The 115,343-nt window shown below is 45.0% G+C and carries 108 protein-coding genes and 5 tRNA genes (2 of these 113 running past the window's edge); 88 read left to right on the top strand and 25 right to left on the bottom strand.

Translation table 11 applies throughout. The features are described from left to right. On the bottom strand, positions 1 to 328 hold the 5' portion of the coding sequence (locus BEL04_RS10300; protein ID WP_066003622.1) for an SRPBCC family protein. 149 nt of this gene lie to the left of the window's left edge; 328 of the gene's 477 nt are visible here — the first part of the coding sequence; it begins with the start codon at positions 326 to 328; its stop codon lies off the left edge, out of view. A 140-nt stretch (positions 329 to 468) separates the two neighbouring features. Further along, complete coding sequence (locus BEL04_RS10295; RefSeq protein WP_066002996.1) at positions 469 to 942, bottom strand: ribonuclease H-like YkuK family protein; 474 nt, start codon at positions 940 to 942, stop codon at positions 469 to 471. Positions 943 to 1,208: 266 nt separating this feature from the next. Here BEL04_RS10295 and BEL04_RS10290 point away from each other — a divergent pair, with 266 nt between their 5' ends. From BEL04_RS10290 to BEL04_RS10280, 3 genes are read left to right on the top strand one after another with little or no spacing between them, the layout of a single operon-like run. Next, complete coding sequence (locus BEL04_RS10290; RefSeq protein WP_066002994.1) at positions 1,209 to 1,880, top strand: DUF4397 domain-containing protein; 672 nt, start codon at positions 1,209 to 1,211, stop codon at positions 1,878 to 1,880. A 14-nt stretch (positions 1,881 to 1,894) separates the two neighbouring features. After that, a complete protein-coding gene (locus BEL04_RS10285; protein ID WP_066002992.1) occupies positions 1,895 to 2,626 on the top strand; it encodes a DUF4397 domain-containing protein in 732 nt (243 codons plus the stop codon). Between the two features lie 58 nt (positions 2,627 to 2,684). Continuing rightward, a complete protein-coding gene (locus tag BEL04_RS10280) occupies positions 2,685 to 3,335 on the top strand; it encodes a DedA family protein (protein ID WP_066002991.1) in 651 nt (216 codons plus the stop codon). Here BEL04_RS10280 and BEL04_RS10275 read toward each other — a convergent pair. From BEL04_RS10275 to BEL04_RS10265, 4 genes are read right to left on the bottom strand one after another with little or no spacing between them, the layout of a single operon-like run. Continuing rightward, positions 3,332 to 3,886 (bottom strand): hypothetical protein, encoded by a 555-nt coding sequence (locus BEL04_RS10275; RefSeq protein ID WP_139112975.1) that lies wholly within the window; start codon positions 3,884 to 3,886, stop codon positions 3,332 to 3,334. The two genes, BEL04_RS10280 and BEL04_RS10275, sit on opposite strands and share 4 nt — an antisense overlap. Next, positions 3,883 to 4,047: a TMEM175 family protein gene (locus BEL04_RS24000; RefSeq protein ID WP_139112974.1), complete on the bottom strand. Its 165-nt coding sequence runs from the start codon at positions 4,045 to 4,047 to the stop codon at positions 3,883 to 3,885. The genes BEL04_RS10275 and BEL04_RS24000 overlap by 4 nt, the downstream gene beginning before the upstream one ends. A gap of 4 nt (positions 4,048 to 4,051) precedes the next feature. Beyond that, a complete protein-coding gene (locus BEL04_RS10270; RefSeq protein ID WP_066002987.1) occupies positions 4,052 to 4,498 on the bottom strand; it encodes a hypothetical protein in 447 nt (148 codons plus the stop codon). Between the two features lie 10 nt (positions 4,499 to 4,508). Then, entirely contained in the window at positions 4,509 to 5,474 is a 966-nt protein-coding gene (locus tag BEL04_RS10265) for a zinc dependent phospholipase C family protein (protein ID WP_066002985.1), read from the bottom strand. 101 nt (positions 5,475 to 5,575) lie between these two features. Between BEL04_RS10265 and BEL04_RS10260 the strand changes: the two genes are divergently transcribed. Next, a complete protein-coding gene (locus BEL04_RS10260; protein WP_066002982.1) occupies positions 5,576 to 6,130 on the top strand; it encodes a hypothetical protein in 555 nt (184 codons plus the stop codon). Between the two features lie 4 nt (positions 6,131 to 6,134). On the opposite strand, the gene BEL04_RS10255 is transcribed toward BEL04_RS10260, so the two are convergent. Next, positions 6,135 to 6,623, bottom strand: a complete 489-nt coding sequence (locus BEL04_RS10255; protein ID WP_066002980.1) for a DUF1801 domain-containing protein — start codon at positions 6,621 to 6,623, stop codon at positions 6,135 to 6,137. A gap of 83 nt (positions 6,624 to 6,706) precedes the next feature. Here BEL04_RS10255 and BEL04_RS10250 point away from each other — a divergent pair, with 83 nt between their 5' ends. The 9 genes from BEL04_RS10250 (at position 6,707) to BEL04_RS10210 (ending at position 18,380) form a co-directional block, all read left to right on the top strand. Further along, positions 6,707 to 7,087, top strand: coding sequence for a hypothetical protein (locus BEL04_RS10250; RefSeq protein WP_066002978.1), 381 nt, complete (start codon positions 6,707 to 6,709; stop codon positions 7,085 to 7,087). Between the two features lie 159 nt (positions 7,088 to 7,246). Further along, positions 7,247 to 7,501: a 30S ribosomal protein S20 gene (gene rpsT / locus BEL04_RS10245; protein ID WP_066002976.1), complete on the top strand. Its 255-nt coding sequence runs from the start codon at positions 7,247 to 7,249 to the stop codon at positions 7,499 to 7,501. 373 nt (positions 7,502 to 7,874) lie between these two features. After that, on the top strand, positions 7,875 to 8,573 hold the full coding sequence (radC, locus tag BEL04_RS10240) for a DNA repair protein RadC (RefSeq protein WP_066002975.1): 699 nt from the start codon (positions 7,875 to 7,877) through the stop codon (positions 8,571 to 8,573). A gap of 205 nt (positions 8,574 to 8,778) precedes the next feature. After that, positions 8,779 to 11,178, top strand: a complete 2,400-nt coding sequence (gene pheT, locus BEL04_RS10235; protein WP_066002972.1) for a phenylalanine--tRNA ligase subunit beta — start codon at positions 8,779 to 8,781, stop codon at positions 11,176 to 11,178. Between the two features lie 404 nt (positions 11,179 to 11,582). After that, the gene (locus tag BEL04_RS10230) at positions 11,583 to 11,873 is read left to right on the top strand and encodes a hypothetical protein (protein WP_066002970.1); all 291 of its coding nucleotides are present in this window, start codon (positions 11,583 to 11,585) and stop codon (positions 11,871 to 11,873) included. A gap of 26 nt (positions 11,874 to 11,899) precedes the next feature. Continuing rightward, positions 11,900 to 12,193 (top strand): cell division protein ZapA, encoded by a 294-nt coding sequence (locus BEL04_RS10225; RefSeq protein ID WP_066002969.1) that lies wholly within the window; start codon positions 11,900 to 11,902, stop codon positions 12,191 to 12,193. 229 nt (positions 12,194 to 12,422) lie between these two features. Then, complete coding sequence (gene rny / locus BEL04_RS10220; RefSeq protein WP_066002968.1) at positions 12,423 to 13,988, top strand: ribonuclease Y; 1,566 nt, start codon at positions 12,423 to 12,425, stop codon at positions 13,986 to 13,988. A gap of 397 nt (positions 13,989 to 14,385) precedes the next feature. Further along, on the top strand, positions 14,386 to 14,910 hold the full coding sequence (locus BEL04_RS10215; protein WP_066002967.1) for a DUF962 domain-containing protein: 525 nt from the start codon (positions 14,386 to 14,388) through the stop codon (positions 14,908 to 14,910). Positions 14,911 to 15,083: 173 nt separating this feature from the next. After that, a complete protein-coding gene (locus tag BEL04_RS10210; RefSeq protein WP_066002966.1) occupies positions 15,084 to 18,380 on the top strand; it encodes a TonB-dependent receptor in 3,297 nt (1,098 codons plus the stop codon). Between the two features lie 123 nt (positions 18,381 to 18,503). Here the strand turns inward: BEL04_RS10210 and BEL04_RS10205 are convergent, their stop codons facing one another. Continuing rightward, positions 18,504 to 20,261 (bottom strand): lysophospholipid acyltransferase family protein, encoded by a 1,758-nt coding sequence (locus BEL04_RS10205; RefSeq protein ID WP_066002964.1) that lies wholly within the window; start codon positions 20,259 to 20,261, stop codon positions 18,504 to 18,506. 54 nt (positions 20,262 to 20,315) lie between these two features. Here BEL04_RS10205 and BEL04_RS10200 point away from each other — a divergent pair, with 54 nt between their 5' ends. The 59 genes from BEL04_RS10200 to rfbD all read left to right on the top strand — a co-directional run bounded on the left by BEL04_RS10200 (position 20,316) and on the right by rfbD (position 79,613). Continuing rightward, positions 20,316 to 21,149 carry a helix-hairpin-helix domain-containing protein gene (locus tag BEL04_RS10200; protein WP_066002962.1) on the top strand — a complete coding sequence of 278 codons (834 nt, stop codon included), beginning with the start codon at positions 20,316 to 20,318 and terminating at the stop codon, positions 21,147 to 21,149. Beyond that, complete coding sequence (locus BEL04_RS10195) at positions 21,146 to 21,673, top strand: adenine phosphoribosyltransferase (RefSeq protein WP_066002961.1); 528 nt, start codon at positions 21,146 to 21,148, stop codon at positions 21,671 to 21,673. The genes BEL04_RS10200 and BEL04_RS10195 overlap by 4 nt, the downstream gene beginning before the upstream one ends. Before the next feature lie 429 nt (positions 21,674 to 22,102). Next, the gene (locus BEL04_RS10185; RefSeq protein WP_066002958.1) at positions 22,103 to 23,272 is read left to right on the top strand and encodes an acyl-CoA dehydrogenase; all 1,170 of its coding nucleotides are present in this window, start codon (positions 22,103 to 22,105) and stop codon (positions 23,270 to 23,272) included. Positions 23,273 to 23,516: 244 nt separating this feature from the next. Continuing rightward, positions 23,517 to 23,834 (top strand): hypothetical protein, encoded by a 318-nt coding sequence (locus BEL04_RS10180; RefSeq protein WP_066002953.1) that lies wholly within the window; start codon positions 23,517 to 23,519, stop codon positions 23,832 to 23,834. Between the two features lie 110 nt (positions 23,835 to 23,944). Beyond that, on the top strand, positions 23,945 to 24,136 hold the full coding sequence (rpsU, locus tag BEL04_RS10175; protein ID WP_066002951.1) for a 30S ribosomal protein S21: 192 nt from the start codon (positions 23,945 to 23,947) through the stop codon (positions 24,134 to 24,136). A gap of 53 nt (positions 24,137 to 24,189) precedes the next feature. Beyond that, positions 24,190 to 25,158 (top strand): tyrosine-type recombinase/integrase, encoded by a 969-nt coding sequence (locus tag BEL04_RS10170; RefSeq protein ID WP_371327584.1) that lies wholly within the window; start codon positions 24,190 to 24,192, stop codon positions 25,156 to 25,158. A 13-nt stretch (positions 25,159 to 25,171) separates the two neighbouring features. After that, entirely contained in the window at positions 25,172 to 25,525 is a 354-nt protein-coding gene (hpf, locus tag BEL04_RS10165; protein WP_066002947.1) for a ribosome hibernation-promoting factor, HPF/YfiA family, read from the top strand. A 164-nt stretch (positions 25,526 to 25,689) separates the two neighbouring features. Next, positions 25,690 to 25,762, top strand: a tRNA-Thr gene (locus tag BEL04_RS10160). Between the two features lie 93 nt (positions 25,763 to 25,855). After that, positions 25,856 to 25,936 (top strand) — tRNA-Tyr (locus BEL04_RS10155). A gap of 82 nt (positions 25,937 to 26,018) precedes the next feature. Then, positions 26,019 to 26,094 (top strand) — tRNA-Gly (locus tag BEL04_RS10150). Between the two features lie 91 nt (positions 26,095 to 26,185). Beyond that, positions 26,186 to 26,257, top strand: a tRNA-Thr gene (locus BEL04_RS10145). Between the two features lie 70 nt (positions 26,258 to 26,327). Continuing rightward, positions 26,328 to 27,515, top strand: a complete 1,188-nt coding sequence (gene tuf / locus BEL04_RS10140; RefSeq protein ID WP_066002943.1) for an elongation factor Tu — start codon at positions 26,328 to 26,330, stop codon at positions 27,513 to 27,515. Between the two features lie 108 nt (positions 27,516 to 27,623). Beyond that, positions 27,624 to 27,694 (top strand) — tRNA-Trp (locus BEL04_RS10135). Between the two features lie 22 nt (positions 27,695 to 27,716). Beyond that, entirely contained in the window at positions 27,717 to 27,911 is a 195-nt protein-coding gene (gene secE, locus BEL04_RS10130) for a preprotein translocase subunit SecE (protein WP_066002941.1), read from the top strand. A gap of 13 nt (positions 27,912 to 27,924) precedes the next feature. After that, positions 27,925 to 28,467: a transcription termination/antitermination protein NusG gene (nusG, locus tag BEL04_RS10125; protein ID WP_066003619.1), complete on the top strand. Its 543-nt coding sequence runs from the start codon at positions 27,925 to 27,927 to the stop codon at positions 28,465 to 28,467. 186 nt (positions 28,468 to 28,653) lie between these two features. After that, positions 28,654 to 29,097 (top strand): 50S ribosomal protein L11, encoded by a 444-nt coding sequence (gene rplK, locus BEL04_RS10120; RefSeq protein WP_066002939.1) that lies wholly within the window; start codon positions 28,654 to 28,656, stop codon positions 29,095 to 29,097. Positions 29,098 to 29,120: 23 nt separating this feature from the next. Next, entirely contained in the window at positions 29,121 to 29,819 is a 699-nt protein-coding gene (gene rplA / locus BEL04_RS10115; protein ID WP_066002937.1) for a 50S ribosomal protein L1, read from the top strand. A gap of 2 nt (positions 29,820 to 29,821) precedes the next feature. After that, positions 29,822 to 30,340: a 50S ribosomal protein L10 gene (rplJ, locus tag BEL04_RS10110; protein WP_066002933.1), complete on the top strand. Its 519-nt coding sequence runs from the start codon at positions 29,822 to 29,824 to the stop codon at positions 30,338 to 30,340. 65 nt (positions 30,341 to 30,405) lie between these two features. Next, positions 30,406 to 30,789 carry a 50S ribosomal protein L7/L12 gene (gene rplL, locus BEL04_RS10105; protein WP_066002931.1) on the top strand — a complete coding sequence of 128 codons (384 nt, stop codon included), beginning with the start codon at positions 30,406 to 30,408 and terminating at the stop codon, positions 30,787 to 30,789. Positions 30,790 to 31,005: 216 nt separating this feature from the next. Further along, the gene (gene rpoB / locus BEL04_RS10100; protein WP_066002930.1) at positions 31,006 to 34,809 is read left to right on the top strand and encodes a DNA-directed RNA polymerase subunit beta; all 3,804 of its coding nucleotides are present in this window, start codon (positions 31,006 to 31,008) and stop codon (positions 34,807 to 34,809) included. Positions 34,810 to 34,891: 82 nt separating this feature from the next. Continuing rightward, on the top strand, positions 34,892 to 39,175 hold the full coding sequence (rpoC, locus tag BEL04_RS10095) for a DNA-directed RNA polymerase subunit beta' (protein WP_066002929.1): 4,284 nt from the start codon (positions 34,892 to 34,894) through the stop codon (positions 39,173 to 39,175). A gap of 69 nt (positions 39,176 to 39,244) precedes the next feature. Then, the gene (locus BEL04_RS10090) at positions 39,245 to 39,556 is read left to right on the top strand and encodes a DUF3467 domain-containing protein (protein ID WP_066002927.1); all 312 of its coding nucleotides are present in this window, start codon (positions 39,245 to 39,247) and stop codon (positions 39,554 to 39,556) included. 214 nt (positions 39,557 to 39,770) lie between these two features. Continuing rightward, the gene (locus BEL04_RS10085) at positions 39,771 to 40,577 is read left to right on the top strand and encodes a polysaccharide biosynthesis/export family protein (protein ID WP_066002921.1); all 807 of its coding nucleotides are present in this window, start codon (positions 39,771 to 39,773) and stop codon (positions 40,575 to 40,577) included. A gap of 5 nt (positions 40,578 to 40,582) precedes the next feature. Continuing rightward, the gene (locus BEL04_RS10080) at positions 40,583 to 42,964 is read left to right on the top strand and encodes a tyrosine-protein kinase (RefSeq protein ID WP_066002918.1); all 2,382 of its coding nucleotides are present in this window, start codon (positions 40,583 to 40,585) and stop codon (positions 42,962 to 42,964) included. A 65-nt stretch (positions 42,965 to 43,029) separates the two neighbouring features. Continuing rightward, positions 43,030 to 44,142 carry a GDP-mannose 4,6-dehydratase gene (gene gmd / locus BEL04_RS10075; RefSeq protein WP_066002915.1) on the top strand — a complete coding sequence of 371 codons (1,113 nt, stop codon included), beginning with the start codon at positions 43,030 to 43,032 and terminating at the stop codon, positions 44,140 to 44,142. A 60-nt stretch (positions 44,143 to 44,202) separates the two neighbouring features. Then, positions 44,203 to 45,060, top strand: coding sequence for an ABC transporter permease (locus tag BEL04_RS10070; protein WP_066002913.1), 858 nt, complete (start codon positions 44,203 to 44,205; stop codon positions 45,058 to 45,060). Between the two features lie 62 nt (positions 45,061 to 45,122). After that, positions 45,123 to 46,403 (top strand): polysaccharide ABC transporter ATP-binding protein, encoded by a 1,281-nt coding sequence (locus BEL04_RS10065; protein WP_066002911.1) that lies wholly within the window; start codon positions 45,123 to 45,125, stop codon positions 46,401 to 46,403. A gap of 18 nt (positions 46,404 to 46,421) precedes the next feature. Then, a complete protein-coding gene (locus BEL04_RS10060) occupies positions 46,422 to 47,345 on the top strand; it encodes a thiamine pyrophosphate-dependent dehydrogenase E1 component subunit alpha (RefSeq protein WP_066002909.1) in 924 nt (307 codons plus the stop codon). A gap of 15 nt (positions 47,346 to 47,360) precedes the next feature. Continuing rightward, positions 47,361 to 48,434: an alpha-ketoacid dehydrogenase subunit beta gene (locus BEL04_RS10055; protein WP_066002907.1), complete on the top strand. Its 1,074-nt coding sequence runs from the start codon at positions 47,361 to 47,363 to the stop codon at positions 48,432 to 48,434. After that, complete coding sequence (locus BEL04_RS10050) at positions 48,434 to 49,453, top strand: NAD(P)-dependent oxidoreductase (RefSeq protein WP_066002898.1); 1,020 nt, start codon at positions 48,434 to 48,436, stop codon at positions 49,451 to 49,453. Before BEL04_RS10055 ends, BEL04_RS10050 begins: the two co-directional genes overlap by 1 nt. Continuing rightward, positions 49,450 to 50,400 carry a GDP-L-fucose synthase family protein gene (locus BEL04_RS10045; RefSeq protein ID WP_371327583.1) on the top strand — a complete coding sequence of 317 codons (951 nt, stop codon included), beginning with the start codon at positions 49,450 to 49,452 and terminating at the stop codon, positions 50,398 to 50,400. The genes BEL04_RS10050 and BEL04_RS10045 overlap by 4 nt, the downstream gene beginning before the upstream one ends. 12 nt (positions 50,401 to 50,412) lie before the next feature. After that, a complete protein-coding gene (locus tag BEL04_RS10040; RefSeq protein WP_217493610.1) occupies positions 50,413 to 51,582 on the top strand; it encodes a DegT/DnrJ/EryC1/StrS aminotransferase family protein in 1,170 nt (389 codons plus the stop codon). Positions 51,583 to 51,607: 25 nt separating this feature from the next. Then, on the top strand, positions 51,608 to 52,006 hold the full coding sequence (locus tag BEL04_RS10035; protein WP_066002891.1) for an NUDIX domain-containing protein: 399 nt from the start codon (positions 51,608 to 51,610) through the stop codon (positions 52,004 to 52,006). A 15-nt stretch (positions 52,007 to 52,021) separates the two neighbouring features. Further along, complete coding sequence (locus BEL04_RS10030) at positions 52,022 to 53,053, top strand: glycosyltransferase (protein WP_066002887.1); 1,032 nt, start codon at positions 52,022 to 52,024, stop codon at positions 53,051 to 53,053. Position 53,054: 1 nt separating this feature from the next. Next, positions 53,055 to 53,975, top strand: a complete 921-nt coding sequence (locus tag BEL04_RS10025; RefSeq protein ID WP_066002885.1) for a glycosyltransferase — start codon at positions 53,055 to 53,057, stop codon at positions 53,973 to 53,975. Between the two features lie 22 nt (positions 53,976 to 53,997). Further along, on the top strand, positions 53,998 to 54,582 hold the full coding sequence (locus BEL04_RS10020; protein WP_066002884.1) for an acyltransferase: 585 nt from the start codon (positions 53,998 to 54,000) through the stop codon (positions 54,580 to 54,582). A gap of 23 nt (positions 54,583 to 54,605) precedes the next feature. Beyond that, a complete protein-coding gene (locus tag BEL04_RS10015; RefSeq protein WP_066002883.1) occupies positions 54,606 to 55,766 on the top strand; it encodes a glycosyltransferase family 4 protein in 1,161 nt (386 codons plus the stop codon). Positions 55,767 to 55,777: 11 nt separating this feature from the next. After that, positions 55,778 to 56,827: a hypothetical protein gene (locus BEL04_RS10010; protein WP_066002881.1), complete on the top strand. Its 1,050-nt coding sequence runs from the start codon at positions 55,778 to 55,780 to the stop codon at positions 56,825 to 56,827. A gap of 48 nt (positions 56,828 to 56,875) precedes the next feature. Continuing rightward, complete coding sequence (locus BEL04_RS10005) at positions 56,876 to 57,925, top strand: NAD-dependent epimerase/dehydratase family protein (protein ID WP_066002879.1); 1,050 nt, start codon at positions 56,876 to 56,878, stop codon at positions 57,923 to 57,925. A gap of 10 nt (positions 57,926 to 57,935) precedes the next feature. Continuing rightward, positions 57,936 to 58,994, top strand: coding sequence for an NAD-dependent epimerase/dehydratase family protein (locus BEL04_RS10000; protein ID WP_066002876.1), 1,059 nt, complete (start codon positions 57,936 to 57,938; stop codon positions 58,992 to 58,994). Between the two features lie 19 nt (positions 58,995 to 59,013). Further along, positions 59,014 to 60,177: a glycosyltransferase gene (locus BEL04_RS09995; RefSeq protein WP_139112972.1), complete on the top strand. Its 1,164-nt coding sequence runs from the start codon at positions 59,014 to 59,016 to the stop codon at positions 60,175 to 60,177. Next, complete coding sequence (locus BEL04_RS09990; RefSeq protein ID WP_066002872.1) at positions 60,174 to 61,052, top strand: hypothetical protein; 879 nt, start codon at positions 60,174 to 60,176, stop codon at positions 61,050 to 61,052. Before BEL04_RS09995 ends, BEL04_RS09990 begins: the two co-directional genes overlap by 4 nt. A 2-nt stretch (positions 61,053 to 61,054) precedes the next feature. Beyond that, positions 61,055 to 62,041: an acyltransferase gene (locus tag BEL04_RS09985; protein ID WP_066002871.1), complete on the top strand. Its 987-nt coding sequence runs from the start codon at positions 61,055 to 61,057 to the stop codon at positions 62,039 to 62,041. Positions 62,042 to 62,180: 139 nt separating this feature from the next. Further along, positions 62,181 to 63,044, top strand: a complete 864-nt coding sequence (locus BEL04_RS09980) for a hypothetical protein (protein WP_066002869.1) — start codon at positions 62,181 to 62,183, stop codon at positions 63,042 to 63,044. Between the two features lie 26 nt (positions 63,045 to 63,070). Beyond that, entirely contained in the window at positions 63,071 to 64,177 is a 1,107-nt protein-coding gene (locus BEL04_RS09975) for a glycosyltransferase family 4 protein (protein WP_066002867.1), read from the top strand. A gap of 4 nt (positions 64,178 to 64,181) precedes the next feature. Continuing rightward, the gene (locus BEL04_RS09970) at positions 64,182 to 65,036 is read left to right on the top strand and encodes a glycosyltransferase family 2 protein (RefSeq protein ID WP_139112971.1); all 855 of its coding nucleotides are present in this window, start codon (positions 64,182 to 64,184) and stop codon (positions 65,034 to 65,036) included. Between the two features lie 8 nt (positions 65,037 to 65,044). Continuing rightward, positions 65,045 to 66,139, top strand: a complete 1,095-nt coding sequence (locus BEL04_RS09965) for a glycosyltransferase family 4 protein (protein WP_066002863.1) — start codon at positions 65,045 to 65,047, stop codon at positions 66,137 to 66,139. Positions 66,140 to 66,176: 37 nt separating this feature from the next. Beyond that, positions 66,177 to 67,256 (top strand): acyltransferase, encoded by a 1,080-nt coding sequence (locus BEL04_RS09960; protein WP_139112970.1) that lies wholly within the window; start codon positions 66,177 to 66,179, stop codon positions 67,254 to 67,256. Next, the gene (locus tag BEL04_RS09955; protein WP_066002860.1) at positions 67,246 to 68,382 is read left to right on the top strand and encodes a glycosyltransferase family 4 protein; all 1,137 of its coding nucleotides are present in this window, start codon (positions 67,246 to 67,248) and stop codon (positions 68,380 to 68,382) included. The genes BEL04_RS09960 and BEL04_RS09955 overlap by 11 nt, the downstream gene beginning before the upstream one ends. Further along, positions 68,379 to 69,509: a hypothetical protein gene (locus tag BEL04_RS09950; RefSeq protein ID WP_066002859.1), complete on the top strand. Its 1,131-nt coding sequence runs from the start codon at positions 68,379 to 68,381 to the stop codon at positions 69,507 to 69,509. The genes BEL04_RS09955 and BEL04_RS09950 overlap by 4 nt, the downstream gene beginning before the upstream one ends. Further along, a complete protein-coding gene (locus BEL04_RS09945) occupies positions 69,509 to 70,498 on the top strand; it encodes a hypothetical protein (protein WP_066002858.1) in 990 nt (329 codons plus the stop codon). The genes BEL04_RS09950 and BEL04_RS09945 overlap by 1 nt, the downstream gene beginning before the upstream one ends. Positions 70,499 to 70,524: 26 nt before the next feature. Further along, a complete protein-coding gene (locus tag BEL04_RS09940) occupies positions 70,525 to 71,781 on the top strand; it encodes a glycosyltransferase family 4 protein (RefSeq protein WP_066002855.1) in 1,257 nt (418 codons plus the stop codon). Positions 71,782 to 71,801: 20 nt separating this feature from the next. Further along, positions 71,802 to 72,869, top strand: coding sequence for an acyltransferase (locus tag BEL04_RS09935; protein ID WP_083227843.1), 1,068 nt, complete (start codon positions 71,802 to 71,804; stop codon positions 72,867 to 72,869). A gap of 38 nt (positions 72,870 to 72,907) precedes the next feature. After that, positions 72,908 to 74,317 (top strand): hypothetical protein, encoded by a 1,410-nt coding sequence (locus tag BEL04_RS09930; protein ID WP_066002849.1) that lies wholly within the window; start codon positions 72,908 to 72,910, stop codon positions 74,315 to 74,317. 84 nt (positions 74,318 to 74,401) lie between these two features. Then, positions 74,402 to 75,511 (top strand): glycosyltransferase family 1 protein, encoded by a 1,110-nt coding sequence (locus tag BEL04_RS09925; protein WP_254659549.1) that lies wholly within the window; start codon positions 74,402 to 74,404, stop codon positions 75,509 to 75,511. Between the two features lie 180 nt (positions 75,512 to 75,691). Beyond that, entirely contained in the window at positions 75,692 to 76,825 is a 1,134-nt protein-coding gene (locus BEL04_RS09920) for an XrtY-associated glycosyltransferase XYAG1 (RefSeq protein WP_066002845.1), read from the top strand. Between the two features lie 47 nt (positions 76,826 to 76,872). Continuing rightward, a complete protein-coding gene (locus BEL04_RS09915; protein WP_217493609.1) occupies positions 76,873 to 77,424 on the top strand; it encodes a WcaF family extracellular polysaccharide biosynthesis acetyltransferase in 552 nt (183 codons plus the stop codon). 57 nt (positions 77,425 to 77,481) lie between these two features. Beyond that, positions 77,482 to 78,723: a WcaI family glycosyltransferase gene (locus BEL04_RS09910; RefSeq protein ID WP_066002843.1), complete on the top strand. Its 1,242-nt coding sequence runs from the start codon at positions 77,482 to 77,484 to the stop codon at positions 78,721 to 78,723. A 26-nt stretch (positions 78,724 to 78,749) separates the two neighbouring features. Then, positions 78,750 to 79,613 carry a dTDP-4-dehydrorhamnose reductase gene (gene rfbD, locus BEL04_RS09905; protein WP_066002840.1) on the top strand — a complete coding sequence of 288 codons (864 nt, stop codon included), beginning with the start codon at positions 78,750 to 78,752 and terminating at the stop codon, positions 79,611 to 79,613. Here rfbD and BEL04_RS09900 read toward each other — a convergent pair. After that, on the bottom strand, positions 79,610 to 83,467 hold the full coding sequence (locus BEL04_RS09900) for an amino acid adenylation domain-containing protein (protein ID WP_066002839.1): 3,858 nt from the start codon (positions 83,465 to 83,467) through the stop codon (positions 79,610 to 79,612). The genes rfbD and BEL04_RS09900 overlap by 4 nt on opposite strands. Before the next feature lie 905 nt (positions 83,468 to 84,372). Continuing rightward, the gene (locus tag BEL04_RS09890; RefSeq protein WP_066002837.1) at positions 84,373 to 84,771 is read right to left on the bottom strand and encodes an RNA-binding S4 domain-containing protein; all 399 of its coding nucleotides are present in this window, start codon (positions 84,769 to 84,771) and stop codon (positions 84,373 to 84,375) included. 139 nt (positions 84,772 to 84,910) lie between these two features. Between BEL04_RS09890 and BEL04_RS09885 the strand changes: the two genes are divergently transcribed. The 8 genes from BEL04_RS09885 (at position 84,911) to BEL04_RS09850 (ending at position 92,543) form a co-directional block, all read left to right on the top strand. After that, positions 84,911 to 85,726 (top strand): 2,3,4,5-tetrahydropyridine-2,6-dicarboxylate N-succinyltransferase, encoded by an 816-nt coding sequence (locus tag BEL04_RS09885; RefSeq protein ID WP_066002836.1) that lies wholly within the window; start codon positions 84,911 to 84,913, stop codon positions 85,724 to 85,726. Positions 85,727 to 85,873: 147 nt separating this feature from the next. After that, positions 85,874 to 86,998: a glycosyltransferase family 1 protein gene (locus tag BEL04_RS09880; protein WP_066002835.1), complete on the top strand. Its 1,125-nt coding sequence runs from the start codon at positions 85,874 to 85,876 to the stop codon at positions 86,996 to 86,998. Next, positions 86,991 to 87,557: an L-threonylcarbamoyladenylate synthase gene (locus BEL04_RS09875; RefSeq protein WP_066002834.1), complete on the top strand. Its 567-nt coding sequence runs from the start codon at positions 86,991 to 86,993 to the stop codon at positions 87,555 to 87,557. The genes BEL04_RS09880 and BEL04_RS09875 overlap by 8 nt, the downstream gene beginning before the upstream one ends. Positions 87,558 to 87,646: 89 nt before the next feature. Further along, on the top strand, positions 87,647 to 89,065 hold the full coding sequence (locus tag BEL04_RS09870) for a CCA tRNA nucleotidyltransferase (protein WP_066002825.1): 1,419 nt from the start codon (positions 87,647 to 87,649) through the stop codon (positions 89,063 to 89,065). Between the two features lie 35 nt (positions 89,066 to 89,100). After that, a complete protein-coding gene (locus tag BEL04_RS09865; protein WP_066002824.1) occupies positions 89,101 to 89,757 on the top strand; it encodes a hypothetical protein in 657 nt (218 codons plus the stop codon). A gap of 101 nt (positions 89,758 to 89,858) precedes the next feature. Continuing rightward, positions 89,859 to 90,764: a tRNA (adenosine(37)-N6)-dimethylallyltransferase MiaA gene (gene miaA, locus BEL04_RS09860; protein ID WP_066002823.1), complete on the top strand. Its 906-nt coding sequence runs from the start codon at positions 89,859 to 89,861 to the stop codon at positions 90,762 to 90,764. A gap of 20 nt (positions 90,765 to 90,784) precedes the next feature. Further along, positions 90,785 to 91,285: a D-glycero-beta-D-manno-heptose 1-phosphate adenylyltransferase gene (gene rfaE2 / locus BEL04_RS09855; RefSeq protein ID WP_066002821.1), complete on the top strand. Its 501-nt coding sequence runs from the start codon at positions 90,785 to 90,787 to the stop codon at positions 91,283 to 91,285. Positions 91,286 to 91,328: 43 nt separating this feature from the next. Beyond that, positions 91,329 to 92,543: an acyloxyacyl hydrolase gene (locus BEL04_RS09850; RefSeq protein WP_175404042.1), complete on the top strand. Its 1,215-nt coding sequence runs from the start codon at positions 91,329 to 91,331 to the stop codon at positions 92,541 to 92,543. A 78-nt stretch (positions 92,544 to 92,621) separates the two neighbouring features. Here the strand turns inward: BEL04_RS09850 and BEL04_RS09845 are convergent, their stop codons facing one another. Next, positions 92,622 to 93,095, bottom strand: a complete 474-nt coding sequence (locus tag BEL04_RS09845; protein WP_066002817.1) for a nucleoside deaminase — start codon at positions 93,093 to 93,095, stop codon at positions 92,622 to 92,624. 83 nt (positions 93,096 to 93,178) lie between these two features. Beyond that, positions 93,179 to 93,772, bottom strand: a complete 594-nt coding sequence (locus tag BEL04_RS09840) for an OmpH family outer membrane protein (protein ID WP_066002814.1) — start codon at positions 93,770 to 93,772, stop codon at positions 93,179 to 93,181. 153 nt (positions 93,773 to 93,925) lie between these two features. Between BEL04_RS09840 and gyrB the strand changes: the two genes are divergently transcribed. Together gyrB and trxA are read left to right on the top strand one after the other, a co-directional pair. After that, positions 93,926 to 95,929, top strand: coding sequence for a DNA topoisomerase (ATP-hydrolyzing) subunit B (gyrB, locus tag BEL04_RS09835; RefSeq protein WP_066002812.1), 2,004 nt, complete (start codon positions 93,926 to 93,928; stop codon positions 95,927 to 95,929). 330 nt (positions 95,930 to 96,259) lie between these two features. Further along, positions 96,260 to 96,589, top strand: a complete 330-nt coding sequence (gene trxA / locus BEL04_RS09830) for a thioredoxin (protein WP_066002810.1) — start codon at positions 96,260 to 96,262, stop codon at positions 96,587 to 96,589. A 25-nt stretch (positions 96,590 to 96,614) separates the two neighbouring features. On the opposite strand, the gene BEL04_RS24260 is transcribed toward trxA, so the two are convergent. After that, the gene (locus BEL04_RS24260; protein ID WP_175404041.1) at positions 96,615 to 96,791 is read right to left on the bottom strand and encodes a hypothetical protein; all 177 of its coding nucleotides are present in this window, start codon (positions 96,789 to 96,791) and stop codon (positions 96,615 to 96,617) included. Between the two features lie 70 nt (positions 96,792 to 96,861). Between BEL04_RS24260 and BEL04_RS09825 the strand changes: the two genes are divergently transcribed. From BEL04_RS09825 to BEL04_RS09810, 4 genes are all read left to right on the top strand, one after another. After that, on the top strand, positions 96,862 to 97,782 hold the full coding sequence (locus BEL04_RS09825) for a DUF58 domain-containing protein (protein WP_066002808.1): 921 nt from the start codon (positions 96,862 to 96,864) through the stop codon (positions 97,780 to 97,782). A 227-nt stretch (positions 97,783 to 98,009) separates the two neighbouring features. Next, positions 98,010 to 98,756, top strand: coding sequence for a hypothetical protein (locus BEL04_RS09820; protein WP_066002806.1), 747 nt, complete (start codon positions 98,010 to 98,012; stop codon positions 98,754 to 98,756). A 127-nt stretch (positions 98,757 to 98,883) separates the two neighbouring features. Beyond that, a complete protein-coding gene (locus BEL04_RS09815; protein ID WP_066002804.1) occupies positions 98,884 to 100,350 on the top strand; it encodes a glycoside hydrolase family 130 protein in 1,467 nt (488 codons plus the stop codon). A gap of 226 nt (positions 100,351 to 100,576) precedes the next feature. Continuing rightward, positions 100,577 to 100,792, top strand: a complete 216-nt coding sequence (locus BEL04_RS09810) for a hypothetical protein (protein WP_066002802.1) — start codon at positions 100,577 to 100,579, stop codon at positions 100,790 to 100,792. 17 nt (positions 100,793 to 100,809) lie between these two features. On the opposite strand, the gene BEL04_RS09805 is transcribed toward BEL04_RS09810, so the two are convergent. The 6 genes from BEL04_RS09805 to BEL04_RS09780 all read right to left on the bottom strand — a co-directional run bounded on the left by BEL04_RS09805 (position 100,810) and on the right by BEL04_RS09780 (position 107,531). Next, positions 100,810 to 101,817: a glycosyltransferase family 4 protein gene (locus BEL04_RS09805; protein ID WP_066002800.1), complete on the bottom strand. Its 1,008-nt coding sequence runs from the start codon at positions 101,815 to 101,817 to the stop codon at positions 100,810 to 100,812. Positions 101,818 to 101,820: 3 nt separating this feature from the next. Continuing rightward, complete coding sequence (locus tag BEL04_RS09800) at positions 101,821 to 104,097, bottom strand: glycosyltransferase family 4 protein (RefSeq protein ID WP_066002793.1); 2,277 nt, start codon at positions 104,095 to 104,097, stop codon at positions 101,821 to 101,823. Positions 104,098 to 104,247: 150 nt separating this feature from the next. Further along, a complete protein-coding gene (locus BEL04_RS09795) occupies positions 104,248 to 105,438 on the bottom strand; it encodes an aspartate aminotransferase family protein (RefSeq protein ID WP_066002792.1) in 1,191 nt (396 codons plus the stop codon). 65 nt (positions 105,439 to 105,503) lie between these two features. Continuing rightward, positions 105,504 to 105,995: a hypothetical protein gene (locus BEL04_RS09790; protein WP_066002791.1), complete on the bottom strand. Its 492-nt coding sequence runs from the start codon at positions 105,993 to 105,995 to the stop codon at positions 105,504 to 105,506. 39 nt (positions 105,996 to 106,034) lie between these two features. Continuing rightward, entirely contained in the window at positions 106,035 to 106,931 is an 897-nt protein-coding gene (locus BEL04_RS09785) for a hypothetical protein (RefSeq protein ID WP_066002790.1), read from the bottom strand. A 45-nt stretch (positions 106,932 to 106,976) separates the two neighbouring features. Then, positions 106,977 to 107,531, bottom strand: a complete 555-nt coding sequence (locus BEL04_RS09780) for an RNA polymerase sigma factor (protein ID WP_066002788.1) — start codon at positions 107,529 to 107,531, stop codon at positions 106,977 to 106,979. Positions 107,532 to 108,000: 469 nt separating this feature from the next. Between BEL04_RS09780 and BEL04_RS09775 the strand changes: the two genes are divergently transcribed. After that, entirely contained in the window at positions 108,001 to 108,417 is a 417-nt protein-coding gene (locus tag BEL04_RS09775) for an EamA family transporter (protein WP_066002785.1), read from the top strand. Positions 108,418 to 108,480: 63 nt separating this feature from the next. On the opposite strand, the gene bcp is transcribed toward BEL04_RS09775, so the two are convergent. From bcp to BEL04_RS09750, 5 genes are all read right to left on the bottom strand, one after another. After that, the gene (bcp, locus tag BEL04_RS09770; RefSeq protein WP_066002783.1) at positions 108,481 to 108,942 is read right to left on the bottom strand and encodes a thioredoxin-dependent thiol peroxidase; all 462 of its coding nucleotides are present in this window, start codon (positions 108,940 to 108,942) and stop codon (positions 108,481 to 108,483) included. Between the two features lie 8 nt (positions 108,943 to 108,950). Then, the gene (locus BEL04_RS09765; protein ID WP_066002781.1) at positions 108,951 to 109,490 is read right to left on the bottom strand and encodes a hypothetical protein; all 540 of its coding nucleotides are present in this window, start codon (positions 109,488 to 109,490) and stop codon (positions 108,951 to 108,953) included. A 14-nt stretch (positions 109,491 to 109,504) separates the two neighbouring features. Continuing rightward, positions 109,505 to 111,214, bottom strand: a complete 1,710-nt coding sequence (locus tag BEL04_RS09760) for a M23 family metallopeptidase (RefSeq protein ID WP_083227841.1) — start codon at positions 111,212 to 111,214, stop codon at positions 109,505 to 109,507. 3 nt (positions 111,215 to 111,217) lie between these two features. After that, positions 111,218 to 111,829 (bottom strand): fumarylacetoacetate hydrolase family protein, encoded by a 612-nt coding sequence (locus tag BEL04_RS09755; protein ID WP_066002779.1) that lies wholly within the window; start codon positions 111,827 to 111,829, stop codon positions 111,218 to 111,220. Between the two features lie 81 nt (positions 111,830 to 111,910). Beyond that, complete coding sequence (locus BEL04_RS09750; protein ID WP_066002774.1) at positions 111,911 to 112,420, bottom strand: T9SS type A sorting domain-containing protein; 510 nt, start codon at positions 112,418 to 112,420, stop codon at positions 111,911 to 111,913. Between the two features lie 203 nt (positions 112,421 to 112,623). On the opposite strand from BEL04_RS09750, the gene BEL04_RS09745 reads away from it, so the two are divergent. Next, positions 112,624 to 114,591: a KUP/HAK/KT family potassium transporter gene (locus tag BEL04_RS09745; protein WP_066002772.1), complete on the top strand. Its 1,968-nt coding sequence runs from the start codon at positions 112,624 to 112,626 to the stop codon at positions 114,589 to 114,591. 85 nt (positions 114,592 to 114,676) lie between these two features. Here BEL04_RS09745 and BEL04_RS09740 read toward each other — a convergent pair whose 3' ends face one another. After that, a protein-coding gene (locus BEL04_RS09740) for a phosphatase PAP2 family protein (RefSeq protein WP_175404040.1) crosses the window boundary here: on the bottom strand, positions 114,677 to 115,343 show its 3' portion. The gene runs 107 nt beyond the window's last position; the window shows 667 of its 774 coding nt (coding positions 108–774); its start codon lies beyond the right edge, outside the window; it ends in the stop codon at positions 114,677 to 114,679.

Raw genomic sequence — 115,343 nt, 5'->3', positions numbered from 1 at the left:
GCACACCGCCCCTGATCTCTTTAAAATGATGCTGATGCTGCCAGAAGGCGTAAGGACCCGATCGCTGTTCATCAATAAAGTATTCGTTATCCTTAATGTGTGTTATCTCCGTCACCCATCTCATTTTGATGCCTAAAATGGGAGATACCTTATAAGAGATCAGCAGGCCCGGATACATTTTACTATCATCAGTATACCCGCTTGTGATAACCAGGTTCATTTCAGGCGGGGTTATTTTGCCGAGATTAAGCGGCGACGAAAAAAAATCCCAGGCCTCGGCCAATGGTATAGGCAGATTGGTTTCGAACTCGAAATGGTAGGTCTTCATAATATTGCGTAACAGGAAGCGCACCGAAGTGTTTTAAGCGCAAAAAATTAAACCTAAAATACAAATAATGGTTTTTTGATAAAGGCAAAAAAGGCAACCCCGGCCGAAAAGCCACGCTAAAAGCAGATGAGAAGATGCGTTTACTGCACCATTTTGTTGGCGCAGTAACTGCTGGCAAAAGCCTCGGGCTTTGCCTTAAACACAAAGCCCATGCTCAAAATGTAACCCATAGCTTCGTGCAAAGCCTGGTTCGATTTAAACATCGGGTTGGTGTTAATGTCGGCGTGCACCTCCAGGTCGACATCGTAGAGGTCGAGCAGGTCGCACAGTTTGTAGGCAATATCAATTGATTTTTGCACCTCATTAAGCATACGCTCTTTGATGGTCATTTTTTGCGAGGTGCGCTCCTGGTGGATAAACATAAATCCGCCGCGCTGCTCACGCAAAAAAACAATTACTGTTGCAAAATCTGTTACACTGCCTTTTACCTGCGAGTCGGTACCGATGCAAACTTTGAGCTTATTACCCAGATTTGCCTCGCGCTCGATGGCTTTTTCAACTTCTTCGATGATGGGCGATTGAATGATCTCGCCACTGAATTTTCTCCAGGTCATAGTTTTTCATGTGGGTTAAATGGACGACCATGTATAAGTTTTCACTAATTTAAGTTATCTGTGCGGGGATTAATGTAAACACAGTATCATTTATTTGTTAACATCTGCTTATATATCAACATATTATAAAGCAAAATGGTGCAATTAAGTTTTGGGTAGGGCATATACCCAAACGGGATTTGTATCAAATGTTTAGCTATGCTTATACAAGGGCTTAAACAAATTCGTTTATTAGGCATTATAAATTTATTTTTGGGCGTTGCACCATGAAATTTAAAACCGGGAAATATTTATTGTTTTTTTGTTTGACAGGGCTTGTATTTAGCAGTTGTAAAGACAATAACGATGCCCCTGCGGTAACCACCACAAGCAGCATCAATGTGGTAAACCTGGTGGTTAATTCAAGCTCGATCAACTATTACGCCAACGGTACCAGGCAAAACAGCTATAAACTGGCTTATGGATTAGCGTCGGGCTACCTGACTGTAGCATCGGGCGAACAAATAGCCGGCGTTAAGGATACTTTGTATAATACCATTTATTCGGCAGATATAACCCTTACCAAAAGCACAAAGTACACCCTGCTCACAGCCGGCCAGGCCAGCCAGGCAGTAAGCGGCATCCTGTTAACCGATACCATTGCAACAGGGAGCAAAGCCAGGGCTCGTTTTGTGAACGCTTCGGTAAATGCACCTGCAGTTGATGTTTATTTTAATAATACGGTTGTTAGCAACACCGGCTATAAAGGCATATCAAAAGTAGCAGTGGTCGATACCGGAGCAGTTACCGTAAAGATCAACCAGGCGGGTACCAATACCGTTATCTTAACCAAAACGTTTACGTTAAGCAGTAGCGGAGTTTATACTTTTTATGGTTATGGCCTGTACAATGGCACAGGTACAAATGCTTTTACGCTGGGCGAAATAGTTAATAACTGATACAGGTAATAAAAATGACGCATCGCAGAACAGATAATTTAGTTGTAAAGAGCCTGCTGGCTATCGTTATTTCGATATTGACGATATCGCTGCTGCCGTCGTGCGGTAAAACGGCAGTGGTGTCGCCAAGTTCGTCTACAACCAAGTTATGTGTGGTTGATGCCAGTCCCGACCTGCTGCCCATGCAGGTGTATCTCGGTAGTTTGCAGTTAGGTACCATAGGTAAATTTTTTAATTACCCTACCATCACCAGTTATTATCCGGTTTATAGCGGCGAACAGGTAATGCAGGTGCGCAATCATTATCAGACAACCGTTTTTTATGTCGACAGTGTACTAAAGGATAATCGTAACTACAGCTTATTTGTAACCGGCCTGGCAAGCGCCACCACCCATGCCGATACGCTGACGTATATCCTCACTACCGATTACTCAACCCTGCCCGACCTGGGTTATGGCAAAATACGCTTTGTAAATGCCTCGCCGCGGACCGCCGGTTTGGATATCACCGCCAACGGAACAACGGCATTTACCAATGTTACCTACAAAAAAGTAACCTCGTATATACAGGTGCCTGCCGGCATTTATGCTTTTAAAATAAACGCCACGGCAACACCTGCCAGTACCCTAAGCACCCTAAGCAATATTACTGTGCAGGATGGCCGGCTGTATACCATCTACTCCCGCGGTTTGGTAGGCCGTACCGATAGCGCAGCCTTTACCGCTTCGGTAATAACTAATCAGTAACTACGTATTTATTGCCCTGTTTTTTTATATTTTTGCGGCGAACTAAAAAGCACGCATTTTGGAACTCATCAAACACCTTATCGATTTTATACTGCATATTGATAAAAACCTCGCCGACATTATCAGTCAGTACCGGGGCGAAACGTATTTTATTCTCTTTGCGATAATTTTTGCAGAAACCGGCTTTGTGGTTACGCCGTTTTTGCCGGGCGATTCGCTATTATTCGCAGCCGGGGCTTTAATTGCAGGTGGCAATACCGGTTTGGATATTTACCTGATGGCGGCTATCCTGATCATCGCAGCTTTTGCGGGCAATACGGTGAATTACTTTTTAGGGACGCTTTTAGGGGAGAATGTATTTAAACCCCAGAACAAGATACTCAAACAGAGCTACTACCTCGAAACCAAAGCTTTTTTTACCCGGCATGGTGGGAAGGCGGTGATATTCAGTCGTTTTGTGCCGATTATACGTACCATAGCGCCTTTTGTGGCCGGCGTAGGTAAAATGCCTTTTGGCCGTTACAGCCTGTACAATATTTTAGGCGGTGCGCCATGGATCGTCATTTTCCTTTTCGGCGGTAAGTTCTTCGGCGATATCCCTTTCTTTAAGAACCACTTTTCGCTGGTGTCGCTGGCGATCATCCTGATATCGGTAATACCTGCTGTTTATGCTGCTGTAAAAAGCAGGCAGGCGGCAAAGGCAGCTTAATGCCCGAACATCAGCCTTGATTTCTTTCCGCGGTAAGCGTACCAGAACGAGTAGGCAGGCCCCAGCAGGAAAAATATAAAACCGGCATTGCCGGCAGTGGCCTGGGGCAATATCAAGGCGGTGGTTATCGACAGGACACATACCCCAACTGCCAGCAGATTGCCATACCCCAGTGTTTTTGTTTCGAACAATTCCTGTGGTGTTAAGTGCAGGATGAGGGCATGGCGATGTGCGTTCTGGTACATCAGGAAAAACAGCAAATAGATCACACCTAAACCTGATGCATAAATGATCATAAGCATGGGTACCTGCGCCGAAGTGATTTTGGATACCAGGTGCCCATGATCGTTAAACTGATCTTCGGTGCCGATAAGTGAAGTTAAAAACTTTAAAGGGTACACATAGATAAGCGATACAAAGAGCAGGATGCCATTTAAAGCGCTGGTGTAGGCATCGGTAAGCCCGAAACGGCGGAAGAACTTATTCTGCATGTTCCAGATGTTGAATAAGAACGCAAAGCAGATACCGAAGCTGACCACACCCTTCATCATATCCAGCAGATCGATAAAAGTTTAGGCACTTCTACCGATACGATAATGAGCGTTAGCGCGAAGGCAAAAACGGCGTCGCTGAATGTCTCCAGCCGCGATGGCTCGTGGCTGCGCCATTTGATGCGCTCGTGGTGCTTGGTGGAGCTTAATTGTCTGAACATAAGGTCATTTTGTTAAAGCTACTAATTTTCCGGCTTTGTAAGTATGCGGTTTTTGCCAGGCAGCAGTTTTTCGCAACTTTCGCCACTGCTCCAAAGTAATGATGGCAGAGGAAGAAAAAGCCATGTCATCGGCCATCACATCCCAATAGTAAACTTTCATTGTACGTGGATCGACGCAAAAGCGCTCTGCGGTTCTGAAGATGTCTCCACCGGTTAGGCCCATCTTTACTTCATAATACATAAAATCCCCGTCGGGCCTCCTGTCCATCATTAAGTCGGGGCGTTGACCGGCTGCGGTTCTGAAAAACTGCTTTACTTCGGGCACTTGTTTTACTTTCGCAAGTACTAATGCTTCTATTTTTTCTTTAGGTTTTTGCGCGCTTTTGTGTTGCGCATTGCTTTGCAGGCACAACAAACCTAATGCTGCCAATACCATAAACCCGGCTTTCATTCTAATGGAATTATTTGTTGCTTAAAGCTACTACTTTACCCGTTTTGTATGATGTTTCTTCCAGTAATAATTTTTGTTTTTGTTCTGAGGTTAAAGGCGTTGCAATCAGTTTATCCAGGTTGGGTTGTCCGGCATCAACCCAGGCAGTGAACCAAAAGTTACCCACTTCCATAACCGAGAGGCGCATTTGCCGCTCGACCATACCGTGCAGCATTTTCTGATAGGCTTCGGCATACTCCACAGTATAGTCCTTCACCTTGCGGTTGCCACGTTTAAATTGGCCGTACTTTTTGTCGTCTGTAAAAGTGGCGCTTAACTGCTTTTCGAATACCAGAACCGAATCGACGCATTTGAACGAACGGCGGCACATTTTCCAGGCTTCTTTAAGCGGACTTTGAATATAATGTGCCGGCGGGACGTGATAATTATACCCATCGCTGAAAAGCTCCACCACCCGCGTTTCCCAAAGGGCGTGGATGCCCTCCTGGTGAGTCATCTGACCATTGTAGTTCATCGTTGTATGCAGCGGGACGTTAGCATCGGCAATATAATGCCCCAGGTTGGCCGAGGTATGCAGGATGTCCGTCGTATCGCGACGCTTAAATGCATCTACCAGTTTATAATAATAGTGTTGGATGGTCCAGGGTACGGTGCCGTATTTATCGAGCGAATCGGCGCTGTATTGCCGTTCGGCTTCGGCCCAGCGCTCGGGTATTTTGGCGAATGGGTTTTTGCCGTAATGGTCGGCGTCGATAAAATGTTTCGGCCCTTCGCTCGAGTCGACGTAACGTTTTTTATCCGGATCTACAGCGTGCTCGGTAATAAAATCGATATTGGCTTTGTAGAAGCCGGCCATGCCTTTGGGTAGCGTAAAAACCGCAATGCGGTTAATGCGCCGGTGACCGAAGAACCCCCAGGAGCAACAGAGGGTTAGAGTGGTGATGCATAAAAGTAAAAGTGCGAGCTTTTGCTTCATGGATTAAATATGCGGAAAAATAACATTATCTGTGCGATTAATTCGGGATACAGATTTATAATGGAGATTTTGACTATTATTGGTTTAAAGTAAGCACGGTTTTGGTAGTTAATGCAGGTTTAAAACGTTTTTGTAAAGCACTATTTGATGGGTTTTCGTGGATAAAACTTACGTTTAGAGTATTATTTTTCGGGGCGATGCTGCTAACGATAAAAACTATTGATATTTATAGACTAACGTTTACCGATCCGATCATTCCAGGTACAGTGTGGCTACTGACAGGATTGTTATTAACGCCCGTTTTATACCGATATCTCATTGAGAAAATTAATATGACATCGTGGTTGCTACACATTGTGTTCAACACGGTTACATGGGGCGGTATCCTTGTAGCCATTCCTTTTTTTGCGAATTACTATTTTGAGCGCGGGTACCCTGTTACTATACAATTGCAATTAAAGGATAAAAGTAATATGGCGAAAGGGACTGCAGGTTGCGGAAATGCAGTTGCCAATGTTGATTATGATAAAATTACCAAACAATTGGTTTTTGATTGCGGTATTAATCTGAACAGGGCAAATCAAGTGCAGCTTGTAATCAGAAAAGGGATTTTAGGTTATGACGTTATTATTCGGCAAGAGCTAATAGTAAAATAGCCCCTTATCTGGCAGCTTTCTTCGGTATCACCACTCCCGGCCGTTTTTTAACCGGTAGGCTCGATTTTACGATAGTTTTCCCCTCGTTTAGCACTGCGTTGGGTTTAAGTTTAACCATCGAGTTGGCATAGGCATCGGCTACCAGGCGGGTAGCGTATTCAACCGGGAAACCGCTTTGATCGGTTATGCGCAGGTAGCGGTATTGTTTGCCGGCGCCCTGCAGCAATTTTTCGGGGTCGTTGATCTCCGATCCCCAGTAAAAGCCGAAGTGCACATCCTTATTGCCGTACAGGGCTACCGAGCAAAAAATATCGGTCATCTTTTCGGTAGGCGACCAGCCAAAGGCCAGGGCATTGTAATTATCATAGATCAGCTCGTTGCATTGCGGGTATTGCTCCCAAACCCAATCGCGCAGCCACAGGGCCAATTGCTGTATCCGCCCGTCGAAAGGGGCGAGGAACAGGAGGAGGTCGGTCGTGTCGGATTTGGACATGGGATAGATGCAGTTTCAATTCTTAATAAGTCTATAAAAATGATAGTTTAGCAATATATTACAAAGAAAAAATGATATCAACGATGCTCGAAGATAAGCCTAAGTTATTTAATAGACTGACAATTTTTATTTTCTCAATTCTGCTTTCTACATTTTTTGGAGGAATACTTTATTCTAATAACTTATCTGAAATAGAGAATAGAAAGCAAATTGTTGGAGTTTTGATCTTTTGCTTGATTTGGAATGGGGTGTCTTTTAAGTTTGCGAGGCAGTTTTCCGATAATTTTTTTATCAGTTTTATTTTACCGAATGCCATTGGTGGTTTGATCCTGATCAAGCCAATGTGGGATTATCATTTTAAAAATTTTAAGCAGTTCACAACGCGCAAAATTTGGGTGCCAGCTATAATTGCTTTAATTATCTATGGTGTACTGATTGGTTTAAATCTATTCTACGTCAGATAGTATTAGTATGCAAAACGAATTTAGTTACAGGCAAGTTTGGCGATAAGAGTACTTAGGAAATTAAGCTTTGAATTATTTTTCAAATCCCTCTTTGCAAATTAAAAACAAGTGCCTATATTTGCAGTCCTTAAAAACAGAACGAAAAAAGAGCTATAAGCAATGGCAAATCATAAATCATCGATAAAAAGAATCAGGGCTAACGCTGCGAAGCGTTTACGCAACCGTTACCAGGCTAAAACAACCCGTAACGCAATTAAAAGATTAAGAAACACTACTTCGAAATCGGAAGCAACTCCGTTATTGTCGAAAGTGATCTCGATGCTTGATCGTTTGGCCAAAAAGAACGTGATCCACAAAAACAAAGCTTCAAACAATAAGTCGAAACTGACTAAATTTGTTAACGGCTTAGCATAAGCATAACAGAATCTGTTAAAAGGTTTTGAAAGAAGGTGATGGATATTTAGTCCATCACCTTTTTTGTTTTATAGGTTTTTATTGGGTTTGTTGTTTTTAGATCGAGGCAATGGAACGGTTATGGCTGGACATGGCCTTGTCTCTTGGTTCTTGCCTCTTGATTCTGTTTTTCAGGGCGTGCCCCTATCGGGTCGGGCTATCCGCTCATACTGCACGACCTGTCCCGATACCATCGGGAGTCCTTAGCCACAAGGCCGGTATTCGCTACTATCCCTCACGCAAAACATTGCGTATCATATGGTATTACGTTTGAAAATAACCATATTTACCATGCAATGTCTCAATACGCACATCTCAATACGCATATCTAACAATGGAACCCTACGAAAGCAAGATCAGCATCAAAGCCTGGGCCGAGGAGGACCGCCCGCGTGAAAAGCTGCTGGGGCAGGGCAGGCGTAACCTTACCGATGCCGAGTTGATCGCCATACTCATCGGTAGCGGCAGCAGGGACGAATCGGCGGTGGAGTTGAGCAAACGGATATTGCACCATTATAAAAACGATCTGAATGCGCTGGGTAAGGCGGGCGTTAACGAGCTTTCGAAGTTTAAAGGCATCGGCGAAGCCAAAGCCATATCAATTATAGCAGCTTTAGAGCTTGGCCGCCGCCGCGACGATACCGAGACCAAAGCCGTAGAGCAGATCACCTGCAGCCGCGACGCCTACAAAATACTGTACCGCATATTTGCCGATCTGAACCATGAGGAGTTCTGGATCATTACCCTGGCACAATCCAACAAAGTTACAGGTACACATTTGATCAGCAAGGGCGGTTTGGCGGCCACGATCGTCGATCCGAAGATCATTTTCCAGGTAGCTTTGGAAAATCATGCGGCAGGTATTATCCTGGCGCACAACCATCCCTCGGGCGGGTTAAAGCCCAGCCAGCAGGATATAACCCTCACCAAACGCCTTTGCGAAGCCGGGCAGATACTGGAAATAAAAGTGTATGACCACCTTATCGTAACCGACGACGGGTATTTTAGCTTTGGTGATGAGGGGATGATCTGATGTAGTCTTGAGTCCTCAGTCAGAAGTCCATAGTCCATGGTGGATGACCCATAGCAAAGATTGATCGTAATGGAAAATACTTAACAAGGTCACATCTTAAATTTAAATTTATAGTATTTCTAAGTTTTTTTGCCATCGACTATGGACTATTGACTATGGACTTCCGACTAAAGACTTATCTTTGCCATTCATTTTTCTGCAAGCAATGAAGATCTCGTATAACTGGTTAAAGCAATTTATCAATACCGATAAAACTCCCGAAGAAATATCCGTTATCCTTACCGGCATCGGCCTGGAGGTGGAAAGCCTGGAAAAAGTACAGGCTGTTCCCGGCGGGTTGGAAGGTTTGGTGATCGGTTATGTAAAAGAGCGCCACCAGCACCCTAATGCCGATCGCCTGAGCGTCACCAAAGTTGACGTTGGCGCCGGTGAAGACCTGCAGATTGTTTGCGGTGCGCCGAACGTGGCCGCAGGGCAGAAAGTGGTGGTGGCAACCGTGGGTACAACGGTTTATCCAACCACAGGTGAGCCATTTAAGATTAATAAATCGAAAATACGCGGCGAGGAATCGTCGGGCATGATATGCGCTAACGACGAGATTGGCCTGGGCACCGATCATGACGGCATTATGGTACTCGATGCCGATGCCGTTGTAGGCAGTTTAGCCAAAGACTACTTTAAACTTAACGACGATTATTTATACGAGATAGGCTTAACGCCCAACCGTGCCGATGCGGCATCGCACCTGGGTACGGCGAGGGATATTGCAGCGTTTTTGAAGCTGCCGGTTATAAAACCCGATGTAAGCGCATTTAAGATCGTTAATAAAAGCCTGCCGGTTGAAGTGGTGGTTGAAGATGCTACAGACGCCCCAAGGTATGCGGGTGTAACGATATCGGGTATCGAAGTAAAAGAATCGCCGAAATGGCTGACGGAAAAACTTGCGGTTATTGGTATACGCAGTATTAACAATATTGTTGATGTTACCAATTATGTGCTGCATGGCCTCGGCCAGCCGCTGCACGCTTTTGATGCCGCCGCTATAAAAGGCAATAAGGTGGTTGTTAAAACCGGTTTGGCCGGAAAAGTATTTAAAACCCTGGATGGCGTTGACCGTACACTGTTTGCTGATGACCTGATGATCTGCAATGCCGAAGAGCCGATGTGTATTGCCGGCGTGTTTGGCGGGGCAGCTTCGGGCGTGAGTGAGGGTACTAAAGCTATATTTTTGGAGAGCGCTTATTTTAACCCGGTATCGGTAAGGAAGACATCGAAAAGGCACGGGTTGAAAACCGATGCCTCGTTCAGGTTTGAGCGTGGTACCGACCCGGATATGCCGGTGTTCGCCCTGAAGTTTGCTGCGCTGCTGGTACAGGAAGTTGCCGGCGGCGAGGTATCAAGCGAGATTGTTGATTTGTACCCTGCACCGGTTGCGCCATTCGAGGTGGAACTGGCTTATAAAAATGTCGACCGCTTGATCGGCAAAGCCATCGGTAACGATATGATTAAAAGTATTGTTAAGGCTTTGGACATCCAGATCGTACACGAAACCACTGAAAGCTTATCGCTCAAAGTACCGCCGTACCGCGTGGATGTGACCCGTGATGTGGATGTGATTGAAGAGATATTGCGTATTTACGGCTATAACAACATAGAGATACCGACGCAGATCCGCGCATCGCTCAATACCTCGGTAAGGCCGGATAAGGATACGGTGCAGAATGCGATAAGCGACCTGCTGACCGCCAACGGCTTTAACGAAATGCTGGCCAACTCGCTCACCAAAGCTGCTTATGCCGAAAATATCGACGAGGCCGTGAAAATATTGAACCCGCTAAGCAACGACCTCGATATTATGCGCCAGACGCTGCTGTACTCGGGGCTGGAGGCTATCGCCTATAACCAGAACCGTAAAGCCGCCGATTTGAAGCTATACGAGTTTGGCAAAGTGTACAGCACCAGAGAAGACAAATACGTAGAGAACCAGCGCTTTTCGGTATTGATGACCGGGGTGGACAATGCCGCCGGCTGGAACGTTAAAGCCAAACCGGTAAGCTTTTATAACCTGAAAGCCGTGGTTGATACCCTACTTTCGCGATTGAATGTAAAGGATTATACTGTTGAAGATACTGCTAACGCCAACCTGGCTTACGGCCTGCAATACGTTAAAAACGGTAAGGTGCTGGTGGACTTCGGCGCGGTGGCAAAAGTCGCTTTGAAAAAAGCCGACGTAGATAAAGAAGTGTTTTATGCCGACTTTAATTTCGACGTACTATTGAACCTGGTGCGCAAGAACAAGATCGTTTATCAGGAGGTATCCAAATTCCCGGCTGTGAGCAGGGATTTGAGTATGCTGATAGACCAGAACGTGACTTTCCAGCAGTTAAAACAAATTGCCCTGCGCACAGAACGCAAGTTGCTGAAAAGCGTGGATGTGTTCGACGTGTATGTTGGCGATAAGCTGCCGGCCGGTAAAAAGAGCTACGCGTTGAGTTTTGTGATACAGGATGAAGAAAAAACCCTGACCGATAAGGCCATTGACGGCATTATGCAGAAGCTGATCTACAATTTTGGTAAGGAAGCAGGAGCGGAGATCCGGAAGTGAAGTCAAAAGGCAAAATTCAAAATTAAAAAAGTGACTTGTGGGGTTTGCGTTAGCGATTGCAGCGGATACCGGCCCTGTGGCTAATGCCTGTGCAGTATGAGCGGAAAGCGCGGGCCATCGGCAACGCCCAAAACATCTTATTAATTCACGCAAAGGTGCAAAGTTTTTAAAGCTTACTCTTAGCGACTTCGCGAGAATTTAAATCAATTAAAATAAACGTCAATATCATTAATTCACTGATATTGCCTTTATGGGACATATACATTAACCTATCGCATTAACTTTCGTCTGTCCAATTTTTTATAATGTTAATTTATTAGGATATTTGTTAACTGAATAAAAAATAAAATTTGACTGATAGCTCAGTACCTGATAACAAATAACCAAAATAACGAATACCAACAATGGCTGTATTAGCTGAGCAATTAGACATAGTTGTAGAAAAAACAGAAAGACTGATAGAGCTTTGCGCGGCGTTACAGGAAGAAAACGATCTGTTAAAACTGGAAAATGAATCGTTAAAAGTAGCCCTGAACATCAGCAAAGAAAAAAATAAAGAGTTTGATGAGAAGCTTCGTGTAGTGAAGCTTGCCAAGTCGTTTTCGGAAACAAATGAAAAAACCCTTGACATCAAGCAAAAAATTAACGAATTTGTGCGGGAAATAGATAAATGTATTGTGTTGCTCAAAAAGTAACACGGAGGAATAAGTGAAATAGCTCAATGGGAGAAATCTCCATAAAAATAAATATTGCTGACAGAGTTTACCCTTTAAAGGTAAACATGGAAGAGGAAGAAATAATACGTAGAGCGGCTAAATTGATCAACGACCGGGTAAAAGAATACCAGGAAAATTACGCGGTTAAAGATAAACAGGACCTGTTGTCCATGTGTGTACTGCACTTCGCAACATCGGCGTTAAAGGCCGAAAAACGCGTTGGTGCCGATGATACGCAGGTAGCGGAGAAAGTGTATCAGCTTGATCACTTGTTAACCGAGTTTTTTTCGAAGCAGTAACGTTCTTTATACATATAAACGAGCAAATAAAGATTTAACCGCAGTTAAATTTTTTTAAGTTTCACTATTTAAAAACTTAACACTTCAATATTAAAGGAGGTGAGAAAGCGTACGCCATTTAGTAATAAAAATCTGGCGATGGCTTAACTTCCGGCTATTTAATCGAAGTTTAATAATACATGAAGCTTAAAAATTTAGTTGCGGTTTTTTTATTTACACCAATTATATCATGAATAATATACTATACTTAATTATCGGGCTGCTGGTAGGCGTTGGAGCAGGCGTTCCCATAGGCCGCTTCTTTCTGCGGAAGCTTTTTAAAGACCAGGAGGCAGCCGCTCAAAATAAAGTTAAAAAGATTTTAAAAGAGGCTGAGAACGAAGCCGAATTGCTCAAAAAGAACCGCTTGCTGGAAGCAAAAGAGAAGTTTTTGCAGATGAAGGCCGAGCACGAGCAGGAGATAAGCGGTAAGAACAATGCGATAAGCCAGCGCGAGAACGGCATTAAACAAAAAGAGCAATCGCTTAACCAGAAACTGGAGAACGCTAACCGTAAGGACCAGGAATTGGAGAACGTTCGTAAAAACCTCGAAAAACAAACTGAGCTTGCCCTTAAAAAGCAGGAAGAGGTTGAGGCTTTGAAAAGCCAGCATATTGAGCAGTTGGAGAATATTGCCGGCCTTTCGGCTGAAGAAGCCAAGAACCAATTGGTAGATAACCTGCGCGAAGAAGCCCGCACCAAGGCCATGATGCAGATCAAGGACATTGTTGATGAAGCCAAACTGACCGCGGTTAAGGAAGCTAAAAAGGTTGTTATCCAAACTATACAGCGTACCGCTACCGAAAGCGCTATCGAGAATACGGTTTCGATCTTCAACATCGATAACGATGAGGTTAAGGGCCGTATCATTGGCAGAGAAGGCCGTAACATCCGTGCGCTTGAAGCCGCTACAGGTATCGAGATCATTGTTGACGATACACCGGAAGCGATCATCCTTTCGGGGTTTGACCCGGTTCGCCGCGAAATAGCCCGCCTGGCTATGCACCGTTTGGTAACCGACGGACGTATCCACCCGGCGCGCATTGAAGAGGTGGTTGCCAAAACTAAAAAACAGATAGAAGAAGAGATCGTGGAGATAGGCGAGCGCACCGTGATCGACCTGGGCATCCACGGCCTGCACCCCGAGCTCATCAGGATGGTGGGCCGTATGCGCTACCGTTCGTCGTACGGGCAAAATTTGCTGCAGCACAGCCGCGAGGTTGCCAACTTTTGCGCTACCATGGCAGCAGAATTAGGTTTGAACGTAAAATTGGCCAAACGCGCAGGCTTACTGCACGACATTGGCAAAGTGCCTGATGACAACCCGGAACTGCCGCATGCTATTTTGGGTATGCAGCTGGCCGAGAAATATAAAGAGAACCCCGAAGTTTGCAATGCCATAGGTGCTCACCACGACGAGATCGAGATGACCTCGATGATATCGCCGATCATCCAGGCTTGCGATGCGATATCGGGCGCGCGTCCGGGTGCACGCCGCGAGGTGGTTGAAAGCTATATCAAACGTTTGAAAGAGCTGGAAGAACTGGCGCTATCGTACCCGGGCGTTGAAAAGACTTTCGCTATACAGGCCGGCCGCGAACTGCGCGTGGTGGTTGAAAGCGAAAAGATAACCGATGCACAGTCGGAAATACTGGCTGCCGATATCTCGAACCGTATCCAAACCGAGATGACCTACCCGGGCCAGATCAAGGTTACGGTGATCAGGGAAACCCGGTCGGTAGCGTTTGCGAAGTAGCAGCCAGCACGCTCTAAATCTCCCCCGGTAGGGGAGACTTTGTGAAAATATTCATAGCCTGGTGTAAGCCGGGCTTTTTTGTGGGCTTTGTTTTGGATAAGACAGGATTTATGCGTAAATTGTAGGAATGTGAAACGCGATATTTTCTGAGAAATTGATAAACAGAAAGCAAAATATGGGTATACCCATAAACTCCCATATGATACCCAAGTGCCTGATGGGGGTGAAATATTGAAGTGCGTTTAGCGCGAATGGAAAGGGTTAGAGCCTGAAGTGATGCAAAAATACCCATAAATACCCATGTGCCCCCGTGGCAGGAATCATAAAGCGAAGGCCAAATAAAGTCGCAGCCCGCCTGAAATTTTTTCTGTAATTTTACGATCCCAAACCAATTGTAATGGCCGCAAAGAACAAACCCGCCCAGACCGATACAGCGAAACGCCCTGTCGATATTTACTTCGACAAATATGCCGAGAGCCATCAGAACAAAACCAATGAGTTGATCCACTGGATATGCGTGCCGACCATTGTATTTAGTTTACTGGGGTTGATATGGGCCATACCTTTTCCGCATCTTAACTTTTTGGGCCAGTATAACGGTTTTTTAAACTGGGCCTCGTTCCTGATCGCGTTTTCAATCTACTATTACTATAAGCTTTCGCCCATCCTGTCGTATTTTATGCTGCTGATTGTGTTTGGTTTTACTTATATGATCATCGTTTTAGAGCAATGGGCCAAAACCGGCGGCCCGGCGTTGTGGTTATCGTGCCTGGTGCTGTTCGTCGCGGCGTGGATAGGGCAGTTCATCGGTCATAAAATAGAGGGTAAAAAACCTTCGTTCTTTGATGATATCAAATTCCTGCTCATTGGCCCTGTCTGGCTGCTGCATTTTATACTGATCAGGCTGAAGATCAGGTACTGATAAGCAGTGGGTAGTAAGTAGTTATTGCGGGTAAAGAAAAGCTGTGTTAAATTAATGTAAACAAGATATTGAAATTACATTAAAATCCTGCTATCAATTTCCTCTAAAAATAATCTACCGTTAACATAGACTTAATGTGTTAAGGCAACCTTTGTGGTAAAATCAAACCATAAATGAAAAAGCTTTACATCTTAATGTTAACCGGCATCATCCTCGCTATAGCCGGTGTAGCAAATGCACAGATCACCAGCGCAACCATCAGTGGTAAAATTGTCGACCAAAAAGGCGCGGCAATGCCAGGTGTATCTGTATATGTAACCAACACAAGCACGGGTACGCATTATGGTGCCCAAACCAACATTGATGGTCGTTACTCTATCCCCAACGTTAATCCGGGCGGCCCTTATACAATTACCGCCAGCTTTATCGGTTTTAAAAAGGAAGAGCGTACCGATCTCACCATCACTTTAGGGAACGCTACCTATAACTTTAAAATGACCGATGCCACTACCGAGTTAAAAGCGGTTACAGTAGTTGGCGGCGCCACCAAGAATGGTGCAGGCACCAATGTTAGCCAGGCACAATTACGCCGTGTACCGGCTATCAACCGCAGCCTGACCGATATTACCCGTATTACGCCGCAAAGCGCCAACAACTCGTTCCAGGGTACCAACTTCCGTTACAATAACTTAACGTTAGACGGTGCCATCAATAACGATGCTATCGGTTTCAGCCCTTCGCTGGGTGGCCAAACCAACCAAAGCGGTTCGGTAGGCAGCAGTACCCGTACCAGCCCGGTATCGTTAGACGCTATCCAGGACGTACAGGTTTTAGTTGCTCCTTACGATATCAAGATCGGTAACGTATTAGGCGGTTCGATCAATGCGGTTACCCGCAGCGGTACAAATACTGTTACCGGTTCGGTTTATGGTTATGGCCGCGGTGCTTTTATGGTTGGCCCGAACAACGCTCCTGTTCTTTCGGGCGGTGACGGCGGCAGTGAGCCAAGCGAATTTCACGATTATAACGCAGGTTTCCGCGTAGGTTTCCCGTTGATCAAAGATAAATTGTTCTTCTTTACCAACGAAGAGATCTCACGCCGCCAGGATCCGGTGATCAGTGGCGCAGGTACCGCCGGTTCGGCCGCTATCCTTTCTTTACAGGATGCTAAAGACCTTGCAACTGCCTTTACTGCATATACAGGCGGTATAAGCCCAGGCACTTATGATAATACCACGATCTTCTCGAACTCGAACAAGTTTTTTAATCGTTTAGACTGGAACATCAACGATAAAAACCAGCTTACCCTGCGCAACAACACCATCACTTCGCAAGCAACTAACTTAGAGCGCGATGGTGCCAATTTCCGTTTCAGCGGCATCGACTATACCTCGAACAACAACTCAACTTCGTTTGTTGCCGAGTTAAAATCGCAGATATCAAACAACCTACACAATAACCTGGTATTAGGGTACTCAAACGTTCACGATTACCGCTCGCCAAACTCTGATCCGTCGTTACCGCAGATCGAAATTGCCGGCCGCACCCCTGGTACTACCATCTTTATGGGTACCGACCGCGAAGGCGCTATTTTTGATATGCACCAAAAAACAAAAGAGTTTACCGATAACTTAACCTGGACCAAAGGCATCAATAACTTCACTTTTGGTACACACAATGAGTTTTACGATATCACTTATAACTTCGTAAACGCGTGGAACGGCCGTGTAGCTTTTGGCAGCATCGATAAATTTACCGGCGTTTACAACTCGAACCCCGCTACCGTAACAGCATTCGTACCTTCGCGTGTACGCGCTAACTACTACTATTCGGATTACCAGTCGAACACCCGAGATAACATCCTGGCCAACCCATCGGCTCAGTTCAATGTTAACCTGTGGAGCGCTTATGCTCAGGATGAGATCCAGGCTACCGATAACCTGAAAATTACCGCAGGTATACGTTTGGATTATGCCGATATCCCGACAAAGCAACCTTTAGCTGCTAAAACTACCAGCGCTGCTGCCGATCCTAACTACGGTACAACCTTTACTTACACTAAACCTGCCGATATCAAAAACAACTATTTAGGCAACGCCCAGATCAACCCACGCGTATCGTTCAACTACGATATCAACGGCGATCAGAGCGTGATCCTGCGCGGCGGAACCGGCAGCTTCACCGGCCGCGTGCCATTTGCATGGTTTGGTTATGCATTCTACAACAACGGTACCACTTTTGGTGCTTATGATAAAAAAACGGGTTTCAACCCATTCCTGCCAAGCGACCTGATCCATGCTTCGCCTATCGGCGGTTTAAGTTTTGTTAACCAGCAGGGGCAGACTACCAACAGCGCCGGCGCTACCCAGGTGGATATGATCGATAACAACTTTAAAATGCCACAGGTTTGGAGAAGCAACTTAGCGGTTGACTTTAAAACTGCCGATCAGTGGAGATTTACTTTGGAAGGTATCTATACCGACGTTATCCGCGATCTGAAGTTCCAGCAGGTTAACACTACCGACCAGGTCGCTTATTATCCATACGATACCCAGCACCAGCAGCCGATATTTGTAAACACCAAGCCTTCGGCTAACTTTACCAACGCTTACGAATTATCGAACACCAACCAGGGTCACCGTTACAGCATTACCGCGCAGGTTGCTAAAACCATTGGCGGTTTAGATGCCAACGTTGCCTATACCTATGGCGAATCGAAAGACGTAACCAACGGTATCCGTAACTCGATGGAGTCGAACTGGCAGTTAAACCAGGCCGCCAACCCTAATAATCCGCAGGAAGCTTTCTCGAACTTTGATATCCGTCACCGTATCGTTTCAACTATTAACTACCGTTTGGCATGGGGTGCTACCAAGAGCCTGGTATCAAATTTTACCTTCTTCTTCAGCGCTCAATCGGGTAACCCGTATACTTACGGTTTCTATAACACCGCTATCGACGGCACCGGCCAACAGATCAACGTAGCTTACATCCCGAACGCAGGCGAAACCATCAAATTGTTCAGCACAACACCTACTACACCATCGGCGGCCGAAACAGCAATGGCGGCAGCTTTCGATCAGTATATCGACAGCAACCCGTACCTGAGCTCGCGCCGCGGCCAGTTTACAGAGCGTAACGCTGCCCACACACCATGGAACACCGATCTGGATTTCCGCTTCACTCAGGACTTCAACTTCGGTACCAAACACAAACAAGTTATTACCATTACTTACGACATCATTAACCTGACCAACCTGTTGAATAAAGATTGGGGACACTACTACTTCTCGTCGAACACGTTCAACTCAACAGCAAGTATAGGTTTGGCTCCGAAAGTAACCCCTGCTTTTGCTAACATCCCGACAACATATCCAACCTACACCTGGACCGATCCGGGCGTACCATACCAGGTTGACCTGTTGACTTCGCGTTACCAAATGCAATTGGGCGTACGGTATAGCTTCTAAACCTCACCCAACCCTCTCCTTTAGGAGAGGGTTCTAAAAATATAAAGGCCCGGTTGAGAGATTCAACCGGGCCTTTATGGTAATATGATTTTCAAAAGCCTCCCCTTTAGGGGACGGGAGGGGTTAAAGATTCTTCCCCAGTTTCTCCAGCATCTCATGGGGCACCTTTTCCAGATCGAGCACCAGGAAGCCATCCAGGCAGTCGGCAAATTTAGGGTCGATGTTGAAGCAGATGATCTTGGCGTTAAGCGCGATGTACTGGCGCAGCAGTACCGGTACTTTGAGGGTGCGGGTTTCTACCTCGTCAATCAGCTTATCGATGCTCTTGAAACTTTCCTCGCCCTCTAAAAGCAGGTCGGTATCGATGTGCGACAGATCGACCTTGAATTTTTTGTGAGGTTTTACATACTGCGCCATTTCGTGGTCGAAATGGTTGCGGTAGATATAGTCGACGATGAGCGACTTGGAGAATTTTGAGAAGCTGTTGCTGATGCTTACCGGCCCGATAAGGTAACGGTACCGCGGATTATCGATGAGGTATTTCAAAATGCCTTTCCATAGCAGGAACAAGGGCAGCGGCTTTTGCTGGTATTCCTTACGGATGAACGAGCGGCCAAGTTCGAGGCTTTGCTTCAATACCGGGGTAAACTGCCCTTTGATCTTGAACAGTTCGGCCGTATAGAAACCCTTTTTGCCCAGGCTGTAGAATATCTCATCGCCCAGGCCGATGCGGTACGCGCCGACGATCATCTTAGCCTCGTTATCCCAGATAAAAAGCTGGTTATAGTAAATATCGTATTCGTCGAGGTCGATGCTTTTGTTGCTGCCTTCACCAATCTCGCGAAAGGTGATCTCGCGCAGGCGGCCTATTTCGCGGATGACGTTTGGAATGGTCGATGTTGGTGTGATGAAAACCTCGTATTGTTTTTCTACCCAAACGCTGTGCTCATCGCGCAGAGCGTCAACCTCTTTTTCTAAAATGGCGGCAGGCGTCTCGGTAATAACGGGTTGGGGGCGTTTTTTTATCTTAAAGATATTACGGCGCTTTCTGAACAGGCGTTTGTCATCTTCCAATCCCGCGCCTAAGGCATACGTTTTCGCCCTTAAAAAGTTAAGCAGTTTGGTGGTGTTGCCGTTGTATGGGATGTCGGCAAGTTGTATGGGTTTGCCGATGCGCAGCTTAATGGTATGCCCCTGTTTGTTGAACAACTCCGAAGGCAGCTTGGCCGTGCGCAGGCTCGGGTGGATCATGCTCAGCAAATTGAACAATACCCCGTTGTTGCCATGAAAATAGATGGGTACTACGGGTAAACCAGCCTTGGCGATAAGCTTGCCTACAACCGGGTGCCATTTTTTATCGGTCACCTGTTGGGTTTCGAAATGAAAGGTGGATACCTCACCGGCCGGGAAGATGCCAATGGGCGTACCGTTCTGTAAAAGCTCGAGCGTGTTTTTAATGCCGCTGATGCTGGATGAATGCTCGATGTTCTCGAAGGGGTTTACCGCAATAAAATAGTTGCTCAGGTTAGGGATCTTTTTTAGCAGGAAGTTGGCCATCAGCTTGGCATCGGGCCTTACCATGCATAGCAGTTTGAGCAACACCATGCCTTCGATACCGCCGTAGGGATGGTTGGCGATGGCTATAAAACCACCTTCGGTGGGAATGTTTTTCAGCTCGTTTTCGTCAAAATCGATCGATACGCCGCAACCCTCTAAAATAGCATCCACAAACTCGGGGCCTTGCTTTGGTTGTGCAGCAGCAAAAAGCTCGTTTACCTGGTTTATCTTCATCACCTCCATCAGCAAGGCCGCCAAACCAGGCAATCGTAACTTATCTAATTTGGTGGCTTTTGCAAATTCGGCGCGGGTTATTATCTTCATGGGTGTGTTGTTCGCACAAAAATATCTATTATTTGGCTAATTGCAGGGCATTGCATGAAACAGCGGCTTAGAAGTTACTTTGAGATAACAAAAAAGGAGTGGAACGGTATGGTAGTGATGTTCATCATTATCGGCCTCATTATTGCTGCGCCCTATATCTGGCAGCGGTTTCATCACGAGCCGGTGATGGACCTTAAAGAATTTAATGCCTTAGCTGCACAATTGAAGGATAAACCTGCAGCCGACGACGCCGGTAATGCACATCCCGAACTATTCAAATTCGACCCGAATAACCTGCCTGCCGGGCAATGGGCCAAATTAGGTTTAAGTACCAAACAGATAGCCATAATAAAAAACTACGAGGCCAAAGGCGGCAGGTTCTATACCAAGACCGACCTTCAAAAAATCTATTCTATTACGGCCGAAGATTACAACCGACTTGAGCCATATATCAATTTGCCGGACCAATTTATAAGCACAAAGACCGACGAGATCATCGAGATCAACTCGGCCGATTCGGCAAGGCTTACGCAGGTACGCGGTATAGGAGCCGGGTTTGCATCGCGCATCGTCAAATACCGCACCCAGTTAGGCGGTTTTATCAAAAAGGAACAGTTGATGGAGATTTATGGGATTGATACGGCAAAGTACCACGAGTTGGCACCGCATGTGTCAGTTAATGCAGCGCATATCAAAAAGATCGCAATCAATACAGCTGCGGTTGATGACCTGCGCCCTTTTCCATATCTCAATTTTAAACAAATGAACGCTATCGTCGAATACCGCAAGCAGCATGGCAATTATCATTCGGTAGAAGATTTGCACCAGGTAGCCATACTCGATGACGAAATTTTGCGTAAAATTGCGCCCTATTTATCCTTCAAATGATAGAGCAACAAGTAAAAGCAGCCATCCGCGATATACCCGACTTCCCGAAACCGGGTATCATGTTTAAAGATGTAACCCCGATACTGAAAGACCACCAGCTTTGCCAGAACATTGTAGACGCTTTCGCTGAGCGGTTGCAGGGCATACGCGTTGATGCCGTTGCCGGGGTGGAGAGCCGCGGCTTTCTGTTTGGTTTGATGCTGGCCATGCGCCTGGGCGTCCCTTTCATACCGGTGCGTAAGGCGGGCAAATTGCCATTCACGGTTAAACGTAAGGTTTACGAGTTGGAGTATGGTGCGGCTACTATAGAGCTGCATACGGATGCTTTCGAACCCGGCGCGCATATCCTTATTCACGACGACTTATTGGCTACCGGAGGCACCGTTACAGCTACCAGCGAGCTGATACAGGAAATGGGCGGACATGTAGCCGGCTTTAGCTTTGTGATTGGTCTTGGCTTTTTAAACGGCGAAGAAAAGATCAGCCCGATATCGGATCATATCATTACCCTGGCGAGGTATTAAGGTAGACGGCAAGTCCGAAGTCCGCAAGTCCGTAAGTATCTTTTGTGTTTCTGATTCTGGTCCCGACCCAACCGCCCGCGTTAGGAATAGGAGCGCCTGCCTGTTGGCAGACAGGGATACCGGCCAACGTGGCTAAGGCCTGAAGGCGTATGAGCGCCCGCCTGCCGGACGGGCAGGGATAGCCCGGCCGAAGGCAACGCCCAAATACAACATATTTTAAATATTGAAGATGTTTTTCATTTTTCAATCCTCCCTGGCTATTTAAAAAAAAATATTTTTCAGTCTCTCGAGGCATTATCGTATCAATCCTTTTCAATTAAACCCATAATTTATACCAAAAACCGTTTTATTCTATCATTTTAAGGGTTTTTGAACCCGCTGCACCCATTTTTATTTACTATGTTTGCATAGTAAATAACCAATTCAATTATGAGTTTTCCAGCCGAAGTATCCACCGGGTACGACTTTTCGATAGGCGATAACCAGCGTATGGTTGCCCAGATGGTAAAAGATTTTGCCGAAAAAAATATCCGTCCGCACGTAATGGAGTGGGACGAAGCACAGCATTTTCCCGTGGAGTTATTTAAGCAACTGGGCGAACTGGGTTTAATGGGCGTATTGGTACCTGAAGAGTACGGCGGCTCGGGTTTCGGCTATTTTGAGTATGTGACGACTATTGTGGAGATCGCTAAAGTCTGCGGTTCGATCGGCCTGTCGGTTGCGGCGCATAACTCGCTGTGCACCGGGCATATTTTAAATTTTGCAAACGAAGAGCAAAAACACCGCTGGCTGCCCAAACTGGCTACGGCCGAGTGGATAGGCGCCTGGGGGCTGACGGAAGCCAATACCGGATCGGACGCGCTGAACATGCGTACCACCGCCGTTTTGGATGGCGACCATTATGTGGTTAACGGGTCGAAGAACTGGATAACGCACGGTAAATCGAGCAATATAGCCATAGTGATGGTACGCACCGGCGAGAAAGGCGATTCGCACGGTATCTCTGCCTTAGTTATCGAAAAAGGTACGCCGGGTTTTACCCACGGTAAAAAAGAGAACAAGCTGGGCATGCGCGCATCCGAAACTACGGAGCTCATATTTGATAATTGCCGTGTACCTAAAGCCAACCTGCTGGGTGCAGAAGGCGAAGGCTTTAAACAAGCCATGAAAGTGCTGGATGGCGGCCGTATTTCCATAGCGGCATTGTCGTTAGGTATTGCCAAAGGGGCTTTTGAAGCAGCGGTGAAATATGCCAAAGAGCGTCATCAGTTCGGCCAGCCTATTGCCAACTTCCAGGGGATATCATTTAAAATAGCTGACATGGCAACCGAGATAGAAGCCGCCGAACTGCTGATTATGCAGGCCGCCGATATGAAGAACCGCGGACTCAACATGACCAAACAGGCCGCAATGGCTAAGTACTACGCATCGGAAGTGGCCGTAAGAACGGCCAACGATGCCGTGCAGATCTTCGGAGGTTACGGCTATACCAAGGATTTCCCGGTTGAGAAATTTTACCGTGACGCCAAGTTGTGTACCATCGGCGAAGGCACATCGGAGATACAGAAGATAGTGATTGGCAGGGAAGTGCTGCGATAAGAAGTCTTATTATAACTCACCACGCGTCATTGCGAGCGGTAGCGAAGCAATCTCTACTTAGGACAATCGATGATTTAAAATCGGACCTGTATAGCATAGAGATTGCTTCGTGCCTCGCAATGACGCTTTGTTTTTTTGCGTTAGGGATGGCAGCGGATACCAGCCTTGTGGCTAATGCCCGTGTAGTATGAGCGTAAATCGCGGCCCGCAGGGAAACACCATAAATTAATACTATATTAGTGTTATGAAACGTGTAAGCGGGTTTGGTGTTTTTATCATATTATTTGCTGGATTTTTAATTTTATCGCGAAGGGGAAAATATTCAGAATTTCATCATGATAAAATAGACGGTGCTATTGATACCATTTATCGATATCGCGATTATATAATGCTGACTGTGAACAAAAAGGAGTATCGTATCATTCCACAAAGCATTAATTCAACGGAGTGGTTTGATCATGTCGCGCATCCGGGAGACACCGTGCATAAGGCAGCAGATCGCGACACGTTAACGTTAAGTCATTTAGGCGCGCAATATCGGTATACTGTACAAAAATGGTAAGTCGTTCCTCTGCCGTTAATTTTTTAATATATTATTCCTTTCTAGCCTTTTGATTTTCAAAACATTTAGTTACCTTTGCCGTCCCTGAAAGGAGGTATTTGTAGGAACTTATGATCATTATCAACGTAAAAGAAGGCGAATCGTTAGACAAAGCACTGAAACGCTTTAAAAAGAAATTTGAAAAAACAGGCGTTTTAAGAGAGCTGCGCAGCCGCCAGGCATTCGAAAAGAAATCGGTTACCCGTCGTACCGAGATCAAGCATGCCATCTACAAACAAGGCTTGAACACCGAAGGAAACTAATTTTGTAGCGCAAGCAAAAAATTAATTTTTTCCTAACACGATATTAAAACTATTTGTACATTCATATTCTGGATGCGCAAATAGTTTTTATGGTTTTAGAGCGTTTTATACGGTATCTGCAGTTCGAAAAAAGGTTCTCACCGCATACGGTTACTGCGTATCAAAACGATCTGAAACAATTTTTTACCCACACTGCCGCATCCGGGCAGCGAGACCTCGCAGCCGATGAGGTCAAACTTAAAACAGAACTTTTATTCGAAAACATTGCCGCGGTAACCTACAGCGATATCCGCGAGTGGATTGTTGAGCTGATGAACGAGGAAACAACCGCAAAGACGATCAATCGTAAGATAGCCTCGTTACGCACTTTCTTTAAATTTCTCATGCGCGAAGGTATCATCAGCACTAACCCGGCTTCGAAAATCCAGGCTCCCAAGGTACCCAAACGCCTGCCGGTTGTTGTTGAGGAAGATAAGGTGGTAAACCTGCTGCAAAGCAGCGATGTTTTTGACGAAGGCTTCACGGGCGTTCGCGATAAACTCATTATCGAAATGCTGTTCGGCACCGGCATACGCCTGGCCGAGATGGTCGGTTTAAAGGAGACCGACGTCGACCTGTATGCCGGCACCGTCAAAGTATTGGGTAAGCGCAACAAACAGCGTATCGTACCCATCAATAACGAATTAAAGCTTTTGCTGATCAAATACCTGGAGTTAAAGAAAAGTGAAAATTTTCATAACAATTCTTTAACGTTGATCGTTACAAATAAGGGAGCCGACGGCTACCCGAAAATGATCTACCTCGTTGTGCAAAAGTATTTATCGTACATATCAACCCAGGATAAAAAGAGCCCGCACGTGTTGAGGCACACTTTTGCAACAAGCCTGCTCAATAACGGCGCCGATCTCAATTCGATCAAAGAGCTTCTGGGGCACGCCAATCTCAGCGCCACCCAGATTTATACACATAATTCAGTTGAGCGATTAAAGTCTATTTACAAACTGGCCCATCCAAAGGCCTAAAAAAGGAGAGAACATGAAAATCAGAGTGCAGTCCATCCATTTCACCGCCGACAAAAAGTTGTTGAATTTTATTCAGAAAAAAGCTGATAAGCTCGATCTGTTTTTTGATCAGATCATCAGTGGTGAAGTTTATTTGAAGCTCGAAAATGTTGAAGATGAGAATAATAAGATAACGGAGATCAAGCTGTTGGTGCCGGGTACTCAACTATTCGCCAAGCAGCAGTGCAAAACCTTCGAAGAAGCTACTGATCTGGCCATCGAATCGCTCGTTAAGCAGATAGGTAAGCATAAACAGAAAAAGGATAGTGCCCTGCAAAGCGCAAACCGCCATGTTGCGGCAAACTTACTGGAAGAAGAAACCCTTTAAATACATAAAATTTCAAAGAAATCGGCGGGCAAAATACCCGCCGATTTTTTTTTGAAAAAATATTTTGTTGAGGTATTATATTTTGTAGATTTGCAATCCCTTTTGGAGAGGTGCTCGACGCACCGCAGCATAAACCCAAAATGGAATTGTTCTTAAAAAACTTTGCCTCCTTAGCTCAGCTGGTAGAGCGACTGACTTGTAATCAGTAGGTCATTGGTTCGATCCCGATAGGAGGCTCTCTTAATTTCGAATTTCGAACATTCGATTTAGGGTTCTTCCTCATGCGGGTTTGAATTCGAAATTGTAAATCCGAAATCCGAAATCAAGATTGGGGGGATACCAGAGCGGTCAAATGGGACGGACTGTAAATCCGTTGCTTCGGCTACGAAGGTTCGAATCCTTCTCCCCCCACACGTTAAGTCAAAAGTCTTGAGTCGAAAGTCCGAAGTCAAAAACTCAGGGCTCCTGACTCAGGACTTTGGGCTAAACAAAAGCGGAAGTAGCTCAGTTGGTAGAGCGATAGCCTTCCAAGCTATAGGTCGCGAGTTCGAACCTCGTCTTCCGCTCCAGCTTGGTTCATTGGTTTATCAGTTCATTAGTTCAGCGGTTTTAAAAACTAATGAACCAATCAACAAGTGAACTACTGAGCCAAAAACATAAGCCGACGTAGCTCAGGGGTAGAGCACTTCCTTGGTAAGGAAGAGGTCATGGGTTCAAATCCCATTGTTGGCTCAACTTATACATTAGTAGTATAAATTATACAGTTTTAAAATAAAAATTAACCAACAAACATTTATAGATCATGGCAAAAGAAAAGTTTGACCGCAGTAAACCGCACTTAAACATCGGTACTATCGGTCACGTTGACCACGGTAAAACAACCCTTACCGCAGCTATCACAAAAGTATTGGCTGATGCAGGTTTATCAGAAGCGCGTTCATTCGATTCGATCGACTCGGCTCCTGAAGAAAAAGAACGTGGTATCACCATTAACACCGCTCACGTTGAATATTCAACAGCTAACCGTCACTACGCTCACGTTGACTGTCCAGGTCACGCTGACTATGTGAAAAACATGGTTACCGGTGCTGCTCAGATGGACGGTGCTATCATCGTAGTTGCTGCAACTGATGGTCCGATGCCACAAACCCGCGAACACATCCTGTTGGCTCGTCAGGTAGGTGTACCTGCACTTGTTGTTTTCATGAACAAAGTTGACATGGTTGACGATCCGGAATTATTAGAGTTAGTTGAAATGGAAGTTCGTGAGTTATTATCATTCTACGAATTCCCTGGCGACGATATCCCTGTAATCCAAGGTTCGGCTTTAGGTGGTTTGAACGGCGATCCAAAATGGGTTGGTAAAATCATGGAGTTAATGGATGCTGTAGATAACTACATCCCAATCCCTCCGCGTTTAACTGATCTTCCATTCCTGATGCCAGTTGAAGACGTATTTTCGATCACTGGTCGTGGTACTGTAGCAACCGGTCGTATCGAGCGTGGTGTGATCAACTCTGGCGAGCCTGTTGACATCCTGGGTATGGGTGCTGAGAACTTAAAATCAACCGTAACCGGTGTTGAGATGTTCCGCAAGATCCTTGATCGTGGTGAAGCTGGTGACAACGTAGGTTTATTGTTACGTGGTATTGAGAAAACTGATATCCGTCGTGGTATGGTTATCTGCAAACCAGGTTCAGTAACTCCTCACACCGATTTCAAAGCCGAAGTTTACGTATTATCGAAAGCAGAAGGTGGTCGTCACACGCCATTCTTCAACAAATACCGTCCGCAATTCTATTTCCGTACTACCGACGTTACCGGCGAGATCTCGTTGGAACCAGGTGTAGAAATGGTTATGCCAGGTGATAACGTAACAATTACAGTTAAATTGATCAACGCTATCGCAATGGAAAAAGGTTTACGTTTCGCTATCCGCGAAGGTGGCCGTACCGTTGGCGCTGGTCAGGTAACTGAAATTTTAAAATAAACCATTTGCCTTTAAGGCAATAAGGAACGGTTAATTTTTAGTGCAAAAAGTACCGGGAAAGCTTCCCGGTACTTTTGCTCTAATAGATGATCGCCCAAAAAATAATAAACGGGAATAGTTCAACGGTAGAATAGAGGTCTCCAAAACCTTTGATCAGGGTTCGAATCCTTGTTCCCGTGCTACAGAGAGAGAAGAAACAAAATGGCTAAAGTAACTGAGTATATCAAAGAATCGTACGAAGAGTTGACCCAGAAGGTAACCTGGCCAACCTGGAGCGAATTGCAAAGCAGCGCAGTGCTGGTTTTGGTTGCTGCTATTATTATAGCGCTGATCATCCTGGCCATGGATTCGCTCTTTGGCAATGCGTTACATTATTTTTATAAATCATTAGCGTAATATTTTAATGCAGATGACAGATCAATTGAAATGGTACGTGGTGAGAGCCATTAGCGGTAAAGAAAAAAAGGTTAAACAATATATAGATGCCGAAATTAATCGTTTAGGCATTTCGCATTTGGTACCACAGGTGTTAATACCGATGGAAAAATATTACCAGATGCGCGACGGTAAAAAAATAGCCAAAGAGCGTAACTACTTCCCTGGTTATGTGTTGATGGAAGCAGCGCTTGATGGTGAGTTGGAGCACATTATTAAAAACATTAATAGTGTGATCGGTTTTTTGGGCGATAAAGCAGGTAACGCTATCCCGTTGCGCCAGTCGGAAGTTAACCGCATTTTAGGTAAGGTTGACGAGATGACCGCACAGGGCGAAACCATGAACGTACCTTATTACATCGGCGAAAACGTGAAGGTAATGGATGGTCCGTTCAATGGCTTCAGCGGTGTTATCGAAGAAGTGAACGAGGAGAAAAAGAAACTGAAAGTAATGGTAAAGATATTCGGCCGCCGTACACCGCTCGAATTGAATTACATGCAGGTAGAGAAAGAATAGTTTGGTGAGTGGTGAATAGTGAGTAGGGAATCATTACTTGCAGCCACAGCCAACGAAAAAATATAAAGGTGTGATGATTTGAGAATTAAAGAGCTAATCACTCGCTATTCACAACTCACCACTCACAAAGGCAAATGTTACATAGCTTCCACTACTAACATTGAGTATTAAATAAAGTAAATTAAAATGGCAAAAGAAGTAGGTGCGTTAGTAAAACTACAGGTTAAAGGCGGCGCAGCAAACCCATCTCCACCAATAGGCCCGGCACTGGGTGCTAAAGGTGTAAACATCATGGAGTTTTGCAAGCAGTTTAATGCCCGTACCCAAGACAGGCCAGGTAAAGTGTTACCGGTGGTAATCACCGTGTATGTCGACAAATCTTTCGACTTTATCATCAAAACTCCACCCGTTGCTATCCAGTTGCTGGAAGCCACAGGTTTAAAGAGTGGTTCGGCAGAGCCCAACCGTAAAAAAGTATCGAGCGTAAGCTGGGCACAGGTTGAGACAATCGCCAAAGATAAAATGACAGATTTGAACGCGTTCACAGTAGAGTCGGCCATGAAAATGGTTGCCGGTACCGCACGCAGTATGGGAATTACCGTTTCTGGTACAGCGCCCTGGAATAATTAATTCATTAAAATCAGTTTAAGACAGTGGCAAGATTAACAAAAAATCAAAAAACGGCACTCTCCAAGATTGAGGTTAATAAAGCGTATTCTTTACAGGATGCATCGGCTTTGGTAAAAGATATTACGACTACCAAGTTTGATTCATCAGTTGATATAGATGTTCGTTTAGGTGTCGATCCGCGTAAAGCCAATCAAATGGTGCGTGGTATTGCAACCTTACCTCATGGAACCGGCAAAACTGTACGTGTATTGGTACTTTGTACTCCTGACAAAGAGCAGGAAGCCAAAGACGCAGGTGCAGATTATGTAGGCTTGGACGATTACATTGCCAAGATTGAAGGTGGATGGACTGATGTTGATATTATCATCACTATGCCGAGCGTTATGGCTAAGGTAGGTAGATTAGGCCGTGTGCTTGGTCCGCGTAACTTAATGCCTAACCCTAAATCGGGTACAGTAACTACCGAAGTTGGTAAAGCTGTGACCGAGGTAAAAGGTGGTAAGATCGATTTCAAGGTTGATAAAACCGGTATCATCCATGCCTCAATAGGAAAAGTATCTTTCCCTGCTGAAAAAATTTATGAAAACGCTTTGGAAGTTATCCAAACCATTTCAAAATTAAAACCATCAGCAGCAAAAGGAACATATTTCAAGAGTATTCACATCTCTTCGACTATGTCTCCCGGAATCGAAGTTGAAACTAAAACAGTAGCGGGGATCTAATCATGAATAAAGAAGAAAAACACGACGTTGTTCTCGCCCTTGCTGAACAAATGAAAGAGTACGGTAACTTCTATATTACCGATACCTCAAACTTAACAGTTGCAAAAATTAACGATATCCGTCGTAAATGCTTTGAAAACGACATCAAGATCCAGGTAACAAAAAACACCCTGATTAAAAAAGCTATGGAAGCCGTGGGTGGCGATTTTACCGATATCTATGGCGTTTTAAAAGGTTCGTCATCGGTTATGTTCTCAAAATCAGGCACTGCCCCGGCAAAACTGATCAAACAGTTACGTAAACAAGGTGATAAACCGGTTTTAAAGGCAGCCTACATTGATTCGGCCGTATTCATCGGCGATAATCAATTAGACGCCCTGGTAAACCTGAAATCGAAAGAGCAATTAATCGGCGAGATCATTGGCTTATTGCAATCGCCAGCTAAAAATGTTCTTTCTGCTCTTCAATCGGGCGGTACAACAATAGCCGGCTTAGTTAAAACTTTACAAGAAAGAGGTTAATTGGTCGCCTCAGTAAACAGACCAGCATTAAAAAACAAAAGCATTAAAAATTAAAATTTACAATAATGGCAGATTTAAAAGCGTTTGCTGAACAGTTGGTAAACTTGACAGTAAAAGAAGTAAACGAACTAGCTCAGATCTTAAAAGACGAGTACGGCATTGAGCCGGCAGCAGCAGCAGTTGCAGTAGCAGCAGCCCCTGCAGGTGGCGGCGACGCTCCGGCAGCAGAAGCAGTACAAACTGCATTCGACGTTATCCTGAAAGAAGCTGGTGGTCAGAAATTAGCAGTTGTTAAACTGGTAAAAGACTTAACCGGTTTAGGTTTGAAAGAAGCTAAAGACTTAGTTGACGGCGCTCCAAAAGAGTTGAAAACCGGTGTAACTAAAGAAGAAGCTGAGAGCCTGAAAAAACAATTAGAAGAAGCAGGTGCTGTTGTTGAGGTTAAGTAATTTAACCCAACTTTAGTTTAACAATAAAGACTCCGACCATGGATTTGGTCGGGGTCTATTGTCGTTTATATTGCATACATCTCCGGCGAATGAGATTTGAGTGCCGGGATATTATGCAAAGGTGTTGCCAGTCAGCTGTTTAGCTTGGTCAGCACATCCAAATACTCATATCTCACATCTCAAATAAGGTTACTAATAAAATTAAATTATAATACCTTGGCAAACGAAATAAATCAAAGAGTAAACTTTGCAACCAGCAGGAAAGTGTTAGACTATCCTGATTTTCTGGATGTTCAGTTACAATCATTCCAGGAATTTTTTCAATTACAAACTACTTCGGATAACCGTCATAAAGAAGGCTTATTTAAAGTATTTGCCGAAAATTTTCCGATCTCAGATTCGCGTAACATCTTTGTTCTCGAGTTTCTGGACTATTTTATCGATCCGCCACGTTACGATATACAAGAGTGTATCGAGCGCGGGTTAACCCACAGCGTGCCTCTGAAAGCCAAATTACGTTTATCATGTAATGACGAGGAGCACGAAGATTTTGAAACGATAGTACAGGATGTTTACCTGGGTACCATCCCATACATGACTCCGAAAGGTACCTTCGTTATCAATGGTGCCGAGCGCGTAATTGTATCGCAGTTACATCGTTCGCCAGGTGTGTTTTTTGGCCAAAGCCGCCACACCAACGGTACCAAATTATACTCGGCCCGTGTAATACCTTTCAAAGGTTCGTGGATCGAGTTCGCTACAGACGTGAACAACGTAATGTATGCCTACATCGACCGTAAGAAAAAATTCCCGGTTACCACCCTGTTGCGCGCCATCGGTTACGACTCGGATAAAGACATCCTCGAGTTGTTCGAACTGGCCGACGAGGTAAAAGTGAGCAAATCGGGCCTGAAGAAATTCATCGGCCGCAAGCTTGCTGCAAGGGTGCTTAAAAAATGGGTTGAAGACTTTGTTGACGAGGATACCGGTGAGGTAGTTTCGATCGACAGGAACGAGATCATTTTAGAGCGCGAAACCGTACTGGAAGACGATCATATAGATATGATAATCGATGCCGGTGTTAAAACCATCATCCTCAACAAGGAAGATAACACCACCAGCGGCGATTATACCATCATTTACAATACTTTACAAAAAGATACTTCTAACTCAGAGAAAGAAGCCGTTGAGCATATCTATCGCCAGCTGCGTAACGCCGAACCACCTGATGAGGAAACCGCACGTGGTATTATCGACCGTTTGTTCTTCTCTGATAAGCGATATGACCTGGGCGATGTGGGCCGTTACCGCATCAACCGTAAACTGAAGCTGACCACACCGATGGAGGTGAAGGTTTTAACTAAAGACGATATCATCGCCATTGTTAAATACCTGATCAAACTGATCAACTCCAAAGCTGAGGTCGATGATATCGACCACTTGTCGAACCGCCGTGTACGTACCGTTGGTGAGCAATTGTACGCACAGTTTGGTGTAGGTTTGGCCCGTATGGCACGTACCATCCGCGAGCGTATGAACATCCGCGACAACGAGGTATTTACCCCGACCGACCTGATCAACGCGCGTACCTTATCATCTGTGATCAACTCGTTCTTCGGAACAAACCAGTTATCACAGTTCATGGATCAAACCAATCCGCTGGCGGAGATCACGCACAAGCGTCGTCTGTCGGCCTTAGGCCCCGGCGGTCTGTCGCGCGAGCGTGCAGGCTTCGAGGTTCGCGACGTTCACTACACCCACTACGGTCGTCTGTGTACTATCGAAACTCCCGAAGGTCCGAACATCGGTCTGATCTCTTCATTGTGTATCCACGCTAAGATCAATAACCTTGGTTTCATCGAAACACCATACAAACGTGTTGAAGATGGCAAGGTAATGATGAACGAAGACGTGATCTACCTGTCGGCAGAAGACGAGGACGGTAAAACTATCGGCCAGGCCAACGCTGTATATGACGACAATGGTAACTTTGCTACACCACGTGTTAAAGCACGTTTCGAGGGCGACTTCCCGATCATCGAGCCAACCAGGCTGGATTACATGGATATCGCACCTAACCAGATCACGTCTATCGCGGCATCGTTAATTCCGTTCCTGGAGCATGATGACGCTAACCGTGCGCTGATGGGATCGAACATGCAACGCCAGGCCGTACCGTTATTGCGCCCTGAAGCGCCTATAGTAGGTACAGGCTTGGAAGGCCGTGTGGCAAAAGACTCCCGTACGCTCATCAACGCCGAAGGCGATGGCGTGGTTGAGTATGTTGATGCTACTGAGATCCGTATTAAATACGATCGCAACGAAGATGACCGTTTGGTATCTTTTGAAGGCGACAGCAAATCATACCGCTTAATCAAGTTCAAGAAAACCAACCAAAGCACCACCATCAACCTGAAGCCTATCGTTAGAAAAGGCCAGCGCGTTGAAAAAGGACAGGTACTTTGCGAAGGTTACGCAACACAAGACGGCGAGTTAGCGCTTGGCCGTAACATGAAGGTTGCTTTCATGCCTTGGCAAGGGTTTAACTTTGAGGATGCGATCGTGATCTCTGAGCGTGTGGTATCGCAGGATATCTTCACTTCGATCCACGTTGAAGAGTTTGAACTGGAAGTTCGCGATACTAAACGTGGTGAAGAGGAATTGACACCTGATATCCCGAACGTATCTGAAGAAGCTACCAAGGACCTCGACGAAAACGGTATCATCCGCATAGGCGCCGAAGTTAAAGAAGGCGATATCCTGATCGGTAAGATCACGCCTAAAGGTGAGTCTGACCCTTCACCGGAAGAAAAACTGTTACGTGCGATATTTGGTGATAAAGCAGGCGACGTGAAAGATGCATCATTAAAAACCCCGCCATCAATCAGCGGCGTGGTTATTGATACCAAATTGTTCTCGCGTGCTAAAAAGACATCGAAAGCAGAAGAAAAAGCTGCCATCGATAAACTGGATACCAAACACGAAAAAGCTATTAAAGATCTGAAAAACCTGTTGGTTGATAAATTATTCGAGATCGTTAACGGCAAAACATCGCAAGGTGTATACAATGTTTATAAAGAACTGCTGGTAGCAAAAGGTGTTAAATTCACCCAAAAAATACTGATCGAGCTTGATTACAACAACATCAACCCAACAAAATGGACCACTGATGATGACAAGAACGAGCAGATCAAATTGTTGCTGCACAACTATAACATCAAAGTAAACGAGGAACTGGGCGCTTATCGTCGCGATAAATTCGCGATCAGCGTAGGTGATGAGCTTCCATCGGGTATCGTACAAATGGCTAAAGTTTACATCGCTAAAAAGCGTAAGCTTAAAGTAGGTGATAAAATGGCCGGCCGCCACGGTAACAAAGGTATTGTTGCCCGTATCGTACGCGATGAGGATATGCCATTCCTTGAAGACGGAACACCGGTTGATATTGTACTTAACCCGCTGGGCGTACCTTCGCGTATGAACCTTGGCCAGATTTACGAAACTGTATTAGGCTGGGCCGGTAAAGAGCTGGGCGTTAAGTTCGCTACCCCGATATTTGATGGTGCAAGTCACGAAGAAGTTGAGCACTGGATCAAAAAAGCAGGCTTACCTGAATCGGGCCGTACTTACTTACACAACGGCTTAACCGGCGATCGCTTCGATCAGCCAACCACAGTAGGTATTATCTATATGCTGAAACTGGGTCACATGGTTGATGATAAGATGCACGCACGTTCTATCGGGCCATACTCGCTCATCACACAACAACCATTGGGCGGTAAAGCTCAGTTTGGTGGTCAGCGTTTTGGTGAGATGGAGGTTTGGGCACTCGAAGCATTCGGTGCCGCCAATATCCTGCAGGAGATCCTGACTGTGAAGTCGGACGACGTTGTGGGCCGTGCCAAAACTTACGAGGCTATTGTAAAAGGCGAAAACCTGCCTACGCCATCGGTTCCTGAATCATTCAACGTATTGGTTCACGAGTTAAGAGGTTTAGGTTTGGATATCACATTAGAATAAGTTGCGGGTTGTGGGTTGTGAGTTGTCAGTTTAAAACTGGTAACCCGCAACTCGCAACTGACAACTCTAAAACAAAAGAGCTATGTCTTACAAAAAGGATAATAAAATCAAAAGTAACTTTACCACCATTACCATCAGTCTGGCCTCTCCGGAGTCGATACTGGAGCGTTCGAGCGGTGAAGTTTTAAAGCCGGAAACCATCAACTACAGGACCTACAAACCTGAACGCGATGGCTTATTCTGCGAGCGTATCTTTGGTCCGGTTAAAGATTATGAATGCCATTGCGGTAAGTACAAACGTATCCGTTACAAAGGTATCGTGTGCGACCGTTGCGGTGTTGAAGTAACCGAGAAGAAAGTACGCCGAGAGCGTATGGGCCACATCAACCTGGTGGTGCCTGTTGCGCACATCTGGTATTTCCGTTCGTTGCCAAATAAAATTGGTTACTTATTGGGCTTACCTACCAAAAAACTCGACCTGATCATCTACTACGAGCGTTATGTAGTAATCCAGCCGGGTATTAAAGAAGCCGACGGTATCAACAAAATGGACTTCCTTACAGAGGAAGAATACCTGGATATTTTAGATACTTTACCAAAAGAAAACCAGTACCTGGACGACAAAGATCCTCAGAAATTTGTTGCCAAAATGGGTGCCGAAGCTTTGGAGGAGTTATTGAAACGCCTGGAGCTCGACCAGTTATCGTACGATCTGCGTCACCAGGCCGCTAACGAAACCTCGCAACAACGTAAAAACGAAGCCTTAAAACGCTTACAGGTTGTGGAAGCTTTCCGCGATGCACAGGGCCGTATTGAAAATAACCCTGAGTGGATGATCGTGAAGATCGTTCCGGTTATCCCGCCGGAGCTGCGCCCGTTAGTACCGTTGGAAGGTGGCCGTTTCGCTACTTCGGATTTGAACGATTTATACCGTCGTGTGATCATCCGTAACAACCGTTTAAAACGTTTGATCGAGATCAAAGCGCCGGAAGTAATTTTACGTAACGAAAAACGTATGCTGCAGGAAGCTGTGGATTCGTTATTCGATAACTCGCGTAAAGTAAATGCCGTTAAAACCGAAGGTAACCGTGCGTTAAAATCCTTATCGGATATATTAAAAGGTAAACAAGGCCGTTTCCGCCAAAACTTACTGGGTAAACGTGTTGACTACTCCGCACGTTCGGTAATTGTTGTGGGCCCGAGCCTTAAACTGCACGAGTGCGGTTTACCAAAGGATATGGCTGCCGAGCTGTTCAAACCGTTTATCATTCGTAAAATGATTGAGCGCGGTGTGGTAAAAACAGTAAAATCAGCTAAAAAGATTGTTGACCGTAAGGATCCGTTAGTTTGGGACATCCTGGAAAACGTACTGAAAGGTCACCCAGTGTTACTGAACCGTGCGCCTACGCTGCACCGTTTAGGTATCCAGGCTTTCCAGCCAAAACTGATTGAGGGTAAAGCTATCCAGTTGCACCCGTTAACCTGTACGGCGTTCAACGCCGACTTTGACGGTGACCAGATGGCCGTACACGTACCGCTTGGTAACGCGGCAATTTTGGAAGCCCAGATTTTGATGCTTGCATCGCACAACATCCTTAACCCGGCAAATGGTACGCCGATCACCGTTCCTTCGCAAGACATGGTTTTGGGCCTGTACTATATCACCAAAGGCCGTAAAACCGATGCCGACCGCGTGGTAAAAGGCCAGGGCTTAAGCTTCTATTCTCCGGAAGAAGTGATCATCGCTTACAACGAGAAGAAAGTTGACCTGCACGCCTTTATCAAAGTAAAAGTAAACGTTAAAGAGCGCGATGGCAGCATCGTGAATAAATTAACCGAAACTACCGTAGGCCGCGTGTTATTTAACCAGCACGTACCTGAAGAGGTAGGTTACATCAATGAGCTTTTAACTAAAAAATCGCTTCGCGATATCATCGGTAACGTAGTAAAAGTTACCGGTATGGCACGTGCAGCGCAGTTTTTGGATGATATCAAAGAATTAGGTTTCCAGATGGCATTCCGTGGTGGTTTGTCGTTCAACCTGAAAGATTTGAACATACCTGCCGAAAAAGTAACCCTGATCGAACAAGCTTCGAAAGAAGTGGAAGAGGTAATGAACAACTACAATATGGGTTTCATTACCAACAACGAGCGTTACAACCAGATCATCGACGTTTGGACACGTATCAACAATCGCTTAACCGCGAATGTGATGGATATCCTCTCGAACGACAATCAGGGCTTCAACTCAGTATACATGATGCTGGATTCGGGCGCACGTGGTTCGAAAGAGCAGATCCGCCAGCTGGCCGGTATGCGTGGTCTGATGGCGAAACCGCAAAAATCAGGTTCGGGCGGCGAGATCATCGAAAACCCGATCTTATCAAACTTTAAAGAAGGCCTGTCGGTATTAGAGTACTTTATCTCAACCCACGGTGCCCGTAAAGGTTTGGCGGATACGGCGTTAAAAACAGCCGATGCCGGTTACCTGACCCGTCGTTTACACGACGTTGCACAGGATATGATTGTTGGCGACGTTGACTGCGGTACCCTGCGCGGTATTTATACCACAGCGTTAAAAGACAACGAAGACATTGTTGAACCATTATACGACAGGATTTTGGGCCGCACTTCATTACACGATGTGTACGATCCGATGACTAATGAGTTACTGGTATCGGCAGGTCAGGATATTGAAGAAGATATTGCCCGTAAAATACAAAACTCACCGCTGGAAGGTATCGAGATACGCTCGGTATTGACCTGCGAAAGCAAACGCGGTGTGTGTGCGTTGTGTTACGGCCGTAACCTGGCAAGCGGTAAACGCGTGCAGATGGGCGAGGCAGTTGGTGTAATTGCAGCACAGTCGATCGGTGAGCCGGGTACACAGTTAACCTTACGTACATTCCACGTGGGTGGTACCGCCTCGAACATCGCAGCCGAATCGCAGATCAATGCGAAGTTTGATGGTATCATCGAGTTTGAGAACGTACGTACCGTTGATTATAAATCGGAAGAAGGCGATGTTGAAGTAGTTCTGGGCCGTTCAGGCGAGTTCAGGATTATCGAACCTGGTACCAACAAGATTATTGTAAGCAACAACATCCCTTACGGCTCATATCTGTACGTAAAAGATGGCAGCAAGATCACCAAAGGCGATCGTATCTGTTCATGGGATCCGTACAACGCGGTAATTATATCCGAGTTTGCAGGTAAAGCGCAGTTCGAAGCTATCCAGGAAGGTGTTACTTTCCGTGAAGAGTCGGACGAGCAAACCGGTCACCGCGAAAAGGTGATCATCGATACCCGCGATAAAACCAAAAACCCGGTTATCCAGATCATGGAAAAAGGTACGATAGTTAAAGGTTATAACATCCCGGTAGGTGCTCACATCGCTGTTGATGAAGGTGATAAGATACAGACAGGCCAGGTTATCGCAAAAATACCTCGTTCAACAGGTAAAACCCGCGATATCACCGGTGGTTTACCACGTGTAACCGAGTTATTCGAAGCACGTAACCCATCGAACCCCGCTGTGGTAACCGAGATCGACGGTGTGGTAACTTTAGGTGGTGTAAAACGTGGTAACCGCGAGATCACCATCGAGTCGAAAGACGGCCAGATCAAAAAATATCTGGTACCGCTGTCGAAACACATCCTTGTACAGGATAACGACTTTGTGAAAGCCGGTATGCCATTGTCTGACGGTTCGATTTCGCCATCGGATATCCTGGCTATCAAGGGCCCTGCCGCTGTACAAGAATACCTGGTTAACGGTATACAAGAAGTTTACCGTCTGCAAGGTGTGAAGATCAACGATAAACACTTCGAGGTTATCGTTCACCAGATGATGCAGAAGGTTACCATCGAAGATGCGGGCGATACCCGTTTCTTGGAGAAAGAAGCCGTTGACGGTTGGGACTTTATGCAGGAGAACGACGAAATATTCGATAAGAAAGTAGTTGTTGATCCGGGCGACTCGAGCACATTGAAAGCTGGCCAGATCGTTTCGTTACGCAAACTGCGCGATGAAAACTCTGTGCTGAAACGCAAGGATATGAAACTGGTTGAAGTACGCGATGCTATCCCGGCAACTTCGAGCCCGATGCTGCAAGGTATCACCAGAGCATCATTGGGTACCAAATCGTTCATCTCGGCTGCATCCTTCCAGGAAACAACCAAGGTGCTGAACGAAGCCGCCATAGCCGGTAAGAAAGACAGCATGTTAGGTTTGAAAGAGAACGTAATAGTTGGTCATTTGATCCCGTCGGGCACAGGTTTACGTATGTACGAAAACATACGTGTTGGTTCGAAGGAAGAATTCGATCGTTTAATGGCTTCAAAATCAGAAGAAGTGGAAGCGTAATTTCCGTCTACAAATAAACTTTCAAAAGTCCTCTCTTTTACGGGAGGACTTTTTTATTTTTATACCATTATGGCAGAGCAAAACGATAACCAGATAAACATTGAACTGGCAGAAGAGGTTGCAGAAGGAACATATTCCAACCTGGCAATCATTACCCACTCAAACTCTGAATTTGTAATTGATTTTATACGCATTATGCCCGGTGTGCCTAAAGCCAGGGTAAAATCGCGCATCATCTTAACCCCGGAACATGCCAAGCGTTTATTGAATGCATTAAGCGACAATATTGAAAAATTTGAGTCGGCAAACGGACGTATTAATATACAGGATGAACATATTGGCTTCCCTATGAATTTTGGCGGTACCGTAGGCCAGGCATAGCGGTTAACTAAAGAATAAAATTACGCCCACATTTTATCAAAATCGCAATTTTAATTAAGAAAAAGTATAATTAATATTGAATATTGAGCTTTATTTTAAAAAAAACGAAGTTTTTATTTGAGGGCAATAGATATAATTCGTATATTGCGTCAAATCCCCTGAATTGGCAAAAAACATACAGTTTTGACCAGTATTTAAAACTTAGTACTACCTCATGCTTAAGCTTTACTCAAAAAACATATTAGTTGGTCATTTATTTGCCTTGGTTGTTATTGGTTTATGTTCCTGCGGATCGACCAAGCAACTCAAATATTTTCAGGACATCCCCGATTCTACAAAACTTGCTTCCATAAAGCTGGCAAATTTTACTATTCCGGTTATACGTCCTGATCAGGTACTTTCAATCAATGTTTATACTATCGACCTGGGTTCTACCCAAACCATCAATACTGTTAACACTACCGTTGTAGCTTCACAAACTGCGGTATTGGGTTTTGAATCGAGTGGTTACCTTGTTGATAAAGACGGATATGTTGAGTTGCCCGAATTAGGGAAAATTAAGGTTGAGGGCCTGACTATTGAACAAGCCCAGGTTGCAGTTAAAGAGCGTGCTACAAAGTATTTCAATGATCCCATTGTTATCATAAAAAACAAAAGCTTCAAAGTAACTTTTGTTGGTGAGTTTGCAAAGCCCGGCGCCTATATTATACCAAGCGAGAAATTTACTTTAGTTGATGCTATTGGCTTATCGGGCGGGTTAACTGATTTTGGCCAGCGGGATGATGTATTACTTTTACGCCAAAATGATAGCACGAAAACATTAAGTACCATCAGGCTTAACCTAAAAACCAGCGCGGTATTAAAGTCCCCATATTATTACCTGCAAAATAACGATGTTTTGATAGCGAACCCAAGCAAATCCAAAGGTATAACAACCGATCAGACATTTAACCGCTACTTAACATTGTATACCCTGGCTGGTTCGCTGTTAACCACAATTTTAGTTTTAATTAAAAGATAAAATTAATGACCGACATAAATACCAACATATCCGAGCAAAATGCAACTGTTGATGGCGGGTTGGACGTTAAAGCAATTTTATCAAAAATTTTAACCTACTGGTACTTATTTGTTTTAAGTATCCTGATCTGTTTCTCGCTTTCGGTAGTAAACGCCAGCCTTACCCCACCGGTATGGAATATTACCGGTAAAATATTGGTACAGGATGATAACCCGGCAGGAAATACTTCTTCAAATACCGCCCGCGATCAGTTGCTCAACGCGGGTATCCCCAAAAATAACATTGACGATCAGCTGGAGATACTGACCTCGCGCAACCTGATCAGTCAGGTAGTTGCAGAAACCCAGCTCAACGTACGTACGTACCTGATACTGCATTTCAAAGCAATCGAGATATATCAGGAATATCCTATTCAGATATCGGTTAAATACAATTCGCCCAATACGGTTGAGCAATCGTTTATTGTGAATGTTTTAAACGGCAGGGAGTTTGTGCTCGAAAATAAAAAAGGCGGTCCGTCTATTAAAGCGCATTTTGGCGATAGTGTGAGATTAAAGCAGTATACGCTTGTACTTAAAAACAGATCTGTGCCTTTAAATGTAACAGCACAATATGGGTTTAGTATTCAATCGGAGGATGCCACCATCGCCGATTTTTTAGCCAACTTTATGCCTTCAACACCCGATAAGGCATCTTCGGCTATCTTCTTAAATTACAGTTATACTAACCCGAACAAGGGCGAGGCTGTCATAGAACAGTTGATGAAAGATTACCTGGCTGCAAATCTGGAAAACAAAAAAAGGATAGCCGACAGTACCATTAAATTTATTGATAGCAGGTTGAATCTTGTTGCTGGCCAGTTGGGAGAGCTGCAACAGGCATTCCAAAAATTTAAACAGGAAAACCATGTGATGGATGTGGGTACCAAAACCCAGATGCTGATGCAAAACCAGGTAAAAAACACGGATGAACTGAATGCCCAGGCCACACAACTGGCGATAGTTAATGAAATGCAAAAATACCTGTATAAACCAGGTAATCCTATACCAACCAATGTAAGTGTAAGTGTTGGCGGGTTAAACTCGGCTATTGACAGTTATAACGCACTGGTGCTCGAACGCCAAAGGCAAAAGCTGGTTTTAACCGATGAGAATCCTCAGATTAAGAGTATCGACAGGCAACTTGCCGATCAGCGTAATCTTTTACTAAAAGGGTTTGACAACTATAAACATAATTTAATAGTAGAATTTAACGAAAAAAAGAAACAGGGGCTGTCCATCCAGGGCGATATCAGCAAAGTGCCCGAAATACAACGTATTTACGACGACTTTTTGCGTAAACAAAGTATACAGCAGGATTTGTATCAGTACCTGCTGCAAAGGAAGGAAGAATCGTCTATTGCCAAAACTTCAACGTTTTCGAATACCCGCATCATTGAGCATGCCAAGAGCGATCCTGATCCGTTTAAACCCAAGAAACCTATTATTTACCTTGTCGGGCTGGTATTCGGTATTATCATCCCAACAATTTACATAGGCCTCAAGGAATTCCTCAACACCAAGATCATGAGCAAATATGATATCGAGAGGAAGACAAGTATACCTATTGTTGGAGAAATAGGCCATAAAACATCCGAAGAAGCGTTGATGGTAACCAAAGAGTCGCGCTCAAATATATCCGAACAGTTCAGAAGTTTGCGCACCAACCTGCAGTACCTGGTGAATCCGGGTAAGCCTAACGTGTTACTGTTTACGTCGAGTATGAGCGGTGAGGGGAAAACATTTCTGTCTCTAAACCTGGGTAGCGCGCTGGCCCTTGGCGGCAAAAAAGTAGTATTTCTCGAACTCGACCTTCGCAAACCTAAATTCTCTATCAACCTGGGCCTGGATAACCAAAACGGTTTTACAAACTATGTGATATCAGACCAGGCGGACTACCATAGTATACTAAAACCAACATGGTTTAATGAGAATTGTTACCTCATATCATCAGGTCCGGTTCCTCCAAACCCTGCAGAATTATTAATGAATGTTAAGCTTGAAAAGCTGATAGACCAGTTGAAGCGTGATTTCGATTATATCGTTATCGACACGGCTCCGGTAGGGATTGTTACCGATGCATTGTTGGTTGAGAAGTTTGCGGATATAACTTTTTACGTTGTGAGGGAAGAGTACACGCATAAACCGCAACTGAATTTGATTAATGAGCTGAGAGAATCAAATAAGGTGAAAAACCCTTATATCATTGTTAATGATATAAAATATCAAAAAGGTAATTCGATTTACGGCTACGGCTATGGTTACGGCTACGGCTATGGTTATGGTTACGGCTATGGCAGCGAAGAGGAAAGCAAGGGATTATTTAAAAACATATTCGGGAAAAAATAATAGCGCACTTATCAAACATAAAACAGAATTTATCAAAACATAAAAACAGAATTTATCAAAACATAATGAAAAAAGCATTAATAACAGGCGTAACCGGTCAGGATGGAGCTTATCTTACAGAGCTATTGTTAGGAAAAGGATACGAAGTTCATGGTATTAAGCGCAGGAGCTCGTTGTTAAATACCGACAGGATAGATCATTTATATCAGGATCCGCACGAGAAGAATGTAAAGTTCAAACTCCATTATGGCGATCTGTCTGACTCGACAAACCTGATCAGGATCATCCAGCAGGTTCAGCCGGATGAAATTTATAACCTTGGTGCGATGTCGCACGTAAAGGTAAGTTTTGATACTCCCGAGTATACTGCTAATGCTGATGGTATAGGTACACTGCGTATTCTTGAAGCTATCAGAATTTTAGGTCTGGAGAAAAAAACCAAAGTATACCAGGCTTCAACATCAGAGTTGTATGGTTTGGTGCAGGCCGTTCCCCAGTCAGAAACTACGCCATTCTACCCACGCTCACCTTACGCCGTAGCGAAAATGTATGCTTACTGGATTACGGTAAACTACCGCGAAGCATACGGTATTTATGCCTGCAACGGTATCCTGTTCAACCACGAAAGCCCTTTACGCGGCGAAACTTTTGTTACGCGTAAAATCACCCGGGCAGTTGCCAAAATATCGGCCGGCTTACAGGATTGCCTGTTCCTGGGAAACCTGGATGCTCAGCGCGACTGGGGACACGCCAAAGATTACGTTGAGGCAATGTACCTGATTTTACAGCAGGAAACACCTGAAGATTACGTTATCGCAACCGGTGTTACAACCCGTGTGCGCGAGTTTGTGCGCATGGCGTTTAAAGAAGTCGGTATCGAAGTAGAGTTTAAAGGCGAAGGTGTTGACGAGAAAGGATACGTGGTATCATGCTCAAACCCCGAATATCAGCTTGAAACCGGAAAACAAATTGTAGCTGTCGACCCGGCATATTTCCGCCCGACAGAAGTTGATCTGCTGATCGGCGACCCGACCAAATCAAAAACCAAACTTGGCTGGACACCTAAATACGATCTGGCTATGCTGGTTAAGGAGATGGTAGCTTCAGATGTAGAGCACTTTAAAAAGGAAAGTTTTCTGAAATCATCCGGCTATAATATCAAGCATCAGTTTGATTAATGCCTATGGCACATTTTAGGCCGCAAATTGTAGAATACACCGAGAATATAAAGACAGAGAATGGACGATATAACGCAAACGTGGGATCTGGAGATCAAGCCCAAAAGTAGCCTGCTCAATATTAATTTAAAAGAGCTGTGGCATTATCGCGATCTGATGTGGCTTTTTGTACGCCGCGACTTTGTCGCCCAATATAAACAAACCATACTGGGGCCTTTATGGCACGTTATTCAGCCGGTATTTACTACACTGATGTTTTTGTTGGTATTCGGCAAAATTGCTAAAATATCTACTGATGGTATTGAGCCAATATTGTTCTATATGTCGGGCATAACCATCTGGACCTATTTTTCAACCTGTTTGACCAATACAGCGAATACTTTTGTAGCGAATGCACCAATATTCGGAAAAGTATATTTCCCGAGGCTCATCCTGCCACTTTCGGTAGTGATGTCAAACATTGTAAAGTTTGGTATACAGTTTTTATTGCTTTTTGTGATGATGCTGTATTTTGCTCTCTTTAAACATATACCAATCGTATTCTCAGTTAATTGGTTACTTATACCTGTTTTGATATTACTCATGGCAGGGATTGGTTTAGGTTGTGGTATCATTATTTCTTCGGTTACTACAAAATACCGCGATTTTGCTGTATTGCTCACTTTTGCGGTACAACTGGGCATGTATGTAACTCCAATTGGCTATCCGCTTTCTTATCTGCAAAGCAAACCATACAAATGGGTGATCACAATAAACCCCTTAACATCAATTGTTGAGGCATTCAGATATTCATTATTTGGCAAGGGTACGGTTGATACCGGTTCAATTTTATACAGTGTTATTTTCATGATAGTTGTACTGATCATTGGGGCAATCTATTTTAATAAAGTCGAGAAAACCTTTATGGATACTGTTTAACTATCTGATAAAAAACTAAAAGCAGAAAACTGCGTGTTACTGGCACACCGAAATTAAATGTAATGAGCAATAGCGTTATAAGCGTTCAAAATATTTCAAAGCAATATCGTCTTGGCGAAATTGGCACGGGTTCGATGGTGAGTGATTTGAACCGTTGGTGGCACGCCATACGAGGCAAAGAAGATCCATACCTTAAGATCGGCGAAACCAATGATCGGACAAAAGCCGGAAACAGTGATTATGTCTGGTCGTTAAGAGATATAAATTTTGAAATTGAACAAGGTGATGCGGTAGGCATTATAGGCCGTAACGGCGCAGGTAAAAGTACTTTGCTTAAAATTTTGAGCAGGGTTACCCTACCCACAACGGGCACAGCAAAGATTAAAGGACGGATAGCGAGTTTACTGGAAGTTGGTACGGGCTTCCATCCCGATTTGAGCGGGCGTGACAACATATTCTTAAACGGTGCCATACTTGGCATGCGGAAAGATGAGATTAAACGCAAATTTGATGAAATTGTTGATTTTGCCGGTGTTGAGCGTTATATCGACACCCCGGTAAAAAGATATTCTTCGGGTATGTATGTAAGGTTGGCGTTCGCAGTAGCAGCGCACCTCGAATCGGAGATTTTAATAGTGGACGAGGTACTTGCAGTAGGCGATTCGGAGTTTCAGAAAAAATGCCTCGGTAAAATGGGTGATGTGAGCAAAGGCGAAGGGCGTACGGTTTTATTTGTAAGCCATACCATGTCGGCCATCAAACAGTTGTGCACACATTCAATACTTTTAAATCAGGGTTCGGTCGAAAAGCAAGGTCTTACGGCCGATGTAATCAGCCACTATCTTGCAGATAGTAATCAAATTGCTGCAAACTCGGTTATCCTCCCCGAAAAAAACTCAGCTCTGTATTTTACATACATAGCTATAACCGACGATAATAATGATGGAAGCCTGTTAACAAACGACATTGATTTTTATGTTTTACTCGATTTTATCGTCGCAGAGAAATCAGTCAATGTCGAAATTAGTGTTTGCTTTAAAAATTCGTCGGGCGTAAACGTGTTTTTTACCAGCCTGTCGGATGCGAATACCGGCAAAACCTTAGATCTGGATCCTGGTAAATACCAGGCCAAAGTTAAGATACCTAACAACTTTTTGTTGCCCGATTCTTATACGATAGATATTTATGCTCATAACAGGGGCACAGTGAACCTGGATGTACATCAGGACGTGCTGAAGTTTTATATCGAAGACTTGAATTCGTACATGGCGTTTTACGGAAAAGCGGCGGGCGATTTCACCACTGTGCTTAACAGGTGCGAGTGGGATTTTAGTAAACTATAAAAATTATAATCAATAAGTATGGACGCGTTATACGAGAAGCTTTTTTACCAATCCTTACGGATAAGGCTTGTGGAAGAGAAGATAGCTGAAATATATCCTTCGGATAAAATCCAGAGCCCTGTCCACCTGTCAATAGGTCAGGAAGCGTTGGCCGCAGGTATATGTAATAACCTGCTGGTAACCGATATGGTGTATACATCGTACCGGTGCCATGCTTATTACCTGGCTAAAGGCGGCGACCTGAACGAAATGTTTGCCGAACTGTACGGTAAAGTTACCGGTTGCGGTAAAGGCAAGGCGGGCTCAATGCACCTGGCTTCGAAGAAAGTAAACTTTATGGGCTCGTCGGCAGTTGTTGCCAGCACCATATCAAACGCGGTAGGTTCGGCCCTTGCGAGTAAAATATTAAACAAAAACCAGGTATCGGTTGCGGTGTTTGGCGATGGTGCTTCGGAAGAAGGCTCGTACCACGAATCGCTCAATTTTGCTGCCGCATTTAAGCTGCCTGTAATTTTTGTTTGCGAAAATAACGGCCTGGCGATACACTCCAAACTCGAGCAGCGCCATGCTTTCGTCGTTCACGAACATGCTAAAGGGTATGGCGTAAAATCGGTATACATCGAAGAAGGTTACGATTTTGCTAAGATAAACCAGGTAATGGAAGGGATAGTGAAAGAAGTTCGTGAGCAGAGCATCCCTTATGTAGTCGAAATTAAAACATACCGCTATAAGGAGCACGTAGGCATCGGCGACGACCATAACGTGCCATACCGATCAAAGGACGAATTTGAACAGTGGAAGCAGAAGGATCCGCTGATTCAGGACGCCGCGCTGGTGGCAAAGTTTACTGATGAAATTAATAAAGAGATAGAGGCAGCGGTAAAATTTGCAGAGGAGAGCCCTGTCCCTGCCGATGAAGAACTGTTAGCGGATATTTATTAATCAAGGATAGTTGCAATGGAACATAACGAAAAAGTTATTAAATATAAAGACGCCCTGTTAACATCGATGGACGATGCATTAACGCGTTTTCCGGGTACAATTATTATGGGGCAGGGTGTCGACGATCATAAGGGGACCTTTGGCAGCACCACTGATTTGGCGAAAAAGCACGGCGCCCACCGGGTTTTTGACATCCCGCTTTCTGAGGAAGGCAATACCGGTATTGGTATCGGCGCCGCTTTGAATGGAGTGTACCCGATACAAACACACATCCGTAACGATTTTAGCTTACTGGCCATGAGCCAGATAGTGAACACGGCTGCCAAATACAAATACATGTACGGCGGGCATTTTAATGTGCCTATGCTCATCCGTATGATTATCGGCCGCAGCTGGGGGCAGGGCGCACAGCATTCGCAAAGCTTGCAATCGCTGTTTGCACATATTCCCGGATTGGTGGTTTTGATGCCGAGCAGCGCCGATGCGGTACTCGAATCATATAACCATGCTGTTGAGCATTATAAGGGGCCGGTCATTTCGATAGAGCACAGGTTATTGTACGATTATAGTTTTAAATCGACCTACGGCGAAAAAGACGCTGCAAAACACGATCCTTTTTCATCAAGGTTAGTGCGCAAAGGTGATGATGTAACCATCGTAGCTACGTCGATCATGGTGATTGAAGCGCAACGTGTGGCTGATTATTTGGCCAAAGAACTGGATATCCATTGTGAGATCATCGACTTGCACTCTATCTCTCATTTCAATAAAGAAATGATTGTTGAAAGCGTGAAAAAGACCGGTAATCTTATCATAGCCGATACCAGCTGGCAGGCCTACGGGGTTTGCGCCGAAATATCACGCATCATATGCGAACACGATCCGCGGATGCTGAAAGGGCCGGTAGTTACTTTGGGTATGCAGCCATCGCCATGCCCGACAACGAAGAAACTCGAAGACCTGTTCTACCCGGATGATTACACCTTTACCATGAAAATTGTAGAAATGGTAAAAGGCAGAGGGCACGGCTTATCGGTTGCCAAAACATCGTTAAACGAAACTTATAAATCATTTAAAGGGCCTTTTTAATGGCAGTCGGCGTTAAAAATATTATTAATGAGGATGCAGAATCAATTTGCAGCAAAATTGATTTTAGTGCTCTTGATGGTAAAACCATTTTGATATCGGGCGCCTCGGGCTTATTGGGTGTATATTTTATTACCTGCCTTAAGCTATTAAATGAGCAAGGGCTGAATATTAAAACTGTAGCGGTTTTCAGGTCGGAGTTACCGGATTACCTGCTACAGGGCGAATTTGCAAACCTGCAGATATTTAAAGGTGATATAACCGATTATGAGTTTTGCAAGAGTTTGCCTAAGGCCGATTTTATAGTTCATGCGGCGGGTTACGGGCAGCCCATGAAATTTATGGATGAGCCCGAGAAGACTTTAAAGCTGAACACATTTTCGACGTTCTTGCTTTTTGACAAGCTGAATAAAGGCGGCAGGTTTTTGTTTGTAAGCAGCAGCGAGGTTTACAGCGGCCTGGATGCACAGGTGTACACCGAAGAGCAGATCGGTAATACCAATACATCGCATCCAAGGGCTTGTTATATCGAAGGTAAACGCGGCGGCGAGGCTATTTGCTATGCTTATAGCACCAAAGGTTTAAGCGCATCGTCGGTACGATTGGCACACACCTATGGGCCAGGCACAAAAAAAGGAGATAAAAGGGTAATTTTATCTTTTATCGAAAAAGCCCTGCAAGGCCAGATACAGATGCTCGACGATGGTAAGGCCCTGCGTACTTACTGTTATATTGCCGATGCGGTGGAGATTATGTGGCATATTTTGCTTAAAGGCACGCAAAATGTATATAACCTGGGCGGTAATTCGCAAACCTCAATTGCAGGGTTGGCGCAAAATATCGGTAAAATCATGAACGTCCCGGTTATTGTGCCCGCAAGCACACAAAGTGTATCAGGAGCGCCGGCAGATGTACAGCTGGATATGACCCGCGTACGTACGGAGTTTGGGAAAACAGATTATATATCCTTAAACGAAGGGTTGGAAAGGACCATCAACTGGTACTTAGATATAAACACATGATGGAGAAACAGGATAAAATATATGTGGCCGGCCACAAGGGATTGGTAGGATCGGCAATATACCGGAAGTTGCTGGCAGAAGGCTATACCAACCTGGTAGTGCGGACATCAAAAGAACTTGATTTACGGAACCAGGCTTCGGTAGATGAGTTCTTCGCATCAGAAAAACCTGCTTATGTTTTCTTTGCAGCCGGCACGGTTGGCGGTATCATGGCCAATAAAACTTACCCGGGTAATTTTATTTTCGATAACGTGATCATGATCTTTAACGCACTGGAAGCAGCGCGGAAAAATCAGGTTACCAAATTCCTCTACCTGGGCAGCAGTTGTATTTATCCGAAAGATGCACCACAGCCTATCAAAGAAGATTACCTGCTTACCGATAAGCTCGAAGAAACAAACAAGCCTTACGCTTTGGCAAAAATAGCCGGGGTTGAGCTGTGCCTGTCGTACAACAAGCAATACGGTACAAACAATATCTGCCTGATGCCAACCAATATGTTTGGTATTAATGATAACTACGATTCGCAAAATTCGCACCTGGTAGCAGCGCTGATCAGGAAGTTTTATGAAGCTAAGGTAAATAAAGCTCCTCATGTAATGTTGTGGGGGACGGGTACTCCCCGCCGCGAGGTTCTGTCTGCAGATCAGTTAGCTGATGCGTGTTTGTTTTTTATGCAAAACTATTCGGGTAACGATATCATCAATATCGGCAGCGGGGAGGATATTACCATTAAAGACCTGGCACAAAAGATAAAAGAGATTTCGGGATACGAAGGCGAATTGCAGTTTGATGCCACCAAACCCGATGGCACCATGAAAAAACAACTCGACGTATCGCGTGCCTCGGGCCTGGGCTGGACAAGCAACGACACTTTAGATGAAGATCTGGAAAAAGCGTACCACGATTTTTCAGACAATTATATTCAATACACCACCAAACAATAAAGTAAAAGCATTATGTGGAAATTACAGGAAAATATACTCGAAGACGTTGATAAACAATATCTTGTTGATTTTATAAATTCGACCGAGCGTTTTACACAGTTTGAAAAAGTAAAGCAATTTGAAGCCGCATGGTCTGCCTGGCAACAGATCGGTTATTCAACTTATGTAAACTCGGGTAGCTCTGCCGACCTGATCATGATGGACGCCGTGAAAGAGTATTACGGCCTTGAGGATGGTGCAGAAGTGCTGGTGCCCGCCGTAACCTGGACAACCAACATTACCTCGGTAATCCAAACAAAACTGACCCCGGTTTTTGTTGACGTGAACCTAACTGATTTTTCCTTTGATTGCGATAAGCTCGAAGCTGCTATTACGCCTAAAACCAAAATCATCCTCATTACACACCTTATCGGCCTGCCAGCCAATATGGATAAAATAAAAGAAATTGCCGATAAGCATAACTTGCTGATACTGGAGGATTGCTGCGAATCGCACGGGGCTACTTATAACGGCAAAAAAGTTGGGAACTTTGGCGTGGCAAGTACCTTCAGCTTTTATTGGGGCCACCATTTAACAACTGTTGAAGGCGGTACCATCTGTACCGATAATGACGAGCTGAACGACCTTTTCATCCTGAAGAGATCACACGGCCTGGCCAGGGAGTTACATCCTTCCAAACATCAAAAGTACAAGGATATGTATCCCGATATCGACTTTAACTTTTTGTTTTTAACGCATGGGTATAATTTCAGAAATACCGAATTGCATGCTGTTTTGGGTATTGAACAATTGAAACACCTGGATAAATACATTGCCATTCGTAATGCCAACCATAAAAAGTACCTGGATATCATTGCACCGATAAGCGACCTGTTATACGTGGTGGATAACCCTGGTATCTCGTCATTCTGCCTGCCGTTCATCTTTAAAAATAAAAAGGATAAGGACCTGTTTAAAAAGATACTGATCGAAAACCAGATCGAAAGCCGCCCTATTATCAGTGGCAACTTACTGGTACAACCATGTTTTAAACAGTATGGCAACTATGCCGATTTTAAAAATGCGCAGGTGGTTCAGGAAAACGGCATATATATTGGCAATAACCAGTTTGTTAACGACGAAAGGCTGGGCAAGCTAAGCGCTATCTTAAAAGAAACGTTTGCTAATGAATATTCCGTCTGAGTTATATCAGTCGATTTTAAAATCAATGCCCATTTTATGTGTGGATGCATTGATAGTGTACGAGGGAAAATGCCTGTTGTTGTTGCGGGATAACGAACCGGCAAAAGGCACCTATTGGTTTCCGGGTGGCAGGGTGAAAAAAAACGAATTGATAAAAGACGCGGTTTTGCGCAAGGTAAAGGAAGAAACCAACCTGACCTGTGTTTTTGAAAAGATCATATCGGTTGAAGAAACACTGTTTGATAAGCAGGGGGATATGACAACCGACGTACACACGGTAAACGTATGTTGCCTGCTGCACCCGGTAAATATTGAAGATTTAAAGGTAGACAGGTTACACTCGGGTTTCAGATGGGTTGACGCACTGGATGCATCCTATCATCAGGGTATTAATAACCCGCTGGCACTGTTAGGTTATGTTTAGATTTTAGAGTTGTTTATGAGTGACATAAAGATATCCATCATACTGCCCAGTTATAACAGCGAAAAGTATTTGCAGCAATGTATAGATAGCTTTGTTGAGCAAAAGCACGAGGCGAAGGAGCTGATCATCGTTGATGCAAAATCGAAAGATTCGTCGCATCAGATCATCAAATCGTTCGCCAACAAATATCCGAACATTATCTGGGTGCAGGAGCCGGATATCAACGTAACTGATGGATTTAATATCGGGTTAAAGTATGCTACCGGCGATTTTATCGGTTTTTTATCGTCAGATGCGATTTACTATACCGATGATATTTTTACCTCGATAAACTCAAGCTATAAAAAAATAAAATTTGATTGCGTTTACTTTAACGCATACAGTTATTATACCGAGGACAGCAGGAAAAGCATCACTTTGCGGAACTGTAATTTTGAGTTTACCCGCGATAACTTTTTAAGGCACATGTGTTTTGTACCGTTTGAAAATATCCTCTTCCGCAAGGATATTTTTAGCAAGTATAAGCTGGACCCGAACTATAACATGGCGTCCGACATCGAGTTTTATTTAAGGATACTCGAGAATAGGATGCTCGGCTTTTTTATTGATAAGGTTTCGACGGTGAATATTTACGATGGCGAAAACCTGAGCATGGCTTTCCCGCAAAAGCAGTGGGACCAATGGCTGATGGTAGATATCAAAGGCCTGTTTGATTCGGAGATTGTACCTGAAAGCGATTTTCAGATACACAAACAATTGATACAAAACTCATATACCTTAAGCAAGAAATATGTAAACGATGTTGAGCAGTGGTTGCTTAGCCTTATTGCCGCCAACCAGCGGGTGAGTTTTTACAACGATGGTGTTTTTAAAGATAAATATGCGCCTTACTGGTACGATCTGCTGCTGAAAAGCCAGCGATTTGGTTTATGGGCCTATTTTAAATATACCAGGTCGCCGTTATCTAAGTCAGTGTTGCAGGTACCAATTAGGAAGAAGGTGAAGTTTTTATACCAGTGTACCGTCGGAAACATCAGAAAGCGTTAGCATGGTATCGATAATTATGCCGGCTTTTAATGCCGAAAGGTTTATTGCAGAGACAATCCTGTCGGTACAAAACCAAACTTACCAGGATTGGGAGCTAATAGTGATCGACGATGGATCTACTGACAAAACCGGCGAAATTGTAAAGAACATCCAGCTTACGGATAAAAGAATAAAATACATCTATCAGCAAAACAAAAAGCAGGCGGCAGCCAGGAATAATGCTTTTGGTAATGCGGCTGGTGACTGGATAGCATTTTTGGATGCCGATGATTTATGGCATCCTGAAAAATTGGAGAGACAGTTTAAATATATTGCTGAGATAGATGCTGATGTTTTTTATACAGGCGGCGAGATCGTAAATGATATTGGCGAGTTTATTGCGATTTACGACACCGTGTACGGGCGGTACGGTAGTGTTGAAATGTATAAGTTGTTATTTGAGCGTAACCCCGTGCCTATCCTCTCGGTTATTTTTAAAAAGGAATGGATAGCGAAGGCTGGCCTGGAAGACGAAGACTTGAGGATGACCGGTTGCGAGGATTGGGATCATTGGGTTAGATTGGCCAGGGCCGGCGCGGTTTTTTATGGAATAAATGAAAGCTTATTCAAATACCGCCGATACGAGAACAACACATCGAGCAATTATGTGAAAATGACTATGGCCGAAGCTTGCGTTTACATCAAAAATTTTGATGATACTATTTTTAACGAGGGCGACAAGAAAAGGATATTTAACCACAGGTTATTATCGCTGATAACGACCCTGCTTAAGGCGAACAGAATACCTGATGCCAAATATATTTTAAGCAAGGTGAAAGTGTTGTTGCCATCGGTATTAAATGATGTTAACGGGTTGTTGATTAGGCTGCTGGGGGCAAAATCGGCACGGATAGTGAACAAAATAAACAGCTACAGGCTATAGTATTGTTGTAACTTAATTGATAATGAAAGAGAAACTGGTTTTATTTTTATTGAGCAAACTGCCGCTCTTTACCTATTATTACCAGCGCAAAAAAATGGCTGAGTTGCGGGCACAGCCCAACGTTTCGATACATGAGGCTTTTTACTTAGGTGAGCATAGCGAGATTAAAATAAATGGCCTGTGCAAAGAGCTGAGCATAGCGGAGAATGTATCGGCGCTTAAGTTCTGTAGTTTTTTAGTACAGGAACCGGGGCGGCTGGTAATCGAAAAAAACGTGTTCTTCAACAACTACTGCTCGGTTAACTGCCTGGGCAATATCGAGATTGGTGAGAATACCATGTTTGGCGAGGGGGTTAAGATTTACGATCATAACCACGCGCACAGTTATACAGCCGGGGGGCAACTGGTGGTCGAAAAGGCCGAGTTTAAGATAAGTTCGGTTAAGATAGGTAAAAATTGCTGGATAGGGAGCAATGCAACCATACTGAATAATGTGGAGATAGGCGATAATGTAATTATTGGGGCACACTGCCTGATTTACAAATCGGTGCCGGCAAATTCGATTGTGAAACACGCAGAGAATTTGATCATTACCGACAGGAGATAAAAAATTTTGATAAAGAATAACTAATGCCGCCGGAGAATAAAATATTATTTATATCGCACGATGCTTACAGAACGGGGGCTCCCATAGTTCTGATCCATCACCTGCGGGCCTTGAAAGAGACGTACCCGGAGATCGATTTTGATATTTTATTAAAATATGATGGCGAAATGGCAAAGGATTTCAGAGCTATAGCGCCAACTTTCGTGTTTCCATACCCATCGATAGCTGATAAGATCAGAAAGAAGTTGTTTAAATACAATTACAGGAAAGACAAAGCTAAACAGGTAATCGGCGGGCAATATGGCATCATATACGGCAATACCGTGGTAAGTGCCGATTTGCTGGCGCTGGCCAAACAAAATAACGCGGGCGCGATTACTGTCTGCCATGTACATGAGCTTGATATTTCGATTAAGCAGTTTTTTGGCAAGGGTAATTTTTTAGCGGCCATACCCTTTATCGATCACTTTGTGGCGGCATCCTATGCTGTAAAAGATGTTTTAACGAAGAACTATGGCATAGCCGAAGATAACATCCACATCCACCATGAGCACATACCGGTGCCAAAAGATACCGGGGTATATCTGCAGGATAACGCGAAGTTCAGCAGTGTGGTCAATAGCAGGGGCCTTAAGATATGCGGTTCGGGTACGCAGGACTGGCGTAAGGGCATCGACCTGTTTATCCAGGCGGCTTTTAATTTAAACCAATCGAACCCTGAAGCTGACTTTCATTTTTACTGGATAGGCGGTAAAACCGGAAGTGTAGATTATGAAAAGGCTAAATACGATATTGAAAAGAGTGGTGTTGCACATCGGATAACGCTGATAGACAGCAACCCCAACCCATTATCGTACATGGCTTTATGCGATGTGTTTTTGCTGTCATCGCGCGAAGACCCGTTCCCGCTGGTTTGCCTGGAGGCAGCAGCATTGGGCAAACCTATTATTTGCTTTAAAGGCTCGGGCGGGATGGTTGAGTTTGTCGATGAAAGCAATGGCTGGGTGATTGATTATTTCGACTTTTTACAGTTGAATAGTGTGCTAAGGCAGCTGGCAGTTGAAAAAGAAGGTATGCAGATCATCGCGGCCAAAGGGCAGGCTTCAAAACAGAAAGCTGCTGAATATGATATTGAAAAAGGTGTAGAAAAATTAAAAATATACCTGGATACCCTGGTGAACTGATAAACACGGCAATGAGGATAGCTTTTACTATATGTTCGAACAATTACCTGGCTTTAGCTAAAACATTGGCCGACTCTTACCATGAGCATAACCCGGGCGCTGAGTTTGTGATATGCCTGGTCGATAAAAAAAGCGATCAGGTTGATTATGCGCAGTTTAAAGACACCGAAGTAATAGCTATCGAGGACATCCGGATACCGGATTTTGGTGACCTGGCCGATAAATACAATATTGTTGAGTTGAATACCGCGGTTAAACCGTTCTTTATCGAATACCTGTTTAAGCGGGATGCTTCAGTAAGCGCTGTGGTTTACCTCGATCCGGATATTTATGTTTTAGGATCGTTCAGCGAGGTTGACAGGGAACTTGGCAGCCATACACTGATGGTTACCCCGCATATCAGCCAGCCGTACCCGCTGGATGACAAGGTTTTGCCCGAAAGGACATTCCTGAATTATGGGATATATAATCTGGGTTTCATCGCTGTTAACCGCTGCGCCGAGGCTGATAAGTTTTTAAGCTGGTGGCAGGAGCGTTTGCGCAGGTTTTGCTATATCGATTTTGCCGACGCCTGCTTTACCGACCAGATTTGGATAAATTATGCGCCCCTGTTTTTTAAGGATGTGAAGGTGAGCTTCCACCAGGGTATTAACGCAGCTTACTGGAATTTGGAAGACAGGAAGATAACCGGCGATTCGCAAAAGATGGTCAATGGGCTATACCCCTTTGTATTTATACACATCAGCGGGTTCGACCCTTACCGGCCGGAGCAGATCAGCGTTGTACAAACCCGTATAGATATTAAACAACGCCGTGATCTGGTGCCGATATACGCAGAATATGCCCGGAAAGTATTGGCCAATAATTATGAAGGTTTTAAAAAGATACCCTGTGTATATGTGGCACGGCACCGCGAGTTTAAACGAAGGACCGCCAAACAACAGATCGGCAGCAGCCTGAAAAACAAAATGCTGTACTGGGCCTATAAAATAACTCCCGGGGTAGTGTTTAAAACATATAAGGCAATAAACAGAGAGTTAAAGTATTATAACGACCTATAGTTTAATAGGTTTTTTTGTAAAGAGTAAAACAACCTTGAACATCGATCAATGAAAAGAATATTAGTTACCGGCTCTTCGGGTTTAGTTGGATCGGAAGTGTGCATGCATTTTGCAAAGGATTATGAGATACATGGTGTTGATAATAACCAGCGCGCGGTTTTTTTCGGCCCGCAGGGCGATACCCGCTGGAACCAGCAGCGCCTGAGCAGTGCTATTAAAAACTTTGTGCACCACGAGATCGATATCCGCGACAGGAAAGGTGTGCTCGACCTGATTAAAACCGTTAAACCCGATGTGATTGTGCATACTGCGGCACAGCCAAGTCACGATAGGGCAGCGGCTATTCCATTCGACGATTTTGATACCAATGCGGTAGGTACGCTCAATATGCTGGAAGCAGCGCGCCAGTTTGCAATTGAGGCGCCGTTTATCCACATGAGCACCAATAAAGTTTATGGCGATGCTCCCAACAAGATCAAACTAAAAGAGCTGGAAACCCGCTGGGATTATGATGATGATACCTATGCGCATGGCATAGCCGAAACTTTTACCATCGATCAATCGAAACACTCGCTGTTCGGCGCTTCGAAAGTTGCCGCAGATGTGATGGTGCAGGAGTACGGCCGCTACTTTAACATGGGCACCTGCTGCCTGCGCGGTGGCTGCTTAACCGGCCCGAATCATAGCGGTGTAGAGCTGCATGGCTTCCTGAGTTACCTGGTTAAATGTAACCTGGAGGGCAAAAAATATTCGGTGTTTGGTTACAAGGGCAAGCAGGTACGCGATAATATTCACTCGCACGACATCGCCATGTTTATGGAGGAGTTTATAAAAGCTCCGCGCGTTGGCGAAGTTTATAATTTGGGTGGTGGCAAGGATAACACCTGCTCTATATTGGAGGCTTTTGCCATTACTGAAAAATTCAGCGGTAAAAAGCAGGTATACGAGTATGTAGATAAGAACCGTGAAGGCGATCATATCTGCTACTACAGCGATCTGCGTAAAATGAAGGAACATTACCCGGCCTGGGATATCACGATCAGCCTGGAAGAAACCATCAGGCAAATTGTGGAGGCCTGGAAAACGAGGATAGTATAACGATCATCGCATGAAAATATTGATAACCGGTGCGGCCGGCTTTGTAGGCTACCAAATGGCCAAATATTTTAAAGAGCATTATACCGATGTAATGGTGATAGGCATCGATAACCTGTCGCGCAGGGGCAGCGAGTATAATGTGCCTTTACTGAAGGAACTGGGCTGTACCTTTTTTCATGGCGATATCCGTAATAAGGAAGATGTCGACGATCTGCCGAAAGCCGACTGGATTGTTGATTGCGCGGCCAATCCATCGGTACTGGCCGGTTTACAGGGGGGCAGTTTCGGGCTGATCAATAATAACCTCATCGGTACGATCTATCTGCTCGAGAAATGTAAGCGTGATAACGCAGGTTTTATTATGCTCAGCACCAGCCGGGTGTATAGCATCGATGAGCTGAATAAAATACCGCTTACCGAAACAGAGGGTAGTTTTGTAATCAGTAAAGATGCTCAATACCCACATGGCTTTTCTGAGTTGGGTGTGGCCGAAAGCTTCAGTACTGCTGCGCCGATATCGCTATATGGCTCTACCAAGCTGGCATCAGAGGTGCTGGCGTTGGAGTATCATTATACTTTTGGTTTCCCGGTGTGGATCGACAGGTGCGGCGTAATTGCCGGTCCGGGCCAGTTCGGTAAAATCGACCAGGGAATCTTCTCTTTCTGGATCTATCAATATTTGCTGGACAGGCCGCTATCTTACATCGGCTTCGGCGGTAAAGGTAAACAGGCCCGCGATTTCTTTCACCCGCGCGATTTGTTCGGCATGATACAAATGCAGATCAGCGACCCTGAGAAAAAAGTAAGCAGGCTGATCAACCTGGGTGGCGGTGTTGAGAATACTTATAGCCTGGCACAGCTTGATGCTTTTTGCAAACAGCAGCTTGGCAGCGAAAAAGTGATCAACAGCATTACCGAAAACAGGAGCTTCGACATACCGCTTTATGTTACCGATTATTCGCTGGCACAAAAAGAGTGGGGATGGAAACCGGAAATAAGTGGTGAAGCGATACTTAACCAGATAGTTGAATACGCCCGAACGAACATCGAACTCATAAAAAAACTTTAATATACCGACATTGACACAAGTGAGTAACTCCCCATTAAAAATAGCCTACATAACCGGCGATTGCTCCACCCTTGGAACTTATTTCAGGTGGCACAATATTGCTATGGGTTTGGTGAGCATGGGGCATGCCGTACATGTGTATTGTGTGGATAACAGCGATGCGCCGGTTGCCCGGCAGGAAAACCGGGATGGCGTGATTTACCATATCAGCAAAAGCGCGAAAGGTAAATCTCTTTTTGGTACCATCAATCACCCGGTAACATCGCTCAACCGCATTTTTGATGATTTTCAGCAATGCGATATTGTGCATGTCTTTCAGCCTTTTCTTTCGGTTTACCTGCCCTGGAAATTTAATTTCAGAAAAAAAGCCCGGATCACTTTTTTTGACTGGGACGACCTGTGGGTTGACGCCGAACGCGATAGAGAAAAGAAGAACTTTAAAGCCGGATGGGATTATAAACTGAAAGGTTATTTTGAGCGGAAGATCCCATCCATCAGCAAGCACATGACGGTTTGCAGCAAGCTGCTCAAAACCCTGGCTATTGAGCGCGGCGCCAAACAAGTTGATATTGTGCCTAATGGTTTTTGGGAATACGATGTTCCTGCAAAAGCAGTTGCGAGAGAAAAATTAGGCTTACAAAAAGACGCAGTGTACGTAGGTTTTATGGGCCGAACCGGTTTTGAATTACACTGGGCCTTTAAAGCCTTCGAAATATCATTAAGCAAAGGAGCCAATATCCGCTTTGCACTGTGCGGGCCCACTGCCGATATTATGGACGGTTTATCCGACCAGGTAAAAAATAACCTGGATTACCTGGGCAGCCTCACTCCGGCCGATACCCGGTATTTTGCTGCGGCGATAGACCTCGGGCTTTTGCCTCTGATGAAGACGGATTTTAACGAGAGTAGGTTCCCGATCAAATTTGCCGAGTACCTGGCCGCGAACCTGCCCGTACTATGTTCGGAAGTAGGAGAGGTTAATGAATACGGCAAAAAATACCCATGGGTAATTAAAGCAGGCGTAAGCGAAGAAGACTGGATAAAGCATTTTGAGAGCACCGTGCAACTACTTGCCGAGGGTAAATTAGTACCGGTTAATAGGGAAGTTGTGCTGAACGACCTGTCGTGGGAAGGAATATCGAAACAAGTTGAACGAATATATTTGGAGGCAGCCGAGGTATGAGGAAGAAGATCAAATACCAGGGAGGCATTACCAAGGCACTGTGTCAGCGAAAAGCAGAGCGGAACAAGCGGGAATTTGCTAAAGGTATCAATGCTATCGATATTTCTGCGATGACAAATCCTGAAACCGTTAATTTCGAGATCATCAGCTTTTCGGGGGCTTCGGGTTTTGAAGACCAGGTATTGTCGATTTTTTCGTTTTTGGTATATGCTGGTACGCCTGTAAAATGGACCATATATTCGGATAAATCGTACAGTCAGGAACAAAAACAGGCATTCAAAAACAAGTTTCCGTTTGCTGCTGTGGTGGATTGGGACGAAGGTAAATACATCAGGGAAAATCAGTTACTTGCCGATTACCTGAAAGAATGCCACCTGGCTAAAAAATTGAATGCCATTTTAAGCCATCCGTACGACAGGCAAACCATTTATATCGATTCGGATATACTGTTTTACAAAAACTTCGCTGGGTATCTGGAAAGCGGCTTATTAGATAAAGGCTTATGGTATGCACCTGATACCATGTGGGGCAATAACGCGGCAAACTATTTTAAGCATAAAACAACATCGATATACCCGTTAAATTCGGGCTTATTGATCATGGATCAATCATTTAACAAAGCGGATATATTTGAATACCTGGAAAGCCTGAAAGGCAAATACCATTACTTTTCGGAGCAATCATCGTTTGAGTATGCTTTCAGGAAACAGGACGCCAATGTCCTTGATCCGCGGCAATTTATTATCGATACAGCCGATCAGTTTGATTTTGCAACCAAATATCACCCCGATGAAATTGCGATGCGGCATTACACCGGTCCGGTAAGGCATAAGATGTGGCAAAACGGCTGGGAGTGGCATTTAAAAGCTAAATAGTTATGTCGATCAGGAAGAAAATATTATCGAACGAATTTACCGTTCCCGAGTATCTGAAGATATCGCATTTCCCTTCGCTTGACGGGATACGTGCGATATCGGTTTTTATTGTACTTATAGCTCATGGAAATGCCGAGTTTAATGTCGGTTTCTTTAACTCGACATTGGCAGGCGGTGTGCTCGGTGTTTATATTTTCTTTGTGATCAGCGGTTTTTTAATTACCACGCTGCTTTTAAAAGAAAAGGTAAAGACAGGCACCATATCCTTACGCAACTTTTACATCAGGCGTGGCTTACGGATATTGCCCGTAGCCTACCTGTATCTGTTTACGCTGTTTATTATGCATATCTTCTTTGGCTTAAAGGTAGCGCCGATAGAGTTTGCGGGCTGCTTGCTGTTCCTGGGGTATTTTCATACCGGGGTTTATACGGGGCACTTCTGGTCCTTATCCGTCGAGGAGCAGTTTTATATCGTTTTTCCATCCATCCTGAAAAGGAATTACCGCCTTTACATCAATTTCCTGCTCACGTTGCTGGTGCTGATACTGATGGTGAAAGCTATCGACGTAAACAGCTTACACATGTCGCATCACATCGTAACCATATTCAGTATTTTCAAAGAGCTGATCTATCGCCCGGATGGGATCATTATCGGTTCGCTGCTGGCGATATGTATGTTCAAAGGCATTTTTCCGATGGACTTTGTTACGAAATACAAGGTGCTGCTGCACATCGTCTGTATTCCGCTGATCGTTGTTTTTTTTAACGACCTGCTTTTTCATTCGATATTCAATTCGCTCATCACAGCTGTTTTAATAGCAGTACTTTTGGCGAGCAATTTAAAACCGTCGACGGACCCTATATTTAAATTCCTGAATATCCGTATTTTGAAACGGATCGGCGTGCTATCGTACAGTACCTATATCTGGCAGCAACTGATCTTGTTCAGGTTTAACAACATATTTGGAGATAGCAGGTATACCTATTAGGGATTGCTGGTTTGTGTTTTTATCTTATCAGCGGTGGTATACTCGTCGTACGAGTTTTTCGAAAAGCGGTTTTTAGGTTTAAAAGAGCGGTTCACTAAAATAAAAAGCAGCAGCTAAGTGCTGACGTGAGAGTAATGATATGAAACTTGAGAAAATTGTTTCGTTAGCGAATAAGAACAGCGAGGTACGTTTCCTGGCCATGGTACGGTCGTTACGGGCTACCGGTTGTAATTTGCCGGTGTGGGTAATACCTTACGACAATAACAAGTTCGATCTGCCCGAAAACTGCATCTGGTGGGAAATGCCCGAAGTGATCGCCTATCTCGATGCTGCCGGATCGCATAAAATGATGCGCAAGTACCAATGTTTGCTCACGACCAATTATCAGTATGTAGATTCGGACGTAGTGTTTGTGCGCGATCCCGAAAAAGCGCTGCTCAATGCCAACGGATTTGTGACATCGTGCGGGCACTGGCTTCACCCCGAACATACTTATGTTGCTTACACTTTAGAGCTGTTTAAAGAGAAAAGCACCCTTTGGGAAAAAAATGTTTTTAATGCAGGCCAATATGCCTGCGATGTGCAGCTGTTTGATTTTGAAGGTTTGAAGGCCATTATTGAGAGTAAGCCTGAAATAAAAGAGATCTGCCTGAACGCGAGGACGTACGACCAGGTAGCGCTGAATTTGCTGATCTTCCTCTCGGGTATAGAGGTTAATAACCTGACCTTGCCGCCTTTCAGGATGGAATCGACCTGGGCAGGGAACTATACCGACGATAATTTTGAACGCTTCTGGAAGGATGAAGATAAAAAACCTTACATCATCCACTGGGCCGGGTGTAATTTTGATATCGCACGGCCTATAGACCGGTTGTTTATGGATTTGTTGACCACACAAGAACAACAGGTATTGGAAGCCCAGCTAAAAGAAAAGAATAAAACAAGTGTACACAGCATACGCCGCAGCCTTTCGAAGTTGAAACGGATGATCAAACGATCTTAAAAAATAAGCAAGCAGGAACTGACCAGATGAGTAAAAGTAAACCAAACGTTTTTATTATTTGTACCGGTGTCGGTCACATTAACCGCGGGTACGAAACTTTTACCATCGAGTGTTTTAATGAGCTCAGATCATCGCCTGATTTTGATCTGTATTTATTGAAAGGCGCCGGCCCGTCGGCAGACAGAGAATTGACCATACCCTGCGTTGAACGCAATAGCGCTGCTGCCGCAAGATTGGCCAAGGCAACGGGCCACGAAAAATATTGGGTGGAGCAGTTTACCTTTCTCATTGGAATGCTGCCTGCTTTGATAAAATACAGGCCTGCCGTGATCTATTACAGCGATTTTGTACTGGGCACATTCCTGTTCCATTTACGCAGATTTCTGAAATTTAAATACAAATTGCTGTTTTCGAACGGGTCGCCCAACGGGCCGCCGTATAAAACAGAAGATCACGTTCAGCAGTTGCTGGCTATTTACGAGCAGGAAGGTATTAAAGGCGGAACACCACCCGAAAAGCAAACGCTGTTGCCTTATGGCTTCGCTATCGGCCTGGACGAACACCTGGAAGCCATCAGTAAAAAACAGGATATCAGAAAAGCGCTTGGGCTCGACCCGGAAAAAAAGATCATCCTTTCGGTAGGCGCTATCAATAAACACCACAAACGGATGGACTATGTGGTGAACGAAGTGGCTAAACTACCCGACGATTATTTCCTGGTGATACTGGGCCAGTATGAGCAGCAAACCCAGGAAATAAAAGATATAGCTGCAGATAAATTAAAAGGCCGCCATTTGATTGCCAATGTACCGCCTGATGCGGTAAAGAAATATTACGCCGCGTCGGACTATTTTGTGCTGGGTTCGCTGGTGGAAGGTTTTGGCCGGGTGATTATTGAAGCGCAGAGTTATGGCCTGCCATGCTTTGTTAACGATTATGTGAATGCACGTGAAGTGCTGGGTAAATATGGCGAATATGTAAACATGGAAGCAGACGGCGCCTTGGCATCGGCCCTGTTATCGTATAAGCAACAGTACAGCCAGCAAGACCGTATTGAGGCCAGTTACAATTTGTACTCGTGGGATAAATTGAAGCAGGGATACATCGACATGATTAAAAAACTCATTGTTTAAAAATATGCTGGTATCGATCATCGTCCCAACCTGTAACCGGAATGACCTGCTGGTCAATTGCCTCGATCTGCTTTCGCCGGAGAAGCAGTCGGCTGGGTTTGAGTATGAACTGATCGTTACCGATGACAGTAAAGATAACCAGGCCAGGAGCCTCATCGAACAGCAATACCCCTGGGCAAGATGGGTTGAAGGACCGAAGAGCGGCCCGGCTGCCAACCGCAATAACGGCGCTAAAATGGCCAGAGGGAAATGGCTGCTTTTTATTGATGACGATTGCCTGCCTGATGTGCATATCCTGAAAGAATACGCTGCAGCAAGAGCTGCCAACCCGGATGTTTTAGTATTTGAGGGTTGCATAACGGTCGACAGGCCGCAGGAAAGTTTTATCGAAGAATCGCCGGTGAACGAAACCGGCGGGTTTTTGTGGGCCTGCAATTTTTTGATGGATGCTAATCTGTTTTTGAATGAATTGAAGGGTTTCGACGAAGATTTTCCGTACGCTGCTATGGAAGACGTTGACCTGGATTACCGGTTAAAGAAAAAGCAGATCGAGGTGCTTTTTGTAAAGAATGCCTTTGTGGTACACCCTTGGCGTATGCAGAAAAAGGTGTACGAGATCACCATGAAACGGTTCAGGTCGCTTTTGTATTTTTTAAACAAGCATCCGGAAATGTCGAAAAAGCTGGGCACCCGGTATTTTTTGCATATGGTTTATAACGCGGTACGGGCGCTCGGTAAAGACTCCCGGCGGTATAAATTCAGAGGGTTCGGCAGCAGGCTCGTTTATATCTGGCTGCACTTTTATTTTGCCATATACTTTTTATTTAAGCAATACACTATACCTGCAGAACAGCAATAAACAGGATAATGAAAGACAACATTATAGTACATGTTTCGGAAGTGAATGTTTCATCGCAAAGCGGGATGGGCAGGATAGAGTATCACTGGCAGCAGGCTTTTGAACGGGCCGGGTATACTTTTGTCCATATTGGTCCGAAAGAGATTGGGCCTGTAAAACACCCGGCTTTAATTCCGCGTAAAGCGTACCAGTACTATAAAAAGCTTAAAATAAAACCAAAGGCTTTTGTTGTTCACGAGCCGGCTTCGGGGCATTTTGTCAACCGGGGGATACCTTGCTTTATTGAAAGCCATGGCATAGAACGGCGCTACTTTGAGGCCCAGGTTGATGGTTCGGTGCCTTCGCCCCTGGCGGATAAGATAAGTTTGAAAACGAAGATATTATACCCTTTATGGCGCCTGCGCGGCGGCGAAAGAGGGTTGCGAAATGCGACAGGATTATTGCTCAGCAATACCGACGATAAAGAATACGTAAAAAAGCATTACGGCCGGAAAGATGCTGATATCATGGTGTTTAAGAACGGTATCAATGCAGTGAGTGATGTGACGGTGCCGGTAAGTGATCAGTTTACGATATTGTTTAACGCCACCTGGCAGCTGCGCAAAGGGATCAGAACCCTGGTGCAGGCAGCCGAACTGCTATGCGAACAGGGATTAAATATCAACTATTTGCTTATTGGAACCGGCGCCGAGGAGCATGACGTAATGAACGCCTGGCCCGAACAATTACGGGCTAATGTAAAATCGATAAGCCGGTTTGCGCCCGAAGATGAGGCTAAATACCTGGCATCGGCATCGCTGTTTGTGTTGCCAAGCTACTTTGAGGGGCAGCCCTTAAGCTTATTACAGGCTATGGGAGCAGGCAAATGCTGTATAACTACCAATTGCTGCGGGCAAAAGGATGTGGTTGACAATGGTAATACAGGTTTGCTTTTTGAAGCGGGTGATTTTAAAGAATTCGCAAGGCTTATCAGTAAGTGTTACCACGACAGTGACTTGCTGAATGCTATTGGAGCCAATGCAAAACAGTATATGAAAAATTTAACCTGGGACAAGGTTTCGGACCAGGTGGCCGGATTTGTTTTGGCAGAGGTTAAAAAATGAGACCGACAGGTATGAACAGAAATCTTATACTAACAACATGAATAAATCGACCTCGTTATACCTGGATCTTCTTCGCGTTGTTGCGGCATTTGGCGTGCTGCTGGTGCATGCCAACTTATCATTTTTTTCGAATAACCTCTATTTCAGGGAAGAATACGGGCATAAACTGGTAATGGTATTCTTTGTGCTGTCGGGATACCTGATCGCTTTTACAGTTGATAAGAAGAATAAAGGAGCCACCAAATACCTGGTCGACAGGACATCACGGCTTTATTCGGTGGTGCTGCCGGCTTTGTTGCTGACGTTCATCCTCGATACTTTGGGTAAGCATTTCAACGCCGCGGCTTATGCCGGCCAGGTAGCGCCTGGGAACCAGCTATTACGATACCTGCTGAATGCGACTTTTTTGAGCCAGATATGGAAGCTGAGTACTAAACCCTCGTCAAACGGGCCATTCTGGTCAATTTCGTACGAGTTTTGGTATTATATGCTTTTTGCGGTTTACATCTACCTGCAAGGAGCTAAGAGATATATCGCTGCCGCTCTAATATGCTTCCTGATCGGTATAAAGATATTGCTGCTTTTACCGGTTTGGGTATTCGGCTGCCTGGCATACAGGGCCTCAAGTAAATATACGCTAAGTAAAGGAATGGCCGCCACAATATTTACACTTACCCTGACCGCGGTAGTTGTTCTGACTTGTTTTTGGGATTTTTCGGTGTTTGCAGACAGGTTGGTTTTTGGTAAGCCGCCATTTTATTTTTCATCGCGGTTTGTATTCGATTGGGTATATGGAGCCTTGGTGGCTATAAACCTGTTCAGCGTAAGCTACCTGGCCGATGGTTTCAGATTGCCCGGTTTTTTAGAGAAAGCTGTCAAGCATTTGTCATCGGTTACCTTTTCGCTTTACCTGTATCACGCGCCGATACTGATATTTATATCGGCAGTTGCCGTGTACGATAAATCGAGCTACCTGCAAACGGGCGGCATTTTAATAGGTGTTATTTTACTGGTAAATGTGCTCGCGGTAGTAAGCGAAAAGCAGCGTGGTCATTTTAAAACATTCTTCGAAAAATTATTTAACAGCTTTACCCGACTGTCAGCCAATGCAAAGTAAGTTAAAAATATTGCTTTACTCATACCTCTTCTATCCTTCTGTAGGCGGGATAGAAAGTGAGTCGCGCTCGCTGGCTGAAGGGCTGATCAAACAGGGGCATGAGTGTAAAGTAGTAACTGAATCGCAGGCCGCGGAGCCCGACAATTTCGAATGCAGTATACACCGCAATCCCGATCGTAAAACACAAAAGGAGCTGGTAAAGTGGGCCGATATCATTGTTTATAACGGGGTAGGCTTAGGTTTGCAACCATGGCCGGTTATCTACCGTAAACCTTTTGTTTGGATACACCAGGGATACCAGATCAGTTGCATTGATGGTTTGGGATGGGTTGAGGGCGAAGCCGCACCTATGAAACCCTGGCCGTCGATAGCTTATCATTATAAAAAATATGGCTTTGCACGAGCTTTTAAAGGTGCGATAGTGGTATTCACCAAATTGTTTTTTGCGAAAAATTTTGTTACCCGCAATGTAGCCTGTACCGATTGGGTGCTGAACCGCATGCCGGAGCTTTATAAAAAACAACGTATCTACAGCCCGTACCCGATCGAGAAGTTTGAGAAGCCGTCTGCCGAGATCGAAATCAAATACGATTTTGTTTTTGTGGGCAGATTAGTGAGCGAGAAAGGCGTATTTACCCTGGTGAATGCCTTTGCCAAGCTGGTCAGAACCTTTAATGCCGATCTCAATTTACTGGTGATAGGCGATGGTAACTGGCGGGGTAAGATTGAAGATCTGATCGCAGCTAATGGCTTACAGAACAATATAACCATGGCTGGCCGTAAAACCGGGCAGGAGCTGACCGATCTGATACATGCCTGCAAAATCGCCGTTGTACCTTCGGAGTGGGAGGAGCCGATGGGCGGCGTGGCATTGGAACTGATGTCGGCCGGGAGGAATATCATCGTATCCCGCAATACCGGGATGGCCGAGTGCGTTGGCAAGGGCGGCCTGACATTTATGAATGGCGACGCCGATGCCCTTGCCGAAGCGATGCGGACCTTATGGAGCGATGAGGAATTGCAAAAGCATCAAAAACAAGAAGCAAAAAAACAACTGGAAAACTTCAGGCTGGATATACGGGTTGAAGAACATGTTAAACTGTTTGAAGAACTGCTAAGCCAATGAAAATTATTTTTATCTGTAATTCGTTAGCGGAAGGTAAGGACGGTGTTGGCGACCAAACAACCAGGCTGGCTATTGAATGCGCGGGCAGGGGGATGGAGTGCATACTGGTAGGTTTTAGCGACCGGAACACAACCGAACAGCAATTTACATCCATACAGCACGATATACCGGTGTACCGTTTCCCGGCGAGCTGGCCGTTTGCAAAACGAGAAGCCGAGCTTAAAACCGTTATGGATGCTCATCAAAATATTGATTGGGTAAGCATACAGTTTGTGAGTTATGCGCTCAATAAACATGGTATAGTACGCGAAGCGATACCGATTTTTAAGCAGTTGTTTAAAGGGTTTAAGATACATGTAATGTTCCACGAGCTCTGGGTTGCCGAGGAGCGGCAGGCCAGCTTAAAAATGAAATTGCTGGGCCGGGTGCAAAAGTTTTTTATCCGTTTGTTTTTAAAACAGCTAAAGCCACTGATCATCCACACGAGTATACCGCTGTATAAAAAAATGCTCGAAAGAGCCGGCTTTAAAGCTGAGATATTGCCACTGTTCAGCAACATTGCGCGTGCCGACAGTCGGATTGAAGATATGGAAGACCGGGTGCCTGTGCATATGCGCGAGAACCGGGGAGATTATATTGTGGGCTGTATTTTTGGAAGCATTTATCATGACAGCTGGGATATGGACAGCCTGCTTTCAAGGCTCGAAAACGTAGCGGGAAAGAAAGTACTGATCAGTTCGATCGGCAAAATTGGTTATGGTAAAGAGTTTTGGGAAGGTTTGCCTGCAAAATATCCCAGGCTTGAGTTTTTAACCTTTGGAATGCAGGATGAAAACTTTATTTCGTATTGGCTCACACATTTTGTAGATTTGGGTATAGTTACTACCCCTGCAATTATCACCGGTAAAAGCTCATCGATGATGGCTTATATTGACCATGGCATACCGGTTTATTGTGATCAGAACAAATTATCGTTCGATTTTGAAGTAACAGAGGATCTGATAGATAAAAGGCTTATCCAGGTGGTCGATGATTTTGAATTCAAACTTGTGCCGCGAGTTCCACCCAAATCATTAATTAAAGAAACAACCGAAATTTTTGTTAAAGCCTTAAACGAATTTAAATAATGAATGTAGCTTTTACACTTTGCTCGATAAATTATCTGGCACAAGCCAAAACTTTGTGCGATACTTTCCAGAAATCAAACCCGTCGTGGAAATTTATCTTAGGGCTTGTTGATAAGAATGTAAACAACGTCGATCTCTCCTTTATGGGATGCGAGATCATCGAGGTTGAGCAGGTGCCTATCGATGGTTTTCAGGGTATGGTTGATCAATATTCGATAGTGGAATTTATCACCGCCGTTAAGCCTTTTTATTTTACCCACCTGTTTGAGACTAACAAGGATTACGAGAAGATCATTTATTTCGACCCGGATATCGTGGTATTCAAACCGCTTACCGACCTGGAAAACAAACTGGATCAGTACGATATAGTCCTTACCCCGCACTTTACTTCGCCGATAAAAGATAACCTGCAATTGACCGAAAAGCATGTGTTCAGCACAGGGGTATTTAACCTGGGCTTCCTGGCGGTAAGGCGCTCGGCCAATACCATGGCTATGCTGAAATGGTGGGAAGATAAACTGCGTACCGAGTGTATCCTCGACCTGACGCGCGGCTATTTTGTGGATCAGCTGTGGATGAACCTCGTGCCTGCCTACTACGATAAAGTGCTGATCGATAAATATCCGGGCTATAATATGGCGCACTGGAACTTGCACGAACGCACGCTGACCGAGACTGCCGATGGCTACATGGTTAACGGCGTACCGCTGGTGTTCTTTCACTTCAGTCATTATCACCCCGGAAGGCCGGAGCAGATCGCCACTTTTCAGACACGCTATTCATTCGATAACAGGCCCGACATCCGGTCGCTGTTTAAGTTTTATACCGATACCCTGATAGCCAACCGCTATTTTGAATATAAAAAAGTACCTTGCTATTACATGAAGAACGAGGGTAAAAAGCAGTTTAAAAAGAACGTTAAAGGCTTTTTGCGCCAGGTTGTACCGCTGCGGGTTAAAATGATAGCGAGCTCGCTTCGCAAAAAATAATATACATCCCAACGATAAGTTGCCGCATGAAAGTATTGATCTCGCACCCCACCGGTAATTCGTTTTTCAGGGCCGCTGCCGAAGGGTTGGCTGCTGCGGATATGCTTGCCGGTTTCGGGACCACGGTGGCAACTTTCCCGGGTAATGTGTTTGATAGATTAAGCAGTATCGGGCCGTTTGCGGAGTTTAAAAGGCGACAATACAATCCTGTTTTGCAACCCTACGCTCAAACATGGCCAATGCACGAAATCGGCCGGATGGCGGCATCCAAAGCGGGTTTAAAAAGTCTGATACGTCACGAAACAGGTAAATTTAGCGTAGATGGCGTTTACCAGAACCTGGATAAACATATCGCGCGCATTTTAAAAGAAAAACAAAAAGAGGGAGCGGATGCGGTATACGCTTATGAAGACGGGGCATTATTCTCGTTTCGCGAAGCGAAACGTATCGGGATGCAGTGCCTGTATGATTTACCGATAGGTTACTGGCGCAGCGCAAGGCACTTACTGCAAATGGAGCTTGAAAGATGGCCCGATTGGGCATCGACACTGACTAATTTTAAAGATTCGGAAGCCAAGCTGCAGAATAAGGATGAGGAAATACGTTTGGCCGATGCGATATTTGTAGCCAGTAGTTTTACGGCACGAACGTTGAAAGACTATCCCGGGAAAACGGGGCCGATTGAAGTTATTCCGTACGCTTTCCCGCCGGTTACCGGTAGCCGGGAATATCGTCAAATATCAGGCAACGGCCCTTTGAAGCTGCTTTTTGTTGGTGGACTCTCACAACGTAAGGGTATAGCTGATTTGTTTGCAGCGGTAGAAAATATCGGATCCAGGGTACAATTGACTGTGGTTGGACACAAAGCCACAAATGATTGTGCTGCCCTGAATGAGGCGCTGAAAAAACATACCTGGATACCCAGCTTACCGCATCAGGAGGTGTTAAAACTAATGCGCGAACACGATGTGCTGGTATTTCCGTCGCTTTTTGAGGGCTTTGGTTTGGTAATCACCGAGGCGATGTCGCAAGGTACGCCGGTTATTACCACCGACCGTACGGCCGGTCCGGATTTAATTACGGATGGTGATAACGGCTGGCTGGTCGAGGCCGGATCAACAGCAGCCTTGCAAAATGCTATCGAACTATTGTTGCAAAAACCTGAAAGTATACAGAAGGCCGGGGAAAGCGCTATGGAAACGGCGAGATTACGGACCTGGGAAATATACGGAAGAGAGTTTGCAGAGCGATGTATGAAATATCATAAACAAACAATAGCCTGAATGTTGACAGGCGATCTGATATGAGCAATTCAAATTATAGAAGTTTTGGACTGGACCTGGTAAGAGCATTGGCCATAAGCATGGTGGTTGTCTCACATTTCGGGCAATCGGCTTTTGGAGCTTTTGGCTTTTGGGGGGTCGAATTATTCTTTGGCTTGAGCGGTTTCCTGATCGGGCAGATCATTTGGCGGAATTTTGCCGAAGGCGAAAGCTGGAACTTTAAACGGATATTCAACTTCTGGTCGCGCAGGTGGTGGCGTACCTTGCCCAATTATTACCTGTTTTTTGGAGTCACGCTGCTGATTGCCTACATCAATCACCAGGGCATACCATCGATTGGCAGATTGACCGATTACCTGTGGTTCGGGCAAAGCCTCACCACTTTTTATTGGGGCTTTTATGTAGTGGCATGGAGCCTGTGCGTGGAAGAATGGTTTTACTTTTTGTTCCCGCTGGTGTTATGGATATTTTCGAAAGCCGGGCTATCGCGTAAAGCTACATTTGCCTGTGCTTTGGCTTTATTTTTTATAGCGTCGATGATAGCGCGTTATATCTTTATTGCAAACGGGCAGGGCGATGCCTTGCGGACCATCACTTTTTCAAGGCTCGATTCTATAGCATGTGGTGTTTTAGTGTCATTTATTCTGGCTGTTATCGATCCATCTTTGATTTGGAAGCGCTTATCGGCAGCTGCTGGTATTATTTTAGCAATGGCGCCGGTAGTATGCATGTTTATTTCGCATAAGCCTTTTGATACACTTATTCAAAACCCCATCGTACTTTTAATAGTACCGCTCGGATTCGCGCTGACATTGCCGGCCATGAACCTTTTAAAAGCTCCGGCAGGCGGGCTGAATTTTATTTCGGGTATTGTGAAAAGCCTGAGCTTATGGTCATATTCGATATATCTGAGCCATTTGGCAATCATGTGGCAGGTTTATTATATCATGAACAGGTACAGGTCACATGGCTACGTTAACTTTTTATCAAAAATAATTGGCCTGGCCATGGTTTTGTTGGTGTCTTCGCAATTATTTAAGTATTTTGAGAAGCCGCTAACAGAAAAGCGGCCGGCAGAAATTAAATAAATGGTAGATTAGCGGAAAGAGCCAGAGAGGGATAGCATATGGATCAGAACTTAAGTATAGCAAACGAGACCATTCGGCTTCAGCGGCCCGTCGTACAGAAAAAGCCATCAACTGTTGTCAACCGTTATAAGCCGATCAGGAAAGCAATCTGGCTGTATTTTTGGTTGCTGTTGTTCGAAGGTGCGCTGCGTAAATGGTTTTTACCGGGTTTGTCGACACCGCTGCTCGTTATACGCGACCCTATAGCTTTATATGTCGTCCTGGCGGCATGGAACAAGGGCATCATCCGAAACAATATCTACCTGTTCGGGATGATTTTGATAGGCGTATTCGGCATGTTTACGGCCTTGACAGTCGGGCACGGTAATTTCCCGGTGGCTATTTACGGGGCGCGCATGTTACTGATACACTTTCCGATGGTATTTGTAATTGGACAGGTATTTAACCGTGATGATGTTGTTAAATTAGGGAAGATAATGCTGTGGCTCTCCCTGCCTATGGCATTGCTGATAGGCCTCCAGTTTTATAGCCCGCAATCGGCCTGGGTAAACCGCGGTTTGGGCGACGATGCTACTGGTGCAGGCTTTGCCGGAGCTTTGGGGTATTTCAGGCCGCCCGGAACTTTTTCGTTTACCACCGGGAACACATTATTCTGGAGTTTTGCCGGAGCTTATGTAGTTTATTTTTTGTTTAACCCTAAAAGTATAAACCGGTTGCTGTTGATAGGGGCCAGCGTTGCTGTTATAGCTTCTATACCATTATCAATAAGCCGGAGTTTAACCTTTCAAATTGTATTATCGCTTGTCTTCGCATTTTTGGCAATTTTGCGCAGACCCAAAAATCTGGGCAAGGCTTTGGTTGGCACGGCCCTCGTATCAATTTTGTTATTTGCGTTGAGCAGTTCAAGCTTGTTTCAAACAGCAACAAAAGTGCTTGGCGCCCGTTTTACGAATGCCGAATCGGCCGAAGGTGGTTTACAAGGTACATTTGCCGACCGTTACCTGGGCGGTGTGATATACAGCCTCTCTTCTGCATCACAACAGCCATTTTTTGGTTACGGTTTAGGTATGGGTACAAAAGTAGGCTCGCAATTATTATCCGGTAACAGAAAGGTATGGCTGATTGCTGAGGCCGAATGGGGGCGGTTGGTTGGCGAAATGGGGGCGCTAATGGGGCTTTCGGTAATTGCCATTAGGTTAGGTTTAAGTATCAAGATAGGTGCTGCAAGCTATTTAAAAATGGCGCGGGGCGACATGCTGCCATGGATGCTGTTAAGTTTTGGCTTCGTATTGGTTGCACAGGGCAGCTGGGGCCAGCCTACTACTCTTGGCTTTTGTACCATGATAGGCGGGTTAATGCTGTCATCATTAAATAATAATATTAAGCCAATAGCCTCTCATACCACAGCCACCAAACAACAGCTTCAAAATTCGAAAGCCTTACATTAATCATACGCCGCCGACAGCATGTTTATTATTTTGTTAACTCATCCAGAATTTTTGGACTCACAAAGCATGCCGCGCTTTGCTTCTATGTTAAGTAAAGGCATGTTAAGCAAAGGGCACGAGGTTGAGATACTAACAGCCAAACCTGTATTTTATAAGCTGCCCGTACCTAAAGCACTGAAAAAATGGATGGGTTATATCGATCAGTACCTTATTTTTCCGGCCAAGTTTAAAAGAAAGATTAAAAAATCGGGTCCCGATACCCTTTATGTATTCACAGATCATGCTTTAGGGCCTTGGGTACCGCTTGTCGCCGGTAAAAAACATGTGGTGCATTGTCATGATTTCCTGGCGCAAAAATCGGCCCTAAGCCAATTTCCGCAAAACAAAACCGGGTGGACGGGGCGCAAATACCAGGCTTTTATCCGCCGGGGTTATAGTAAAGCAAGAAATTTTATATCGGTTTCAAAAAAAACACAGGCCGACCTTCATGAATTTCTGGGGCGCGTACCTGATGTTTCGGAAGTTGTTTATAATGGATTGAATCAGGCGTTTACGGTAAGGGACGACACTGTCTGCCGGCAAATATTAAAACAAAAAACAGGCCTGAACCTTGATGACGGATATATTTTACACGTCGGGGGTAATCAATGGTATAAAAACCGCGCCGGCGTTATTAACATATACGATGCCTGGCGCGATCAGAGTAATATAAAATTGCCCCTCGTATTAATCGGCCAGCCCGCTGCCCAGCCAATTTTAGATGCCTGTTCATCATCCAGATATCAAAACGATATACACCTGCTAAGCGGCATCGAAGACGGGTTAATTGGCGTGGCTTACTCAGGGGCTACCGTAATGTTATTTCCGTCGATTGCCGAAGGTTTCGGATGGCCGATAGTTGAAGCTATGGCATCGGGCTGCCCGGTGATAACTACCGACGCAGCACCCATGACCGAGGTTGCCGGGCAGGCCGGATATCTGATCCCGGTTATGCCGTATAATAAAGACATGCAAGATGCATGGGCTATCAATGCTGCCCGGGTTTTAGAGGATGTGGTTACGTTGCCTGCAGCAGAGCGAAAAAAGACCATTGATGCAGGAATAGTTAATGCTGCCCGTTTTGCGAAAAATACGGCTCTGGATAATATCGAACGTATATATAAAGTAATTGAAAATTTTGAGGTAAAAAAATGACAATATTGTAAAAATAATTTTAGCTTTATTGAATTGTAACAAGCGCCCTAAGCTTTAACTAAACTATTTTTTTAGATTTTTTTAGATTCGGAAGTTATGACCGGTGTTTATCACTTAAAGCTCCTTTTTTGGAACAGTTTTCGTATATACGGTATATCTTTTTTCTAATTAATCGTATTTATGAAAATACTCTTCGTTGTTCCGTATTATAAACCTGCGTACGCCTACGGCGGGCCAATTGTTGTTATATCGATGTTAGCTGAACGCCTGGTTATACTTGGTCATGATGTAACAGTATATACAACTGCCAGTAATGTGAATACAGAACTCGAGGTGGACAAAAACCAGGAAATAATCGTAGACGGGGTAAGGGTTTTTTACTTTAGCAAGCTTACCGGCGATAATACCTATATTTCGGTTAAATTATGGCAATATCTTAATAAAACCGCTACCGATTTTGATGTTATCCACATTCATACCTGGTGGAATTTTTTAGTATTGGGAAGTGCCCTGATCTGCAGGAATAAAGGAATTAAACCGGTCATCTCGCCCCATGGGATGTTAAGCGATTATATTTTAAACACCAGGAACGTTTTCGCAAAAAAAATGGTTCACAGGCTGCTTGGAAAGAAATTACTGCAACACAGCTGGCTTCACGTATCTACAGAGATGGAATGGGATGAGTCGAGGCGGATTATTGAAGGATGGGATGGGCAAATAATTCCCAACCTGGTTAAACTTCCGGGAAAAAAATACCCCCGGTCAGATAATCCGGTATTTACCATAGGCTTCTTATCGCGCATCGATCCAAAAAAAGGTTTGGATGTATTGATCAGGGCTCTGAGCAGGGTTAATTTTGATTATAAACTTCTGATAGCCGGTAACGGCGAGACACATTATATCGAAGCTTTAAAGAATATTGCGAGGAAATCCGGCAATAGTGATAAGATAGAATGGGTAGGCTGGAAAGGCGGAGATGGGAAGTTTGAATTCCTGTCGCAGGTCGACCTGATGGCGCTCACCTCGCATAGTGAAAATTTTGCCATAGTTGTGATCGAATCGCTGGCCGTAGGTACGCCGGTATTGATCAGCGACCAGGTTGGATTGTTCAGATACATAGCTGAAAAAGACTATGGATGGGTAACGCCTCTGCAAATTGAGATAGTAACCAGCCGGCTTAATGCGCTTTTTAACGAAAGAGAAAAAATTGCCCGTATTAACAATGGCTGCCGGCAACAGATCGAACAGGAGTACGAAGAATCGCGTTTGGCGGAGCAATATCTTCAATTATATAACCTCTCCATAAAAAAATAACAGTATTTTCGCGATACGCACCACAAATGGTGATTACTATCGCGTCAATGAAAACTGATCTGTCGAAATTTACTACAGGCGACTATAATGCCGGCCCCAAATGGAAGGTATTGATCTGGTTTTTTATCAACTATTATATTTTCCACAGCTCGTTCCCGTGGCCCTACCGGTTTAAAGCATGGTTGCTGCGCCTGTTTGGAGCAAAAGTTGGCAAAGGAGTGGTTTTTAAAACCAAGATCAGGATAAAAAATCCATGGCGGCTGAGCATTGGCGACAATTGCTGGATTGGCGAATCGGTTTGGATCGATAACCTGGAAGATGTAATTATCGGGCAAAATGTCTGCCTTTCGCAGGGCGCTATGCTGCTTACCGGTAACCACGATTACACCCGGATAGATTTTCCGTACAGGCTTGGTAAAATACACCTGGAAGACGGTGTATGGATAGGTGCAAAATCGGTAGTTTGCCCGGGAATAACCTGTAAGGCCAACTCGATACTAACCGTCAATTCGGTAGCCAACAGGCAGCTCGACGAATCGGGTATTTATGCAGGGAACCCCGCCGTATACATCCGCGAACGAAAGTTTGCCGATAGTTAAAACCACTGTTCGCCCATGTTATTACATCCCCGATAAAATACTGTATTAACATTTTTAATGAAGAAACGAATACTACTCATCAGCCATAATTTTTCGCCGGAGCCAACCGGAATAGGTAAGTATAATGGCGATATGTTTGACTGGCTGCTTAAGCATGGCTACGATTGTACCGTAGTAACAACATATCCCTATTATCCTTACTGGAAGGTGCAGCCACCGTATAAAAATCGATGGTATAAAAAGGAAGTGCTTACAGATGCAGCCTCGGGTGGCAGGTTAACCGTATATCGCTGTCCGTCATATGTGCCGGCTAACCCAACCGGTAAAAAAAGAATGATCCAGGATTTTTCGTATTGGACGTCCATGTTCTGGGTAGTACAAAAGCTCATTGCGCTCAAAAAAAAGCACGACTATATTATTACCGTTGCTCCGCCGTTTCATTTGGGTTACCTGGCCTGGTATTACAAAAAAATAAAAGGCGGAAAGTTGATATACCACATACAGGACCTGCAGATAGAAGCCGCGCAGGAACTGAACATCTTATCCAACCCCAAGTTGTTTAACATGCTTTATTCTGCCGAACGCAAAATATTGCAGGGCAGCGATTTTGTGAGCAGCATTTCGGATGGGATGATTAAAAGAATAGCCGCCAAGGCGAAGAGAGACGTTTTATTTTTCCCGAACTGGACGGACACCTCGAGTTTCTTCCCGGTTGAGAACCGGAACGAGCTTAAAGTAAAATGGGGTTTTGAACCAAAGCAGTTTGTTTGCCTTTACTCGGGCAGTATAGGCGAAAAACAGGGGCTCGAAAACATTATTTATTGTGCCGACCTGTTAAAAGGTGACGCGCAAATACAGTTTGTAATATGTGGTACTGGTCCGTATAAGCCTAAACTTGAAGAGTTAGTTGCCGCGAAAGGGCTAAATAATGTAAAGTTTTTACCCTTACAGGACAGGGATGTATTTAACGAATTTTTAAATATGGCCGATGTGCACCTGGTTATACAGAAAGGTAACGCCGGCGACCTGGTCATGCCATCAAAGCTGACAACCATATTATCGGTAGGAGGTGCATCGGTTGTTACGGCCACACCCGGAACCTCGTTGTATGAGGTTGTTGAGAAATACGACGTTGGTTTTATTGTGAAACCGGATGATTACAAAGCTTTAGCCGGTATGATAGCTGAAATATCAAAGAAAGATATTGCACATCAGCGCGAACAATCGCGAAAATATGCGCTTGAGTTCCTGGATATTGATAATGTGATGCGTGTGTTTTTAGAAAACATTAGCAAATAGTGTATTTAATATAAGATATTTGAAATATGAGTAAAGTGTTAGTTTTCGGCGCATCGGGCCAGTTGGGCCAATGCCTTAATTATGTAGCAGGCCAAAAGGGGATAACGGGCATTATATTTCCATCCGAAGCAGAAGCCAATATTTTAGATATTGAATTGCTTACCAAATTGTTTGCACAACATAAACCCGGTTATTGCATTAACTGTGCAGCTTACACTGCTGTAGATAAAGCCGAAGATGATGTAGATATGGCCCGTAAAATTAACCGCGACGGCGCCGAAAACATTGCAAAGCTTTGCGCGCAGTTTGGTGTAACCATGATCCATGTATCTACAGATTTTGTGTTTGAAGGTAATACCGCGCATCCGCTTGTAGAAGATGATATAGCAGAGCCGGTCAACATTTACGGATTAACCAAACTGGAAGGGGAGCAAGCCATATCAGCCGTTTTAAGGGAAGCCTACATTTTGAGAACAAGCTGGCTATACTCGGAGTACGGCAACAATTTTGTTAAGACCATGATGCGCCTGGGAAATGAGAAGGATGAGCTGCGAATTATTGCCGACCAGATAGGCACGCCGACTTATGCCATCGACCTGGCTGATTGTATTTTGAACATCATCACTAACGATAAACAACGTTACGGTATCTATCACTTTAGCAACGAGGGTGTAACATCCTGGTACGATTTTGCCATGGGCATTTTTGATATTGCCAAAATAAATGTTAAAGTTTACCCGGTACGCACATCCGAATATGTAACAAGGGCTATAAGGCCTGCGTTTTCGGTAATGGATAAATCAAAAATAAAAAAGGACCTCGGTATCGAGATCCCATATTGGCGTGCAAGCTTAGAAAAATGCATTTCGGTGCTGCTCAGGTCAAATTAACCATTGCGTTTTAAACTATCGGCAATGTCGAGGCGCTCCTGTAATATTTCGGCAAATTTCTCATAGTTGGGAGCCAGGAACATGGTTGTATGTGAGCCCTTAACCTTATGCAGGTTTACAGTTTTAGCGTATCGCTGCCAGCCAAGGTAAACAGGATCGTCCATGTAATAGTAAATATTTTTTGTAGCCTTAAATAGTTCGATGGTATCTTCCTGGGCGCTTAATTTATAATTTTGCACAGCGGCGGCAAAATACACTTTGCTCAGATCATTTGAATAAAAATCAACGTCGTTATCCTTACGAAGCTTTCCTATATGGCTCTTTTTTAACCATTTGGGTAATTTCCGGTTGAGCTGGATCATTTTCTCCTCCCAACTGCTTGGGTCCTTAATCAAGTGGAACAGGTTATGCCCGATACGCAAAAAGAATTTATTGATCTTTTTAAAACTGAATAAACTGTTGATCGCCTGGTTATCGTTGGTATGAGCATAGGCATCGAACATGGCCAGCATAGTTACCTCTTTACCCATAATGCGCAGTTGCTTTACTATTTCGCAGGCAATTACACCACCAAGCGAATAGCCGGCAAATGCGTAGGGACCAGTCGGGTTTTGTTCGAGTATCTCCGATATGTACCGTGCTGCTATATCTTCTACCCTGGTGAGCGGCTCTTCAAAGCCATCAACACCAATACCCTGTATGGCAAAAACCGGCTGATCGGGATGCAGATGCTTAACGAGATCTTTAAAAATAAAAACGGTTAGTCCCCATCCGTGCACAATGTACAGTGGTGTTTTATTCCCTTCGGGTTTTAACCGAACCAGGCATTTTGAGCCGGTTGGCTGTACCTTGGTGCTCTCAATAATTGCGGCTAATTCTTCAATAATGGGGTATTCAAAGAGCGATGACAGCGGCATATCCTGCCCGGTAGCTTTTTCGAGCATGATCATGATCCGGATGGCGATCAGCGAATTACCGCCCAATTCGAAAAAGTTATCATTAATCCCTATTTTTTCAATGCCTAACTGTTCCTGCCAAATGTTTACCAGTGTTTTTTCGATACCCGTTCGGGGAGCTTTATAGTTTACCGGTTGCGAACGGAAATTGTTATTACGCTGCATCAGAAACTGCCTGTCGATCTTTCCGTTATTGGTAAGCGGCAGTTGGCTCAATATGGTCAGGTTTGCAGGTATCATATACGCCGGCAATTGCTCCAGCATTACCTGGTACACATCCCGCTGTATTAAAGTACTGATGGCTGTTAACAGGGGTATATTGGTAAAACCTGCATCGCTTGTTATGTTATAGTAGGCAGGCTGCATAACAAAAGTATCTGCAGGGGCTGCCTGTAACAAGAGGTTAAGCTTTAGCGGATCGCTGTTGATAAAGAATTTGCAATGATAGCCTTCCGCCTGCGCCAGGTGGATCAGCTCATTTGCCTGTTCGTATCCGGCATCGACGGAAGAAATATAGTTACTTATACCGGCCGTGTTGTTTATCGAGGTATCGGTAAGCCCTTTATCAAGCAGGTATTCTTTCGCTAAACGTGGATTAGGCATATCGCTTATGGCTATAACACTTTGCTTGCTTTGTATCGAATGTTTAACCGAATCTTTTTGTGCTTCCCACATTTCCCAACGCGGCGCCATTACCGGTTTGTCTTCGTTGATATAGACGACCACATTATACCGGTAAGCAATCAGTTCGTTGATATACCCACCCTGTTTCCATTGTATATCAACGTGGGTTATATGTGGAAAAAGATGCTTTAGATGATAGAAATAATCGGGTGCAACGCAAAGTTCTTCTTCTTTTAAAAGCTCCTGCTCTACCAGGTATAAAAACTCGTTTTTATCAATTGCCTCAGGTAGTTTTGACAGAGACAGGTAGTTTTTAAACGATCTTAGCAAACGCAGGTCTCTTACATCGCTTATAATTAGCTTACCGCTGCCCTTTAGTAAGGAAATACTTTTGGTTATAACTTCGGTAAGATAGTCCTCACCCGGAAAGTACTGGATAACGGAGTTGATAACAATGGTATCGATATCTTCATCGGCAGAAAGTTTAATTTCGTGACCGGGGCAAACCAGTAGTTTGGTTTCGGGGTACTTGTCCTTCTCTTTGTTTATTTCTCGTGTAAGTGCGTTGATACCCGACCGGGAAAGGTCGGTACCAATATATTTTTTGATATGAGGGGCCAGCTGGTAAAATATCAAACCGGTACCGCAGCCTATCTCCAATACGTTTTGGGGTTTTTCATTCAGTATCAGCTGTATAATATCGGCCAGCCATTCCTGCATTTCGGCAACCGGTATAATCTTGATGGTAAAGCTATCCGTCCACACGTTTTGATCGAACTGCCCTTTTTCTGCCGTTTGTAGCTGCGATTCGGATTGTTCGTATTCGGTGTCGTATACTTTTTCCCAGTTATCAATCTGTTGCTTGTACAGCTCTTTTTCTTTTTGCTTTACCATTTGCGGTTGTGGTATCGCATAAGCTACCAGGTTCTTGTTTCCATCCTCGTCTTCTTTGGTCAACACTACGGTTTCGCTTACCAGTCCGCTTTGCTGAATTACATTTTCAATTTCACCCAGCTCTATCCGAAAACCGCTGACCTTAACCTGGTGATCAATACGGCCAAAACATTGAATATCGCCGTCCGGCATAAACCTGCCCAGGTCGCCCGTTTTGTATAAGCGTATAGTTTCGGCTCCGGTGTTATAGGTAATAAATTTCTCTGCGGTAAGTTCGGGCAGGTTAAGGTAACCCCGTGCAAGACCGGCACCTCCGATGCAAATTTCGCCTTGCTCGCCAATTAAAACATGCTGATTATTTTCGTCGAGGATATAGACAACAGTTTCGCGGATAGGCTTGCCGACAGTTATGATATTGTCGGACTCTGAAATTTGTTTTAATGTAGACCAGATAGTTGTTTCGGTGGGGCCGTACATGTTCCACAAAGAGCTGCATTTGGCCGCCAGATTTTTAGCTAAGGGTAGCGGTAAGGCCTCGCCGCCGCATAATGCTTTGATGGGTAGCTTTTCATCCCATCCGGATTCGAGCAGCATGCGCCAGGTATTCGGGGTAGCCTGCATGATGCTTACCCCATGGCTTTGGATAGTTTTTAAAAGCAGCCTCGAATCTTTTATTGTTTTAGTATCAGTAATGATAAGCCGGGCACCGGCTATTAACGGCAAAAATAGTTCGAGCGCAGCTATATCGAACGATATGGTAGTTACCGATAGCAATACGTCGTTACTACTGATCCCGGGCTCTTTTTGCATGCTGAGCAACAGGTTAGCCAGGCTATGGTGCTCTATAGGTACGCCTTTGGGCCGCCCGGTCGAACCGGAAGTATAAAGTATATAAGCCAGGTCGCTGCCGGTTACGGAGATATCAGGTTCGACTGATGGCAGTGTGTTTAGCGCGGGCCATATATCTTCAATAAATAGCTGTGTGGCCTGCGTATTGAACTGCGTTGTATATTTTTTAGATGTGACCAGGAATTTTGCTTCGGAGTCGGAAAGCATGTACTCTATCCTATCACGCGGGTATTCGGGATCGAGCGGAATATATGCCGCCCCGCTCTTCAAAATAGCTAAAAGTGTGATCAGCATCTCGGCCGAACGATCTAATGAAACTGCAATGCGCGTTTCGGTCTCAACGCCTGTATCCGATAAAAAAAAAGCCAGCTGATCGGTTACTGTATCGATATGCTGATAGGTGTATTCGGTTTCCCCGAAAATCAAGGCAACCTTCGAGGGAAATTTATCGGTTATACGTTTAAAAAGAGCCAGAAAGGTATCTTCCCCCACGTTAACCTTGGTATATGATTTTGAATAAGTTCTATCCATACAAAAAATTACCTGTTTGGGTTAAGTGAATGGATTGCCGAACTTATATGATGTGCATACTTAATGTGCATATTATTACCGGTGCAAATTTAAAATTACAGTTTTTTACCGCATTGATGGGGTGTAATGTACCCTATCCCTGAATTAATAACCATCAGAACATAGGTAATACAATAAACCGGTTCAAATTTTAAGTATGCATAAAGCAATGCATAGTTTTCGGAAATTACCCGAACCGGAATTTCTGGGTTGTGGTAATTTAATCAGGGGAATTAGGTTTAGTGAGCCGATTACAGTGAGGATAAAAATTACACCACTGAATTTTATTTTAGGCACCAGCGACCGGCCGCTCGCTGCAAAGTTTTTCTCCCTTGGATGAAAGAGGCTGAATGTTGATATATGGCTGTCGTTTACTGTTTTAAAATAAATATGATTTTGCGCCACCGTATGAACCCGGCTTTTCATTAAAAAAATATTGCCGACAGACGAAAGCAAAAAAACAATCAGGAGTATAGTTGCTTTTAAGCGCGTAACGATATCAATATCAAAATCAACCAAAATCAGGGGAAATATGGTAGTTAAAACTCTCGGCTTACTAAATGTTTAAAAGTTAACTGCTATTACTTTAACTCACTAAAAAACTAAATTGTTACTCATTAATTTTGTTTAGCGAGATTAATCACATTAACAAGTTAAATATAATATTAAGTCTTAAAACAGTTTGCAAAGTAGTAATTTAATTAATTTGAAAAGTATTTTTTTTGTAAAATTTATGTGTTAATCGCTGTGGCGATAACTTGTTCAATAATTCTTCAGTCTATAGGTAATTTAGCGTTATTTATTTGTTATATTGGTTAATATTGTTTCGATATCTGAATATTTATTACAGCCTGCGCCTGACGATTTCAACCCTCATCAAAAAAATCATTTTTCAACTCATCAATCTCACGACGGTCTTTTTTTGTGGGGCGGCCCGTGCCGCGATCACGTGTCAGTACAGGAGCATGAAACATAGATTTAAAGGCCGGGGTTTGCTCAACGGGGGTTACATCCTCATAAAAATTGACAGCTGTTTTAGCATCTACCCTGTTTTCGAGCAGCCCTGTTACTTTGATCATTCTGCGATCAGGGCCTTTGGCAACCTGGTATATTTCGTTGATGCGCACCTCGCGCGATGGTTTTACGTTAACGCCATCCAGCTTAACCCTCCCCGCCTTGCAGGCATCGGCGGCTAAAGTACGTGTTTTAAACACCCGGATGGCCCATAGATATTTGTCGATCCGCAATTTTTCCTTTTCAGCCATAACAAAGGCAAAATTATGTAAAAATTAAGGTAACGAGAGCTTTTCGATGCCCTGATATCAATTTTTACTATCTTCGCCTTTCAAAATTACCAGGCGGATTTTTTGCCCGGTAAATCAAAATTTGTATAAACAGACTCCGATGCAAGATCTAAAAAAACTAATTGAAGATGCCTGGGTTGACCGAGCCCTACTTGATTTTAAAGAATACACTAACGCTATAGAAACCGTTATTGAACGTTTAGACAAAGGCGAACTGCGCGTTGCCGAACGTATCGGTACCCGCTGGCATGTTAACGACTGGGTGAAAAAGGCCGTTATCCTGTACTTCCCGACCCGTGAGATGGAAGAGATAAAAACCGGGCCGTTTGTGTTTCACGATAAGATGAAACTGAAAACCAATTACAAGCAATTGGGTGTGCGCGTGGTACCTCACGGTATTGCACGCTACGGTGCGTTTTTGGCTAAAGGCGTGATCATGATGCCATCGTATGTAAATATCGGCGCTTATGTTGACGAGGGTACCATGGTTGATACCTGGGCAACTGTTGGCAGCTGTGCGCAGATTGGCAAGCATGTGCATTTGAGCGGTGGTGTGGGCATTGGCGGCGTTCTGGAGCCTGTGCAAGGCGCCCCGGTCATTATCGAGGACAACTGCTTTATCGGTTCGCGCGCTATTGTGGTTGAAGGCGTTCATTTGGAAGAAGAAGTGGTTTTAGGCGCTAACGTGGTATTAACCGCCTCGACCAAGATCATCGACGTTACCGGCGAAAAACCTGTTGAATATAAGAGCTTTGTACCGGCGCGTTCGGTGGTGATACCGGGTTCGTACACCAAAAAGTTCCATGCAGGTGAATACCAGGTGCCTTGTGCATTGATCATCGGTAAACGTAAAGAATCGACAGATAAAAAAACATCGCTGAACGATGCGCTGCGTGATAATAATGTAGCGGTATAACGGATGTTTAAATGTTGCAACGTTGAAAGGTTGTGATGTCGTTTTATTGAGAATTTTGCGAAAGGTTTTAAGGTTGTACTAACTTTAAAACCTTTTAACGTTAAACATTTCAACCTTAAAACATTCCAACTTTACAACAATAACCAAATGAGGGTAGGATACGAAGCCAAAAGAGCATTTTTAAACAGCACCGGGCTGGGTAATTACAGCCGGGGGCTCATCAGGATGATGGCTTTAAACTATCCGCAAAACGAATACTTTTTATATACGCCGAAGATAAAGCCCAACAAAGCTTTTGAGTTTTTGTCGGCGATAAAGCAGGTGGAGACCAAAACGCCAAAGAGCGGTTATTTTACCTCACTTTGGCGGAGCAGGGGCGTGGTGTTTGATTTGAAGCGCGACCATATTGAGTTGTACCACGGGTTGAGCCATGAACTGCCGATCGGTATCAGCGACAGCGGCATTAAATCGGTAGTGACGATACACGACCTGATATTTATGCGCTACCCGCAGTATTTTGGTTTGGTGAGCCGCAAGATATACGCCGCTAAGATCAGATATGCCTGTAAACATGCCGACCGTATCATCGCGGTAAGCGAAAAAACCAAAGCCGATTTGGTGCAACTGATGAACGTGCACCCCGAAATGATTGAAGTATTGTACCAGGGCTGTGATGAAAGTTTTTATGCCAGGCAGGACGAAGCTAAATTGGCAGAAGTCAGATCGACGTATAAGCTGCCCGAAAGGTACATTCTGAACGTAGGTACCATCGAACCGCGTAAAAACCTGCTTTTATTAGCCAAAGCTCTGCTGTATCTGCCCAGGGATACGCAATTGGTGGTAGTCGGTAAAAAGGCCAAATACTTTGAGCTGGTGAATAAATATGTGGTTGAGCATAAATTGGCCGCGCAGGTTTTGTTTTTGGATAAAGTGGCTTTCGCCGATCTGCCTGCAATTTACCAGCAGGCGCAGCTGTTTGTTTACCCATCGCGGTACGAGGGTTTCGGGATACCTGTACTGGAGGCTTTGGTATCGGGTGTGCCGGTGGTAGCGGCAAAAGGCTCGTGCCTGGAAGAAGCGGGCGGACCCGATAGTTTATATTGCGACCCGGATGACGAGACCGACCTGACCGAGAAGATACGCCAGGTTTTGGATAACGCCTCGCTGCAGCAAAAAATGATAGAAAAAGGATTGGCCTACTCGCGCAGGTTTGACGAGCAAAAGCTGGCCGCCCAATTGATGAACATTTATAACAACGTTTTACATGCTTAAGGAAGAAGTAGCCAAAGCGCTGAAAGTGCTGCAGGACGGCGGAATAATTTTGTACCCTACAGATACCATTTGGGGCATAGGCTGCGATGCCGGCAACGAAGAAGCGGTGAAGAAAATATACGCGCTGAAGCAGCGTGAAGAATCAAAAAGCATGATCATACTGCTGGAGAACGATAACCAGTTGCAAAGCTATGTGAACGAAGTACCCGATATTGCTTACGACCTGATTGAATACACCGAAAACCCTTTGACGCTGGTGATGCCCGGCGCTAAAAACCTGGCCAAGAATCTGATAGCGGCAGATGGCAGCATTGGTATACGGGTAACCAAACACGAGTTTTCGCGGCAGCTGATACAGCGCTTGCGCAGGCCGCTGGTATCTACTTCGGCTAACATCAGCGGGCAGCCATCGCCCAAAAATTTTAACGGCGTGAGCCAGGAGATTATTGACGGCGTGGATTATGTGGTTGACCTGGAGCAGCATGACCTGACGGAAAAACGCCCCTCGACCATTATGCGGCTGGAGCCGGACGGGCGGTTTGAATTTTTGCGCAGGTAATATCTACATTCCGTTTTTACCGCAAAGGCATATTGTTTAACTTTGCCGTTCAACTAATACACAGGTTTTACTGTGCCCGCATTTACCCAATGATACAACACCTGCAGCATCCTGTATTTAAGATCGTTTCGGCTATAGCCGAAAAACAGGGCGTTGAGGCCTACGCCATCGGTGGTTTTGTGCGCGATCTGTACCTCAGCCGCCCGTCGAAAGATATCGATATCGTGGTGTTGGGTAACGGCATCGCTTTTGCCGAGGCTGTTGGTGCCAAGCTAAGGGTGCAGGTATCGGTATTCAAAAATTTCGGTACAGCCATGCTCAAGTACCAGGATTTGGAGATTGAGTTTGTAGGCGCCCGGAAGGAATCGTACCGGGCCGATTCGCGCAAGCCGATTGTAGAGAATGGTACGCTGGAAGATGACCAGAAGCGCCGCGATTTTACCATCAATGCCCTGGCGATTGCTTTGCACCCGGCGCAATACGGCGAGCTGATCGACCCGTTTGGCGGGATACAGGATATCGCTGGTAAACTCATCCGCACACCGCTTGACCCGGCTGAAACTTTTTCGGACGACCCGCTGCGCATTATGCGGGCCATCAGGTTTGCTTCGCAGCTCAATTTCGAGATCGACCCGGCGGCTATCGAAGCTATTAAAACTACTGCCGAAAGGATCAGGATCGTATCGCAGGAGCGGATAACGGATGAATTGAACAAGATCATCCTGTCGCCCAAACCCAGCGTTGGGTTTAAGTTGTTGTTCGACACCGGTTTGCTGAAGATCATCTTCCCGCAGATGCAAAACCTGTACGGTGTTGAGATCGTCAAAGGCAAGGGCCATAAGGATAACTTTTACCATACCCTGCAGGTATTGGATAACCTGAGCGAAACCAGCGACGATTTGTGGCTGCGCTGGGCGGCCATTCTGCACGATATTGCCAAGCCTGCCACCAAACGCTTTGAGCCCGGCCACGGCTGGACGTTTCATGGGCATGAGGATAAAGGTGCGCGCATGGTGCCCAGGATATTCGCACAGCTTAAGCTTCCGTTAAACGAGAAGATGAAGTTTGTGCAAAAGCTGGTACAGCTGCACCTGCGGCCCATCGTGCTCTCACAGGAAATTATTACCGATTCGGCCGTGAGGCGTTTGCTGTTTGAGGCCGGCGACGATATCGAGGCGCTGATGTTGTTGTGTAAAGCAGACATCACCACCAAAAACGAGTACAAAATAAAAAAATACCGTAATAATTTTGAGCTGGTGCAGCAAAAGCTGAAAGATGTTGAAGAGCGCGACCGCATACGCAACTGGCAGCCCCCGGTTACCGGTTTGGATATTATGGAGCTTTTTGGCATCCCCGAAGGCCGTGAGGTGGGTATTATCAAAAACCAGATACGCGAAGCGATACTCGATGGGCATATCGGTAACGACCGGGACGCGGCAATTGCTTACACTATTGCCAAAGGCGAAGAGATTGGCTTAAAAGTTGTGGCAAACAGAAAATCAGATTAAAACATTATTTTTGGAATATAAAATTTACTCTACTAATGGCAGTTTACAGGTTTAAGATTTCTTTTGAGGATTATGATGATGTAACACGGGAGGTTGATATCAAATCGACCCATACGTTTGAAGATCTGCATAGGGCAATCCATTTATCTACAGGTTATAAACCCGAATATTCATCATCGTTTTACATCAGCAACGACCAATGGATAAAAGGGCAGGAAATTGCCTATATGCCTAACCAGCGTAAAATTGACCGTGGTGTTGCCCTGATGGAGAATTCGAAACTGAGCGCTTTTATCGATGATCCGCACCAAAAGTTTTACTACACGTTTAACTTCGACCGCCCGTTTGATTTTCACGTCGAACTGATCAAAATACTGGATGACGCGCCGGGGATTACCTACCCGCATGTTGTTAAAAGTACCGGTGAAGCGCCAAAGCAATTCGGCAACGTGTTTACCCCGACTGCCACCTCTTCGTCGGCAGCAGAAGATGATTTCGATTTTTTGAATGAAATGGAAATTGTGCCCGAGGATACATCCGAACTTGAAAGCATGCTTGATGCCGAAGAGGTTGACGATACCGAAAAAGGCCACGATGACGAGCACGGAAGCGATGAGGAAGAAGACGAATTTGGCGATGAATTTGCCGATAACGAGCACTACGATGACGGTAACGAAAGGGACGATTATTAGTCGATAGACCATGGACCATAGTTTGTAAAAGGAAATGCAATACTATGGTCTATTGACCATCGACTCAAAATGCAATAACCATGGTCTATGGACCATTGACTATGGACCAAAAACAAAAAACACTCATCGTTATCGCCGGCCCTACCGCTGTGGGTAAAACTGCTTTGGCAATTGAGTTGGCGAAGCATTATCAAACCGAGATCGTTTCAGCGGATTCGCGACAGTTTTTTCGCGAGATGAATATTGGTACTGCCAAACCAACGGATGATGAACTGGCTGAGGCTAAACATTGGTTCGTCAATTCGCACACGGTTACCGAAGATTATAACGTTGGTGATTTTGAGCAGGACGGTTTGCGCGCTCTGGATGAGATATTCGCTACGCACGATATGGCGATTCTGGCAGGCGGCTCGGGCCTGTACATCAAAGCCATTTGCGAGGGTTTCGACGATCTGCCATCCACCAATAAGTTCATCCGCGCCGAGCTCAATACTACCATCGAGGAAAAAGGCCTGGCCTTTTTGCAGGAAGAACTCAAAACTGCCGACCCGGTTTACTACGCCCAGGTGGATATCAATAACCCGCACCGGGTTATCCGCGCGCTGGAAGTGATCCGCGAAACGGGCAAACCTTTTTCATTATTCCGCACAGCAAACGTACGGCACCGGAGTTTCCATATCGTCAAGATAGCGCTCAATTTGCCCCGCGAGGTATTGTACGATCGCATCAACCAGCGGGTAGATTTGATGATGGAACAAGGCCTGTTGAAAGAAGTAACCTCGCTTTTGCCCTACCGGGACTATAATGCTTTGAATACGGTAGGCTACAGCGAATTGTTCGACTATCTGGATGGACAAAGCGATCTGCCGACAGCCATAGCCCTCATCAAACAAAACACCCGCCGTTTTGCCAAAAGGCAGATCACCTGGTTTAACCGCGACAAGGATTTTACCTGGTTTGAGCCGGGGCAGGTGGATGAGATTATTAAGCATATTGATCTTAGCTAAATTTTGCCATTTTTGTGCCGATGAAACCAACCGCGCAGCAAATACTCCAAAATAAACTATATACCCTCGATCAGCTTGTTGCTCAAAGGCAGCAATGGAAAGCTGAAGGCCTGAAAGTGGTTTTTACGAATGGTGTGTTCGACCTGTTACACATCGGCCACCTGTCGTATCTTTCGGCCGCCGCCGACCTGGGCGATAAGCTGATCATCGGCCTCAACTCGGATGCTTCGACTAAAAGGTTGAAAGGCCCCACACGCCCGGTGAACGCCGAGTACAGCCGCTCAGTGATGCTGGCTTCCATCTTTTTTATCGATGCCGTGGTGTTGTTTGAGGAAGATACGCCGATCATCCCGATCACGACCCTGCTGCCCGATATCCTGGTAAAAGGTGGCGATTATGCCATCGACCAGATTGTGGGTGCACCCGAAGTATTGGCCAATGGCGGCGAGGTAAAGGTGATCGACTTTGTAGACGGCTATTCGTCGACCGGGATCATCAACCGCATCAGGGATGCTAAATAAGCCGTGTAAAAACACGGAGGTACTTTTTACGTTTATACAAAATATGGTAAAAAACTACGCACTGCTCCTGTTCTCGGTATTGGTACTTACCGGCGCAACATTTGCACAAAGCAATAAAAACAGCATCGAGTTATCGGCCTTTACCGGGCTGAGTATTTTTAGCGCCGAAGGCAATACCCTGGGCGGCAAACCTTATGGTCTGGAAGCCGCTTATCATATCAATATGGCCGATAACCAGGCCGATTGGGTAAAAGGGCTCAATATCCGCGACGTCAGCATTGCCCTTTCGTACCGCAATATGGAGAATATCTATCTCACCAAAAGAGCTAATACAACCGGTATTTTGGGCGACTACATCGGCGCCGTGAGCCGCATCAGCGTGGTAATGGCTAAGGCCGGCCGTACCGAGTTCTTGCTGGTGCCGGGCTTTGGCTTCGGCTACGCTACCGAAACCTATTATACCGACGAGCGCAATATCCTCGTAGGCAGCCATATCAATTTTACGGCGCAGATAGGGGCCAAGGTACTTACACCAGTTGGCTCGTCGGCGCGTTTGATCGGCGGTTTCGATCTTTATCATTACTCCAACGCGGCATTCAAAAACCCGAACGACGGTATCAATTCCGTAAACTTTTCGCTGGGGATCGATCACGATATCAGTGCCGACGCACCGAAAACATCGCAACATCCTTTTAAAAACTACGAAAAACATTCTTTCGAGTTTGGGATAGGCATCGGCCGCCGTGGTTTGGTACAAACAGGCGGCGGGCTCGACCCGGCGCTATATCCGCAAAATGTGGCCTATCAGCGTACTGCTACTTCCGATCTGTACCAGTCGGGCTTATATCTCGGCTATAATTATCGGGCAAACCCCGTTTTAAGCCTGCGGGTGGGGCTGGATGCCGACTACTATTACCGCACTATCGACACAGTGAGCAATATCCATCATTTTTATGCCACTTACCAGGAACTGGGCAGCAGTTACGACAGGATACGCATAGGCGCGAGCGTGGGCGCCGAATTGTGGATGGGTAAGTTATCGTTCCCTGTAAACTTCGGGCATTATATTCACTACAACTATTTTGTGCCGACCTACGATCATACCTATCAGCCACCTGCATTTTACTGGAGCTTTGGCGCCCGCTACTACCTGGCGCCATGGGTAGCTTTGGAAGCCAAACAATACCTGCACCGCACCCAGGCCGATTTTGCCAACTTCGGGCTGGTATTTAAGCTGCACCATGGGAAGGTGGATTGATTTCGGATTTATTTGATTTTTAATTTGGAATCGTCCGCGGCTCAAAAAGTTTCCGGCTTTTAATTTTCTGCCTGCAGCTCAATAATGCGTTTTCGTTTCCGAAGTTTGCCAGAGCTTAAAAGCGCGCTGGGCTTCATCGCGCAATAGCTGCACAACCGGTATCTTACGATCCTTCATTTCGCAGGCTATTTCATCGTAGATGAATTTATCATCAAAACCAATAGTGGCGGCGTCTATCTTATCGTTGGCGTAATAGATCTTATCGAGGTGCGCCCAGTAAATGGCGCTCAGGCACATAGGGCAGGGTTCGCAACTGGTGTATATTTCGCAACCTTCCAGGTTAAAGGTTTGCAGCTCTTTACAAGCCAGGCGTATAGCCGATACTTCGGCATGGGCGGTAGGGTCGTTATCGGGCACTACGCGGTTGCCGCTGCGGGCTATCACCATACCATCTTTTACAATCACGGCGCCAAACGGGCCACCGTGGTTGTTCTTTACATTATATTCGGATAGCTCGATGGCCATCCGCATAAATTTTTCGTGGTTACTCATAGTTATTATTTGAATATCTAAAATAAAAAACCTCCCTGAAAGGATCAGGAAGGTTCTGAAAAATATTTATATCCTGCTGCGGGTTACTTTTTATCTTTTGCGTAAGCTTCGTTAAGGCGTTTAACCACATCGGCGGTAACATCTAAACTTGGGTCGCCATATAATACAGTAGGGTTTGCTTTGCTGAAGGTAAGTACCAGTTTGTAACCTTTTTCTTTGGCATAAGCTTTGGTAAAGTCGGCAATTTTATCATATAGCTTATTGTTTTCGCCGGCTTGCTCGTTTTGCAGCTGTGCACTGGCGTTTTCTTTATAAGCCTGTAACTCGTCGTTTTTGCGTTTGAGGCGTTGCTCGGTTTGTGCACGCTGGTCGGCGCTCAGGGTATTCATGGTTTTTTGGTACTCAACCACCTCACGCTGAAAGGCTTCGCCTTTGCTTTGCAGATCGGCCTGTGCTGCCTTGCCCTTATCCTGTAAACGGGTACTCATATCTTTAAAGTATTCGTACTTGTTAAGCAGGGTATCAGAGTTTACATATACTATTTCGGCTTTCTCGGGCGTGGCTGTTGCCGGAGCGCTTGTTTTGGTATCGGTTTTAGGTTGGTTACATGCTGTAATGCCGGCTGCAACAGCCACTACCACAGCTAATTTGGTGAAATTTGAAACTGATTTAATCATTGTGAAAACTAAAAATTTTGACAAAGATAAACTTTCGCGCCAAGTATCCTAATGTTTTGTAAAAGGTGTTAACCACAGGTCAGTTTTTATCCACAATGGCCTTAATGTCACCCTTATTTTGTAAATTTGGAGGTTATTGAATTAATACTAATTATGAGCGAACAAATCGAAGATAATAACGAAGAACAAGTAAATAAAAACGAAGAAGCGGCAGAAGATAAATCCAATTATTCGGCAGATAACATACAGGTTTTAGAAGGTTTAGAGGCGGTGCGCAAGCGCCCTTCGATGTATATCGGCGATACAGGCAGCAAGGGTTTGCACCACCTTGTTTATGAGGTTGTAGATAACTCGATCGACGAGGCGCTGGCCGGCCATTGCGATACCATCAATGTGATCATCCATAAAGGCAACTCCATCACCGTTATCGATAACGGTCGTGGTATCCCTACTGGCATCAATAAAAAAGAAAATAAATCGGCGTTAGAGATTGTAATGACCGTGCTGCATGCAGGTGGTAAATTCGACAAGGATACCTACAAGGTATCGGGCGGTTTGCACGGTGTGGGCGTAAGCTGCGTTAACGCGCTCTCTACCCACATGAAAACCCTGGTTTACCGCGAAGGCAAAATATTTACGCAGGAGTACGAGCGTGGCAAGCCTTTGTTTGATGTGAAGGAGATAGGCACGGCCGACCATACCGGAACCACCCAAACCTTCCAGCCCGACCCGGAGATATTCCAGCTCACTACCGAGTACAAATACGAAACTTTAGCCACCCGCTTACGCGAGCTGGCCTTTTTGAATAAAGGTATCAAGCTTACGCTGACCGACGAGCGCGAAGTTGCCGAAGACGGCAGCTTTAAAAACGAAGTTTTCTTTTCGGAAGGCGGGCTGCGCGAGTTTGTAAGCTATATCGACGCTACCCGTACCGCCATTATCCCAGAACCTATTTACCTGGATGGTATTAAAAACGGTATCCCGGTTGAGCTGGCTTTCCAATACAACGATACCTACAGCGAGAATGTTTACAGCTATGTAAACAACATCAATACTATTGAGGGCGGTACGCACGTATCGGGTTTTCGCCGTGGCTTAACCCGTACTTTAAAGGCATACGCTGATAAGGAAGGCCTGCTGAAAAACAACAAGGTGGAGATCACCGGCGACGACTTCCGCGAAGGTTTGACAGCCATTATATCGGTAAAAGTTGCCGAACCGCAGTTCGAGGGCCAGACAAAAAGTAAACTGGGTAACAACGAAGTGATCGGTGCGGTCGATTCGGCCGTAGGTGAGATTTTAGGTAACTTTTTGGAAGAGAACCCGCGCGAAGCCAAACTGATTGTTGGTAAAGTGGTAATTGCAGCGCAGGCACGTGCCGCGGCCCGTAAGGCCCGCGAAATGGTACAGCGTAAAAACGTAATGGGCGGCTCGGGCCTGCCCGGCAAACTGGCCGACTGCGCCAACAGCGACCCGGCACTGTGCGAGTTATACCTCGTCGAAGGTGACTCGGCGGGTGGTACCGCCAAACAAGGCCGTAACCGCGACTACCAGGCTATTTTACCATTGCGCGGTAAGATATTGAACGTGGAGAAAGCCATGGAGCACAAAATCTACGAGAACGAGGAGATCAAGAACATGTTTACCGCACTGGGCGTGAGCATCGGTACGGCCGACGACGCCAAAGCGCTTAACCTGGATAAACTGCGTTACCACAAGATCATCATCATGACGGATGCCGACGTGGACGGTTCGCACATTACCACGCTTATCCTTACCTTCTTCTTCCGCTATATGAAAGAGCTGGTTGAGTTTGGCTACGTTTATATTGCCGCTCCGCCGCTTTACCTGGTTAAAAAAGGTAAAGACCAGGAGTACTGCTGGACAGAAGACCAGCGCGACATCGCTATCCAGCGTTTGAAAGGCTCGGGTAAGGAAGACAGTGTACACGTACAGCGCTACAAAGGTTTGGGCGAGATGAACGACCACCAGCTGTGGGATACCACCATGAACCCCGAAACCCGTACCCTGCGCCGCGTAACTATCGAAAACGCCGCCGAGTGCGATCATACCTTCAGCATGCTGATGGGCGATGAGGTTGCACCGCGCCGCGATTTTATTGAGAAGAATGCCCGCTACGCACGCATAGACGTATAAAGGTTTAAAAATTATAATAACAAAGCCCCGTTCTGATTTTATAGAACGGGGCTTTTTGTTTGCCAAGATCAATCGCGTTAGAGATAGCCCGACGCAAAGGGTAGCGCCCAGACTGAAAAGATAAGAATTCCGGAATCCCGTCACTTATTCACATCCCTGTCTTTTACTCACACCCGATGTTTTAACCCGGCAAAAACAATTTATATTTATCACCGCAAAACAATAAACGGCTTGCCGGGTCTATATAATGTCACTTTGTCATAAACCATTTGCGGCAAGCTATTTGAATAGTATATATTTGTTCATTAAAATTTAAAAACAAGGAATATCATGGCATTAGAAATCACCGATGCAAACTTTGACGAGTTAGTATTAAAATCAGATAAACCAGTATTGATCGACTTTTGGGCTGAGTGGTGTGGTCCATGTCGGATGGTTGGCCCGGTAGTAGAAGAAATAGCAAAAGAATACGCTGATTCGGCTGTTGTAGGCAAAGTAAACGTTGATAACAACCCGCAGATATCGATGAAATACGGTATCCGCAACATACCTGCTTTGCTGTACTTTAAAAACGGCGAAATCGTCGACAAACAGATCGGCGCTGTACCAAAATCGGTATTGGCCGGTAAACTGGATAAGCAATTATTAAGCTTTAGCTAATCTATAGCATTAAGCAAGTCAGATATTAAAGCGTTTCGGTAATCACCGGAACGCTTTTTTGTTTCCCGGTAAATGCGTTAGCGATCGGAACGCCCGCCTGCCGGCAGGCAGGGATACCGGCCTTGTGGTTAATGCCTGTGCAGTATGAACGTAGAGCGCGGCCGTCAGGGAAACGCCCAAAACAAATAAAATCTTCACACATTATTATACTCTTAAAAAAAACACCACAAACAATATCCTCTCCACTTATAAAACTCCTAAATTAGCTTCCCATGCCGCAACTCAGCAACAACCGCGAAATACAGCAATTAGGCAACCTCGAGCTACTGGCCCGCCAGGTGGTCGAAGGTTTCATTACCGGTTTGCACCAAAGCCCTTTTCATGGTTTTTCGGTCGAGTTTGCCGAGCACCGTTTGTACAACAGCGGCGAGTCGGTTAAAAATGTCGATTGGAAATTGCTTGCCCGGACTGATAAGATGTTCGTGAAGCAGTTTGAAGAGGAAACCAACCTGCGCAGTTACCTGCTTTTAGATACTTCATCCTCCATGAACTATCCCGAAAAGGGGATGAGCAAACTGCAGTTTTCGGTGTATGCCATTGCGTCATTAATGTACCTGTTTAAGCGCCAGCGTGACGCGTTTGGGCTGGGGTTGTTTTCGGATAAGGTCGACTGGTTGAGTCGTGCGCGATCTACCTCTACACACCTGTACTACCTGTTTGCCGAACTGGAACGGATGTACGAACATCCCAAACCCAACACTCAAACCGATATTGCCGGAGTTTTGCACCATATTGCCGAGGATATTCACCAGCGCTCGATGATCATCCTGTTCAGCGATATGCTGGAGAACGGTATGGACGAACAAAAGTCCGATGCGCTGTTCGCCGCTCTGCAACACCTTAAACACAACAAGCACGAGATCATTATTTTTAATGTAACCGATCATAAAAAAGAGCTGCGGTTCGATTTCGATAACAGGCCGTACCATTTTGTCGACCTGGAAAGCGGTGAAGAATTACGTGTGCACCCCAACGAGATCAAAGCCGGTTATCTTAAATCGCTCCGTACCTGGCGCGGCAAGCTGCAGCTTAAATGCGCCCAGTATCATATCGACCTGATCGACGCCGACATTCACAACGGTTTCGGCCAGGTGCTTAAAGCCTATTTGGTTAAGCGCAACAAGCTGATGTGAGCTCGTCCTAAATCCTCACCGGCAGGGATGTTAAAAGGAGGAAGATCAAAGTCCTCCCGCTATTGGCACAAGCCTGATGCTGTTGCAGTAACCCAAAAAACTTAAAACGCCTGTTAGTTTAAATACATCCAATGTGAGATAACAAATACAATAATGCCCGGCATGCCCAGATGGCGCACAGTGCAACTATTCATTTTATTACTCATCTTTTGTATTAAACTCAACTCATGAAAAATAGTGGTTTTCAAAAAATGCTTATCGTAAGCAACATGATTATGCTTTCTTTCCTTACATACGTTCTTGTGAACGGCTTCAGTAAAGACAATAAAGCTGCTCGGTTTACCGAAATAGATGCCGAACGTATTAATATTATTGGCGAAAACGGGCGTCCTGTATTGGTGCTCACCAATAAGCAACGAATTCCGGGGCCATCCGCCAGTGGCAGGAGTTATTCGCCCGATATTATTGACGGGCGAAAATATTTCGCGGGGTTACTCTTTTTTAGCGAAACCGGGGACGAAGTAGGCGGTTTGATATATTCTGGTATTAAAAAAGATTCGATTGCATATTCACAAGTAGTCCATCTTTCATTTGACCAGTGGAAGCAAAACCAGGTTATTGCGCTTGACTATAATGATAACGGTAAAAATCGCTATTCGGGTCTTCGCGTATGGGACAGACCTGTAAATATCCCTCTGAGCATACAACTCAACCAGTTGGAAGCGATGGTAGCTAACAAAAACAACAGCCGTAAAGTTGATTCGATCAGAAAGCTACTGATTGACGCGCAGGACAGAGGTGAAAATGGGATCGAACGCATGTTTATCGGCAGTAAGGATGAAGTAGCACAAATACAACTGAAAGACAAGAAGGGAATTGTAAAAGCCAGGCTCTACGTTGACAATACAACTAATGCTGCCAGACTGGAATTTTATAACGAAAACGGTGAAGTAATCAATTCATTCCCTAAATAAGCAACAATATAAAACTATATCAGCGCTATCGCAAGTGCTTGTGCCTGCAACCTCATTTATTTTCAAGTTTAAACAACCAATTACCAACTTCTGTGTTAATACCAGAGTTTAATTGCAGATACAGCATATGAGGTTATCTATTGAAAGGCGTAAAGCGGTAAAAGTATATCCCGATTCGAAACGCGTTATCGCCCGTTTTTTCTACAACGGCGAAATCAGGGCAAAAGAAGTAATCGGGAAAGTAATGGGTCTGAACGAGGACCAGGTTTTCGATATCATTTCGCCTATTTTGCAGGAGTACTCTAAAAGGCACCGCAACATTACCCGCCTGCTGCTGCGCCATTGCGCAAAACTTAACGTGCTCTTTAAAGAGTTAGGCATTAACGAAGAGGAACTGTCCAACTACCGGAAATTGCTGATAGGGTCGTACTTTACGCACGAATATTCTATCGAGTCGGCAGCGTTTTTCAACCCTTCGATCATCGAAGACCCAGACCAGAGCGATTTGGAAGAAGGCGAAAAGCGCATGATCATCAGCTTCAGGGCGGTGGGCGAGGGGCACATCTCGTCTATCGCGTTCCGCCGCGCGCTTATCGACAAAAACAATAATATCGAAGTTATTGGCGCCGGTAATTATATCGATGAGGCCGAAATTATCCGTAACGCTACCTATAATAAAAAACTGTTTTTCGAAAAGGCAGCTATCACACAAATCAACATCGCCGCATTGAAAGAGATAGAAGGGCGGCTGGAAGAAACTTTCGAGTACTCGCACCTGCGCCGTATTATCCTCGAATCGCAAAAGCTGGAGATGGACGATTTGAAAAAGCTGGAGTACGATAAAATGCTCTGGCTGGCCGACTCGTACTACGAGATCGTTTTCTCGCTCGATACTGATATATCCGACAGGGTTATCTTCCCGATATCCGAATTTGAGCGAAAGGGCATCGAAGACGCACGTTTCGTAAAATTTGTCGACGATGACGGGACCTACGCCTATTATGCTACCTATACCGCATATGATGGCGCCATGATCATGCCCAAGTTGCTGCACACCACCGATTTTTACGATTTTAAGGTAATGCCGCTATACGGCGCGGGAGCACAGAATAAAAATCTGGCGCTTTTTCCGCGTAAGATCAATGGCAAATATGTGATGATTTCGCGTATCGACGGCTGGAACAATTACATCATGTACTCGGATAAGATCAACATCTGGGAAAAGCCTATCCGTTTGCAGGAACCTAAGTTTCCGTGGGAGTTTGTGCAGATCGGTAATTGCGGCTCGCCCATCGAAACCGAGCACGGCTGGCTGATGATCACACATGGCGTGGGACCCATGCGCCGCTACGTGATCGGCGTAAGCCTGTTGCAGTTGAACGATCCCTCGGTCATCATCGGCCGGTTAAACGAACCGCTGCTCATCCCCAATACCGACGAGCGCGAAGGTTATGTGCCTAACGTGGTATATTCCTGCGGAGCCATTATCCACAACAATAAGTTGATCGTCCCCTACGGTTTGTCCGACTATTCTTCGTCGTTCGCTGTGGTCGATCTGAACGACCTGCTCAATAAACTGAAGAATGAGATATAAGTGAATGCAGCAATAGCGCCGGCAATAGCAATTTTTTATCAGGAAAGGGCAATGATATAGTTTTACTGCGACTGCCGCTTTTTTCAAAAGGGCAAACATTTACTTAACCTGCTAACGTTTGAATGAATACTTTATTGATGTGCACTTCTTAGCCTGAATTCATGTCGACTAATTTGTGTTTGCCGCTTAGGCTGGTTATATTAGCGTTAACACACTAACCACTATCATGGAAACAAACAAAAAAGCCTGGAGCAGCCCTGCTCTTGTGTTAATCAGTAACGGAAATATTGAAAGTAAATCCAAAACCTCTGTTCACGAGGCCACGGGTCATTACATAACTGTTCCGGGTCATTTCAAAGCTTTTGTAAATCCGTCAAGTGTTGGGTTTGATGTTACGGTACATGGCGCCCCGTTTTATTCTAAAGACGCCGCTATATCCTGATATCGTCAGTCTTTCGCTCAAGAAAGAATCTTTTGATATAACTCCCGATAATCTCTAACCATCTTCTCTTTACTGAATTTACCTTTGGCCCATTCACGGCAATAAGAGCGATTAATAACAGGTAAACAGTTAACGCAGTTAACTGCTTCATTAACAGTATTCACTAAGAATCCTGTTTGCCTGTCATTGATCAACTCCGGCATCGAGCCTTTATTAAAAGCGATAACCGGTGTGCCGCAAAGCATCGCTTCGGCCACGCTCATGCCAAAAGGCTCATTAAAACTGATAGGGTGGAGCAGTGCCGCCGCTTTGCCCAAAAGCTCGTTGCGTTTCCCTGGTCCGGCTTCGCCGATGAATTGAATGTCTTTGTTATTTAAGCGCGGCTCAACCTTTTCGCGATAATAGTTAGCGTCCTGAATGATCCCGGCAATCAATAAGCGCCTTTTGGCTTTAACAGCAATTTCAATCGCCTCTGCTGTTCCCTTATCGGGATGGATACGGCCAAAGTAAAGCAGGTAATCCTCCGGTGTTTCGTTAAAGTCGAAATGAGCAACGTCCAGGCCGTTGTAAACCGTTGCAAGATAATTCAATTCGGGGCTGCGGTCGGCATTGCTGATGGATACATAATGCGAAGTGTCGTTATACTTTTTATAAACCGGTACAATCTTTGGAGACGAAAACCCGTGTATCGTGGTGATCACCGGTGTTTTAATGAGCCTGGAATAGGTAAGCGGTAAAAAATCGAAATTGTTATGGATGATATCAAATTCGCCTGCATGTTCCATCAGGTTGCTTATGTGCAGACACTCCAGCACTTTTGCGTCCTGGCTGCGGTCTTCTTCGTAGCCCGCCGCGCAGATCGATGCCAGTTTACCGCCGGTTACCGAGTCACCTGTCGCGAAAAGCGTCACATCTTCGCCCAGGGCAACCATGCCTTCGGCAATGTTTGAGGCTATCTGCTCCCATGGGCCGTAATGCCGGGGTGGCGTGCGCCAGGCCACCGGCGATAAAACCGCTATCTTCATCTGCTAACAAAGCTCAATAGTGTAGCCGTATTTATGGTACTCGTACTCCAGTTCGAATGCCTTTAACACCGTCAGGTGCGATATCAGGTATGCCAGCGTACTTTCTGCTCCCTGGTTGCGGTTAATACCGGTTGGCAGCAAACCATCGCAGCAACCCTTGGTCTCGTGGTCGTACAGCGGAGCGCGCAGGGTATTCTCGCCCAAAAACCACATATAGCATAAAAACATCTTTTCCACATATTCGGGTTCGTGCCATATCTGGTAGGCCTGGAAGTTCATCAGCACCATGGCCATGGTCTCGATAGCCTGCTGATCATACATCGGAATTTCGCCGCCGCGTTTATACCAGCCATCGTTACCTATCGGGATCAGGTAACCATTTGATAGGGTTGTCTTATCCAGAAAAGTCATCGATTCTACAGCAATACTTTTTACTTCCTCATTCCCGGTTATCTCGCACGAGTGCATCAGCGCCAAAGGCAATATGGCATTGTCGTAGGTCATTTCGTTTTCAAACCAGTGCCATTCGTCTGTGCGCGTTTTTTTGTAGGCGTCAACTAAAGGTTTGGTAAGTTCGGTTAACTCGTGCAGCATGCCTTCATCCTGCGGGAAGACTTTTAGATAAAGCGCTATACCGATCATGCTATTAGCTATTCCGCGTAAGTGGTGCAGGTTTTTAAACTGCTGGGTGGCTTTGTGAAATATCTCTAAGGCAAACTCCCGGTATGAATTGTTGACAGCGCAATTGATCAGGTACCCCAGCGACCAGATCGTACGGCCGAAAGAATCTTCCGATCCAACTTCGTCCAGGTACTGCCGGTTAAAGCTTAAAAAGTTGCGGAAGTTACCGTCTTCGGTCTGCATATAGTGGATATAACTCAGATAAATAGGGAGCAGCCTTAATGCATCCTGACTTTTATTGCGCTGATAGGCCATTAGCGCCATAATCAGTGCCCTTGCGTTATCATCAAGGCAATAACCCTCTTTCAGGTTGGGGATACCGTATTTGGCGTGTTGCACAATGCCGGTATCGTCGGTTAAACGTAATACGTGCGCCAGGTTAAACTTAGGCATAATCTCCGGGTCGATGATGCTGCTTTTCAGTATCTTATCCCTAAAGTCGTGCTGGTCGCAGGCTTCCCTGGCAGCGTTGATATATTCGCCGCCTATTTTTGGCCAGCGCAGGTGCTGGCCGTATTTATAAGCGTTGGCCCGTATTTTGGCAAGCAGATCATCATCACTCAATAGTTCGATAATATGATTGGCGAGCTGTTCGTCGTTCTTAAAATCGAATAACCGGCCGCGGTTATCGGCCAGCAGTTCGGTAGCATGCCAGTAAGGTGTAGATACGATTGCGGCGCCGGCGCCAACCGCGTACGACAGCGTACCGCTGGTGATCTGCGCTTCGTTCAGGTATGGCGTAACATAAATTTCAGCCGCGGTGAGATAGTCGAACAATTCTTCTTCGCTTACAAACTTATTGATGAAGGTAAGATGCTGGCTTACGTTTAATTGGGCAGCAAGCCGCTTCAGCCCATCGCGGTATTCTTCACCGCTGTTTTTGAGCACACCCGGGTGCGTATTGCCCAAAACCACGTACATCACGTCGGGGTGTTTCTCTACTATTTTGGGTAAGGCCCGTATCATGGTTTCGAGCCCTTTGTTGCGGCTGATGAGACCGAAGGTGAAAAGCACCCGGTTGTTTTTAAATACCGGGAGCTTTTTGATCGGGTTATCTGCATGTGCTTCCAGGTCGGGCACGCCATGCTCGATGATCTGTACCTTATCAGCCGGGATATCGTAAATATCCGTCAAAAAATCGACGGCGCGCTGACTCATCACGATCACCTTGGCCGATTGCTCGGCTATTTCGCGGATGATGATCTTCTGCACAAAGCTCGGATCTTTTAAAACAGTATGCAGTATCGATAGCAACGGCTTTTGCAGCCGGTTAATCAGCGGTAAAATATAAATGCCGCTTTCGCCACCATAGATACCGAATTCGTGCTCTAATACACAAACGTCCACATTACTGGTATTAATGAAATTTGCCGCCCTGATGTAATCTTTCTGATGATCCTGCCTGATCACAAACTTTACCTCTTCAGGATATTTATATTCTTCAACGTCTTCCGAATCGTTGAGTGCTACAACAAAGCCGCTTTGTAAAGGCGATCGTTTTTCCGGGTAATTGGCATTAACGGCATTCACCAGGTTTTGGTTAAACGTGGCTATTCCGCATTCGCGTGGCGGGTAGGTTGATATATAAGCAATACGCATTTTATGGTCCGTTTTTTATAATAGATGTGTTGTAATAACATCAAAACAGCCACTATTGTTTAGCAAACAGGATAAAATGCGGTTTTTAAGCTTTGCGCGAATGTATTATTTTAGATACAAAGGTTAGTTACCGGTAGGTTAATATGGCATTCACGCAGTATAATAATCCAATGCTTCGGTAATAACCTGGCAGGCGTGTGCGATCTCCTTCTCGCTGATAATCAATGGCGGAGCAATGCGCATGGAGTTACTGCAATGTAAAAACCAGTCGACGATAACGCCATGCTCAATACAGCGGTCTATCACTTTTTTGTTAAGCTCAAAACTTTCGAGTTCGGCGGCTAATATCAGACCTTTTCCCCTTATTTCCCGGATCGATGGGTGCGATAGCAAATGTCTGAACAAAGCCTCTTTTGCAGCAACCTGTTCAATCAGTCGTTCATTGAGCAAGGTCTCTAAAGCAGCCAGGCCCGCCGCGCAGCATACCGGGTGGCCGCCAAAAGTGGTGATATGGCCCAGGATGGGTTTTTCGCTTAACGCCGACATAATTTGGTTTGAAGATACGAACGCCCCGATAGGCATACCGCCGCCCAAAGCCTTGGCGAGCAACAAAATATCGGGTACAATGCCATAATGCTCAAATGCGAACAACTTACCGGTACGGCCAAAAGCTACCTGTATTTCATCTAAAATCAACAGGGTGCCGGTTTCGGTGCAGTGGCTGCGCAGAGCTTGCAGGTATTCTGTATCTGGTACACGTATGCCGGCTTCGCCCTGTACGGTCTCGATAATTACGCAGGCGGTTTGATCGGTGATCTGCTCCAGGCCTGTGGGATTATTGAACTCGATAAACCTTACACCGGGTAGTAAAGGGCGGTAGGCCTGTTTGTATCCTTCGTTGCCCATTACGCTCAAAGCGCCCTGGGTACTGCCGTGGTACGAGTTTTTGCAGGCGATGATCTCGCTGCGGCCGGTGTAGCGCTTGGCTAATTTCAATGCGCCTTCAACGGCTTCGGCGCCCGAGTTTACAAAGTATACCGACTGTAGCGATTGCGGCAGGAGCGATGCCAGTTTATGCGCAAATTTTACCTGCGGTGCCTGCACGTACTCGCCGTAAACCATCAGGTGCATATAATTTTCGGCCTGCTCCTTAACCGCGTCAACAATGCGCGGATGCGAGTGGCCCAGGTTGCTTACGCCAATGCCTGATATCAGGTCGAGATACGGCTTGTTGCCGGCATCATATAAGTAAACACCTTTGGCTTTTTCAAATTGAAGCAAAAGCGGGAAACGTGTAGTTTGCGCGTTATGATCTAAAAACAGCTGCCGTAAGTTTAACATGCTGCAAAAATAAGAAAGGCTTCCGGTTTATTACCGAAAGCCTTTCTTATTCATAAAACAGCCCATCAGTTATTGGCCTGATTTTTTTCGCCGTTATACTTTCTGAACAGTTCATCATTGAACTGCTGTTCGCTTTGATAGATCATGCTTACCTTTTCAGGCGGAAGTATCTTCAAAAACTCAGTTTGGTAATGATCTTTAATATCGGCTATTTTACGCGTAATAGCCCTGTCTTTGGTCAATTGCTCCAAACCTTTTGGCCCGTTAGGCGAGTTGTTGATCCTTCGTTCTACCTGGGCGGCTGTCAGCTCATCCTGGTATTGGTTATATATGGGCCAGAATTTTTCGTTTTGTGCCGGTGTCAGATCAAGCTGACGGGTAATAAAGGCGCTCCGCATCATTTTTATCCTGACGATCTTATCAATAAAGCGCTCCTTTTGCTTATTTGCAGGCTTCCGTACAGGGCGCTCCTGTTTCTGGTGACCGGTGTATTCGTTGGCATATACCATCGCCGGAAAAACCGCTGCAAATAACAATATGGCAAGTTTATGCTTCATTATCCTGTTCAATATTAACTATTTTTCAATAATTAACACTTAATTTTTTGTTTCATCCTGATCTGTGCCCTGTGCAGCCTGCAGTTCGCTCACATCTGTATTATTTAAAGCAGGCGAAGCATCTGTAGTATTTAACTGTAAAAATGCTTCGATCTCGTCATCCGGTATTTTCGAAACCACTTTATGCAGATACGAGTGCTGGTGCGATACGCTCTTGCTGTCGGTATTAAACTCGCTTAAAAACAAGCCTGTGCCGGCTACTACAGCAAAACAAGCTGCCGATGCGTATTTAAACGCATGTTTGGCCCACATGCCCACTACTGTTGCCGGTTGTTTTTTAGCAGCCGGTTTTTCCTGTTGCTGCACCAAAGTGGTTTTAGCGAGTATATTGCCCTCTAAAGCTTCAAAATAACCCTGTGGTACGGCAAATTCCTCTTCGGTATACTGCTCAACAACAATACGGCTTTGGATATTTTGCTCCAACTCTTCAAAGTAACCTTGCGGCACGATAAACTCTTCCTCCGCAGCCTGCTCGATGGCAATGCGGCTCTGAATATTTTGTGCTAACTCTTCAAAATAACCCACTGGCACGCTAAACTCTTCTTCCGAAGCCTGTTCGATAGCAATCCTGCTTTGTATATTTTGTTCGAGTTGATCAAAATAGTCCTGGGGTACAGTAAATTCCTCTTCAGCCGCCTGCTCAATCGCAATGCGGCTTTGTATGTTTTGTGTTAATTGCTCAAAATAATCACCCGGAATCATAAAGTCCTGCTTTGGATGCGCTTTTTCAAGCTCATCCAGGCGGATCCGTGCCATAACCTGCTGCTCCATCTCACTGAAATAGTTTGCCGGAACAACAAACGGGTTGGCAGGGTTTACCTGCTTTAACGCCTGGTATTCGTTCATCCATTCCATATTTTCCCTTTCGTCTGTCATTATCTATCTATAGATACATTTTTTGAGCAAAGGTTTAATCGACAATTAATCTTCCGACAATAAATATGCTTCTATTTTCTTCACTGCCAGGTGGAACGACGATTTCAGCGCACCCACACTCGTGCCCAGTATTTCCGACATCTCCTCGTACTTCATCTCGTCGTAATATTTCATATTAAAAACCAGCTTCTGCTTTTCGGGCAAGGTGAGCAAAGCTTTTTGCAGTTTGCTTTGTACTTTATCGCCGTCAAAATAGCTCGAATCCGTCAGCGATTCCGACAACTCGTGCGATACATCATCAAACGAAACATTGTTCTTCAGCTTTTTACGGTTCAAAAACGTAATGCACTCGTTAGTAGCAATACGGTACATCCAGGTGTACAGTTGCGCGTCGCTTCTGAAACCCGGCAGGCTTTTCCATATTTTTACAAATACATCCTGCACCAGGTCATCGGCGTCGTCATGGTCGATCACCATGCGGCGTATGTGCCAGTAAATTTTTTGCTGGTATTTTTTTAGCAGCAGGTTAAATGCCTGGTTCCGGGTCTTTTCATCCTGAAACATCTGCAGCAATTCTGCATCATCAACCTGGTTAGACATGTAGTAGCATTAATTAGTTATTGATAATGGGTAAATTTAGCTATTTTAAAACACAAATATAGCAATGTTGTTTTTTTGTGGTGGTAAAACGGAAAAGAGTAGCGGTTTAGTGTGCAGGGTGTTTGTAACGTTAAAAATATTGGTGTTGCGCATACCGGTGATACGATTATTAAGTTGAGGGATATTTTGCGAAGGGGAAAAGATGCAAGTTTTTTAAAGCTTATTTATTGCACCTTTGTGTTAATTTTAATTAATTAGTATAAACGCAATTTGCTTTGGGCGTTGCCTGCGGCCCGGGCTTTCCGCTCATACTACACAGGGCCTTAGCCACGGGCCGGTATCCGCTGCAATCCCTAACGCAAAATCTGATTTTAATTCAAATTTTCGCTAATGCAAAAACTCCAGAATATAATCAGAAATAAAGTACAATTCAGTCATTCAATAACTCAAACCTTCAATCATTAAGAATATGTGGTGGATATACGCTTTACTCTCAGCTTTCTTCGCGGCCTTAACGGCCATCTTCGCCAAAATCGGCGTTAAAAACATCGATTCCGACCTGGCGACTGCCATCCGTACGGTGGTCATCGTTTTCCTGGCCTGGGCCATCGTTTTTTTCAAAGGTGTGGCCGGTGGTGTGCACTCGTTTAATAAACAAAACTGGACGTTCCTTATCCTCTCCGGCTGTGCTACCGGCCTGTCGTGGTTATTTTATTTCCGCGCTTTACAATTAGGAAAAGTAGAGCAGGTAGCGCCCATCGATAAACTAAGCGTAGCTTTGGCTATATTGCTGGCCGCTATATTTTTGGGCGAACAGATCACCCTGAAATCGGCGATAGGCGCACTGATGATTATCGGCGGTACGTTTGTACTGATTTTGAAATAATTGATTTATTGAATGACTGAATGATAGAGTAAGAAAATCAATCATTCAATAAATCAAAAATAACTACCCCAACAGGTCCAGCACCTGCTGCGTAGCATTCTGATTATCAACCTTGGTGATGATGTTCTGAATAACGCCCTGCTTATTGATAATAAACGTAGTGCGTGCAGTACCCATATAAGTTTTGCCGTACATGTTCTTTTCAACCCAAACGCCGTACTCTTCTACGATCTTTTTATCGTTATCGGCAATCAGGGTAAAAGGCAGGTTAAATTTCTTTTCGAACTTTTTGTGCGATTTCTCGTCGTCGGTGCTCACCCCGATCACCTCAAACCCCTGGCCCACCAGCGATTGGTAATTATCCCTGAAACTGCAGGCCTCCAAAGTACAGCCCGGGGTATCGTCCTTAGGGTAAAAGTACAGGATAACGTTTTTGCCCCTGAAGCTCGACAGGGTAACATCGTTGCCGTTTTGGTCTTTTGCGGTAAAATCGGGGGCTTTGTCGCCTTCTTTTAATGTTGCCATGTCTTAGTTTATGTAAATTTAGGTATTGCTTGTTTTGCGAGTTCTGTTTTAAATCTTTTTGCGATTTTTTTAGATGTAGAATAATCTCTAAATCCTGAAAAAAACAGGAATTCCCAGATACTGTAAAAATGAGTATTAATATATAAGTCTGCCTCTTTAAAAATTATAGTTATTGCTTTTACCCTTTCATCTAACATACCAGAGTACCTCTCAAACCTTAATACATCAGGGTTTTCGGGGCCCATATTAATAGTTCTGTAATCATTATCTAATAGTTGCCACATTAGCTCTTTGTTGAGCTCTATCGTACTGCCTGATACCTTTACTATTTTATAGGTAAAATATAAACTAACCAAAAACCAACTATATCCCAATACCCATATTAAAATTATAAAGGCATCAATAGTGTCAAAATAGCTCCATATTACAATTATTGGCCATATTGCTACCAAAAAAAAGATCATGATACGATCAAATAATGCCCCTCTGCGTAAAAAGTAGACGAGCCTTAGTTTCTCAATACTTTGATCTACTAATACCTGTCTCATGGTTCAACTATAGATTATCTGTAAAACGTAGTCGTAAATTGTGTCAGGTTATTTTTGTTATCTGCAACAGCCAGGTTAAAAATATGTTTGCCCGGTTTGATGCTTCCATCAAAGGTATAAATCAAAACTTTGGTTTTATAATCATACTCCATCAAAACCCATTGCCCATCAATAGTACCATTGTAGCTTTTTATCCCCGATAGGTTATCACTTATCCTTACGGAGATCGTTCTTGCTCCGGCCATACCGGCGCCGTCGTGTATATTAACCGGCGTAACACGCGGCCCAACGGTGTCTAATTTAATATAAAAATCGCCAAAAGTACGCGCGTTGGCTTTGATGTAACCATCCACGTATTCGCCGCCCTCGCAGGCACCGGTGGTACTCACTATCACCGCTTTGTTCACATAATTGCCGATGGTACTGTCGGGCTTTATCCAAACCTCATAACTATCGTGTATCGGCGTAAAGCGGTTGTGGATATGATAGGTTGCCGAATACGCGCCCGGCCGGTGCGATAGCATACCATAGTCAAAGTACAGGTCATCGTACAGGTTGCCTTGCGGGATGACCACCTTAACCCTGTCGCTGGTAAACACATTTTGCTGATCGTATTTAAACAAAGTTCCGGCAGGTACCGGTTTAGGCGATGTTTGCTGTTTAAAACGTACCGAAAATTTAAGGGTAGAGGTATTGCCCATCACATCTTTCACCACATACTCTACCTGGTGTATGGCGTCATCCTCAAAATTAATGAGCCCGCGGTTTACCGATTGCGGGTAAATGGATATTTTATTACCCGGTAAAATAAAGCTTTTCTGTATCTCGCGGCCGGTTGTCAAGTAAGCGGGGAAGTCGATATGGGCATTAATGGCATGTGTTTGATCGAAAGCGAAACGCTCTACCGCGAAGGTATATACCGGCTTATCGTCTACATTCAACTGTATCGAATAAGCGCCGTTATGATTAGCGGATGTGCTGTTCACATCATAAGTACTTATACCGAAACCTGTTTCGCCGCTTAAAGTGATCACACCAGGATGTACCAGGTGGTATTTGCCGTTAGCACCTGCTACCTGGAAAAAGTCTTTCGCTGTTTTTTCGCTGAAGGGTAATCCGTTGAGATGATAAACATACATGGATGTTAAGGTTGGCGGTACCTTATCGCGGATGGTTAAGCCAAATAATTGCGGGTTGATGGTTTCTTGGGTAAGCGCATCGCGCAGCTCAAAATGCACATGCGGCCCTGCCGAAGCCCCCGCGTTGCCCGACCATGCCACAACCTGCCCCTTATAAACTTGCATTTGCAAGGGTGATAATTGGATATCGGCCTCCCAGGTTTGATTTTGGTATTGATAATCGCGCACAATTTTGGCCAGCTCGGGTGCCAGCCTTTCCAGGTGCCCGTAAACAGATACAAAACCGTTAGGATGTGTGATGTAAACCGCCCGGCCAAAACCGCCGAATTGTATGCGTATGCGTGATACATAGCCATCGTATACAGCATGCACCGGGTAGCCGGTAGTTTGATTGGTTTTAAAATCGAGCCCCGAATGGAAGTGGTTGGAACGCAACTCGCCGAACGAACCGGCCGTAGTCGGCGGCAGATCGAGCGGGTAACGGAAAACATCTTTAGGATACTGGTGCGTTTGCACAACATCCTGCGCAAAGGCGGCGAACGATAAAAATAAGATGAGTAAACATCCCGGAAGTTTACGCAGCATATTTTATTTAATGTAAAAGTCGAGCATTTTTTCGTTTTCGAGATAACCTTCCAAATGGTCGCCGATGCTTACCTTACTTACACCTGCCGGTGTGCCGGTAAAAATCAGATCGCCCTTTTTTAAAGTAATATAACCCGATACAAAGGCAATAAGTTTTTCGAAAGTGAAAATAAGATCCCTGGTGCTGCCAACCTGGCGCGGCTGCCCGTTAATGTCGAGCTTAAAGTTCAAATTGTACAAGTCCGGAAATTTGTCTTTCGGCACAAAGTTGCTGATGGGTGCCGAGTTATCAAAAGCTTTGGCCAGTTCCCAGGGCAGGCCCTTTTCTTTATGGCGGGCCTGTATATCGCGGGCGGTGAAGTCGATGCCCAGGCCGATCTCGTCGAAATAACCCGCCGCGAATTTCTCACTGATGTTTTTACCTTCTTTGCAAACTTTGAGTACGATCTCGATCTCGTGGTGCACATCCTGCGAAAAATCGGGATGGTAAAACGGTTTATTATCTTTCAGGATGGCAGTATCGGGCTTCATAAATATCACCGGTACCGATGGCACAGGGTTGTTCAGTTCTTTGGCATGTTCGGCGTAATTACGGCCTATGGCTATTATTTTCATAAAGCCGAAAATAAAAATTTTGGATGAAAACGAGTGTAAAATACACAATACACGAACTCCCCCTTTAGGGGGCTGGGGGGCTTACAGAATGGAGATCCGCTTGATAACAGACTCGCTGCCGGCAACCAGGCGTACGAAATAAAAACCGCTCGAAAGCTTATTGTTGAGGTTAAATGTGAATTTCTGCTCGCCCGGGTCGACGCGTTGCGAGAACAAGGTCATCACCTCGTTGCCCAGGATATCCATGATCTTGATGGTAACGCTGCTGTTTTTATTGACGTTGTAGCGCAGGTTGATCTGGTCGGTAATAGGGTTTGGATAAACCTGTACGTTGCTCACCAAACGGTCGCCATCGGTACGCGAGAAGCTGATTTTGGTGCTGTAAATGGTAACGTTTGGCTTTAAAGGTGGCAGGGGTACTTTAATCCCGTTTTTTAGATAGGATTTGTCGTTTTTATTGGTGAAAACTTTTGCTAACCTTGTGGTGTCGGAAGTTACAGGTTTTTTACCATCCGCATAAGCATAATTTATGTTGGCCGCCATGGCGATCAGCATAAAAAATGAAAATATTGGCTGGTAAAGTTTCCTCATAAAATATTTTACAAAAATAGCTATAAAAGTCGTTCCAAATTAAAATACTATGATATTGAATTTAAATTTTAACATTATTTAACAATGCCTTGCCGATACCAAAATTAAGCCCTTTTTTTGTATCGGTTTATAATTTAGATACATATACGTAAAATAGGTTCAATAGGTTAGTAAATTTAGTCAACATTCTTTTCTTTTTTTAAATGTCATCACATAATAATCACTTCACCAGGTTATCCGCGGCGGGGTTTTTGATCAGTTTAGGTATCATTTATGGTGATATCGGTACATCCCCATTGTATGTTTTTACGGCTATTGTAGGTAAAGATGTTATCAACGCCGACCTGATCCTGGGCGGTATTTCCTGTATTTTCTGGACGCTTACGCTACAAACAACGTTAAAATATGTGGTGATCACCCTAAGGGCCGATAACAAAGGCGAGGGCGGCATATTCGCCCTGTTCTCGCTGGTGCGCCGGCGAGCCAAATGGCTGCTCATACCGGCCATTGTGGGCGGTTGCGCACTCCTGGCCGATGGCATCATCACTCCACCTATTACCGTTTCATCGGCCATCGAAGGGTTGGATATCCTTTATCCGCATTTACCCACGGTGTATATCGTTGTCATCATTTTAACCATTCTGTTTTTAATACAGCGCTTTGGTACCGCGCTGGTAGGCAAAGGCTTTGGCCCCATTATGTTCATCTGGTTTACCATGATGGGCGTTCTGGGCATGACCTATATCGTCAAAATGCCGATGATCTTTAAGGCGTTGAACCCTTATTATGCTATCCATCTGCTCATCAACGATCCTAATTTCTTTATCGTGCTTGGCGCGGTATTTCTGTGTACCACGGGCGCCGAAGCTTTGTATTCGGATCTTGGCCACTGCGGCCGGGCAAACATCCGCGTAAGCTGGATTTATGTTAAAATAAGCCTGGTGCTTAACTATTTGGGTCAGGGTGTTTGGCTGTTGCAGCATACCGGGCAAACGCTTGTCCACCAGGAGGCGGGGCACCAGGTTACCATTAACCCGTTTTATCATATTATGCCCGAGTGGTTTTTGATTTATGGCATCGGTATAGCTACAGTGGCTGCGGTAATCGCCAGCCAGGCTTTGATCTCGGGTTCTTTCACGCTCATCGCCGAAGCTATCCGTTTGAACCTGTGGCCCAAATTAAAGATCGTTTATCCCACCGACGAACGCGGTCAGCTATATGTGCCCAGTGTTAACTGGTTGTTGTGGGCGGGTTGTTTAGGTGTTATCGCGCAGTTTAAACATTCCGAAAATATGGAGGCGGCCTATGGTTTGAGCATCACTATAGCCATGCTCTCTACCACCATATTGGTTTCGCGTTTCCTCAAAGCCAAGAACTTCCCGATGTATCTCATCTACATCTTCCTGGCGGTTTACATCACTATCGAGATGGCTTTCCTGGTAAGTAATATGTTCAAGTTCCTGCATGGTGGCTGGTTCACGGTAACTATCGGTACAGTGTTGTTTTCGGTGATGTGGGCATGGCATACGGCGCGGAAGATACGTAACCGCTATGTAAAGTTCATCGAGGTGAGCGATTACTTCCCGATCATTAAAGAGCTGAGCGAAGATGAAACCGTACCTAAATATGCTTCGCAACTGGTGTATTTAACCAGCGCCAATTTCGATTCGGAGATCGAATCGAAGATCATTTACTCTATCCTGCAAAAGCAACCCAAGCGTGCCGACGTGTACTGGCTGGTGCACGTTAACGTAATGGACGAACCGCACACACGCGAGTACGATGTAAAAGTGCTCATCCCCAATAAGCTGATCCGTATTGACTTCCGTTTGGGCTTCCGGGTTGATCAGGGTGTGAACATCCTGTTCCGTAAAGTAGTGGAAGATTTGGTGAAGAACGGCGAGGTGGATATTACCAGCCAATATAAATCGTTGAACAGGCACCGCATCGTGGGCGATTTCCGCTTTATTGTGTTGGAGAAAATATTGTCGCGCTCGCACAACCTGTCTTTTTACGAAAAATTCATCATGAACTATTATTTCCTGCTCAAAAAGGGAAGCCTTTCGGAAGAGCGGAGCTTTGGCCTCGACCTGAGCTTTGTTACGGTGGAGAAGGTGCCGTTAATGTTGTCCGATCCGAACACCGTTGAGCTGAGGAGGATTAAACGATAAGCCCCCTCTAAATCTCCCCCGGAAGGGGAGACTTTTGATAGAATATTTTACAAGCCCTCCCTACCGGGGAGGGTTGGGTGGGGCTTTACAACTCCTTCACAAAAGTAAAACTCATTGTGCCGTCCTGATAGGAGGGTGTTAGCATGGTTTTTTTGCCCGTCTTGTTATCAGTATGGGTGAGCGCGTTACGGATATAAGGGTAGATGAGATAAGACAATTTGGTCGACATGATCCCGAAGCCCGCACCGGCCACAACATCGCTCAGCCAGTGGTCGTGGTTATACAATCTGAAAACACCCGTTGTAGTAGCAATGCTATAACCCAGTATGCCGTACCATTTTGATTTACCGGTAAACTCCTGGGCCATAAACTCGGCACCCAAAAAAGCGGTAGATGTATGCCCTGAAGGGAATGACAGGTAATCGGCGCCATTTGGGCGCAGCCTGTGCGTGGCGTGTTTGGTTATCGTGGCGGAAATGCCTAAAATACCGCCCGAAAGCCCCAATAATGCTGTGCGATCGATAAACGTATTTTTACCGGATACACCTACCAGGTTTAAGCCGTAGGTTAATATTACGGGTGCGAACTGAAAATAATTTTCGGCCTTGCTGCTGAAATCCGGGTCGGTCTTTTGTATTTCGTTATTGGTGGAGTAGTCGAGCCGGCGGATGGGATCGATGATAAACGATGCAACGCCATAAGTGATCAACCCGGCAGGCACAACCAGTGAGAGTACCTTGCTGTGTAAATGC

The organism is Mucilaginibacter sp. PPCGB 2223 (assembly GCF_001705515.1).
Classification (GTDB): domain Bacteria; phylum Bacteroidota; class Bacteroidia; order Sphingobacteriales; family Sphingobacteriaceae; genus Mucilaginibacter.
Note: the sequence above shows the minus strand (reverse complement) of the source record. Positions and strands in the feature narration are given on the sequence as shown.

Excerpts from the sequence above, each read along its gene's own strand:
- BEL04_RS09795 (WP_066002792.1), bottom strand. The coding sequence starts at position 105,438 with ATGTTAAACTTACGGCAGCTGTTTTTAGATCATAACGCGCAAACTACA.
- BEL04_RS09970 (WP_139112971.1), top strand. The coding sequence starts at position 64,182 with ATGCTGGTATCGATCATCGTCCCAACCTGTAACCGGAATGACCTGCTG.
- BEL04_RS10060 (WP_066002909.1), top strand. The coding sequence starts at position 46,422 with ATGGACGCGTTATACGAGAAGCTTTTTTACCAATCCTTACGGATAAGG.
- BEL04_RS09990 (WP_066002872.1), top strand. The coding sequence starts at position 60,174 with ATGAGGAAGAAGATCAAATACCAGGGAGGCATTACCAAGGCACTGTGT.
- BEL04_RS09885 (WP_066002836.1), top strand. The coding sequence starts at position 84,911 with ATGCAAGATCTAAAAAAACTAATTGAAGATGCCTGGGTTGACCGAGCC.
- BEL04_RS09920 (WP_066002845.1), top strand. The coding sequence starts at position 75,692 with ATGAAAATACTCTTCGTTGTTCCGTATTATAAACCTGCGTACGCCTAC.
- tuf (WP_066002943.1), top strand. The coding sequence starts at position 26,328 with ATGGCAAAAGAAAAGTTTGACCGCAGTAAACCGCACTTAAACATCGGT.
- BEL04_RS09780 (WP_066002788.1), bottom strand. The coding sequence starts at position 107,531 with ATGTCTAACCAGGTTGATGATGCAGAATTGCTGCAGATGTTTCAGGAT.
- BEL04_RS10005 (WP_066002879.1), top strand. The coding sequence starts at position 56,876 with ATGAAAAGAATATTAGTTACCGGCTCTTCGGGTTTAGTTGGATCGGAA.
- BEL04_RS09825 (WP_066002808.1), top strand. The coding sequence starts at position 96,862 with ATGCCGCAACTCAGCAACAACCGCGAAATACAGCAATTAGGCAACCTC.
- BEL04_RS09880 (WP_066002835.1), top strand. The coding sequence starts at position 85,874 with ATGAGGGTAGGATACGAAGCCAAAAGAGCATTTTTAAACAGCACCGGG.
- BEL04_RS09890 (WP_066002837.1), bottom strand. The coding sequence starts at position 84,771 with ATGGCTGAAAAGGAAAAATTGCGGATCGACAAATATCTATGGGCCATC.
- BEL04_RS09900 (WP_066002839.1), bottom strand. The coding sequence starts at position 83,467 with ATGGATAGAACTTATTCAAAATCATATACCAAGGTTAACGTGGGGGAA.
- BEL04_RS09755 (WP_066002779.1), bottom strand. The coding sequence starts at position 111,829 with ATGAAAATAATAGCCATAGGCCGTAATTACGCCGAACATGCCAAAGAA.
- BEL04_RS09775 (WP_066002785.1), top strand. The coding sequence starts at position 108,001 with ATGTGGTGGATATACGCTTTACTCTCAGCTTTCTTCGCGGCCTTAACG.
- BEL04_RS10000 (WP_066002876.1), top strand. The coding sequence starts at position 57,936 with ATGAAAATATTGATAACCGGTGCGGCCGGCTTTGTAGGCTACCAAATG.
- rpsU (WP_066002951.1), top strand. The coding sequence starts at position 23,945 with ATGATCATTATCAACGTAAAAGAAGGCGAATCGTTAGACAAAGCACTG.
- BEL04_RS10080 (WP_066002918.1), top strand. The coding sequence starts at position 40,583 with ATGACCGACATAAATACCAACATATCCGAGCAAAATGCAACTGTTGAT.
- BEL04_RS10030 (WP_066002887.1), top strand. The coding sequence starts at position 52,022 with ATGAGTGACATAAAGATATCCATCATACTGCCCAGTTATAACAGCGAA.
- BEL04_RS09930 (WP_066002849.1), top strand. The coding sequence starts at position 72,908 with ATGGATCAGAACTTAAGTATAGCAAACGAGACCATTCGGCTTCAGCGG.
- BEL04_RS09915 (WP_217493609.1), top strand. The coding sequence starts at position 76,873 with ATGAAAACTGATCTGTCGAAATTTACTACAGGCGACTATAATGCCGGC.
- radC (WP_066002975.1), top strand. The coding sequence starts at position 7,875 with ATGGAACCCTACGAAAGCAAGATCAGCATCAAAGCCTGGGCCGAGGAG.
- BEL04_RS10285 (WP_066002992.1), top strand. The coding sequence starts at position 1,895 with ATGACGCATCGCAGAACAGATAATTTAGTTGTAAAGAGCCTGCTGGCT.
- rplJ (WP_066002933.1), top strand. The coding sequence starts at position 29,822 with ATGAATAAAGAAGAAAAACACGACGTTGTTCTCGCCCTTGCTGAACAA.
- BEL04_RS09965 (WP_066002863.1), top strand. The coding sequence starts at position 65,045 with ATGAAAGACAACATTATAGTACATGTTTCGGAAGTGAATGTTTCATCG.
- BEL04_RS09945 (WP_066002858.1), top strand. The coding sequence starts at position 69,509 with ATGAATGTAGCTTTTACACTTTGCTCGATAAATTATCTGGCACAAGCC.
- BEL04_RS09875 (WP_066002834.1), top strand. The coding sequence starts at position 86,991 with ATGCTTAAGGAAGAAGTAGCCAAAGCGCTGAAAGTGCTGCAGGACGGC.
- BEL04_RS09925 (WP_254659549.1), top strand. The coding sequence starts at position 74,402 with ATGTTAAGTAAAGGCATGTTAAGCAAAGGGCACGAGGTTGAGATACTA.
- BEL04_RS10215 (WP_066002967.1), top strand. The coding sequence starts at position 14,386 with ATGGCCGCAAAGAACAAACCCGCCCAGACCGATACAGCGAAACGCCCT.
- BEL04_RS10205 (WP_066002964.1), bottom strand. The coding sequence starts at position 20,261 with ATGAAGATAATAACCCGCGCCGAATTTGCAAAAGCCACCAAATTAGAT.
- BEL04_RS10255 (WP_066002980.1), bottom strand. The coding sequence starts at position 6,623 with ATGTCCAAATCCGACACGACCGACCTCCTCCTGTTCCTCGCCCCTTTC.
- BEL04_RS10010 (WP_066002881.1), top strand. The coding sequence starts at position 55,778 with ATGAGGATAGCTTTTACTATATGTTCGAACAATTACCTGGCTTTAGCT.
- BEL04_RS09790 (WP_066002791.1), bottom strand. The coding sequence starts at position 105,995 with ATGAAGCATAAACTTGCCATATTGTTATTTGCAGCGGTTTTTCCGGCG.
- BEL04_RS10210 (WP_066002966.1), top strand. The coding sequence starts at position 15,084 with ATGAAAAAGCTTTACATCTTAATGTTAACCGGCATCATCCTCGCTATA.
- BEL04_RS10020 (WP_066002884.1), top strand. The coding sequence starts at position 53,998 with ATGAAAGAGAAACTGGTTTTATTTTTATTGAGCAAACTGCCGCTCTTT.
- BEL04_RS09745 (WP_066002772.1), top strand. The coding sequence starts at position 112,624 with ATGTCATCACATAATAATCACTTCACCAGGTTATCCGCGGCGGGGTTT.
- BEL04_RS10250 (WP_066002978.1), top strand. The coding sequence starts at position 6,707 with ATGCTCGAAGATAAGCCTAAGTTATTTAATAGACTGACAATTTTTATT.
- BEL04_RS10090 (WP_066002927.1), top strand. The coding sequence starts at position 39,245 with ATGGCAGAGCAAAACGATAACCAGATAAACATTGAACTGGCAGAAGAG.
- BEL04_RS09985 (WP_066002871.1), top strand. The coding sequence starts at position 61,055 with ATGTCGATCAGGAAGAAAATATTATCGAACGAATTTACCGTTCCCGAG.
- BEL04_RS09845 (WP_066002817.1), bottom strand. The coding sequence starts at position 93,095 with ATGAGTAACCACGAAAAATTTATGCGGATGGCCATCGAGCTATCCGAA.
- BEL04_RS09870 (WP_066002825.1), top strand. The coding sequence starts at position 87,647 with ATGATACAACACCTGCAGCATCCTGTATTTAAGATCGTTTCGGCTATA.
- BEL04_RS10185 (WP_066002958.1), top strand. The coding sequence starts at position 22,103 with ATGAGTTTTCCAGCCGAAGTATCCACCGGGTACGACTTTTCGATAGGC.
- BEL04_RS09950 (WP_066002859.1), top strand. The coding sequence starts at position 68,379 with ATGAAAATTATTTTTATCTGTAATTCGTTAGCGGAAGGTAAGGACGGT.
- BEL04_RS10025 (WP_066002885.1), top strand. The coding sequence starts at position 53,055 with ATGGTATCGATAATTATGCCGGCTTTTAATGCCGAAAGGTTTATTGCA.
- gyrB (WP_066002812.1), top strand. The coding sequence starts at position 93,926 with ATGAGCGAACAAATCGAAGATAATAACGAAGAACAAGTAAATAAAAAC.
- BEL04_RS09805 (WP_066002800.1), bottom strand. The coding sequence starts at position 101,817 with ATGAAGATAGCGGTTTTATCGCCGGTGGCCTGGCGCACGCCACCCCGG.
- BEL04_RS10200 (WP_066002962.1), top strand. The coding sequence starts at position 20,316 with ATGAAACAGCGGCTTAGAAGTTACTTTGAGATAACAAAAAAGGAGTGG.
- BEL04_RS09760 (WP_083227841.1), bottom strand. The coding sequence starts at position 111,214 with ATGCTGCGTAAACTTCCGGGATGTTTACTCATCTTATTTTTATCGTTC.
- BEL04_RS09940 (WP_066002855.1), top strand. The coding sequence starts at position 70,525 with ATGAAAGTATTGATCTCGCACCCCACCGGTAATTCGTTTTTCAGGGCC.
- BEL04_RS10015 (WP_066002883.1), top strand. The coding sequence starts at position 54,606 with ATGCCGCCGGAGAATAAAATATTATTTATATCGCACGATGCTTACAGA.
- BEL04_RS09955 (WP_066002860.1), top strand. The coding sequence starts at position 67,246 with ATGCAAAGTAAGTTAAAAATATTGCTTTACTCATACCTCTTCTATCCT.
- BEL04_RS09910 (WP_066002843.1), top strand. The coding sequence starts at position 77,482 with ATGAAGAAACGAATACTACTCATCAGCCATAATTTTTCGCCGGAGCCA.
- rplK (WP_066002939.1), top strand. The coding sequence starts at position 28,654 with ATGGCAAAAGAAGTAGGTGCGTTAGTAAAACTACAGGTTAAAGGCGGC.
- rplL (WP_066002931.1), top strand. The coding sequence starts at position 30,406 with ATGGCAGATTTAAAAGCGTTTGCTGAACAGTTGGTAAACTTGACAGTA.
- BEL04_RS10070 (WP_066002913.1), top strand. The coding sequence starts at position 44,203 with ATGGACGATATAACGCAAACGTGGGATCTGGAGATCAAGCCCAAAAGT.
- BEL04_RS10040 (WP_217493610.1), top strand. The coding sequence starts at position 50,413 with ATGTGGAAATTACAGGAAAATATACTCGAAGACGTTGATAAACAATAT.
- BEL04_RS09810 (WP_066002802.1), top strand. The coding sequence starts at position 100,577 with ATGGAAACAAACAAAAAAGCCTGGAGCAGCCCTGCTCTTGTGTTAATC.
- BEL04_RS09935 (WP_083227843.1), top strand. The coding sequence starts at position 71,802 with ATGAGCAATTCAAATTATAGAAGTTTTGGACTGGACCTGGTAAGAGCA.
- BEL04_RS09785 (WP_066002790.1), bottom strand. The coding sequence starts at position 106,931 with ATGACAGACGAAAGGGAAAATATGGAATGGATGAACGAATACCAGGCG.
- BEL04_RS10230 (WP_066002970.1), top strand. The coding sequence starts at position 11,583 with ATGGCTGTATTAGCTGAGCAATTAGACATAGTTGTAGAAAAAACAGAA.
- BEL04_RS10050 (WP_066002898.1), top strand. The coding sequence starts at position 48,434 with ATGGCAGTCGGCGTTAAAAATATTATTAATGAGGATGCAGAATCAATT.
- BEL04_RS10045 (WP_371327583.1), top strand. The coding sequence starts at position 49,450 with ATGATGGAGAAACAGGATAAAATATATGTGGCCGGCCACAAGGGATTG.
- hpf (WP_066002947.1), top strand. The coding sequence starts at position 25,172 with ATGAAAATCAGAGTGCAGTCCATCCATTTCACCGCCGACAAAAAGTTG.
- rpoC (WP_066002929.1), top strand. The coding sequence starts at position 34,892 with ATGTCTTACAAAAAGGATAATAAAATCAAAAGTAACTTTACCACCATT.
- BEL04_RS09975 (WP_066002867.1), top strand. The coding sequence starts at position 63,071 with ATGAGTAAAAGTAAACCAAACGTTTTTATTATTTGTACCGGTGTCGGT.
- BEL04_RS10295 (WP_066002996.1), bottom strand. The coding sequence starts at position 942 with ATGACCTGGAGAAAATTCAGTGGCGAGATCATTCAATCGCCCATCATC.
- BEL04_RS10055 (WP_066002907.1), top strand. The coding sequence starts at position 47,361 with ATGGAACATAACGAAAAAGTTATTAAATATAAAGACGCCCTGTTAACA.
- BEL04_RS24260 (WP_175404041.1), bottom strand. The coding sequence starts at position 96,791 with ATGTGTGAAGATTTTATTTGTTTTGGGCGTTTCCCTGACGGCCGCGCT.
- pheT (WP_066002972.1), top strand. The coding sequence starts at position 8,779 with ATGAAGATCTCGTATAACTGGTTAAAGCAATTTATCAATACCGATAAA.
- BEL04_RS09980 (WP_066002869.1), top strand. The coding sequence starts at position 62,181 with ATGAAACTTGAGAAAATTGTTTCGTTAGCGAATAAGAACAGCGAGGTA.
- BEL04_RS09750 (WP_066002774.1), bottom strand. The coding sequence starts at position 112,420 with ATGAGGAAACTTTACCAGCCAATATTTTCATTTTTTATGCTGATCGCC.
- BEL04_RS10065 (WP_066002911.1), top strand. The coding sequence starts at position 45,123 with ATGAGCAATAGCGTTATAAGCGTTCAAAATATTTCAAAGCAATATCGT.
- BEL04_RS10180 (WP_066002953.1), top strand. The coding sequence starts at position 23,517 with ATGAAACGTGTAAGCGGGTTTGGTGTTTTTATCATATTATTTGCTGGA.
- secE (WP_066002941.1), top strand. The coding sequence starts at position 27,717 with ATGGCTAAAGTAACTGAGTATATCAAAGAATCGTACGAAGAGTTGACC.
- BEL04_RS09820 (WP_066002806.1), top strand. The coding sequence starts at position 98,010 with ATGAAAAATAGTGGTTTTCAAAAAATGCTTATCGTAAGCAACATGATT.
- BEL04_RS10225 (WP_066002969.1), top strand. The coding sequence starts at position 11,900 with ATGGGAGAAATCTCCATAAAAATAAATATTGCTGACAGAGTTTACCCT.
- BEL04_RS10290 (WP_066002994.1), top strand. The coding sequence starts at position 1,209 with ATGAAATTTAAAACCGGGAAATATTTATTGTTTTTTTGTTTGACAGGG.
- nusG (WP_066003619.1), top strand. The coding sequence starts at position 27,925 with ATGACAGATCAATTGAAATGGTACGTGGTGAGAGCCATTAGCGGTAAA.
- BEL04_RS09765 (WP_066002781.1), bottom strand. The coding sequence starts at position 109,490 with ATGAGACAGGTATTAGTAGATCAAAGTATTGAGAAACTAAGGCTCGTC.
- BEL04_RS24000 (WP_139112974.1), bottom strand. The coding sequence starts at position 4,047 with ATGTTCAGACAATTAAGCTCCACCAAGCACCACGAGCGCATCAAATGG.
- BEL04_RS09800 (WP_066002793.1), bottom strand. The coding sequence starts at position 104,097 with ATGCGTATTGCTTATATATCAACCTACCCGCCACGCGAATGCGGAATA.
- rny (WP_066002968.1), top strand. The coding sequence starts at position 12,423 with ATGAATAATATACTATACTTAATTATCGGGCTGCTGGTAGGCGTTGGA.
- BEL04_RS09960 (WP_139112970.1), top strand. The coding sequence starts at position 66,177 with ATGAATAAATCGACCTCGTTATACCTGGATCTTCTTCGCGTTGTTGCG.
- trxA (WP_066002810.1), top strand. The coding sequence starts at position 96,260 with ATGGCATTAGAAATCACCGATGCAAACTTTGACGAGTTAGTATTAAAA.
- BEL04_RS10265 (WP_066002985.1), bottom strand. The coding sequence starts at position 5,474 with ATGAAGCAAAAGCTCGCACTTTTACTTTTATGCATCACCACTCTAACC.
- rpsT (WP_066002976.1), top strand. The coding sequence starts at position 7,247 with ATGGCAAATCATAAATCATCGATAAAAAGAATCAGGGCTAACGCTGCG.
- BEL04_RS09840 (WP_066002814.1), bottom strand. The coding sequence starts at position 93,772 with ATGATTAAATCAGTTTCAAATTTCACCAAATTAGCTGTGGTAGTGGCT.
- bcp (WP_066002783.1), bottom strand. The coding sequence starts at position 108,942 with ATGGCAACATTAAAAGAAGGCGACAAAGCCCCCGATTTTACCGCAAAA.
- BEL04_RS10035 (WP_066002891.1), top strand. The coding sequence starts at position 51,608 with ATGCCCATTTTATGTGTGGATGCATTGATAGTGTACGAGGGAAAATGC.
- BEL04_RS10275 (WP_139112975.1), bottom strand. The coding sequence starts at position 3,886 with ATGATGAAGGGTGTGGTCAGCTTCGGTATCTGCTTTGCGTTCTTATTC.
- BEL04_RS09865 (WP_066002824.1), top strand. The coding sequence starts at position 89,101 with ATGGCAGTTTACAGGTTTAAGATTTCTTTTGAGGATTATGATGATGTA.
- BEL04_RS09850 (WP_175404042.1), top strand. The coding sequence starts at position 91,329 with ATGGTAAAAAACTACGCACTGCTCCTGTTCTCGGTATTGGTACTTACC.
- BEL04_RS10195 (WP_066002961.1), top strand. The coding sequence starts at position 21,146 with ATGATAGAGCAACAAGTAAAAGCAGCCATCCGCGATATACCCGACTTC.
- BEL04_RS10270 (WP_066002987.1), bottom strand. The coding sequence starts at position 4,498 with ATGAAAGCCGGGTTTATGGTATTGGCAGCATTAGGTTTGTTGTGCCTG.
- gmd (WP_066002915.1), top strand. The coding sequence starts at position 43,030 with ATGAAAAAAGCATTAATAACAGGCGTAACCGGTCAGGATGGAGCTTAT.
- rfaE2 (WP_066002821.1), top strand. The coding sequence starts at position 90,785 with ATGAAACCAACCGCGCAGCAAATACTCCAAAATAAACTATATACCCTC.
- BEL04_RS09815 (WP_066002804.1), top strand. The coding sequence starts at position 98,884 with ATGAGGTTATCTATTGAAAGGCGTAAAGCGGTAAAAGTATATCCCGAT.
- BEL04_RS10085 (WP_066002921.1), top strand. The coding sequence starts at position 39,771 with ATGCTTAAGCTTTACTCAAAAAACATATTAGTTGGTCATTTATTTGCC.
- miaA (WP_066002823.1), top strand. The coding sequence starts at position 89,859 with ATGGACCAAAAACAAAAAACACTCATCGTTATCGCCGGCCCTACCGCT.
- rfbD (WP_066002840.1), top strand. The coding sequence starts at position 78,750 with ATGAGTAAAGTGTTAGTTTTCGGCGCATCGGGCCAGTTGGGCCAATGC.